This is a genomic window from Vibrio crassostreae (assembly GCF_024347415.1).
GTDB lineage: Bacteria > Pseudomonadota > Gammaproteobacteria > Enterobacterales > Vibrionaceae > Vibrio > Vibrio crassostreae.
Map to the genome: position 1 here is coordinate 403,700 of NZ_AP025477.1, position 115,343 is coordinate 519,042.

At 44.0% G+C, this 115,343-nt stretch carries 100 protein-coding genes, 2 pseudogenes and 1 riboswitch (2 of these 103 running past the window's edge); of the genes and pseudogenes, 58 read left to right on the top strand and 44 right to left on the bottom strand.

All coding sequences use genetic code 11. The annotated features are described in order from the left end of the window. The 4 genes from OC193_RS17565 to OC193_RS17585 form a co-directional block, all read left to right on the top strand. On the top strand, nucleotides 1–2,457 hold the 3' portion of the coding sequence (locus tag OC193_RS17565) for a molybdopterin oxidoreductase family protein (RefSeq protein ID WP_048663409.1). It extends 141 nt beyond the left edge of the window; only the last 2,457 of its 2,598 coding nucleotides appear in the window; its start codon lies beyond the left edge, outside the window; it ends in the stop codon at nucleotides 2,455–2,457. Between the two features lie 430 nt (nucleotides 2,458–2,887). Further along, the gene (locus OC193_RS17570) at nucleotides 2,888–3,274 is read left to right on the top strand and encodes a hypothetical protein (RefSeq protein ID WP_048663410.1); all 387 of its coding nucleotides are present in this window, start codon (nucleotides 2,888–2,890) and stop codon (nucleotides 3,272–3,274) included. A gap of 175 nt (nucleotides 3,275–3,449) precedes the next feature. Further along, entirely contained in the window at nucleotides 3,450–3,746 is a 297-nt protein-coding gene (locus tag OC193_RS17575) for a hypothetical protein (RefSeq protein ID WP_048663413.1), read from the top strand. Nucleotides 3,747–3,953: 207 nt separating this feature from the next. Beyond that, on the top strand, nucleotides 3,954–4,520 hold the full coding sequence (locus tag OC193_RS17585; RefSeq protein ID WP_048663414.1) for a hypothetical protein: 567 nt from the start codon (nucleotides 3,954–3,956) through the stop codon (nucleotides 4,518–4,520). A gap of 30 nt (nucleotides 4,521–4,550) precedes the next feature. On the opposite strand, the gene OC193_RS17590 is transcribed toward OC193_RS17585, so the two are convergent. After that, nucleotides 4,551–5,507, bottom strand: a complete 957-nt coding sequence (locus OC193_RS17590; RefSeq protein ID WP_048663415.1) for an IS110 family RNA-guided transposase — start codon at nucleotides 5,505–5,507, stop codon at nucleotides 4,551–4,553. 355 nt (nucleotides 5,508–5,862) lie between these two features. On the opposite strand from OC193_RS17590, the gene OC193_RS17595 reads away from it, so the two are divergent. The 7 genes from OC193_RS17595 to OC193_RS17630 all read left to right on the top strand — a co-directional run bounded on the left by OC193_RS17595 (nucleotide 5,863) and on the right by OC193_RS17630 (nucleotide 12,725). Next, nucleotides 5,863–6,468 carry a DUF6680 family protein gene (locus tag OC193_RS17595; protein WP_048663416.1) on the top strand — a complete coding sequence of 202 codons (606 nt, stop codon included), beginning with the start codon at nucleotides 5,863–5,865 and terminating at the stop codon, nucleotides 6,466–6,468. 150 nt (nucleotides 6,469–6,618) lie between these two features. Beyond that, on the top strand, nucleotides 6,619–7,542 hold the full coding sequence (locus OC193_RS17600) for a putative phage abortive infection protein (RefSeq protein WP_048663417.1): 924 nt from the start codon (nucleotides 6,619–6,621) through the stop codon (nucleotides 7,540–7,542). Between the two features lie 146 nt (nucleotides 7,543–7,688). Then, nucleotides 7,689–8,192 (top strand): hypothetical protein, encoded by a 504-nt coding sequence (locus OC193_RS17610; RefSeq protein WP_017083314.1) that lies wholly within the window; start codon nucleotides 7,689–7,691, stop codon nucleotides 8,190–8,192. A gap of 926 nt (nucleotides 8,193–9,118) precedes the next feature. Beyond that, nucleotides 9,119–9,754 carry a hypothetical protein gene (locus OC193_RS17615; RefSeq protein WP_048663419.1) on the top strand — a complete coding sequence of 212 codons (636 nt, stop codon included), beginning with the start codon at nucleotides 9,119–9,121 and terminating at the stop codon, nucleotides 9,752–9,754. Between the two features lie 120 nt (nucleotides 9,755–9,874). Beyond that, the gene (locus tag OC193_RS17620) at nucleotides 9,875–10,672 is read left to right on the top strand and encodes a class I SAM-dependent methyltransferase (protein ID WP_048663420.1); all 798 of its coding nucleotides are present in this window, start codon (nucleotides 9,875–9,877) and stop codon (nucleotides 10,670–10,672) included. A 121-nt stretch (nucleotides 10,673–10,793) separates the two neighbouring features. Then, complete coding sequence (locus OC193_RS17625) at nucleotides 10,794–11,582, top strand: toll/interleukin-1 receptor domain-containing protein (RefSeq protein ID WP_048663421.1); 789 nt, start codon at nucleotides 10,794–10,796, stop codon at nucleotides 11,580–11,582. Between the two features lie 228 nt (nucleotides 11,583–11,810). Further along, nucleotides 11,811–12,725: an alpha/beta hydrolase gene (locus tag OC193_RS17630; RefSeq protein WP_048663422.1), complete on the top strand. Its 915-nt coding sequence runs from the start codon at nucleotides 11,811–11,813 to the stop codon at nucleotides 12,723–12,725. A 62-nt stretch (nucleotides 12,726–12,787) separates the two neighbouring features. On the opposite strand, the gene OC193_RS17635 is transcribed toward OC193_RS17630, so the two are convergent. Then, the gene (locus OC193_RS17635) at nucleotides 12,788–13,186 is read right to left on the bottom strand and encodes a hypothetical protein (protein ID WP_048663423.1); all 399 of its coding nucleotides are present in this window, start codon (nucleotides 13,184–13,186) and stop codon (nucleotides 12,788–12,790) included. Nucleotides 13,187–13,381: 195 nt separating this feature from the next. Between OC193_RS17635 and OC193_RS17640 the strand changes: the two genes are divergently transcribed. Next, nucleotides 13,382–13,861: an Sbal_3080 family lipoprotein gene (locus OC193_RS17640; protein WP_048663424.1), complete on the top strand. Its 480-nt coding sequence runs from the start codon at nucleotides 13,382–13,384 to the stop codon at nucleotides 13,859–13,861. 222 nt (nucleotides 13,862–14,083) lie between these two features. Here OC193_RS17640 and OC193_RS17645 read toward each other — a convergent pair whose 3' ends face one another. Next, on the bottom strand, nucleotides 14,084–14,932 hold the full coding sequence (locus OC193_RS17645) for a DMT family transporter (protein WP_048663425.1): 849 nt from the start codon (nucleotides 14,930–14,932) through the stop codon (nucleotides 14,084–14,086). 139 nt (nucleotides 14,933–15,071) lie between these two features. On the opposite strand from OC193_RS17645, the gene OC193_RS17650 reads away from it, so the two are divergent. After that, nucleotides 15,072–15,971 carry a LysR family transcriptional regulator gene (locus OC193_RS17650; protein ID WP_048663426.1) on the top strand — a complete coding sequence of 300 codons (900 nt, stop codon included), beginning with the start codon at nucleotides 15,072–15,074 and terminating at the stop codon, nucleotides 15,969–15,971. Nucleotides 15,972–16,147: 176 nt separating this feature from the next. Here OC193_RS17650 and OC193_RS17655 read toward each other — a convergent pair whose 3' ends face one another. Next, nucleotides 16,148–17,728, bottom strand: a complete 1,581-nt coding sequence (locus tag OC193_RS17655) for an EAL domain-containing protein (RefSeq protein ID WP_048663427.1) — start codon at nucleotides 17,726–17,728, stop codon at nucleotides 16,148–16,150. A 373-nt stretch (nucleotides 17,729–18,101) separates the two neighbouring features. Between OC193_RS17655 and OC193_RS17660 the strand changes: the two genes are divergently transcribed. Both OC193_RS17660 and OC193_RS17665 read left to right on the top strand, forming a co-directional pair. After that, a complete protein-coding gene (locus tag OC193_RS17660) occupies nucleotides 18,102–18,524 on the top strand; it encodes a lysozyme inhibitor LprI family protein (protein ID WP_048663428.1) in 423 nt (140 codons plus the stop codon). 132 nt (nucleotides 18,525–18,656) lie between these two features. Then, on the top strand, nucleotides 18,657–19,448 hold the full coding sequence (locus OC193_RS17665) for a carbon-nitrogen hydrolase family protein (protein ID WP_048663429.1): 792 nt from the start codon (nucleotides 18,657–18,659) through the stop codon (nucleotides 19,446–19,448). A 78-nt stretch (nucleotides 19,449–19,526) separates the two neighbouring features. Here OC193_RS17665 and OC193_RS17670 read toward each other — a convergent pair whose 3' ends face one another. The 8 genes from OC193_RS17670 to OC193_RS17705 form a co-directional block, all read right to left on the bottom strand. Beyond that, nucleotides 19,527–21,986: a CHASE3 domain-containing protein gene (locus OC193_RS17670; protein ID WP_048663430.1), complete on the bottom strand. Its 2,460-nt coding sequence runs from the start codon at nucleotides 21,984–21,986 to the stop codon at nucleotides 19,527–19,529. 224 nt (nucleotides 21,987–22,210) lie between these two features. Further along, entirely contained in the window at nucleotides 22,211–23,212 is a 1,002-nt protein-coding gene (locus tag OC193_RS17675) for a substrate-binding domain-containing protein (protein WP_048663431.1), read from the bottom strand. A gap of 152 nt (nucleotides 23,213–23,364) precedes the next feature. Then, nucleotides 23,365–24,291 carry a ribokinase gene (rbsK, locus tag OC193_RS17680; protein WP_048663432.1) on the bottom strand — a complete coding sequence of 309 codons (927 nt, stop codon included), beginning with the start codon at nucleotides 24,289–24,291 and terminating at the stop codon, nucleotides 23,365–23,367. Nucleotides 24,292–24,522: 231 nt separating this feature from the next. Continuing rightward, nucleotides 24,523–25,401 carry a ribose ABC transporter substrate-binding protein RbsB gene (gene rbsB / locus OC193_RS17685; protein WP_048660336.1) on the bottom strand — a complete coding sequence of 293 codons (879 nt, stop codon included), beginning with the start codon at nucleotides 25,399–25,401 and terminating at the stop codon, nucleotides 24,523–24,525. Between the two features lie 137 nt (nucleotides 25,402–25,538). Further along, on the bottom strand, nucleotides 25,539–26,531 hold the full coding sequence (gene rbsC, locus OC193_RS17690; protein ID WP_009844905.1) for a ribose ABC transporter permease: 993 nt from the start codon (nucleotides 26,529–26,531) through the stop codon (nucleotides 25,539–25,541). After that, complete coding sequence (gene rbsA / locus OC193_RS17695) at nucleotides 26,528–28,033, bottom strand: ribose ABC transporter ATP-binding protein RbsA (RefSeq protein ID WP_048663433.1); 1,506 nt, start codon at nucleotides 28,031–28,033, stop codon at nucleotides 26,528–26,530. The genes rbsC and rbsA overlap by 4 nt, the downstream gene beginning before the upstream one ends. 61 nt (nucleotides 28,034–28,094) lie before the next feature. Then, nucleotides 28,095–28,514: a D-ribose pyranase gene (gene rbsD, locus OC193_RS17700; RefSeq protein ID WP_048663521.1), complete on the bottom strand. Its 420-nt coding sequence runs from the start codon at nucleotides 28,512–28,514 to the stop codon at nucleotides 28,095–28,097. 201 nt (nucleotides 28,515–28,715) lie between these two features. Further along, nucleotides 28,716–29,030 (bottom strand): winged helix-turn-helix domain-containing protein, encoded by a 315-nt coding sequence (locus OC193_RS17705; RefSeq protein WP_048663434.1) that lies wholly within the window; start codon nucleotides 29,028–29,030, stop codon nucleotides 28,716–28,718. 440 nt (nucleotides 29,031–29,470) lie between these two features. Between OC193_RS17705 and OC193_RS17710 the strand changes: the two genes are divergently transcribed. Then, nucleotides 29,471–30,088 (top strand): porin family protein, encoded by a 618-nt coding sequence (locus OC193_RS17710; protein ID WP_048663435.1) that lies wholly within the window; start codon nucleotides 29,471–29,473, stop codon nucleotides 30,086–30,088. 115 nt (nucleotides 30,089–30,203) lie between these two features. Here the strand turns inward: OC193_RS17710 and OC193_RS17715 are convergent, their stop codons facing one another. Then, entirely contained in the window at nucleotides 30,204–31,247 is a 1,044-nt protein-coding gene (locus OC193_RS17715) for an endonuclease/exonuclease/phosphatase family protein (protein ID WP_048663436.1), read from the bottom strand. A 403-nt stretch (nucleotides 31,248–31,650) separates the two neighbouring features. Here OC193_RS17715 and OC193_RS17720 point away from each other — a divergent pair, with 403 nt between their 5' ends. The 5 genes from OC193_RS17720 (at nucleotide 31,651) to OC193_RS17740 (ending at nucleotide 38,001) form a co-directional block, all read left to right on the top strand. Next, the gene (locus OC193_RS17720; RefSeq protein WP_048663437.1) at nucleotides 31,651–33,543 is read left to right on the top strand and encodes an extracellular solute-binding protein; all 1,893 of its coding nucleotides are present in this window, start codon (nucleotides 31,651–31,653) and stop codon (nucleotides 33,541–33,543) included. A gap of 12 nt (nucleotides 33,544–33,555) precedes the next feature. Next, entirely contained in the window at nucleotides 33,556–34,644 is a 1,089-nt protein-coding gene (locus OC193_RS17725) for a microcin C ABC transporter permease YejB (protein WP_048663438.1), read from the top strand. 31 nt (nucleotides 34,645–34,675) lie between these two features. Next, on the top strand, nucleotides 34,676–35,698 hold the full coding sequence (locus tag OC193_RS17730; RefSeq protein WP_048663439.1) for an ABC transporter permease: 1,023 nt from the start codon (nucleotides 34,676–34,678) through the stop codon (nucleotides 35,696–35,698). Nucleotides 35,699–35,707: 9 nt separating this feature from the next. After that, on the top strand, nucleotides 35,708–37,330 hold the full coding sequence (gene yejF, locus OC193_RS17735) for a microcin C ABC transporter ATP-binding protein YejF (protein ID WP_048663440.1): 1,623 nt from the start codon (nucleotides 35,708–35,710) through the stop codon (nucleotides 37,328–37,330). A 116-nt stretch (nucleotides 37,331–37,446) separates the two neighbouring features. Beyond that, nucleotides 37,447–38,001: an RNA-binding S4 domain-containing protein gene (locus OC193_RS17740; RefSeq protein WP_048663441.1), complete on the top strand. Its 555-nt coding sequence runs from the start codon at nucleotides 37,447–37,449 to the stop codon at nucleotides 37,999–38,001. A gap of 163 nt (nucleotides 38,002–38,164) precedes the next feature. Here OC193_RS17740 and OC193_RS17745 read toward each other — a convergent pair whose 3' ends face one another. Continuing rightward, nucleotides 38,165–39,046 carry a LysR family transcriptional regulator gene (locus OC193_RS17745; RefSeq protein WP_048663442.1) on the bottom strand — a complete coding sequence of 294 codons (882 nt, stop codon included), beginning with the start codon at nucleotides 39,044–39,046 and terminating at the stop codon, nucleotides 38,165–38,167. Nucleotides 39,047–39,151: 105 nt separating this feature from the next. Between OC193_RS17745 and OC193_RS17750 the strand changes: the two genes are divergently transcribed. Then, nucleotides 39,152–40,114, top strand: coding sequence for a nitrilase family protein (locus tag OC193_RS17750; protein ID WP_048663443.1), 963 nt, complete (start codon nucleotides 39,152–39,154; stop codon nucleotides 40,112–40,114). 159 nt (nucleotides 40,115–40,273) lie between these two features. Here the strand turns inward: OC193_RS17750 and OC193_RS17755 are convergent, their stop codons facing one another. The 10 genes from OC193_RS17755 to OC193_RS17800 all read right to left on the bottom strand — a co-directional run bounded on the left by OC193_RS17755 (nucleotide 40,274) and on the right by OC193_RS17800 (nucleotide 48,774). Next, nucleotides 40,274–40,717, bottom strand: a complete 444-nt coding sequence (locus OC193_RS17755; RefSeq protein ID WP_048660327.1) for a F0F1 ATP synthase subunit epsilon — start codon at nucleotides 40,715–40,717, stop codon at nucleotides 40,274–40,276. A 14-nt stretch (nucleotides 40,718–40,731) separates the two neighbouring features. Continuing rightward, entirely contained in the window at nucleotides 40,732–42,117 is a 1,386-nt protein-coding gene (gene atpD, locus OC193_RS17760) for a F0F1 ATP synthase subunit beta (RefSeq protein ID WP_019820615.1), read from the bottom strand. Nucleotides 42,118–42,161: 44 nt separating this feature from the next. Beyond that, entirely contained in the window at nucleotides 42,162–43,031 is an 870-nt protein-coding gene (gene atpG, locus OC193_RS17765) for a F0F1 ATP synthase subunit gamma (protein WP_017064727.1), read from the bottom strand. A gap of 46 nt (nucleotides 43,032–43,077) precedes the next feature. Next, nucleotides 43,078–44,619, bottom strand: coding sequence for a F0F1 ATP synthase subunit alpha (atpA, locus tag OC193_RS17770; RefSeq protein WP_048608585.1), 1,542 nt, complete (start codon nucleotides 44,617–44,619; stop codon nucleotides 43,078–43,080). A 9-nt stretch (nucleotides 44,620–44,628) separates the two neighbouring features. Beyond that, complete coding sequence (locus OC193_RS17775) at nucleotides 44,629–45,180, bottom strand: F0F1 ATP synthase subunit delta (RefSeq protein ID WP_048608584.1); 552 nt, start codon at nucleotides 45,178–45,180, stop codon at nucleotides 44,629–44,631. Nucleotides 45,181–45,191: 11 nt separating this feature from the next. Then, nucleotides 45,192–45,662 (bottom strand): F0F1 ATP synthase subunit B, encoded by a 471-nt coding sequence (locus tag OC193_RS17780; protein ID WP_017060839.1) that lies wholly within the window; start codon nucleotides 45,660–45,662, stop codon nucleotides 45,192–45,194. 54 nt (nucleotides 45,663–45,716) lie between these two features. Beyond that, nucleotides 45,717–45,953, bottom strand: a complete 237-nt coding sequence (atpE, locus tag OC193_RS17785) for a F0F1 ATP synthase subunit C (RefSeq protein ID WP_004730405.1) — start codon at nucleotides 45,951–45,953, stop codon at nucleotides 45,717–45,719. A gap of 45 nt (nucleotides 45,954–45,998) precedes the next feature. After that, complete coding sequence (atpB, locus tag OC193_RS17790; RefSeq protein WP_048608583.1) at nucleotides 45,999–46,769, bottom strand: F0F1 ATP synthase subunit A; 771 nt, start codon at nucleotides 46,767–46,769, stop codon at nucleotides 45,999–46,001. A 1-nt stretch (nucleotide 46,770) separates the two neighbouring features. Next, nucleotides 46,771–47,172 (bottom strand): ATP synthase subunit I, encoded by a 402-nt coding sequence (locus tag OC193_RS17795; protein WP_048608582.1) that lies wholly within the window; start codon nucleotides 47,170–47,172, stop codon nucleotides 46,771–46,773. Between the two features lie 720 nt (nucleotides 47,173–47,892). Further along, nucleotides 47,893–48,774, bottom strand: coding sequence for a LysR family transcriptional regulator (locus tag OC193_RS17800; RefSeq protein ID WP_048663444.1), 882 nt, complete (start codon nucleotides 48,772–48,774; stop codon nucleotides 47,893–47,895). Between the two features lie 157 nt (nucleotides 48,775–48,931). Between OC193_RS17800 and OC193_RS17805 the strand changes: the two genes are divergently transcribed. The 7 genes and pseudogenes from OC193_RS17805 (at nucleotide 48,932) to OC193_RS17835 (ending at nucleotide 58,443) form a co-directional block, all read left to right on the top strand. After that, nucleotides 48,932–49,330: a RidA family protein gene (locus OC193_RS17805; protein WP_048663445.1), complete on the top strand. Its 399-nt coding sequence runs from the start codon at nucleotides 48,932–48,934 to the stop codon at nucleotides 49,328–49,330. 199 nt (nucleotides 49,331–49,529) lie between these two features. Further along, the gene (locus OC193_RS17810; protein WP_048660323.1) at nucleotides 49,530–50,990 is read left to right on the top strand and encodes an aldehyde dehydrogenase family protein; all 1,461 of its coding nucleotides are present in this window, start codon (nucleotides 49,530–49,532) and stop codon (nucleotides 50,988–50,990) included. 182 nt (nucleotides 50,991–51,172) lie between these two features. Next, nucleotides 51,173–52,168, top strand: coding sequence for a membrane dipeptidase (locus OC193_RS17815; protein WP_017060833.1), 996 nt, complete (start codon nucleotides 51,173–51,175; stop codon nucleotides 52,166–52,168). A gap of 230 nt (nucleotides 52,169–52,398) precedes the next feature. After that, the gene (locus OC193_RS17820; protein ID WP_048660322.1) at nucleotides 52,399–53,994 is read left to right on the top strand and encodes a BCCT family transporter; all 1,596 of its coding nucleotides are present in this window, start codon (nucleotides 52,399–52,401) and stop codon (nucleotides 53,992–53,994) included. 223 nt (nucleotides 53,995–54,217) lie between these two features. Further along, a pseudogene (locus tag OC193_RS17825) lies at nucleotides 54,218–56,019 on the top strand (hypothetical protein). Next, entirely contained in the window at nucleotides 56,016–56,753 is a 738-nt protein-coding gene (locus OC193_RS17830) for a DUF3726 domain-containing protein (RefSeq protein ID WP_048660319.1), read from the top strand. Before OC193_RS17825 ends, OC193_RS17830 begins: the two are co-directional and overlap by 4 nt. Nucleotides 56,754–57,150: 397 nt before the next feature. Then, nucleotides 57,151–58,443: an alpha/beta fold hydrolase gene (locus tag OC193_RS17835; protein WP_048663447.1), complete on the top strand. Its 1,293-nt coding sequence runs from the start codon at nucleotides 57,151–57,153 to the stop codon at nucleotides 58,441–58,443. A gap of 124 nt (nucleotides 58,444–58,567) precedes the next feature. Here OC193_RS17835 and OC193_RS17840 read toward each other — a convergent pair whose 3' ends face one another. From OC193_RS17840 to OC193_RS17865, 6 genes are all read right to left on the bottom strand, one after another. After that, nucleotides 58,568–58,750 carry a hypothetical protein gene (locus OC193_RS17840; RefSeq protein WP_004730424.1) on the bottom strand — a complete coding sequence of 61 codons (183 nt, stop codon included), beginning with the start codon at nucleotides 58,748–58,750 and terminating at the stop codon, nucleotides 58,568–58,570. Between the two features lie 245 nt (nucleotides 58,751–58,995). Then, nucleotides 58,996–59,223: a PAS factor family protein gene (locus OC193_RS17845; RefSeq protein WP_004730426.1), complete on the bottom strand. Its 228-nt coding sequence runs from the start codon at nucleotides 59,221–59,223 to the stop codon at nucleotides 58,996–58,998. Nucleotides 59,224–59,446: 223 nt separating this feature from the next. Then, nucleotides 59,447–61,603, bottom strand: a complete 2,157-nt coding sequence (locus tag OC193_RS17850) for a cytochrome c (protein WP_048663448.1) — start codon at nucleotides 61,601–61,603, stop codon at nucleotides 59,447–59,449. Next, entirely contained in the window at nucleotides 61,600–62,214 is a 615-nt protein-coding gene (locus OC193_RS17855; RefSeq protein ID WP_184957417.1) for a cbb3-type cytochrome c oxidase subunit II, read from the bottom strand. The genes OC193_RS17850 and OC193_RS17855 overlap by 4 nt, the downstream gene beginning before the upstream one ends. Beyond that, on the bottom strand, nucleotides 62,215–63,639 hold the full coding sequence (gene ccoN, locus OC193_RS17860) for a cytochrome-c oxidase, cbb3-type subunit I (RefSeq protein ID WP_048660316.1): 1,425 nt from the start codon (nucleotides 63,637–63,639) through the stop codon (nucleotides 62,215–62,217). A gap of 43 nt (nucleotides 63,640–63,682) precedes the next feature. Next, the gene (locus tag OC193_RS17865) at nucleotides 63,683–64,069 is read right to left on the bottom strand and encodes a c-type cytochrome (RefSeq protein ID WP_048663450.1); all 387 of its coding nucleotides are present in this window, start codon (nucleotides 64,067–64,069) and stop codon (nucleotides 63,683–63,685) included. 435 nt (nucleotides 64,070–64,504) lie between these two features. Here OC193_RS17865 and OC193_RS17870 point away from each other — a divergent pair, with 435 nt between their 5' ends. Then, on the top strand, nucleotides 64,505–64,960 hold the full coding sequence (locus tag OC193_RS17870) for a hypothetical protein (protein ID WP_048663522.1): 456 nt from the start codon (nucleotides 64,505–64,507) through the stop codon (nucleotides 64,958–64,960). A gap of 9 nt (nucleotides 64,961–64,969) precedes the next feature. Further along, complete coding sequence (locus tag OC193_RS17875; RefSeq protein WP_048663451.1) at nucleotides 64,970–65,995, top strand: diguanylate cyclase domain-containing protein; 1,026 nt, start codon at nucleotides 64,970–64,972, stop codon at nucleotides 65,993–65,995. 329 nt (nucleotides 65,996–66,324) lie between these two features. Here the strand turns inward: OC193_RS17875 and OC193_RS17880 are convergent, their stop codons facing one another. Beyond that, complete coding sequence (locus tag OC193_RS17880; protein WP_048663452.1) at nucleotides 66,325–68,757, bottom strand: putative bifunctional diguanylate cyclase/phosphodiesterase; 2,433 nt, start codon at nucleotides 68,755–68,757, stop codon at nucleotides 66,325–66,327. A gap of 3 nt (nucleotides 68,758–68,760) precedes the next feature. Continuing rightward, nucleotides 68,761–69,792, bottom strand: coding sequence for an ABC transporter substrate-binding protein (locus tag OC193_RS17885; RefSeq protein ID WP_048663453.1), 1,032 nt, complete (start codon nucleotides 69,790–69,792; stop codon nucleotides 68,761–68,763). Nucleotides 69,793–70,110: 318 nt separating this feature from the next. Between OC193_RS17885 and OC193_RS17890 the strand changes: the two genes are divergently transcribed. From OC193_RS17890 to OC193_RS17920, 7 genes are all read left to right on the top strand, one after another. Beyond that, a complete protein-coding gene (locus tag OC193_RS17890) occupies nucleotides 70,111–70,761 on the top strand; it encodes a LysE family translocator (protein WP_048663454.1) in 651 nt (216 codons plus the stop codon). Nucleotides 70,762–71,049: 288 nt separating this feature from the next. Continuing rightward, nucleotides 71,050–71,850, top strand: coding sequence for a PhzF family phenazine biosynthesis protein (locus OC193_RS17895; protein WP_048663455.1), 801 nt, complete (start codon nucleotides 71,050–71,052; stop codon nucleotides 71,848–71,850). A gap of 103 nt (nucleotides 71,851–71,953) precedes the next feature. Further along, nucleotides 71,954–72,457, top strand: a complete 504-nt coding sequence (locus tag OC193_RS17900) for a YgjV family protein (protein ID WP_048663456.1) — start codon at nucleotides 71,954–71,956, stop codon at nucleotides 72,455–72,457. A gap of 67 nt (nucleotides 72,458–72,524) precedes the next feature. Beyond that, the gene (locus OC193_RS17905) at nucleotides 72,525–72,839 is read left to right on the top strand and encodes a cupin domain-containing protein (RefSeq protein ID WP_048663457.1); all 315 of its coding nucleotides are present in this window, start codon (nucleotides 72,525–72,527) and stop codon (nucleotides 72,837–72,839) included. Between the two features lie 91 nt (nucleotides 72,840–72,930). Continuing rightward, nucleotides 72,931–73,395 (top strand): GNAT family N-acetyltransferase, encoded by a 465-nt coding sequence (locus OC193_RS17910; protein WP_048663458.1) that lies wholly within the window; start codon nucleotides 72,931–72,933, stop codon nucleotides 73,393–73,395. 97 nt (nucleotides 73,396–73,492) lie between these two features. After that, the gene (locus OC193_RS17915; protein ID WP_048660305.1) at nucleotides 73,493–73,693 is read left to right on the top strand and encodes a hypothetical protein; all 201 of its coding nucleotides are present in this window, start codon (nucleotides 73,493–73,495) and stop codon (nucleotides 73,691–73,693) included. A gap of 197 nt (nucleotides 73,694–73,890) precedes the next feature. Continuing rightward, on the top strand, nucleotides 73,891–74,187 hold the full coding sequence (locus tag OC193_RS17920) for a hypothetical protein (RefSeq protein ID WP_048660304.1): 297 nt from the start codon (nucleotides 73,891–73,893) through the stop codon (nucleotides 74,185–74,187). Nucleotides 74,188–74,316: 129 nt separating this feature from the next. Here the strand turns inward: OC193_RS17920 and OC193_RS17925 are convergent, their stop codons facing one another. Next, nucleotides 74,317–74,814 carry a fasciclin domain-containing protein gene (locus OC193_RS17925; protein WP_048660303.1) on the bottom strand — a complete coding sequence of 166 codons (498 nt, stop codon included), beginning with the start codon at nucleotides 74,812–74,814 and terminating at the stop codon, nucleotides 74,317–74,319. Between the two features lie 203 nt (nucleotides 74,815–75,017). Here OC193_RS17925 and OC193_RS17930 point away from each other — a divergent pair, with 203 nt between their 5' ends. From OC193_RS17930 to OC193_RS17950, 5 genes are all read left to right on the top strand, one after another. Continuing rightward, nucleotides 75,018–76,001: a DUF2860 domain-containing protein gene (locus OC193_RS17930; protein WP_048663459.1), complete on the top strand. Its 984-nt coding sequence runs from the start codon at nucleotides 75,018–75,020 to the stop codon at nucleotides 75,999–76,001. 161 nt (nucleotides 76,002–76,162) lie between these two features. Continuing rightward, on the top strand, nucleotides 76,163–76,657 hold the full coding sequence (locus tag OC193_RS17935) for a GNAT family N-acetyltransferase (protein ID WP_048660301.1): 495 nt from the start codon (nucleotides 76,163–76,165) through the stop codon (nucleotides 76,655–76,657). A gap of 67 nt (nucleotides 76,658–76,724) precedes the next feature. Then, nucleotides 76,725–76,824, top strand: a riboswitch (purine riboswitch). Between the two features lie 90 nt (nucleotides 76,825–76,914). Next, on the top strand, nucleotides 76,915–77,928 hold the full coding sequence (locus OC193_RS17940) for an adenosine deaminase (RefSeq protein WP_048663460.1): 1,014 nt from the start codon (nucleotides 76,915–76,917) through the stop codon (nucleotides 77,926–77,928). A 253-nt stretch (nucleotides 77,929–78,181) separates the two neighbouring features. Continuing rightward, a complete protein-coding gene (locus OC193_RS17945; protein WP_048663461.1) occupies nucleotides 78,182–78,898 on the top strand; it encodes a Crp/Fnr family transcriptional regulator in 717 nt (238 codons plus the stop codon). A gap of 166 nt (nucleotides 78,899–79,064) precedes the next feature. After that, nucleotides 79,065–79,223 (top strand): hypothetical protein, encoded by a 159-nt coding sequence (locus tag OC193_RS17950; protein WP_165901729.1) that lies wholly within the window; start codon nucleotides 79,065–79,067, stop codon nucleotides 79,221–79,223. 88 nt (nucleotides 79,224–79,311) lie between these two features. Here OC193_RS17950 and OC193_RS17955 read toward each other — a convergent pair whose 3' ends face one another. Further along, complete coding sequence (locus OC193_RS17955) at nucleotides 79,312–79,977, bottom strand: DUF2057 family protein (RefSeq protein WP_048660297.1); 666 nt, start codon at nucleotides 79,975–79,977, stop codon at nucleotides 79,312–79,314. Nucleotides 79,978–80,271: 294 nt separating this feature from the next. Beyond that, complete coding sequence (locus OC193_RS17960; protein WP_048663462.1) at nucleotides 80,272–81,834, bottom strand: arylsulfatase; 1,563 nt, start codon at nucleotides 81,832–81,834, stop codon at nucleotides 80,272–80,274. A 346-nt stretch (nucleotides 81,835–82,180) separates the two neighbouring features. Here OC193_RS17960 and OC193_RS17965 point away from each other — a divergent pair, with 346 nt between their 5' ends. Both OC193_RS17965 and OC193_RS17970 read left to right on the top strand, forming a co-directional pair. Then, the gene (locus tag OC193_RS17965) at nucleotides 82,181–83,728 is read left to right on the top strand and encodes an arylsulfatase (protein WP_048660294.1); all 1,548 of its coding nucleotides are present in this window, start codon (nucleotides 82,181–82,183) and stop codon (nucleotides 83,726–83,728) included. A gap of 192 nt (nucleotides 83,729–83,920) precedes the next feature. Continuing rightward, on the top strand, nucleotides 83,921–86,308 hold the full coding sequence (locus tag OC193_RS17970; protein ID WP_048663463.1) for a tetratricopeptide repeat protein: 2,388 nt from the start codon (nucleotides 83,921–83,923) through the stop codon (nucleotides 86,306–86,308). Here OC193_RS17970 and OC193_RS17975 read toward each other — a convergent pair. Next, on the bottom strand, nucleotides 86,298–87,155 hold the full coding sequence (locus OC193_RS17975; RefSeq protein ID WP_048663464.1) for a LysR family transcriptional regulator: 858 nt from the start codon (nucleotides 87,153–87,155) through the stop codon (nucleotides 86,298–86,300). The two genes, OC193_RS17970 and OC193_RS17975, sit on opposite strands and share 11 nt — an antisense overlap. 138 nt (nucleotides 87,156–87,293) lie before the next feature. Between OC193_RS17975 and OC193_RS17980 the strand changes: the two genes are divergently transcribed. The 10 genes from OC193_RS17980 to yegS all read left to right on the top strand — a co-directional run bounded on the left by OC193_RS17980 (nucleotide 87,294) and on the right by yegS (nucleotide 98,870). After that, entirely contained in the window at nucleotides 87,294–88,811 is a 1,518-nt protein-coding gene (locus tag OC193_RS17980; protein WP_048663465.1) for an arylsulfatase, read from the top strand. A gap of 82 nt (nucleotides 88,812–88,893) precedes the next feature. Continuing rightward, nucleotides 88,894–90,213 (top strand): anaerobic sulfatase maturase, encoded by a 1,320-nt coding sequence (locus OC193_RS17985; RefSeq protein WP_048660289.1) that lies wholly within the window; start codon nucleotides 88,894–88,896, stop codon nucleotides 90,211–90,213. A 65-nt stretch (nucleotides 90,214–90,278) separates the two neighbouring features. Further along, on the top strand, nucleotides 90,279–91,262 hold the full coding sequence (locus OC193_RS17990) for an AAA family ATPase (RefSeq protein ID WP_048663466.1): 984 nt from the start codon (nucleotides 90,279–90,281) through the stop codon (nucleotides 91,260–91,262). Between the two features lie 12 nt (nucleotides 91,263–91,274). Then, a complete protein-coding gene (locus OC193_RS17995) occupies nucleotides 91,275–92,237 on the top strand; it encodes a DUF58 domain-containing protein (RefSeq protein WP_048660288.1) in 963 nt (320 codons plus the stop codon). Then, nucleotides 92,238–92,798, top strand: coding sequence for a DUF4381 domain-containing protein (locus tag OC193_RS18000; RefSeq protein WP_048660287.1), 561 nt, complete (start codon nucleotides 92,238–92,240; stop codon nucleotides 92,796–92,798). It begins immediately after the preceding gene. After that, nucleotides 92,791–93,870 carry a vWA domain-containing protein gene (locus OC193_RS18005; protein WP_048660286.1) on the top strand — a complete coding sequence of 360 codons (1,080 nt, stop codon included), beginning with the start codon at nucleotides 92,791–92,793 and terminating at the stop codon, nucleotides 93,868–93,870. Before OC193_RS18000 ends, OC193_RS18005 begins: the two co-directional genes overlap by 8 nt. Next, nucleotides 93,863–95,587, top strand: coding sequence for a VWA domain-containing protein (locus OC193_RS18010; RefSeq protein WP_048666332.1), 1,725 nt, complete (start codon nucleotides 93,863–93,865; stop codon nucleotides 95,585–95,587). Before OC193_RS18005 ends, OC193_RS18010 begins: the two co-directional genes overlap by 8 nt. Then, nucleotides 95,584–96,963, top strand: coding sequence for a BatD family protein (locus OC193_RS18015; protein ID WP_048663468.1), 1,380 nt, complete (start codon nucleotides 95,584–95,586; stop codon nucleotides 96,961–96,963). Before OC193_RS18010 ends, OC193_RS18015 begins: the two co-directional genes overlap by 4 nt. Nucleotides 96,964–97,041: 78 nt before the next feature. After that, on the top strand, nucleotides 97,042–97,947 hold the full coding sequence (locus tag OC193_RS18020; protein WP_048660283.1) for a LysR family transcriptional regulator: 906 nt from the start codon (nucleotides 97,042–97,044) through the stop codon (nucleotides 97,945–97,947). Nucleotides 97,948–97,964: 17 nt separating this feature from the next. Next, nucleotides 97,965–98,870 carry a lipid kinase YegS gene (yegS, locus tag OC193_RS18025; RefSeq protein WP_048663469.1) on the top strand — a complete coding sequence of 302 codons (906 nt, stop codon included), beginning with the start codon at nucleotides 97,965–97,967 and terminating at the stop codon, nucleotides 98,868–98,870. A 62-nt stretch (nucleotides 98,871–98,932) separates the two neighbouring features. Here yegS and OC193_RS18030 read toward each other — a convergent pair whose 3' ends face one another. Together OC193_RS18030 and OC193_RS18035 are read right to left on the bottom strand one after the other, a co-directional pair. After that, nucleotides 98,933–101,407 (bottom strand): putative bifunctional diguanylate cyclase/phosphodiesterase, encoded by a 2,475-nt coding sequence (locus OC193_RS18030; protein ID WP_048663470.1) that lies wholly within the window; start codon nucleotides 101,405–101,407, stop codon nucleotides 98,933–98,935. Continuing rightward, nucleotides 101,404–102,522: a substrate-binding domain-containing protein gene (locus tag OC193_RS18035; RefSeq protein WP_048663471.1), complete on the bottom strand. Its 1,119-nt coding sequence runs from the start codon at nucleotides 102,520–102,522 to the stop codon at nucleotides 101,404–101,406. Before OC193_RS18035 ends, OC193_RS18030 begins: the two co-directional genes overlap by 4 nt. Before the next feature lie 80 nt (nucleotides 102,523–102,602). On the opposite strand from OC193_RS18035, the pseudogene OC193_RS18040 reads away from it, so the two are divergent. Continuing rightward, a pseudogene (locus OC193_RS18040) lies at nucleotides 102,603–103,696 on the top strand (substrate-binding domain-containing protein). Nucleotides 103,697–103,817: 121 nt separating this feature from the next. On the opposite strand, the gene OC193_RS18045 reads toward OC193_RS18040, so the two are convergent. Both OC193_RS18045 and OC193_RS18050 read right to left on the bottom strand, forming a co-directional pair. After that, nucleotides 103,818–105,500: an alkaline phosphatase family protein gene (locus OC193_RS18045; protein WP_048663472.1), complete on the bottom strand. Its 1,683-nt coding sequence runs from the start codon at nucleotides 105,498–105,500 to the stop codon at nucleotides 103,818–103,820. Between the two features lie 80 nt (nucleotides 105,501–105,580). Then, nucleotides 105,581–106,369 (bottom strand): formylglycine-generating enzyme family protein, encoded by a 789-nt coding sequence (locus tag OC193_RS18050; RefSeq protein ID WP_048663473.1) that lies wholly within the window; start codon nucleotides 106,367–106,369, stop codon nucleotides 105,581–105,583. Nucleotides 106,370–106,506: 137 nt separating this feature from the next. Here OC193_RS18050 and OC193_RS18055 point away from each other — a divergent pair, with 137 nt between their 5' ends. Then, a complete protein-coding gene (locus tag OC193_RS18055; RefSeq protein ID WP_048663474.1) occupies nucleotides 106,507–107,838 on the top strand; it encodes an anaerobic sulfatase maturase in 1,332 nt (443 codons plus the stop codon). A gap of 93 nt (nucleotides 107,839–107,931) precedes the next feature. Further along, on the top strand, nucleotides 107,932–108,990 hold the full coding sequence (locus tag OC193_RS18060; RefSeq protein ID WP_048660275.1) for a tetratricopeptide repeat protein: 1,059 nt from the start codon (nucleotides 107,932–107,934) through the stop codon (nucleotides 108,988–108,990). A 193-nt stretch (nucleotides 108,991–109,183) separates the two neighbouring features. On the opposite strand, the gene ggt is transcribed toward OC193_RS18060, so the two are convergent. The 4 genes from ggt to OC193_RS18080 all read right to left on the bottom strand — a co-directional run. Beyond that, complete coding sequence (ggt, locus tag OC193_RS18065) at nucleotides 109,184–110,914, bottom strand: gamma-glutamyltransferase (protein WP_048663475.1); 1,731 nt, start codon at nucleotides 110,912–110,914, stop codon at nucleotides 109,184–109,186. Between the two features lie 257 nt (nucleotides 110,915–111,171). After that, the gene (locus OC193_RS18070) at nucleotides 111,172–112,236 is read right to left on the bottom strand and encodes a porin (RefSeq protein ID WP_048663477.1); all 1,065 of its coding nucleotides are present in this window, start codon (nucleotides 112,234–112,236) and stop codon (nucleotides 111,172–111,174) included. 1 nt (nucleotide 112,237) lies between these two features. Beyond that, nucleotides 112,238–112,714 (bottom strand): hypothetical protein, encoded by a 477-nt coding sequence (locus tag OC193_RS18075; RefSeq protein ID WP_048660272.1) that lies wholly within the window; start codon nucleotides 112,712–112,714, stop codon nucleotides 112,238–112,240. Between the two features lie 9 nt (nucleotides 112,715–112,723). Further along, on the bottom strand, nucleotides 112,724–115,343 hold the 3' portion of the coding sequence (locus tag OC193_RS18080) for a response regulator (RefSeq protein WP_048663479.1). The gene runs 629 nt beyond the window's last position; 2,620 of the gene's 3,249 nt are visible here — the last part of the coding sequence; the start codon falls outside the window, past its right edge; its stop codon occupies nucleotides 112,724–112,726.

Genomic DNA, 115,343 nt, shown 5'->3' on the forward strand with positions numbered 1-115,343 from the left:
AATTACGGAAAGCTGTGTACTAAAGGGATTGCGCTTGGTGACACTGTCACGCCTTTAGGTCGTCTTACACAACCTGCTCATATTCAGAATGAGCAAAAACAATCACTGGATTGGAACAGTGCCACGCAGTTAGTCGCAGATAAATTCAATCAAACCATCGAAGAATTTGGGGCCGATTCGGTTGCTTTCTATGTATCTGGTCAGCTGCTTACCGAAGACTATTACGTTGCCAATAAACTGATGAAAGGCTTCATCGGCAGTGGCAATATCGACAGTAACTCTCGCCTTTGCATGGCATCGAGTGTGGTTGGGCATAAACGCGCGTTCGGCACCGATACCGTTCCTGTCTGTTATGAAGATTTAGAACAAGCAGAAGTCGTCGTTATCACTGGCTCAAACCTCGCTTGGTGTCACCCGGTACTTTTCCAAAGATTAAGAGCCGCGAAACAAGCCAACCCTGCGTTGAAAGTTATCGTCATCGACCCGCGTTATACCGACACCTGTGAAATTGCAGACATTCACTTGGCATTGGAATCCGGCTCAGATGTGGCGCTGTTCAATGGTTTATTAGGCTACCTCGATGATAACGATAAGCTTGATTCCGACTACATAGAAAATCACACCCAAGGCTTTACCGAATCGATTCGATCTGCAACTCGCTACCGTTATACCGAATCAGGCTATACCGAATCGGGCTGGGGCGACAAAAGCGTTCCTGAGCTCACAGGGTTAACAGAGCAGCAGCTAAAACAGTTCTACAGTTTGTTTGCATCGAACGAGAAGGTGCTGACCATTTACTCCCAAGGCGTGAACCAATCGACACAAGGGTGTGACAAGGTGAATGCCATTATTAACTGCCATTTAGCCACCGGAAAAATCGGTAAGCCGGGTATGGGGCCATTCTCTGTAACGGGTCAGCCGAACGCAATGGGCGGGCGAGAAGTGGGCGGTTTAGCCAATACTTTAGCAGCGCACTTTGAATTTGGTGATCCGCAATCACACCAAACGGTGAGCGAGTTCTGGCAAACCGACAGCTTAGCCACACATGCGGGTTTAAAAGCGATTGACCTGTTTGATGCCATGAATGAAGGAAAAATCAAAGCGGTGTGGATCATGGCAACTAACCCAGTCGTGAGCCTGCCTGATAGCGAAAAGATCAAAGCCGCATTAGAGAAGTGCCCATTTGTGGTGGTGTCGGATTGTATTGCCGATACTGAAACCACTCGCTTGGCTGATGTGGTGTTACCTGCGCAAGGGTGGAGCGAGAAGTCGGGCACCGTGACTAACTCTGAGCGTCGAATCTCACGCCAACGCCGTATATTACCAAGCCCAGGGGAAGCCAAACCTGATTGGTGGATATTAAAAGAAGTCGCGCAAAAAATGGGATTCAAAGAGCAGTTTGATTACCGTCACGAAGGCGAGATCTTCAAAGAGTATTGTGAGATGACAGCGCTCGGCAATGAAACAGGTAAAGCGCGTGACTTGTGCTTAATTGGACTCACGCAACTGGATGAGAAAGGTTATGGCGAACTCACTCCACAGCAATGGCCAGTACTTGAATATCAACCAGAGATCATTGAACAGCGCATGTTCACCGACGGCGAGTTCTTTACTGAATCAGGCAAAGCGCAGTTTATCGCGGTTGAGCACGACAAACCGATTGCCGATACCAGTGTCGAATTTCCGCTAATCATGAACACAGGCCGAATCCGAGACCAATGGCACACCATGAGCCGCACGGGCTTAGCCGCAGGTTTAGGTGAACACACACCAGAACCTTTTGTCGCCATGCATCCAGATACGGTTGCTGAGCTTGGTTTAGATGAATTTGGGCTAGATGCCTTCAACCACGCCACTATTAATCCTGTGGTTAAAGTGCGCAGTGCACAAGGGGAGTGCCAAGCCCGCTTAGTGGTAACAAAAGAGATGCGTCGTGAACAAGTCTTCATGCCTATCCACTGGAATGCGCCAACCGCCAAAGACAGCAAACCATGTGACCTGATTTTGCCTCATACCGATGCGGCATCAGGCCAGCCAGAATTCAAACACACACCTGTTGTCGTAGAGCCGTGTGGCTATCGTAGTGAAGCCGCCTTGGTCAGCGACAAGGTGATGGATTGCAGCAGCTTTGATTACTGGGTTCGCCAAAGAGTGGAGGGCGGTTTTCTGTATCGTATCTCATCATCTAAGAACCCAATGGAGTTGGTGATTCAGCTCGCCAACACACTCGATGCCTTACCAGAGCCCAACGCAGAGGCTATTAAATCACTCCATTACCACGGCAATAAATCATTCAAGAACTACGGCTCTGCCAAGTTAGATCAATTTGGTGTAAAGCAAGCATTCGTAGTGAACAGTAAGCTCGACCATCAAAGCATCGACTGGCTGGTGGAGTGCCTAACCCGAGAAGCCGATGAAGAGTTTGAAGCCGAGTTTTTGAGCACCATGGCGAAGTAATTACTACCTCTCACTCATCATACCTATAACAAAAACGCCGACAATCATGTCGGCGTTTTTGTTTGAGAACACGATTCCCAAGATAAAACCTTCTTGCCTGAACTGCGGTTTACTCACACATTAAGGAGTTTTCTGCATTTTTCCGAAACTATATGGAAAATTTCTGCTTTTCATCATGTTTGATACAAAGATAAGTAGGTAAGATGATGTTATTAAATGAGTTATTAGACTAAGTGTAGTGTGTCTTGGAAACTAGACAGAATTGTTTCAGGGACAAAATGCAGAATTATTCTGTCTAATATAGCTGTTATAACGCACTCTCAGTTCAAGTTACTAGTTAGTGCGTAAAATAACGAACACACACGAGAAGTTGGATCGTTACTGTTATATATAATCTTTAGTTTGTAAACGGACTGGAAAGGTGAAGCCATTGAAAGGAAAGGAAACACTATTTATAATTTTATTTAATTCGATTATCGCAGTAGTAATTGCGGTAGTAAGTTGCTATTCAGAAAAAGGTCTCTCAGACAATACTCTAGAAATAATTGTCACAACAATCGCGGCAGTAATAGTTGCATTTATACTTTCGGTGATCGCCGAAGAAGAATATGGCGCAATGTTTGGTCCTGCAGTAATGTCATTTTGTCAACTGTTAATTACTTCTGGTATTTTTATGATCCCGGAGATTAAAGTAGGGGGTAGCCTTATTAAGGCAGCAATGTCTCCTCCATTTGGTTTAGAATACTTAGTTCCTTTTGCTACACTCATTGCTCTCATAGAGCTGGGTGGTAGTGTTTGGATCAAAAAAAATTGTTAATGCAGTTCTCTACTCAACAATATATTTAGCGTTATAACAAAGCATTTAAGAGTGATTCCCAACGCTTGGCATTTTCAGTTCAAGGTTGGGTTTCGTGTTTACGGTGTAAAGGTTTAGGTTAGGTGGCAGTGTTGCTCACACCTTAATGCGGCGTTATGTGCTACGAGGGTTAGTTATGATAAGCAGTGAATATGTAGTGAAGAAATCGAATGATGAAGTATTACATTTGATTATTGAATTAGGTTTGCCTGAGCCAGATCCAACTATGGAAGCGGGTGATTATCGTTGTAAATTTAGTGTACTGGCATTGGGCATTGATGAGTATATTTATGGGGTAGATGCAATGCAGTCATATTGTATGGCTCTAAAGCGCTTTAATTTTTTCGTAAATGATCTTATCTCGGAAGGGTATAATTTTTACTATCCGGGTTTTCTCGATATGGAAGTGGACATTCTGTCAACGTACTTTTAGGTACGCACATAACAAACTGTTCAAGAGGGATTCGCAACGCGTGGCATTTTCACTATGCGTTGGTTTCAGTGTTTAAGGCGGTATGCGGCGACTTCGGTATTGCGTTGCTCACCCCTTAACAGGGCGTTATAGCGCAGGAGAAAAATTATCAATTCACGAGTACTCTTCCATTATGTTACATGGTTTTTTCTGTCTGCCTTTGCGTTGATGGGAATTATTGTTCTGGCGTCGATTTATGTCACTGATAGACAGTCATTTGATTCGCTTTTAGCAAACCTTGGCGATTTTGGTGGTTTTCTTGGTGGTGTTGGTACCATTATCGCGGCAGCGGCGGCTGCGGTTGGTGTTGATAGTTGGCTTAAACAGCTTCGAGTTGGTAAGTCATTAGTAGTGATTTGGGATGTTCAAGTCGCCTTACGAAAAATTCACGCCGCAGAAATTTCATGGTATGTACACGCCTATCAGCGTTCGGAAGACTTTAATGTCGAAGAATTAGAAGAAGACGTAATAAAGGCTTTCGAGGTGCTCGATAATTGTGCTCATGAGCTGGACGCAATTGTCGTAAAAAATCAGTTTGAATGGTTAAATAAAGTTATGGATATTCGGCTAGCTTGGAGTGCAATAAAATCCTACTTAGAAACACATCCACGACCAGACAGTGTCGCTGACGTTTTAGTCGAAAATGAATTATTGGTTCCTAAAAATAGTCACTTTTCTGCAGTGTACAAAGAGTACTTGGAGCAATTAGAGAAGTTAGAGCAAACTCTGAAGTAGCGCTATAACAAACGACTATGGCGTCAATGATTAACTTTTGGCTGTGTTTTCATCCCACATGGCGCCATCTCTTAGCATAGAGTTAAGGGTCACAACCATCTTTCGAACACATGCGATTATTGCGACTTTCTTAGGCTTTCCAGCATCTAAAAGTCGAGCATAAGTCGCTTTGAATATGGGGTTACATTGCATGGCTGACATCATCGCCATGTATAAAACGGTTTGTACTTGCGCTCGACCGCCTTGGATCACGCGCTTACCTTTGTAGCGTCCACTTTCGCGTGTGATTGGAGCGACGCCAATCAGTGATGCTGCTTGTTTGTTGGTGATGTAGCCAAGCTCAGGTACGTTGCTAATAATTGATGCAGCGGCAATGTTTCCTATTCCTGGGACGCTCTGCAATATTGTGTTTTTAGTCTGGTATTCAGGGCTATCTTCAATGAGCTTAACGAGCTTTTCTTCTAACTTGGTGATTTGATTTTTTATCGTGGTTAGCATTGGTTTGATAGTCGCATGAAGCGAAGCTGGAAGTATTTGGATTCGGTTCTTTTCCATGGTTTGCATGGATAACAACTGGTTTCGACGAATAACTAAGTCGCTCATTAAACGTATGTTTTTAGGTTTGATGATAGTAAGAACAGGTTTGATTGCTTCTCCGTAATGAGCGATCAACTCTGCATCTAAACGATCATTTTTGGCTCTGCGGCCAATAGCACCAGCGAATCGTTTTATGTGGACAGGGTTTGCTCTAACAATAGGTAATTGAGCTTCTGCACATGCTAGAACAAAAGGCATTTCTAATCGGCCTGTTGCTTCAATAACTATACGTTCAGGATTATGATTTTTAATCGTTTTGAGTGCTTTCTTGATGCCTTTATCATTGTTCTCTACTGAGAAAAATAGGTCTAGTGGCCTGATGTGGATGTCTAATTGTGTTTTGCCGGTATCAACTCCAACGTTGATGCTTTGATTGATTTTGGTATTCATAATAAGCTAACTCATGCTTGCGTAATGCGGGTTCGAAACCCAGTCGACTATTCGAGGTTTATGCTTGAAGTCCTATGTAGCGTTCATGTTTGTTATCGGTCTCTCGATAGAGGAGCCAGCGTTTAAACGAACTGCTACATAGAAAGCTTTAGTTGCAGCTAAAGCCTGGGTCTCACATTACCCGATTGGAGTGCTTATTATCCATACAAAGCGTTTAAGAGGGATTCTCAACGCTTGGCATTTTCAGTTTGATTCAGCTTTAGTGTTTACGGCACAATTGTTTATAGGCTAAGTGGTGGCGTTGTTCACCCCTTAACGCGGCGTTATGTTTATCGAGGAAAGTATGGAATTAAACATGGAAATCAAAGATTGGATTACAATTGGAGCGGTAATTATCGGTCCAATATTGGCTGTCCAAGCTCAGAAAATAATAGAAAATATAACGGAACGAAAAAGAAGAAAACTTCAATTGTTTCACACTCTGATGGAAACGCGTGCAACGAGATTATCGGGAGCTCATGTTTCTGCTCTAAATATGATAGATCTTGATTTCTACGGGAAATCTGTCTTTGGGAAACGTTGGCAGTCCGAAGCTGATAAAAAAGTTACGAATGCTTGGAAAATATATAACGATCATTTAAATAATAGCGTTCCTGATGAAAGACTCGATGCGTGGATTGAACGGAGTAATGATTTATTTACAAGCCTTCTTTACGCTATGGCTCAATCATTAGGTTATGACTTCGATGAAGTCCAGCTTAAAAGAGATTGCTATAGTCCTATTGCGCATGGGCGCGTCGAAAATGAACAGACCAAAGTCCGTGAAGGCGTGTTAGCTATTTTAGAAGGCAAGCGTTCGTTACCAATGCACATAACCTATTTACCTCCATACCATCCAATAGACCCCGTTGTTCAACCTGAAGTAACAGGTAACGAAAAGGTAGAACCGGTGGCAAAATAAACATAACAAGCGCTTCAAGCTGATTCGCAACGCGTACCATTTTTAGTTCAAATTGGTTTGGTGTTTACGGTGCAATGCAGACAGCTCGTCTTCGTTGCTCACAGCTTAAGCGAGCGTTATACCTTTATTTCAAACTAGTGAGTTTCATGAATGTTTAAAAAATTGGTTCCATATATATTTTTATTAACTGCGCTTTTTGTTGTAGCAGTACCAAGTGTCTATTTTATAAGCTTTCCTGGCGGCTTCAGCGAAAATCAAACTGATTGGGCTAGCTTTGGTTCTTATGTCGGAGGGACTGTCGGGGCTGTTTTTGCTTCACTATCATTTTTGGCTCTTCTTTACACGGTTTATCTTCAAAGAGCGGAGCTTAGTACAGCTGTTACTGCTTTGAATAAAAGTGCTGAAGCACAGGTTGAGCAAGCAAAAACTTATGAAATTCAAAAGTTTGAAACAACTTTTTATTCGCTACTTGAGCTACATAACCAAGCACTACAAAAACTAGATACCTCTACGACTGTATTGAGTTATCTGTCTAACTTAGAAACGCAAGATAAAGAGATATCTGAATATCTGGATGAACGACAAGATCACATCTTGAAAAATACTGAATTATCTCAGTATTTTCGTATTTTATATCAACTTCTTAAGTTCATAGCTAAAAGCAATGTTATGAATAGAAACAAAGTTTTTAATGCGTCATATCTTGCTGATAGAAATAATATTACGGCAAACGAAGAATTTGAAAAAATGTATGCAAGCTTTGTTCGTAGCTTTGTACCAGTAAATATTCTACCTGTCTTGGCTCTAAACTGCATTCCAAGCCCTACATGCATCAAAAACCTAGACTCCTACTGGCACTTACTAGAACGCTATGAATTCCTTGAACACTTGAAGATTGACCAACTTCCTTTAAATCTATCTTCGTTATTGATTCTTGATCGATACTCTTATGCTTTAGGTGATCTTGAAAGGTTTAAGAAAAAACAATTAGCTCTCAAGAATGAGTATCCAGAGTACTTTGACGATAAATTGATGGAGGGGGGAATTCTACACACCCTCCAAATGAATACGTAAACAAGGTATAACAAACTGTTTAAGAGTGATTCGCAACGCGTGGCATTTATACTATGCGTTGCGTTTAGTGTTTAAGGTGGCATGCGGTAGCTTCGGTATTGCGTTGCTCACACTTTAACAGGGCGTTATAAGTCAAGGAGAAGATTTTGGATTCTGGTATTACTTCAGGATTGATTGGTGGTCTAGTCGCCGTAATCATAGGCACAATAATCACCAAATCAACTAAGAAAAAAGTAACTAATGGTGAACTTAAGCATGGTGTTTTTCTTTTAGTGTTAGCTATTGCTTGCCTTACGCTTTCTCTTCTTGCTGCGTGGGTGGGGCTCTACGATAACGATGTACAACCAAAAACTGGCGATCTTGTTGCTGTTTTAGGTTTGTTTTCTGGCTTTGGCATCGCTGCATTGGCATGTTTTGCTGAATACTTTAAAGTCAAAGGCAGATTTAATGATAGCAGCATCGAATTTCATACTCCTTGGACGGGGGCAAAAAAAGAGCATTGGGATGACCTAATTTCTGCAAAGTTTAACACGTCAATGTACTGGTACACTCTCCATTTTAAATCTGGCAATAAAGTTCGCTTATCTTCTTACTTACTAGGGCATGGAGAGGTTTTAGAGCTACTCAAATCCAGAGGGTTTGACTTATAACAAGCAATTGAAGATGGATTCACAACGCTTGGCACTTTTGCTTCTACTTCAAATTTAGTGTTTACGGCACGATGCTTTAGGTTTGGGTGGAGGCGTTGTTCACCCCTTAATTGGGCGTTATAGTTTTCGGCGGCTTAGTCATAAACCGCCATTCTCAGCCTATTTCGTGATAGTTAGTGATTTGGGGCTGACAAGACTAGGTGCGGTCTTGGGCATTGTGCAACTAACTCGCAACTTATACCCTTTGTTGAGATATTGCTCAATTTCCTCATAAGATTCCACGTATAAGTAGTCTTTCTCAAACTTTGTTTTACTCACAACATACTTTCCGTTTTCATGTTTGTGAGGTTTTTGGATTGCATCTGCATTCTTGCCACTTTTGGTCACGTAACTGATATCCAAATTTTTTTCCTTATTTCGAGTGAAAAATATATATAGCCGTTTAATTAGTTCTGTTAATTTACTCATATAAGCTGCTCTCTAGCATTTCTGCTAGCTTTTCATCTCTAACAACTTTGAAGTCTGTAGAAAAGTTTATCCCAAGACTTGTTTGGTTATGCCTACGCTGTGGTTGAATTTTTATTGTTGCAATTACCTCGTTATTTTTATTAATGAGGTGAAGTGATTGCCCTTCTTTGCGAGAGATTGATAGCATATAAGTTTCACTAGGTTTGTTTCAAAGAGTGTATATGGTAATAGTCGATTCGAGGTGTTTCAATAATAATATAAGCATTGAAAATCAATGATTTATATCAAAATACATTATTGGCAGACAAAATAAACTATAACAAAGCGTTTAAGAGGGATTCCCAACGCTTGGCATTTTCGGCTTTCATCAATTTAAGTGATTATGTCACAATGGTTTAGGTAGGGTGGTTTGCGTTGCTCACCCCTTAACGCGGCGTTATAACTATAGCGAGAGTTCAATGGATCAATTCTTACAAGCAAAAGTACTTAAAGCAGATCTAGTGTCTATCGATAGTCAATTTACAGAAAATGGCATAGGTGATATGCCAAGTATGGTGCTTCTGAAACAAGGGCTGATATCTGTTGCGAATCTTTTTGATTTCGAAGTCACAATTAGGCGAATGTATCAGCATCATCCAGAGTTAAACGAATTTTATAGAACATTTTTAAAAGAGTGTGAATTTGCAAAATATCTGCGTAATAAATTTGTAGGGCATTTGAAACAAGAATTGGTCAATAAAGCCCTAGAATGGAATCCTGAAATAAGGATGTTTTTGGATAAAATGGATGAGCCAACAGTTGCTTATCATGTTAATCAACTGATTTTAGAAACAGCTATCAACACTTATGTTGATGGCGAGCAAAAGCATAAGTTATTTGATTCTGAAACAGATCTCAATTATCCGCCTGACAGTACAAGGTTTTTAAAATACCTTACCTTAGTTATCCGTTCATCTGCAGAATTCTTGAAACAGTATATAGAAATTAGACAAGCAGAAGTTCAAGGTGAGATTGAAGAGGCTAGTGGATTAGAGGGCATGTTGAAATTAGCTGGTGAGGCAGGGAAAACCGATTTTAACTTCATCAGAAAATAGTTATAACAAGGCGTTTAAACGGAACTAAAACAGTGGGTTACGTTTCGCTTCGCTACACATTTTAACCCACAATTTTAGTCCGCTTAACGCGGCGTTAACTGGCAAAAGGAGTATTGAACATTGGAAGAACTGATAGCCCAATATACGGGTGCTAATGAAGATCAAAGACTGACAAGACAGTATATTGCTCAGTTAGAGTTTGACACCACAATGCACAAACTCGAACCTTATTTGTCAAAAGGCAAATCGGTATGTGAGCTGGGAGCAGCTACGGGGCGTTACTCTTTAAGTTTTGCAAAGATGGGTTGTGATGTAACAGCTGTAGAGCTTGTGCCTGATCAAGTCGATATTCTAAATACCAAAGCTAAATCCGAGGGTATCGAGTTAAGAGTGTTTGAGGGAAATGCGTGTGACGTTTCATTTATTGAGAGTAGTTCTCAAGATGTTTGTGTGATCCTAGGGCCTTTATATCACTTGAAAACTCTGCACGAAAGAGAGCTGGCGATAAAAGAAGCTTTGCGTATTCTGAAGCCAAATGGGGTGTTAGCTGTTGCCTATATCTCACGCTTTTTTGTCGCGGGCATGTTCGCTCAACAATTTCCGGAATTGATTACCCCCGAAGTGCTTATCGAATTAAATAAGTACGGCACAGTTTCAAATTCAAAAGCAGATAGTTTCTTTAATGTAGGGTACTTCGCCACACCGGCTGAAATTGAATGTTTGGTTCAAGACAATGGTTTTGGTGTTATTGGTCACTCCGCAACAGATGGCTTTGGACGTTATATTTCTAATGGTGTTAATGGCTTTACACGATCTCAATATCAAACTTGGTTAGATTATCACTTAATAAATTGTGATGAACCTAGTTTATTAGGTTCAAGTAATCATGGTTTAGTGATCGCTAGAAAAGCCAGTTAACAAAGCATTTAAGAGTGATTCGCAACGCTTGGCGTTTTCGCTTCGCTCAAGTATAGCCAAGCGCAGCTCACACCTTAATGCGGCGTTATAACGCTATTTCAATTTATCGAAAGGGGAAAATATGAAGCAGTTGTTTTTATCTCACATACATGAAGAAAAAGAGTTAGCATTACTTATTAAGCAAGCAATCGAAGATGAATTTTCAGGTTTCGTTGATGTATTTGTTTCGTCTGATGGTATAAGTATTCCAGCAGGAGCTAACTTTTTAAAGCGTATTGAAGATGGGCTTGTTGAATCTATTGGTGCAATGTACCTTATTAGCCCCAAGTCAGTTAATCGTAACTGGATTAATTTTGAATTAGGTGCTATGTGGATTCGTAATGCAATTAGCATCCGAAGTGAAGAAAATGAAATTCCAACGTTACCGTTGTGCCACTCGGGAATGGATCTTCAACAATTACCTAAGCCGATTGATAATTTAAATGCAATTATAGCGAACCAAGCTTCTCAGCTTGAATTTGCTTTTAGGTCAATACAAAACGCTGTTGGAGGTAAAGGTTCATTAAGAACTAATTTTGATGAATTAGCTGGAAATATTGCGAAATTCGAACGTCAATACACACTAATATCAAATGTAAACTTGGCATTAAAGTTGGTTAACTTAGATAATAGCCAATTTAAGGAGTACTGTTTAGCTCAACGCCCAGGCGAACTTATTTCTTTAGAGCTAGGGTGTATACCGAGTGATATTCTTAAAAAAGTTAAAGCTCTAGAAGCTGAATTGATAGGGCATGTATCGCTACAGATTGATACAGTTAGAGGCTTGGCGTATAACCATAAAACAGGTGAAACAGGTCAAAATGCCAGTATTACAGTGAATAGGGAGGTTGTTTTAGAAACGTTAGCCTAATGTGGTGAAGCGTTATAACAAACTGTTCAAGAGGGATTCCCAACGCTCGGCATTTTCAATTTGGTCAGCTTTAGTGTTTAAGGTGGCAAGGTTTTAGGTTAGGTGGTAGCGTTGCTCACTACTTAACGCGGCTATATTTAATTTACATCACACATTCATAGCTGTATGGATGTACATGCCTTTGTGTTGGTATACTATTCACCGGTTTTTTAGTTATAGAGTTATAAAATGACCAAGTACCTAGAAGCTGGCATCAGAGAGCTAGTCGAAGAATTTCAATCTAATGGTAAACCTTGCCCTTCAGCACAAACAATCGCTGATCGCCGGGCTGGCTATATTGGTAGTACTGTATTAGCTGGTGAGAGCCCTAAAATTGAAAGCGAATACTTAGATGTAATTAATAGTATTCCGGTTAAGATTTACAAGCCTACAGATGAAGTGAACTTACCTATAACGGTCTATTTTCATGGAGGTTGTTTCATCAGTGGTGGCTTTGAGACACATGATGCTCAGCTAAGACAAATTGCTCTTCTATCCAACTCGATAGTTATTTGTCTTCAATACCGGCTTGCACCTGAACATGCTTATCCAGCAGCGCACGATGATGTATACCAAGCTGTACTCGGTATTAAGGAGCAAGCGCACAAGTATGGTGGTGATTCAGAGCAATTAGTATTTGTTGGCGATAGCGCCGGAGGGCAATTAGCTTTGGCTACGACGCTTAGATTGAAAAAGCTAGAGCGGTGGTTACCTCGTCAGCAAATTCTTATTTACCCAATGCTGGATCCAACAGGCAATTCGAAAAGTTACAGAGAAAATGGTTCAGATTATATTATAACGGCAAATATGCTTCTTTCTGGTTTCGAGTTATACGCGAATTGTAGCTCTAAAGAAATTATTGAACCAGAGCTTAACCTTTTAAACAGTGACTTCAGCGGTCTGCCCATCACAACTATTATTACCGCAGAGTTTGACCCGCTACGTGATGAGGGTGAGCACTTATACAAGTTGATGCTTTCACAAGGCGTTGAGGCTTACTGCGAACGTTATTTGGGTGTGATTCATGGTTTCTTTCAGTTGTCCGGCGTGTGTAATTCGGCAAAACGTTGTATCACTGCAATTTCAAACCAAATTAAAAATTAGATATAACAAACGTGTAAGTATCAAACTAACAAAATAGGGCGCCCGTAACGGCGCCCTTTGTATTAGTTGGAAACGCTATAAGTGTCGCAGTCGCGAAGTAAGAAGATTGCGATACAAGCTGCGAGCATTGGCCAAGAAGCGAAGAATAGAAGGTTGTTGAACGGGTCCATGTATTTTCCAAAAGAGGCGAAAGTTGAGCCTGCGTGCAGGACCAAAACCGCACCGTAGGTGTACTTTTTCCACATGCCGACGACGAATGCGCCTAAAAAACCGAGCTGAGCAACACCCAGCGCCATCATCGCATTGTTCGACACGTCGATGCCGTAAAAGCCGGACAGTACTTTTGTCGCGTGTTCAGGCACAAGGATCTTATCCAAGCCCCAGAACAAGAAGACGATAAAAATGCCGACTCTCAGCAGTAGTAGGCTGGTCGCCAGTTTGGTTTGAAGTGTCTTTTCCATGGTATTCCTTTTAATGTACTCAAGATGTGATGAAGTTAAATGTCCATCAAAGGAGACCCATGGTCGTTGGTTTTTCTTTCGCTATTTTTCAATGCTTTATGTAACAAGGAATGTCTTGTTGACTCCTTGGTATATAACATGCTGTTTTTATTTTATGGTACTATTCACCCAATTAATCATTAATGGATATGTAACGTGAAAAAATACCTACTATTATCGCTTTCGGTTTTAATTTTGGCTGGTTGTGGAGCCCCTCGTTACACAGGGAGCGCGATTCCAGAACCTACGACTGAAGTGGATGTTGTGATTGTTAAAGACGTTGAAACACGTGAAGGGTTCTTGAATACCATGGAAACGTGGCTGCAAGATAACGATTATACCTACACCGTCGTACCAGATAAGTCGCAGCACGATCTTGATAAGCTAACACTGGAGTATGAAGGCCATTGGAGCTGGGACTTGGCGTTGTTCTTAAAGCAAGCGGAGATCAATGCTTATAAGAACGGGCAAAGAGTCGGTGAAGTCGAGTTCAAAGTTCCATATACGGCTAACCCGAACAAGTTCGGTAATGCAACTAAGCGTATTGGTTTCATGATGGATACGATATTTGGTAAGAAAACCGCTGAAGAAGCGACAAAAGCGGCCAATTCATCTGATTCAAAAGCAACGAACTAGCCTAATTGGTTCCCTTTATTCAATTTCTATTTCTCTTTAAGCTTAGTTCGAAGAGACGAAGAGACGAAGAGACGAAGAGACGAAGAGACGAAGAGACGAAGATGTGAAGCCGTTGCTGTTACCGTTACGGCTTCACATTGTTCAGATTAATTAAAGCTTTTGTCTGAAGTGATATCTTACTCATTTCGCTTGGTATTCAGGGCCTGGTATCAATAAACTTTGTTAGCTTTGCTTCTTCTCATTTCGAGCCAACCAGATGAGTGGCAGTATGATCATTGCAGTGCCAATCGCCATTGCAATATCAGGCATTTCACCAAACCAGACCAACCCAACTCCCACCGCTCCGAGTAAGCCGCTGTATTCAGCACTGGCGATTTTATTGCTTTCTGCCGATCGGTAAGTGACGACACATATCGCCGCGTAGATGAGGATAAAACCGCTTGAACCTGCGGCAGTGATAAGTGGTGACCAATCCCATTCACGGCCTTCCCAAATAGCGAGCCCAAGTGATGCCGGAACGCCTGCTAAGTTGGTTAGCAACAACGTTTGTGCCACGGTTTGGTGCTTCGGAAGTTTGCGGATTAATAAGTTATTGCTGGCAATGGTTAACGCCACGATAAGCGCTGCAATGGCTGCCCAATCGACCTCTGTTGGGCGAATGATGACCAGAACGCCCATAAAGCCGAATATTCCAGCAGCAACAGAGTAGCGGTTGAGTTGCTCTTTGAAAAATACCAAGGCCAACGGAAGCATCATCAAAGGTGCGGCATAGAAAATCGCGTTGGCAGTGGCCAATGGCATGGCATTGATGGCAAACACCATAAAGATGGCGCCCAGCAACCATATATGCGCGCGCAGGGCATGCCATTTCAGCCCATCGGTGAAGCTCTTTTTACTCACACCAAAACAAAAAGGCAAAAGGATCAACACGGCAGTTAGCTGTCTGAAGAAGACAAATTGAAACACAGCAATGTCTTCGCCTAAGGTTTTAATTAAGGCATCAGAGAAAACTGCAATTAGATTACCGACAATGAGTAAACTCATTGCCATTCCAACAGACATTGAAGGCATGATGAAGCTCCTATCATTGACTGACGCGTGTTCAGTGTGAGTTAAAAAGAAAATGAAGAAATGTGATGGCGTAATCTTAATGCATAAAATCGTTTCATATATAATGATATAAATTCACTTAGTATGAGCTGAACTAATAATGAAATTGCCACCTTTGAGAGCAATACAATGTTTCGAGTCGGTCGCTCGTTTTAATAGCTTTTCTCAGGCGGCTATAGCGCTTCATGTTACTCAAAGTGCGGTGAGTCATCAGGTTCGCTTGCTGGAGGAATACTTAGGTGAAACCTTGTTTGTTCGTCAGGGAAGGCGTTTATCGCTCACCCCTATAGGAGAGCGTTACTACGAAGAGGTGTCTCATTCACTGCAGAATATTGCGCAAGCCAGCTACCAAATCCGCGAAGGTGACAGTGGGAAAATTCGGATTGCAATGTACAGTTCTTTGGCCGTTAAATGGTTGGTGCCTAGGCTCGAAAACTTACGCCAACAGCATCCAGAAATCGACTTAACGTTAAGTATGGTGGCCGATGAGCCAGAGTTTTCGGATCAAGTTGCCGATTGCTTTATCACTGCTAATCCGCCAAAGAAAAACTACGTTAGTGACTTCCTATACAAAGAGCAGTTATATCCGTTTTGTAGCCAAAAGGTGTGGCAGAGAATCGAAGATAAACCTTTGCCAGAGGCATTATGGGATCAGCAGTTACTTTCAGTAAGTTCAATTTTCAAGGAAGGCGGTGAAGCGAAAGACTGGATTAAGTGGTGTGAACTCGGTGGTTTCAGCCTGCCAAAGGATGTGAAAATTAGCCAGTTCAGCCACATGGTGTTGGCCGCCGAGGCTGTGAAATACCATCAAGGTATCGCGTTCCTAAACGACTACTTTCTTAATGACCAAGATCTTCAACAAAACTTGGTTCGTATCCCAATGCACGATTTACCGACTGGCGACAATATGTACTTTGTCTATAAAAATTCGAGAGCCAAGCAGTTTGAAATCAGAACGTTAGGCCATTGGCTCAAACAGCAATGTTTTGATTATGAGTAAACAGTGAAGCGTAACATTGAAATAAACCAACTCACTCTCAGATATATGCGTGGTATCTAGATAACACGCATGTATTTTAGGGGCGTGAACAACGCTCTTATGTTCGTTGGAAACGCTCCGAGTGTCCTTACTCGATGTAAAAAGATTGTGAGGCAGGCTGCCATCCCTGAACCTGCTTAGGTTTGTTCCCATTCTGGCGTTGAGGTGGATGAGAGTTTGTCTTCATTATCTGCAGCCATATGTTGCTGTCTGAGCAAACTTATCGTCAGGCTTATTGGCATCGGTTTATAAAAATAGAAGCCTTGGATATAGTCGACGCCCAGTTTAGACAAGATGTTCACTTGGGATTCGTACTCAACCCCTTCAACGATCACTTGCATGCCTAAGGTTCGGGATAGTTGGAGCATCGATTCAAGTAAAGGGATACCAAGGCTTGATTCATCTGAAATGTTTTTCACAAATACGCGGTCGATTTTGAGAATGCTAAACGGGAACTGCCTAACAAAGTCTAGACCCGCATAGCCTGTACCGAAGTCATCAATCGCAACTCTTACGCCCATATTCGATAGTTTGGTTAGGTTGTCTTTAATCTTAACCATATCAGCATCAGAGCATTCGCCATCTTCGGTGACTTCAAAAACCACCTGTTTAAGAATGTCCGGATTCTTTTTATAGATGCTAATAACTTTGTTGGCGAAGTTACTGTTAGAGACAACATTACGGCTGATATTGACGCTAATGTATTTTGACTCAAACAGTTCGCGATTATTCTTCATTGTGTACAACACTTCACGTAACACAAAGTAGGTCAGGTCTTCAATCAACCCTAAGCTTTCTGCCAGTGGTATAAAAATGGCAGGGGATACATTGCCTTCAATTGGGTCGTTCCACCTGAGCAGCGATTCACAGCCTACGATCTCTGTAGTGTTTCGGTTAACGATAGGTTGCATGTGAACATGTAGGTGTTTGTTTTTGAGTGCGCTAGACAGCGAATACTCTAAGCTGCGTTGGCTCTGCTTTTTATGTTTGATAGAAAGGATAATGATGGTGGTAATTCCGGCCATCAAAAAGCCAAACCATAAATAGCTTAACAAGAAGTGCAGATAATACTGATACCCAATGTATGAGGTGATGGTCAGCGGGTAGATGTTCGATTGTATCCGCACCTTTGAGATGTACGACCCAGGGTCGGTAGGGTGGATATCTCTTTGGATCACATCAACTTTGGCCTGAATGCCATGATTGTGAAGGTTCGCTTCTACAATGTCATAGATAAAGTGCGGCGGAATCATCAGGCTCACCCCGGCATCTTCCTTATTCGAAAAAATAAGCATGATGGATTGCACTTGGGTGATGGCCGAATTGGAATACGATAGGGTGGTCAAATTCGGATCGTCGTTGAGCCTTTCTCTGATTGTGCTGTAAAGGCGAAACGAAACCTCACCATCGGTGGTTGAACAATAAAATCGGTTCTGTTTGTTGAATACGGCGGCTTCTTTTACCCAATCGGCATCAAAAACGTTTTGTCTTAGCTCTCTAACAATTGCATCGCAAGATTGGTCTGGGGTGATACCTGACAAAAAACGGTCGAACCTTGATTGGATGCCTTCAAGTCGTGTTTCGACGAGCTTTGATGTGTCTTGGGTTAAATTCTGGTAGTGAGACGGTGTAAACGGGATAAGCAATGCCATAGAGAAGAAGAAAGAAATGGCAAAGTAGAACGAAGTCTTGGCAAAATGTTGGTACTTGATATCCATAGTTGGAGAAGCGTTACCGATTGGGTGAGCATTCAATTTAATTTATAAATTTAACGATTACGTAGCAATAGTAATAATAAATATTGTGAATGCGCGCATGAATTATTGATAAAGATAATATGTTTTCCATTTTTACCAGCGAAATCTTGATGTTATCTCGTTTTTTCTTGGTGGGGTTGGTGATATTTTGCATTATTCATACGTATAACAAGCGCTTATATCCCGATAAATTTTGATGTTATTTGCTTAAAGATCGAAAGAGATTTAAATATTGAGCCATGTTTAATCTAATTAGCTGATATGGTCACAAGTTAAACAAGGTTATAAGGAAATGTCATCGAACCGTTCACGGGTGACAATATTTAGGATGTTTATGAAAAGATTGATATCAGTAATCGCATTCGCTTTGCTGTCTGGTTCTGTATTAGCGGATGAACAGGTTGTCGATTGCGAGAATGCGATGAATACCATAGAGATCAATCACTGTGCTGCAATTAAGTTGGAAACTGCACAAGTGGAACTTGATCAATACCTTGAAGCGAGCTTTGAGCACAATGCATATGATGCGGAGTTGGTCAGTTCAATCAAGGTGGCTCAAGACAGTTGGCAAGCTTACGTTACTGCACATTGTGACTCGGTGTATACCCAGTGGCGTGATGGTTCAATTCGAGGTCTTATGGCGCTTTCTTGCAAAACTAAGCTGACTAAACAAAGAACGCATGAGGTGTGGGAAAACTTCTTAACCTACATGGACAGCACACCGCCAGTTTTACCAGAACCCAAGCTGATGAAGTAGATGAGCTGAGATGCTTGTGAGAATGTGCGCTTGCTTCAACCATTGGCGCTCGAGTCAGCAAGCGATAGGGGATTATCTTACCCTGTCGTTCTTAGTCTCAAGTTTGAAGTGTTACCCAGTAAGGATTCGATTTTGGATAGTGTCAGCATCACCCTCGTTCAGCTTGAAGTTGAATACAAAAACAAACAAAAGAACCTCTCGCGAGTCTCTGAGCTTTTAGAAGCCGAGACGTCAGTGGGTGATATCACGTTACTGCCTGAACTGTTCTCTACTGGATATATCTTTAACGAGGCTGCAGAAATTCATGAACTGTGTGAAGACTTCAATAACAGCCCGACCATTGATTCGTTAATTGCTCTTGCCATTAAACATCAGACGTTAATCGTTGCAGGTATCGCAGAGGAAGATGATGGCCAGCATTACAACAGCGTTGTGGTGGTCGATGGTTCAGGTTTACGTCATAAATACAGAAAAGTCAGTCAAACGAAATTCGACAAAGAGTACTTTTCTAGAGGAAGTGAGCTCCTTAATTTTGAATACAAAGGCTTGAAGTTTGGTGTCGCGATTTGCTTTGATATTTGGTTCCCAGAGATCATGCGAGCGTATCAGTTGGTAGACGTTATTCTCCATCCAGCGAATTTTGGCGGTCATCATAGCTTTGCCATTGCACAAGCAAGAGCATTAGAAGAAGGCTGTCATCTCGTGACGTGTAATCGCGTTGGACAAGATGTGGTTGATGCCTTTACCGCGACATATTGTGGTGGCAGTCGAGTTTATTCACCAAAAGGTGAGTTAGTGACTCAACTCAGCGACAAGCAATCTGTAGAAAGTGTGAGTATTCAGGATCTGTCTATTGCGCCTCAATACAATGGTGTTGATGTGTTCGATGAAATGCAGGAGATAGCTTCAGTGTTGAGTCGTTAGAACTTCTAGTCTAATGGCGTTTGATCGAAAAGGGCAAGGTTAGATAACCTTGCCCTTTAGTTTGGGAATGACATTTTCTTAAGTCTTATCATTCATTTGATTCAGATGCTCTAATGAATTGCCGGTTTTCATCCGCTGAGCTTGATGGATATTGACCATGAGGCGATTGAGCAACTTTTGTAGCAGTTCAATATCAGGAAGCTGTTGATTTTTTGCTTGTACTTCTAGCTCCAGTGCTTGTTTAGAAAGCATCTTAAGACCTAAATTTAGCGACATACCTTTAATGGAGTGCAGGGTGCGGCACAATAGCTTCAACTCTTTCGCCAAATAATATTCGATGACTCGATCAACAGACTGTTCGAACTCAATGATGGTCGAATCGATAAGTAAGCTAAATCCTTCAGTGTCGTCTTTAAGTATGCGTATCATTTCTGACTGACTGATCTCTTCTTCTGTTAATCTCAGTGTTTCAATTGGTTTGCGATGAAGTTCGACGATATTTTTGATGTCACTCGAGCCTTCGGTCTTTATTTGCTTAGGTAATCGATTCGAAAATTGTTGCAGGGCGTCGAAAAAGCTCTCTTGTTGTAGAGGTTTAGTCAAAATATGGTCGACACCGGCTTGAATGAAGTTGTCATGAGCTTCACGGAAAACATCGGCCGTGTAGGCGAATATCAAGGTGTCGAGTTTTAGTTTCTCGCGGATGTACTGAGTGGTCTCGATCCCGTTCATTTCCGGCATGTGATTGTCCATCAAAATAAGGTCATATTGAGTGGTTTTGAGGCGTTCAATCGCAAGCTTGCCATTTTCTGCATGGTCGACATGATGGCCTAGCTTTTCACAGAAGCCTTGAGCCACGATCGCATTAATACGATTATCTTCTACCAGTAAAATATTCAATGAGTCACAAGTCAGGTTTTCTGTATTGATTACTGGTGCGACGACATCACCTGTTTTTCCTTCTTGCCAAGCGATAGGCAGAGAAACTTGAAATTTTGTGCCAAGTCCAACAGCGCTCGTGAGTGTTATTTCACCATTCATTAGGTTGACTAGATTCTTAACGATCGTGAGGCCAAGCCCCGTCCCGCCAAACTTTCTTGTGGTTGAAGTGTCAGCTTGTTCAAATGAATTAAAGATTTGCTCGTGCTTGTCCTTTGGAATACCAATACCCGTGTCTGTTACTGTGAGAATAAGCTGGTTATTTGGTCTGTTGAGATCCGCTTGAATGGACACGTGACCTTCTTTGGTAAATTTGGTCGCATTACCGCCCAAGTTGAACATTATCTGACGTAGTCTTGCACAGTCTCCGATGAGTTGGATGCTGGTTGGTATATTATTTTCGATTAACAGGCGAATGCCTTTCTCATCGGCTAAGGGTTTAAGTGCGCTACGTACAGGTTGCATGACTTGGACAAAATTAAAGGGTGCAAAGTCTAACTCGAGCTTGTTTTCTTCGACTTTTGAGAAGTCCAATATGTCGTTGAGTATCGTCATTAAATGATGACCAGAATCGATAATGAGGTTGATGTTCTCTTTTGTTTCCGGCTCTTGGGTTTGGCTGGCAATGATCTGGGAGATACCAAGCACTCCATTCATTGGCGTTCGAATCTCGTGGCTCATGGTCGACAGAAACTCGCTCTTAGCCTTTACCGCCATTTCTGCTTTGGTTCGTTCTTCGACTAACTCCTGATTTTTCACTCGCATTTCGCTGTCATTTTTTACGAGGCTTGTTGTCATCTTTTGAAAGCTTTGTGTGAGGTGGGCTAATTCGTCTTGGGTATCGATCTTTGAATCAAGTTTGAGAGTCGCAGCGCCTTGACTCAAATGGCCTGCGGCAACTTGGTTCGCTGCTTGAAGTAGAGTGTGTAGTCGTCGATTAATTCGCTTTGATGACCACGTAGCGACAAGGAGTGAGATAAACACTGAAAACATTGTTCCGGCAATGAGTACGTATCTGGTTTGAGCTGCGGATCTATCGGATTTGGCTACCCTGATAAGGATTAGTTGCTCTTCAATATCAATGAATTGAACAATCTCTTTTCGTACCTGATCAATCAGTTGTTTTCCTGTTTGCTGTTGAATGAGGTAGACGACACTTTGCATTTCAGCCTCACCTGAATTGACGAGGTTACGTTGCATTATCTCTTTTTCTCCAGCCCCCTCCAGCCATTCATTGTGGATATCATCGATTCGATTAAGACGCTCTACTTGGGGTGGGTTATCACTGACTTGAGTCGCAAGGGTCTGAATTTTTTGAGGCCAGACATCAAGTGAAACGTGGTAGGGTTCTAAAAAGACAGGGTCACCTGTGATCAAATAGCCACGTTGAGCCGTTTCCATTTCGACGACCAAGTAGAGAAGTTCTTGGGCACGAGCGATGGCTTTGTGTGTATGAGCGACCCAGTGATTGTCTTCCACAATAGTACGGGTGTTTTGATGGCCAGAAAAAGCAACGATCAGCATCAAAGTGATAGGAAAGAAAAAGCTGACGACTAGTTTTTTTTGTAGGGGTATTTTATCAAACCAATCTGCATTCATAAAACGAGACACTCCATGTCAATGTTCTTTTTTGTTAGTGTAGATGATAATTAGTAGCTAAGTAGGTAAATCGTTGCTGAGTGTGAAAATGCATATTTTTAACACTTAAGTTTATGCAAATAAAGGGGGTTTCTGGATGAGTCAAATCCCTAACTCATGCTCCAAAAACAAAAAAAGCCAGCTGAATTAGCTAGCTTTTAAAGGAGTATGAGCTTGGTAGGACACTAAATCGCTTTTACGCTGCTTCTTTCAACTAACGTTGGCTCTAACTCAACAACCTGCGGATACGCATCAGGGGTTTTGAGTCGGTTCAATAGAGTATCTACGGCTGCTTTACCTAAACGGTGCTTTGGCTGGTGGATAGTGCTCAAAGCTGGGGTCATGTACTTAGATAAGTGGATGTCATCGTAGCCAATGATCGAAAGATCGTTTGGAATCGATGTGCCATCTTGAGCCGCAGCATGAATCACACCCATTGCCATCATGTCATTGCTAACAAACAGTGCCGATGGCATCTCGCCACGCGCTTTTAAAGTTTGGTATGAGTCAAAACCGCCATCACATTCGAAGTTTGATTCAACAATCCACTTAGGGTTGATCTCTAGCTTCGCTTCTTCCATCGCTTGCTTGAAGCCTTGATAACGAGAAGAGGCTTGATTGCGGTGTAATGGGCCAGTGATACAACCAATTTGAGAGTGGCCGTTATCGATCAAGTGTTTGGTTGCCATGTAGCCACCTTGATGCGAGTTGTCTTGGATCTTATCGCTCGCGAACAACATTGGGCCCCAATCCATCACCACGATAGGCAATTCTGGGTAGCGTTCAAATACATCAATGTGCTCGCCCTCAAGGGTTGAACACATCAGCATTAGGCCATCGACACGCTTCTGCAGCAAGGTATCGATAGATGACTTCATGCGTTCGCTGTCGCCTTCGGTGTTACACAAGATAAGGTTGTAGCCTTTTTCGTAGCAACGACGTTCTACACCTTTTACTACCTCGCCAAAGAATGGGTTGGTAGAGGTCGTCACGAGCATCCCAAGGGTTTTGGTTTGCTTCATTTTCAAGCTACGAGCCAATGCTGACGGCGCGTAGTTGAGTTCTTTAGCCGCACTGTTAACACGCTCAGCAATCTCTTCACTGACAAAACGTGACTTGTTGATCACATGGCTGACGGTTGAAGTTGAAACCTTTGCTAGCCGAGCGACGTCTTTCATTGTTGCCATAAAAAATCCTTGTGGGAGTAACTTGCCACGTTGCGCGATATTCTGCCCGAAAACAGGGGCTTATGCTTGTTATTTGTTGTTACCGAAATTGAAGGCTAACACCCGTTAACTACGGTTTAGCTCAGGAGTTAAGCCTTCAAATAGGTGTCAAGCTAAGCAGATAATTGCTCTGATAAAAACGCATCCGTTTCAGCTCTGCTTGGGATTGACGTCTGAGCGCCAAAGCGAGTCACTGAAATTGCAGCCGCAGCGTGAGCAAACTTAATTGCGCGTTCTAATGGCATGTCTTCAAGCAAGCCCGTCACTAATGCGCCATTGAAGGTATCACCAGCAGCCGTGGTATCTGTCGCTTCAACGCGGAAGCCAGCAATTAACTCACCTTCTCCGTTTTTACTAACCCAAACGCCTTTAGCGCCAAGTGTGATCATCACAGTCTTGATGCCTTTAGCATGCAGAGCCAAAGCCGCCTGATGAGCAGATGCGCTGTCGGTTACGGTAACGCCCGTCAATACTTCTGCTTCGGTTTCGTTTGGTGTAATCACATCAACACATGCTAGTAAGGTATCCGACAATGGACGAGCAGGGGCAGGATTTAAAATAACTTGAGTGCCGCTCTCTTTTGCTACTTTTGCTGCGTATTCAATGCCTTCAATTGGCGTTTCAAGTTGAGTCAGCAGGTATTTAGCACCACGAATCTTCTCTAGATGCGGTTCGATTTGATCGCAAGTCAGCTTGTTGTTGGCTTCAGCTGAAAGACAAATGCTGTTTTCGCCCGTTGCGGATACTTGGATCATCGCAATGCCTGTTGAGGTGTTGTCTGCAACGATAACACCGTCGATGTTGATGCCGTCTTTGGCGAAATCTTGACGAATATTGATGCCAAATGAGTCGTCACCGACACAAGCGATAAAGCCGATATCTGCGTTTAATCGTGCAGCCGCGACCGCTTGGTTTGCGCCTTTACCGCCAGGAATGACCTGATAGTTACCGCCAATCAAGGTTTCACCCGGACGAGGGAACGAAGGAACTTGCAGTACGTGGTCAGCGTTAACGCTACCTAAAACAATCAGTTGAGTCATGATACGAGCCTTATGATATATCGTATTTGAAAATGCATGGGTCTTTCTCATTACGTTAACTCTCGTTACGTAAATCGCTCGCCTTGTTAGACGGCGTATGAGAAACAGCGATGCACTGTCGGTATTTTTGTTTTTGGTCTTGAGCCAGCGAGTTAGTGAGCTAATGAGCAGGGAGATAGGGGACTCCCTGCTTAATTAGATTCCAGCGCTAAACTGAGTGACTAAACAGAGTTACTTAGCGATGATTTTTAGAGGTACTGGTACGTACTCGTCTACTGTTTCGCCTTTAAGCACTTTGTCTGCCATCTCGATACCTAGAGAACCGATTAGGTCTGGCTGTTGTGCAACGGTTGCGCCAAGTAGGCCACGGTTAACTGCTGCGATGCCGTCTTCAGTGCCGTCGAAGCCAACGATCATTACGTCTTTACCAGATGCTTGAACTGCGCGAAGAGCACCTAGTGCCATTTCATCGTTCTGAGCGAATACTGCTTCAACGTCTGGGTTCGCTGCAAGTAGGTTTTCCATTACGTTCAGACCTTTAGTACGGTCAAAATCAGCAGGTTGGCTTGCTAGAAGCTCTAGGCCGCTGCCGTTTACCGCGTTCATGAAGCCTTCACCACGTTCACGAGCTGCAGAAGTACCTGCGATGCCTTCAAGTTGAATTACTTTCGCTTTTTCGCCCACTTTTTCCATAATGAAGTGACCCGCCATTTCACCACCGATTACGTTATCAGATGCGATGTGGCTCACTACGTCACCACGGCTTGCGCCACGGTCTAGTGTTAGTACTGGGATGTTAGAGCGGTTAGCCATGCGAATTGCGTTAGACACGGCGTCTGAATCCGTTGGGTTGATCAGGATTGCCTTAACACCACGAATGGTTAGATCTTCAATGTTCGACAGCTCTTTGCTTGGGTCGTTTTGAGAATCAAGAACGATAAGCTTGTAGCCTAGCTCTTCAGCTTTCGCTTCTGCGCCATCTTTCATGGTTACGAAGAATGGGTTGTTCAATGTAGACAGAACGATTGCCATTGTATCTTGCGCCTGTGCAGACACAGATACCGTTGTAGAAAGAAGAGCAGCAGAAATAAGAGTCGCTAATTTTTTCATGGTGTAAGTCCTTTGTGTAGGGTGAGCTAGGAGGTGAGTCCTAGCTCGTTGTTACATTATTTATAGATTTAATGTTTGTTATTTATTGATGCTTTTTTGTTGAAAAGCAGGGTATTGCATTGACTCAAACTAGAGTCTTATTTGTTTTTGTTGTCGACCAATACCGCCAGAAGAATAACCACTGCTTTTGCAATCATCTGGTAGTAAGAAGATACGTCTAATAGGTTTAGGGCGTTGTTTAGGAAGCCGATAATCAGTGCACCAATCAATGTACCCATGATACGACCACGACCGCCAGCTAAGCTTGTGCCACCCAATACCACGGCTGCGATAGCGTCTAGCTCATAACCCATACCTGCGGTTGGTTGAGCTGATGACAAGCGAGATGCCACGATGATGCCAGCTACAGCAGCTAACAGACCACAGATTGCGTAAACGCCGATTTTTACTTTGTCTACATCGATGCCTGATAGGCGAGTTGCTGATTCGTTGCCACCCAGAGCGTAAACGTAGCGACCAAAGCGTGTGTGGTTAAGTAGGTACCATACCGCTGCGAATACCACGACCATGATCCATACTGGAACCGGGATGCCCATTGCGTAGCCTGTACCGAACCAAGCGAATGCGTCTGCTGTGTCTGTGAAGCCAGTTGAGATAGGGCGACCATCGGTATAAACCATGGTTACGCCGCGAAGTAGTGTCATGGTTACAAGCGTTGCGATGAAGGCTTGAACCTTACCCTTAGCGATAATCACACCACTGATAGCGCCCAATGCTGCACCAGCTACAAGAGCCGTTGGCACTGCTATCATCACAGGGATTTCCATGCCAATCATGCTGGCTGCGAATGCACCACAAAGTGCCAGTACAGAGCCGACACTTAAGTCGATACCCGCGGTTAGGATAACCAACGTCATACCCACAGCGATGATTGCGTTAACCGAGGTTTGGCGCAGAATGTTTAGGATGTTGTCGACAGTAAAGAAGTTCGGGTTTAAGAAAGAAACGACAACAATCAGGAAGATCAAAGCTATCAGTGATTTTTGATCAATCAGCCACTCTTTGCTGATTAACGGCTTCTTCTTCGGCGCTTCGGTTTCAGTTGTTTTGCTCATGGTTTTAGTACTCATGCTGCGTCCTCGTTGATCTTTTTACCGACCGCACACGCCAGTAATAATTCTTGGTTTGCTTCTTTAGCGTCAAATTCACCGCTTACACGGCCTTCATGCATCACCATGATGCGGTCACTCATTCCTAACACTTCTGGCATTTCAGATGAGACCAAAATGATGCTCATGCCGTCGGCTTTAAATTTATTAATGAGTTGGTAAATCTCTTTCTTAGCACCGACATCGACACCACGCGTTGGCTCATCGAGAATCAGTACTTTTGGTTTGGTCATCAATCCTTTAGCGATAGCCACTTTCTGTTGGTTACCACCAGAAAGGTTGCCAATGATCTGCTCGCGAGTAGGGGTTTTGATGTTGAACAGTTTGATGAAGTCATCAACTGCAATCACTTCGTCTTTATGTTGGATTTGACCGCTCTTAGTCAGCAGATCCAGTGAACATAGAGACATGTTTTCTTTAACAGAAAGCCCAAGTACTAAGCCATCGCCTTTACGGTCTTCTGAGATGTAAGCAATGCCATTGGCCAAGCCATCTCTCGGGCTAACAGGGTTGATGGTTTTGTTTTCTAGGTTGATGACGCCGCGTTCACTTGGAAGGGCACCGTAAATCACTTTCATCAGTTCGGTACGACCTGCGCCCATCAGCCCAGATACACCCAGGATTTCACCGCGTTTTAGCGTAAAGCTCACGTCATGAACACCAGAACCAGTCAAGCCGATCACTTCAAGGCAGGTTTCACCGTGGCTTTGGCCGATACGTGGATATTGCTCGTCTAACTTACGACCAACCATCATTTCGATTAAGCCATCTTCGTCGGTGTCTTTTACTTCACATTGACCAATGAATTTGCCGTCGCGAAGTACGGTGATGTCGTCGCAAATCTCAAAGATCTCTTTGAGTCGGTGAGATATGTAAACAATGCCGCAGCCTTCATCACGCAGTTCGTTGATCACCTTAAACAGAGACTCAGTTTCAGTATCGGTTAGCGCGTCAGTCGGCTCATCCATGATGATGACCTTTGATTCAAACGAAAGGGCTTTCGCGATCTCTACCATTTGTTGCTCACCAAGGCTCAACTGGCCTAAAAGTGTTTTTGAGCTGTGCTTTACGTTCAGGCGTTTAAGTAGCTTGTCCGCTTCTTGGTACATCTCGCTCCACAAGATGCGACCCATGGTGCCGGTGATTTCACGACCTAAGAAGATGTTTTCGGCGATGGTTAACTCAGGAATCAGATTCAGTTCTTGGTGAATGATGCTAATGCCTGCTTGTTGAGAATCACGCGGCCCTTTAAATGCGGCAGGTTTTCCTTGGTAGGCGATAGTACCGCCGTCCAAGTGATAAATACCTGTCAGCACTTTCATGAGGGTTGATTTACCTGCACCGTTTTCGCCCATTAACGCCATTACGCGTCCTGGGTAAACGTTGAGGCTTGCCTTATCCAGTGCTTTCACACCTGGGAAGGCTTTCTCAATTGAGCTAAGTTCTAAAATGGCTTGAGTCATGTCGGTTCCTTTACTCGGGGCCAGTTGTATTTGGTTGTGTCTGTGTATGGTTTAGCTTTTATTAAAAAGTCACGCCAGCTTGGAAAATAACATTTGCGTATGGTGTGCATTCACCAGTACGAATCACTGCGCGGCTGTCATGTGTACGCTGCTTAAACTCTTCATGAGTGATGTAAGTAATCGAAAGTGGTTTGCCACAACGTGCTTCTTCCGTTTTGATTTGATCAATCAGCGCTGCGTGATGTTCTGGGCTGACTTTCGCGAATTCTTCTGCAATCACAACGCCTTCAATTTGAGACTCATCAAGCATGGTCTTCACTGTTTGGGCGAAGCTCGGTACACCGTGAGTCAAAGCAAGATCAATACGAGTTACGTGGTCTGGAATCGGTAAGCCCGCGTCACAAATCGTGATTTCATCTGTGTGGCCAAGAGTCGCCACTAAGTAAGAGAGTTCAGAGTTTATTAGAGTACTTTTTTTCATATCACGACCTATCAAAAAATAACGCTTAATGGGTTGAGAACAACTCAAGAAAAAGCCATCGAAACGTTTCGATAGTGATAATAGTGTCTGATTTATCATTTGCACGTTTGATTGTTTTAGAGTGTGATAACGATCATCGAAACGTTTCGATAGGGCGTTTTTTGGTGATCTCAGTCAACGCCATTGATTGCATAAATTTGGCTACGTGGGTTCAATTGATAGCACATATCCAAACTTACTGATGGTAATGATCTGGACGTTTGGCGTTCTCAATCGCGCGAAGACATTGCGTAGGTTATAGACGACGTTTGCAAGGGCATGCGGTGACGAGAGTTGCCCGTCCCAGCACACATCAACAATATGTTCTCTCGAAATCGGCTTTCCCACATTTTCTATCAGTAAGCAGAGCACTGCTAATAGGTGAGGGCGCAAGGTGATTTTATTCCCTTGCTCGTTGGTAATAGTGCGAGCGTCGATATCAATGATTAAGCCGTTGAAGTCTATTGTGTGGTTCATCGTGTTTTTTGATCGTCTTATTCTGAATTGTGGAGATTGAGCGAAATTGGCTGCTTTTGGATCGGATAACTATTTAAGTGTGGTTATTTAAGTGTACGAATGGTCAAAGCGCGCGAATTATGCAGAATCGCATCACTCTTGAAAGTAAGCGTTCGTAAGTCTGCGTGAATAAAATCTAAAAATGGGATGATTGGAAAATTGAGTGGAAGGTTTTATCTAGAAAAGACGTGTTTTTATTTCTTTATTATTCATGTGTTTATTTTGTTATTACTGATTATGTTGGCTGAAGTTACAAAGTGATTATATTTTTATTTATTTTTTTGTTTTCAGTGAGATTAACCTGCTTGCCAATTCGACGGGGTGTCGGATAACTCTAACAAGATTGTGCAGCATAGGAAGGTGTAACAATCATGATTTGCACTAAGTAAGGTCAAGCAGTAATGAACAACAAATTAATTTTAAGCATCGCGCTGATGTCAGCCGTGGCGGCAAGCAATGTAATGGCATCCGATAGTGGTTTTTATCTAGGTGGTGCAATCGGTACTTCTGGTATTGATGATGGAGGGTTAATTGATTCTCAAGCTCCTGTTACTTTTAAAGCAGAAGACAATACTTACCGATTAATTGCTGGTTACAAGTTTAACCGCATTGTGTCGATTGAGGCTCAATATACAGACTTTGGTGATATTGCTCTTAAAACCAATTCTGGAGACAAGGTTTTCACTTGGACACCTCAAATCTTTTCTGTAACGGCTAACCTTGGCTACACGTTTGATAATGGCGTGCGTCCATTTGGTACGATTGGTTTATCTACGATTGACTTAGATATGGAGCTTGCAGATGGATCGCGACCATCAGGTAATGGATTTGATGATACTGGTGATGGAATCCGCATGGGAGTTGGGGTTGAATACACGCCACCAACCATGTCTGCGTTGAGCTTCCGATTAGCGTATGAGGCTGATGCTTTTAATGTTGATAGTTATGACTATGGATATAAAACTGAAAAGACAGTTGTACTTGATTCGTTCTACCTTGGTGCGATGTACACCTTCTAAGTTTCACACTTTGTTAAACGGTAAATCGGTTTCTAAATGGGGCGTCGGTTGGCTCAACCCGTTTAGCTAAAGTGAAAGGCCGCAGTTTTTGACTGCGGCTTTTTTATGTTTAACTCTAGGCTTCACGGATATGCGCGGTAACAGATACGATGGCATGGTCGGTACTGAATTGGTCGTGTTCAAAACTAGGATTAATCAGATGATGGTCTAACACTGTGTAACTAGAGATCTCCATCAAGCTTGATGAGTTCTGACAATCGAATTCGTTCGACATCAAAATGTAGTCCAGTACAGATCCAGAAGCGCCGTAGTAGTGGGTTGGTTTGCGTTGTTCGAGCAAGTCTTCTTCATGTAACTGATGGTAAAGATCCCAGCTGTCTTTTAATCGAAAGTGGGATAGCCAATGCTTGCTGTTTTCGTCTCGGTTGATTGAGTAACTCAACAGCCCTTTAAACTCATCATTAAACAGAGGCTTATTAAAATCACCCATCAACACAACAGGCTGGTCGGTCTGGTAACGTTGATTGGTGATGTATTGATGCAGCATCTGAGCTTCTAGACCGCGTTGGACACTCGATAACCAAGAGCCAAGTTGTTCTTGATGGAAGCGAGTGAGCGTGTCACTTTGTGGTTTTTCACCTTGCAGAGCGTTGTCCGCATCGACAGATTCTGCTTTTGGTTCTGTCGGACGCTGTGATTTGAAGTGCACCACATAACAGTCGGTTGAACCTAAATGGGGTAACGTAATTGTGGCGTGAATAGGCGTTCGGTTGAATGAGAATTTGCCGCCAAGGTTGAATACTGTCAGTAACTTCGAATCTGGTGTAACAGGCTGTACGTTTTCAATCGGGTAACGCGATGCAATACCAACGACAGGTGAGGTGTATAGGTAATCATCTTCAACATGTGCGCTATCGACAACTGCAAAGTAAGGGTAACCCAGTACTTTCATTAATTGCTCTAAAGATTCAGGGCTAAATATCTCTTGGAAGCCGATCACATCACAATCTAATGAACGAATCGCTTCAGTCATCCAATGTTGCTTCTTTTGCCATTCTTCGAAGCTGTAGATGTTCTCAAAATCATAATAAGCATTCGGTGGTTCGAGGTAGTTCAAAAGGTTGAACGTTGAGAATGTTATTTGGTTTGGTTTGTTCAAAGTGTCATTCCATTTAGACCTAGGCTGCAAGGATACTCCAGTAAAGTATAGTTTGTTGATTATTTAGAACCTAAATTTCGCTTTAGAAGCGAATCAAAGGAAATCTAAGTCGTGGAGGCTTGTGTCATTCACGCTAGCGCAATCTTAGTGCTTCTGCCTTCCCCCGTACTTTTTTACGCCACCAAACTAATCAAAGCAATCAACTCAATCAAAGCTTACTGCATTCAATAACTTCGAGCTGTAACGAGTTAATTGTAAATAAACCGTCAGAGATGAAGTGCTGATGGTTTTATTAGTTATTACATGATGTTAGATTTGAACCTATACTTGTTTTAGCGGTGTGTATTCAAAGCCGATTAATCAAGTTGAATATCGAATTCATAACATTTGAAGGGAGAGTCAAATGGGAACAGTTTTCCGAAGCAAAGCCTCGCAGCGCACTCAGTTTTTCAGGTTAAATTTAACTTCATGTGCAGTCATGCTGCCGCTTATTGCTCTATATCCCTCCGTTACACACGCTTCTGATACCGAAACACCTGCCGTCACCGTAATTGAAACCACTCAACTGGTTGGTTTTGGTGAAGCGAAATATCCAGCCGATTTCACTCACTTTGATTACGTTAATCCTGATGCGCCAAAACTAGGTAAAGTGACCTACGGCAGCATTGGCACCTACGATAGCTTTAATCGATTCGGTTCTCGCGGCGTTGCTGCAAGTTACACGGGTGAGATTTACGATACCTTGATGTTTTCTCCGAGCGACGAGATTGATGCGTATTATCCATTAATCGCCTCAAAGGTTCGCTACGCCAGTGATTTCACTTGGATGGAAATTGATATCAATCCAAAAGCCAGATTCAATGATGGTGAGCCTATTACGGCTCATGATGTGGCATTCACCTTTAATAAGTTTTCAACCGAGGGTGTGCCTCAATACCGTGTCTATTACAAAGAAATTAAGTCAGTCACCGCGGTTTCTGATTTAGTGGTTCGTATTGAGATGGAGAAGCCAAACCGCGAGAAGTTGTTTAGCTTTGCCCAAAGTACTCGCGTATTGCCAGAGCATTATTGGAAAGATAAGAAGCTGTCTGAACCTTTGAGTGAGCCGCCGGTAGGAAGTGGCCCTTATAAGATCATCAGCTATAAATCGGGTCAAAGCGTGACTTACGGTTTAGATGAAAATTACTGGGCAGCCGACCTGCCTGTTAACGTCGGTCGTAATAACTTCAAAGAAGTACAATACGATTACTACCGTGACGACACAGTAATGCTAGAAGCCTTCAAAGCAGGGGAGTTCGATCTTCGAACCGAAAACTCAGCTAAGTTTTGGGCCAATTCATACACGGGCGCGAACTTCGATAAAGGCTACATCATCAAAGAAGAGATCAACCATGAGAAGCCAGAAACGACTCAAGGTTTTGTCTTCAACATTCAATCTCCTGTGTTCTCAGATCCAAAGGTTCGTGAAGCGTTAACCTACGCGATGGACTTTGAGTGGATGAACAAGAACATGTTCTACGGTCAGTACAAGCGCACTCGTAGTTATTTCCAAAACACCGACTATGAAGCGAAAGGCTTGCCAAGCGAAGCTGAAGTAGCGTTGCTGTCTCAGTACAAAGATCAGATTCCTCCGCGAGTGTTTACCGAAGAATTCCAGCCTCCAGTCACCGATGGTAGTGGCCGTATTCGTAGCCAGATGCGTACTGCTTTCAAGCTCATGAAAGAAGCGGGTTGGGTGCTGAAAGACAAAGTGATGACCAACGAAAAGACTGGCAAGCCGATGTCATTTGAGTTGTTGATTTACAGCCCAACCACGGAGCGTATTGCAACGCCGGTTCAGAAGAACTTGAAGCGTATGGGTATCGAGATGAAGATCCGTACCATCGATACGACTCAGTATATCAAGCGTCTTCGTGATCGTGATTTCGACATGGTGTCTTCGTCATTTTCTGCCAACCCTTATCCTAGCCCGAACTTAATGATTGTTTGGAACTCTAACTACATTGATTCTACTTACAATACTGCAGGTGTAATGGATCCAGTGGTTGACGCGTTAACAGAACAAATCGCGAGCAACCAACAGCATCCTGAAAAGCTTCTTACACTAGGTCGTTCGCTAGACCGTGTATTGCAGTGGAATTTCTACAACATCCCTCAATGGCACGTCGGTGAATATCGCGTAGCAATGTGGGACAAGTTTGAGCGTCCAGATGTATTACCTAAATACGATTTAGGCATTGATACATGGTGGATTTCAGAAGAGAAGGCGGCTTTGCTTCCTGAAAAACGTCGCTAGGAGTTAGTTAGCATGGCCGCGTATATATTTCGGCGTTTACTATTGGTGATCCCCACGTTGTGGGCGATTATCACGATCAACTTTTTCATTATTCAGATTGCACCTGGTGGGCCGGTAGAACAAGCTGTTGCCCAATTAGAAGGGCACAACTCTGGGATCATGGAGCGCTTTTCTGGTGGTGGACAAGAAGTTGATTTAAGCGAAAGTGACCAAGCTTCTGCCAGTGGTTATAAAGGCTCACGCGGGCTTGATCCGGAAGTGGTTGAAGAGATCAAAAAGCAGTTTGGTTTTGATAAGCCGATTCATGTTCGCTACTTCGACATGTTGAAAAATTACGCGACCTTTAACTTTGGTGAAAGCCTGTTTAAGGGCGGTAACGTGATTGATTTGATCATTGAGCGTTTACCTGTCTCCATTTCCTTGGGGTTGTGGAGTACGTTAATCATCTATGTGATTTCGATACCTTTAGGCATCATGAAGGCGATACATCACGGTTCTCGCTTCGATATTTGGTCGAGCGCGGTCGTGATTGTCGGCTATGCCGTTCCGGGCTTCTTGTTTGCGATTATCCTGATTATTTTGTTCGCGAGTGGTAACTACTTCAGTTGGTTCCCATTGCGTGGCTTGGTATCAAGTAACTTTGAGCAGCTTAATTGGTATCAGCAAATTGGCGACTATTTCTGGCACTTAGCATTGCCTATTTTTGCGATGGTTATCGGTGGCTTTGCCACACTCAGCATGCTGACCAAAAACTCCTTCCTTGATGAAATCAATAAGCAATATGTGGTGACTGCGAGAGCGAAAGGCTTGGACGAGAGCAGTATTCTCTATAAGCACGTTTTCCGTAACGCCATGCTGATCATTATTGCGGGTTTCCCAAGCGCATTTATTAGTATTTTCTTCACGGGTTCTATGTTGATTGAAGTGATGTTTTCACTCGAAGGAATTGGTCTGCTTGGCTTTGAATCAACCATTCAACGTGACTATCCCGTGGTGTTCAGCTCTCTCTATATCATGACCTTGCTTGGCTTGGTGCTGAGCATTATCTCCGACCTGACGTATACCTGGGTTGATCCTCGAATTGATTTTGAAGCGCGTTAATGGCGAACGAATAACAAGGTATTGATAATAAATGTTTAACAACCCTTTAGCTGAAGCTCGTTGGTTACGTTTTAAAGCAAACAAGCGTGGTTTTATCTCCCTTTGGATATTTACCATCTTGTTTGGACTGAGCCTGTTCGCTGAGATCATCGCTAACGATAAGCCTTTATTGGTTTCTTATGATAATCAGTGGTTTGTGCCTGTTATCAATGAATACGCCGAGACGGAATTTGGTGGTGAGTTTGAAACTGAAGCCGACTATAAAGATCCGTATGTTATTGAGCTCATCGAAGACAGCGGTTACATCGTGTGGCCAATCATTCCGTTTAGCTACGACACGATAAACTTCGATATTTCAGGTGCGGTGCCATCTGAACCTGATTCTGTGAATTGGCTAGGAACCGATGATAAGGGGCGAGATGTATTAGCTCGTATCATTTATGGCTTCCGTATTTCTGTTCTATTTGGTTTTATTCTGACCATTGTATCGAGCGTGATCGGTGTCGTCGTCGGGGCAACACAAGGGTACTACGGTGGTTGGGTTGATCTATTCGGGCAGCGCTTCATTGAAGTCTGGTCTGGTATGCCGACCCTGTTCTTGCTGATCATTCTATCGAGTTTTATTGAGCCTAATTTCTGGTGGTTGCTGGGGATTATGGTGCTGTTCAGTTGGATGAGTTTAGTTGGCATCGTGCGAGCGGAATTCTTACGCTGCCGAAACTTTGACTATGTGCGTGCTGCTCAGGCCATGGGCGTTGATGATAAACGCATTATGCTTCGTCACATGCTGCCCAACGCGATGGTTGCTTCGTTAACCATGATGCCGTTTATTCTTTCTGGCTCGGTGACCACATTAACCTCATTAGATTTCTTGGGCTTTGGTCTTTCTGCGGGTTCGCCTTCATTAGGTGAGCTTTTGGCGCAAGGTAAAGCGAACTTACAAGCGCCTTGGCTTGGTATCTCTGCTTTCGTTGTGCTTTCACTGATGCTTACGTTACTTGTCTTCGTTGGTGAAGCGGTACGTGATGCCTTCGACCCGCATCAACAGAAGTAAGGATAGGTTATGACTTTAAATACAGTTCCTGCTTCTCCAGTTTTAACGATAGACAAACTGTCTGTCGGTTTCGGGCGAAAAGATTCGATAGAACAAGTGACACAAGATGTCTCTTTAGAAATATACAAAGGTGAAACGCTCGCGCTGGTAGGCGAGAGTGGTTCTGGTAAATCGGTCACGGCTAATTCGATTTTAAAGCTGTTACCTAAAGGTTCGTCCCACTACCTAAACGGTAAGATCAATTTCTCTGGCACCGATATTCTGAGTTGTTCAGAAAGGCAATTGCGCGGGATTCGTGGTGGTCGCATTGGGATGATCTTCCAAGAACCTATGGTTTCGCTTAATCCACTTCATCGAATCGGAAAACAATTGGTTGAAACCTTAGCCATTCACCGAGGTATGCGAACCAACAAAGCGCAAGCCTTGGCGATAGAGTGGCTCTCAAAGGTGGGTATTCGTTACCCAGAGCAAAAAATTTCAGCCTATCCACATGAATTATCTGGTGGCGAACGTCAGCGTGTAATGATTGCGATGGCTCTCATCAATGAACCTGAGTTGCTTATTGCCGATGAGCCGACAACAGCACTAGACGTGTCGGTACAAGCGCAGATACTCGACCTGTTAAAAGATCTACAGCAAGAGCTGGGCATGGCGATGCTGTTTATCACCCATGACTTGAGTATCGTTCGTAAAATTGCCGACAGAGTCGCGGTAATGAAAGACGGTCGTCTTGTTGAAAGCAACGACTGCAAAACGCTGTTTAGCGCGCCTGCTCACCCTTACACTCAGAAACTCATCAACTCTGATCCAAAAGGTTTACCTGTTCCTGTATCACCAGAAAGCAAACCTCTGCTTGATGTGAACCAACTGCGCGTTTGGTTCCCGATTACTGGCGGTTTGTTCAAGCGTACTATTTCGCATGTTAAAGCCGTCACGGATATGGAGTTCACCTTGAAGAAAGGCCACTCCATCGGCCTAGTCGGTGAGAGTGGCTCGGGTAAATCAACAACTGGTATGGCGATTTTGAAGCTGGTGGAGAGTGAAGGTTCGATTACTTATTCGAACGAACAGCTTCAAGGCTTAAACCGCCAACAGATGTTGCCATTTCGAAGCCGTATGCAAGTTGTCTTTCAAGACCCGTTCTCGGCATTGAACCCAAGGATGTCGGTCGCGCAAGTGATCGGTGAAGGTTTACTGGTTCATCAACAATTGGATGAGCTTGAACTAGACCAACGCATCTGTGACGTTATGAAAGAGGTCGACCTTGATCCTGAAACTCGTCATCGTTATCCGAATGAATTTTCTGGCGGGCAAAGGCAGCGTATCGCGATTGCTCGTGCTTTGATTCTGAAGCCAGAGTTTATCTTACTCGATGAACCGACGTCGTCACTCGACAGAACTGTTCAAGCGCAAGTGCTAGATCTACTGAAGTCACTTCAAGAAAAGTATGACCTGACGTACCTATTCATTAGTCATGATTTGAATGTCGTGAAGTCCCTATGTCATTACACCATCGTGATGAAAGCGGGAGAGGTGATAGAGAAGGGTGATACTGAGACTTTGTTTGGTAATCCGCAGCATGAATACACCAAGCAGTTGGTTAGCCTCTCGAATGTCGGTGGGGCTTTATAACGCAGAGAGTTTATTAAAACAAACAGGCTCTGGTTGAATTCAACATGGTCATTTACTTGTTTTACGATTACACTGCGCCCAATATTTCAGAAGTACATATTTAGGTAGAGGTCACCATGGACCAAGAACATTACGAAGACGCTGATTACGAAGGCCAAGAGCTGGGCGAAGAAGGCGAAGAGATTGAAATCGAAGCAATTGGTATTGATGTTTCATCACAGCCAATCGAACTCTACAAGGTGTTTAAAATTGCTAACCTAGTGAGTGGTGGCGGTGAAGCTAAACACATCATCTCTGAAGGCTACGTAGCGGTAAATGGTGAGCTAGAAACGCGTAAGCGTCGCAAAATGTACGATGGTGACTTCTTTGAATTCAACCAAGAGTACTATGTAGTGGTGTGTGATCAGCCAGTACAAGAAGAATCAGAAAAGCCGAAAAAGAAAGAAGCGCCTAAAAAAGATAACAAGGCGAAGAAAGGTCAGTCTAAAAAGGATTCTAAGAAGAAAGAGTCTAAGAAAAGCAAAGCTGAAATGCTAAGCGCAAAGGCTGAACCAAAGAAAGAGAAAAAAGAGAAAAAAGAGAAAAAAGAGAAGAAACCGAAAAAGAAAGCGGATACGCCTAAGCCAACACGTGACGATAAAAGCGGCCGTAATTCGATTGAATTCTTCTAAACTACAGTTCTAATCGACGGCTCTAAACTGCTTTTCTAAAACGAATCTTTTAAAACTATTCGTTTGAACATCAAGCAACGTTAGACCTCGGTTTTACGTTAAGCAGATATCAAAAGGCTCACTAGTTAGTGAGCTTTTTTGTTGGTGTAATTTAGCTTCCGGCCTAATTTTCTTTTTGATTAGCCACAAACTCCACAAACCTATCCCTGAGTGGATTTTCACTCTTCCCATTCCATATCAACCCCACTGGCCAAGTGGCGTATTCACCTTCTAACGCAATGAATGCCACATCGGTGTTACTAATGAACTGAGCACTGTTAGGAACAATGGTGAAGCCGATATTGGCAGAAACCAAGGCAAGCAGGGTGAGAATATCATCGGCTTCTTGCGTTTTTGATAAGTCGATTTTATTCGCAAGACAATATTGTTGAATCTGTCTGTCTAATCCGGGGCCACGATGTTGGGTCAGCTTTAGATAAGGCCATTTCGATAACTCAGAGACAACGAGATTTTTGCTTGGCGCTTGCTTGAGAAGATCTTTGTGTATCGCGACCACAAGTGAATCATTGAACAACGTTAGGCTTTCTAAATCCGATGATTCTGGTATCCGATTGAAGCTGATATCGAGATCATGGCTCAATAACTCATCTGTTTGTTGCTTGGAAGGTGTGTCATTTAAGGTGACATGAACGTCTGAGTACCGTTGTTTATAAGCTGCAATAAGCTTGGGTGCTCCATGATAAGTAGACACGCCAAAGCCAATGTTCAAATGTCCCTGAGTCCCTTTTACCACCGAGCCAGATAGCTGCTCAAACGCTTGCATTGAATGAACTAAACGTTGGGCTTCTGCCAGTAACGTTTTTCCTGCGTGCGTGAGCTCTGCGCCATTCCTACCACGAGAAAACAGAGACGCCCCAATGTTGGATTCAAGTCGTTGAATCTTTTTAGTGAGTGCAGATTGAGTAATGTAGAGCTGTTCTGACGCCAAGCGGTAATTACCCGATTTAGCCAACTGGCAGAATGCCTTCAGTAAATCAAATTCCATTCCAAATGCTCATTGAATTGAGAATATGTTTCATTATATGGAATTGAATTGATTTTTTATACTAGGTTCATACCAATCAGATAAAGCAAAGCTTGAGGACGAATCATGAAGAAAGACATCAAAGTAGCGTCGGTTCAATTTAACCACCACGCAGGTGATAAGGCGTATAACTTATCGGTTATAGAGCAATACGTTCAACAAGCTGCGGACAGTGGCGTGGAGATCATCAGTTTTCCTGAGATGTGCATCACTGGCTACTGGCATGTGTCTGCTTTGTCTCGCGATGAAATTGAAGTGTTAGCGGAACCTGTACCGAGCGGTGAATCAACTCAAAAACTCATTTCGCTGGCAACACAATTTGGCATGAGTGTTGGTGCGGGCTTGATAGAGCAGGGTACTGATGGCGAGTTATACAACACCTACGTATTTGCCATGCCAAATGGAGAAGTTCAGAAACACCGTAAACTGCACACCTTTGTTAGCTCTCACATGAGCAGTGGCGACCAATACACGGTGTTCGATACGCCGCATGGCTGCAAAGTCGGTATCTTGATTTGTTGGGATAACAACTTGGTCGAAAATGTCAGGATCACTGCGTTGAAAGGTGCAGATATATTGATTGCACCACACCAAACGGGCGGTTGTCATTCACGAAGCCCGAATGCGATGAAGCGTATTGACCCAGAGTTATGGTTTAACCGAGATGAAAACCTAGATGCGATTCGTGCTGAAATGCAGGGCAAGAATGGCCGCGAGTGGTTAATGCGTTGGTTGCCTGCAAGAGCGCACGACAACGGTATGTTTGTTGTGTTTAGTAATGGTGTCGGCGTTGATATGGATGAAGTAAGAACAGGCAATGCGATGGTCCTCAGCCCTTATGGTGAAATCATTGCTGAGACCGATAGTGTTGATAACGATATGGTGATTGCTGAGCTAAAAGCAGAAGAGTTAGACATGTGTACTGGTAGACGCTGGATTCGTGGCCGTAAGCCAGAGTTATATCATTCACTCACACAACCTCTTGGTCATGAACTTGATCCACACCAAGCACGTTTTGCAGAGAAGTAATTTTGTAAGTGCTGGTGGAAAAGGATGCACTAGGGGCGGTTGAAAGGGAGGGGAGAGTTGAAAGATAGGAGAGAAAGCCTGATGTAGTCCACCCACTTAAATCATGTTTAAGTGGGTAGACTATTTACACATCAAGCATCAAACGTCTGAGTTCTATTCTCAGTGTCTTGTGCGAGAAGACGTCAGTTCTGATGCACGTAACTGAGCAACGGCTTTCGCCAATTCAAGCTGAGCTTGTGCGAAGTTAATGTCTATGTTGCCCTTGTTGATGTTCTCTAGAGCCGCATATTTCGCCTCTTCTGCACGAGCGCGGTCAATGTCTTTACCATGCAAGGCAGTGTCGGCTAACACCGTAACGACATCCGGTTGAACTTCTAGCATCCCTCCAGAGACATACAGCACTTGGCCTTCTGATTTAGGGTCCGTGACAAACACGGTTACGCCCGGTTTGATCTTACTGAGAAGCGGAGAGTGACCGGGGCGAATCCCCAGTTCACCGTCAGCGCCAGAAACAGCTAGGGCATACGCTGGACCTGAAAACAGCGTACCTTCCGCACTTACAATATTAAGTTGAAATGTATTATCTGTGATTCCGATAGCCATTGTGCACCTACCTGTTAGAGTGATTTCGCTTTGTTAAGCACTTCGTCGATAGAACCACAGTACAAGAACGCTTGCTCTGGAATATCGTCATACTCACCGCTTAACAGACCTTTAAAGCCTCTTAGTGTTTCGCTTAGTGGTACAAAGACACCTTTCTGACCGGTAAACACTTCGGCTACGTGGTAAGGCTGAGTTAAGAAACGTTCAATCTTACGAGCGCGAGATACGGTCTGTTTGTCTTCAGTTGAAAGCTCATCCATACCAAGAATCGCGATGATGTCTTTTAGCTCTTTGTAGCGTTGCAGTGTTGTTTGTACTTTTTGTGCAATGTCGTAGTGCTCTTGGCCAACCACAAGTGGGTCTAACTGGCGAGAGGTTGAATCCAATGGATCAATCGCAGGGTAGAGGCCCAATGCCGCGATATTACGAGACAGTACAACGGTCGCATCTAAGTGAGCAAAGGTTGTTGCTGGCGATGGATCGGTCAAGTCATCCGCAGGTACGTATACTGCTTGGATAGACGTGATAGAACCTTGTCTAGTTGAAGTGATACGCTCTTGAAGCACACCCATCTCTTCAGCCAGTGTTGGTTGGTAACCTACTGCAGAAGGCATACGACCTAGCAGAGCTGATACTTCAGTCCCGGCAAGCGTGTAACGGTAAATGTTATCAATGAACAACAGTACGTCACGACCTTCATCACGGAAGCGCTCAGCCATAGTCAGGCCTGTAAGTGCTACACGTAGACGGTTTCCCGGTGGCTCGTTCATTTGGCCGTAAACCATGGCTACTTTGTCTAGTACACCCGCTTCTTTCATCTCGTAGTAGAAGTCGTTACCTTCTCGAGTACGCTCGCCTACACCAGTAAACACAGAAAGACCTGAGTGGGCTTTGGCGATGTTGTTGATAAGCTCCATCATGTTGACGGTTTTACCTACGCCGGCACCACCGAACAGACCAATTTTACCACCCTTAGCGAATGGACAGATAAGGTCGATAACCTTAACACCCGTCTCGAGAAGCTCAGTACTGTTTGCTTGTTCTTCATAAGAAGGGGCTTCACGGTGAATTTCGTAGTTTTCTTTCTGGCCGATTTCACCACATTCATCAATAGGCTGACCAAGTACGTTCATGATACGGCCCAATGTTTCTTCGCCGACAGGCACCGTGATTGGTGAGCCTGTGTTTTCAACCGTTAGGCCACGACGTAAGCCATCTGACGTACCCATTGCAATACAACGAACGATATTGCTACCCAGTTGTTGCTGTACTTCCAATACTAACGAGCTTGCTTCGTCGCTAGTCACTTTCAATGCATCATAAACCCGTGGGCTGTTGCCGCCGCTGAACTCAACGTCAACCACCGCGCCGATTACTTTAACTATTTTTCCAACACTCATTCTTAAATCCTCAAATTCTGTTCTTGACCCAGTCTTTTCTAGCCCTAGACAGCTTGTGCACCTGAGACTATTTCACTCAGCTCTTGGGTAATGGCAGCCTGACGCGCCTTGTTGTAGACCAATTGCAAGTCGTCAATGAGTTGGCCTGCGTTATCAGTCGCCGCTTTCATTGCAACCATTCGGGCTGCTTGCTCACAGGCAATGCTCTCAACAATGCCTTGATACACTTGCGATTCGATGTATCGATGTAACAGTTCTGAGAGTATGTCTTTGGGTGCTTGCTCATAGATGTAGTCCCAACGACGCGCTTTTTTAGGCTCACCACCTTCCTCAGAATCCGAAGGGTGGGGGAGCAACTGCAAGGTCGTTGGCGCTTGAACCATGGTGTTGACGAACTGGTTGTAAACGAGATACAAGCTATCGATCTTGCCTTCGTCGTAATGCCCCAGCATCGCGTTCACCGTACCTAAGATGTCTTCTAACTTAGGTGTGTCGCCAAGACCTGACGTTTGTGCAATGACGTTGCCGCCGCGTTGGAAGAACGAGATAGCCTTAGATCCCACTAAGGTTGTTTCTACCTCGACTCCCTTGGTGCGCCATTGCTCCATTTCTTCTAACACTTTCTTGAACAAGTTTGAGTTCAAGCCACCGCACAAGCCGCGATCGGACGAGATAATGATGTAAGCAACACGCTTAGGTTCACGCTGTTGCAGGTAAGGGTGCTGGTATTCCAGCGAACCCGATGCAACATGAGAGATAACTTTTCGCATGTTCTCGGCGTAGGGGCGAGTTAGCGTCATGTTGTCTTGAACCTTGCGCATCTTACTTGCTGCAACCATTTCCATTGCGCTAGTGATTTTCTGAGTGTTACTAACACTGGCTATCTTGGTGCGAATTTCTTTAGTACTTGCCATAATCTGCTCCTATTTGTTTTGATTTCCAGCTAACAAACCGGAGCACTTACCAAGCTTTCATCCCAACAAAACCTTCTAGGATCTCTTTAAGAGCGCCGTCGATTTCGTCGTTGTAATCGCCTGTCGCGTTAATTTTTTCGAATAGCGCAGGGTTTTGACCTTTGGCGTAAGCAATCAGTTCTTCTTCAAAACGGGCAATGTTGCTTAGTTCAACACCGACCAAGTAGCCTTTCTCTGCAGCGTAAATAACCGTTGCTTGCTCAGCGACTGACATTGGGGAGTATTGTTTTTGCTTCATTAACTCGGTAACACGTTCACCATGGTCTAGCTGTTTACGCGTCATCTCATCTAGGTCAGAAGAGAACTGAGCAAATGCTGCTAGCTCGCGGTATTGAGCTAATGAAGTACGGATACCACCAGACAGTTTCTTGATGATCTTGCATTGTGCCGCACCACCCACACGAGATACCGAGATACCTGGGTCTACTGCAGGACGTAGGCCTGAGTTAAACAGTTGGGTTTGAAGGAAAACCTGACCATCGGTGATGGAGATTACGTTGGTTGGTACAAATGCTGATACGTCACCCGCCTGAGTTTCAATGATAGGAAGCGCTGTTAATGAACCAGTTTGACCTTTCACTTCACCGTTAGTGAACTTCTCTACATACTCTGCATTCACTCGTGCTGCACGTTCTAGTAGGCGTGAGTGAAGGTAGAATACGTCGCCAGGGAAGGCTTCACGACCTGGTGGGCGTTTCAATAGCAATGAGATTTGACGGTAAGCAACGGCTTGTTTTGATAGGTCATCATAGATGATCAGCGCATCTTCACCGCGGTCACGGAAGTATTCACCCATGGTGCAACCCGCATAAGGGGCTAGGTATTGAAGCGCTGCAGACTCTGATGCTGACGCCACAACGACGATGGTGTTTTTTAGCGCATCGTGGTCTTCGAGTTTACGAACCACGTTAGCGATAGTGGAGGCTTTTTGGCCAATAGCCACATACACACATTTGATGCCAGAATCTTTCTGATTGATGATCGCATCGATAGCTAACGCTGTTTTACCCGTCTGACGGTCACCGATGATAAGTTCACGTTGACCTCGGCCGATTGGCACCATGGTATCAACCGCTTTGTAGCCAGTTTGAATCGGTTGATCGACTGACTTACGTTCGATTACACCGGGTGCAATCACTTCTACAGGGTCGAGTCGGTCACAACTCACTGGGCCTTTGCCATCGATTGGCTCGCCTAATGTGTTTACTACACGGCCAAGAAGTCCATTGCCGACGGGTACTTCCAAGATACGACCTGTACCTTTCACTTTCATACCTTCAGAGAGGTCAGTGTAGGGGCCCATAACCACGGCACCTACTGAGTGGGTATCGAGGTTAAGTGCGAGTGCGTATTTACCACCTGGTAGCTCAATCATCTCACCTTGCATAACATCAGCAAGGCCATTGATTGTGATGATGCCATCACGAACCGATACGATAGTGCCTTCGTTGCGAGCCTCGGTGCTCACATTAAATTTCGAGATGCGTTCTTTGATTAGATCGCTGATTTCATTTGAATTTAATTGCATAATTGTTACCTATCTCGCGTGAAGTTGATGAGCCAATCGGTCAATTGATGTGTTTAAAGAACCATCGATAACGGTTTCACCCGCCTTGATGACCATTCCACCCACTAACGTGTCATCAATAACCTGCTTCATTTCAACCTGACGCTCTAATTTCTTCTCAAGTGCAGCTGTTAATGACGTAACTTGATCTTGTGTCAGCATTTCAGAACTGGTGACAGTGACAGGCACTACACGCTCATGTTCGTCCTTTAGCTCGCAGAACAATTCAAACAGGTCTCTTACAACAGAAAGACGGCCGTTCTCGGCCAAGACTCTAATAAGATTAATGACGTGGTCATCAACGAGTCCTTGGCAAATATGAATGATGAGGTTTGCCAGCTCTTCTGTTTGGTGTGTAGAAGCCCCTTCAGCTGAAGAAATCTGACTAGCGATCGTTTCTTCTTCCGCGACAGCTACAAGAATGGACAGCATTGAGTGCCACTCTTGTAACTGGTTTTCACCTAAAGCAAATTCAAACGATGCTTTGGCGTAGGGATGAGCAATATTGGTGTAATCTGACATATTGCCTCTCCTTAGAGTTCGCTAATCATTTGGTCAACTAGCGCTCGGTTCGTTGCGGAATCTAGGTTTTTGCTAATCAGTTTCTGTGCACTTTGAATCACTGCGTCTGCCATATCCGCCTGAAGTTCACGGCGTATCTTTTGGCGTTCGCCTTCTAGCTCAGCTCTACCTTGTTCTAAGATGCGTGCCTTTTCTTGCTCGGCTTCTTGTTGCGCTAAGCTGATGATTTCATTGCGGCGTTTTCGGCCTTGTTCAACCAGTTCAGTCACATCTTTTCTTGCATCTTCGATGAGTTGCGCGCCATTTGATTTTGCTAGTTCTAGCTCTTTCGCAGCGTTCTCTGAGTGGCGTAAACCATCAGCGATTTCTTTTTGGCGCTCGTCTAACATCGCGGTGAGAGGGGGCCATACATATTTCATGCAGAGCCAAACAAAAATCACGAATGAGATTGCTTGTCCAAACATGCTTGCATTTAAGTTCATACCTTCCTCACTAAATCTTGATTATGTATAAATCGATCTTTCAAAGCGGTTTGATTAAGCCACGGCGAAGATGATGTATAGACCGATACCAACACCAATCATCGGTACTGCATCCACAAGACCCATCATGATGAAGAATTGAGTACGAAGCATTGGAGTAAGGTCTGGTTGACGCGCAACACCTTCAAGGTATTTACCTGCTAAGTTACCAATACCAGATGCTGCACCTGCTGCACCTAAACCGATCAGTAATGCACCTGCTACATATAAAACTGCGCTTACGATATCCATTTGTATCTCCGAAAATAATTTGTTAGTTAATTTTTTAGTTATTAATTAGTGGTGTTCTTCTGTTGCCATTCCTAAATAAACAACGGTCAGTACCATAAATATAAATGCTTGTAAGAATACGATTAATATGTGGAATAAGGCCCAAGGTACACTCAGTGCCCACTGCATCCACCAAGGCATTAGTGCAATAAGGATGAATATCATCTCGCCTGCATACATATTTCCGAATAATCGTAAGCCTAGTGATATTGGCTTTGAAATTAATGTTATTAATTCAAGAACTAAGTTAACAGGATATAAAAGAGGGTTATCAAATGGCTGAGTAGTTAGCTCTTTGATAAAGCCTTTCAAACCTTTATTTTTAAATGTATAGGTTAACAGTAGAATAAACACACCGAGTGCCATCGACATTGGTATATTTACGTCTGCCGTTGGTAGGTCTCTAAAGTGCTCTAGACCCACAGCTCGAGTTAACCCCGGGATTAAATCAATGGGTAATAGGTCGACTGCATTCATTAACAGCACCCAAACAAAAGTGGTTAATGCCAGTGGTCCTATTAATTTATCTTCCGCTTGAAAAATCTCTTTGACGAGATTATTAACGAAGTCAAAGACAAGCTCGATAAAACATTGAAAACGACCTGGAACGCCGCTAGTGCCACGAGTGGCTACATACCGAAATGCACCGATGAAAAGTAAACCTGTAATCCAAGATACCAACATCGAGTCAATGTTAAACGCCCAGAAACCATCACCTGTAGTTAAGAAGGTTAAGTGATGCTCTATGTATTCGTGAGCGGTAGTTACTTGATCCATACTACGCGTACTCCGATCTATTAGAGGCGGTAATAAACGGTGTTAAGAAGTATCCAACCATAGTAAAGATGTACGCATATAATATTACTGGGTTATCCAATTTGAAAAACTGGAACGCCAAGATAAACATTAAAAACGTATATGTTATTTTTACGACACGACTCATTTGCATTAAGTCACGTAAACTATAATTAGGATTCTTACGCACCTTTAGGCTTGCATATATAAATCCAAACAGCGGTGGCAACATCGCAATTACGATGCCCAAAGCTGATGATTCCATATCTACTTTATTACCAAAAAACACTTCATATAAAACTACACCGATGGCTAATACTATTTGGCAGAGAACAACTCTTTTAGCGGCAACAAGGATGTCGCTACTAATCCCATTAAGCCTCATAATAAAACCTTATGTTAAACAGTGTAAGTTAATATAAAACACAGTTTAAATTTAACTTGTTACTACATTTCACTTGTTAATAACACTTGATTTGCTTTAAAGAAAAACCCTTGCTGGTTTTATATCTCCTGACGAAATTAAACGAATTAAGCTAATTCGCTATCGTTTCGACAAAATATAAATTACGCCTAAAATTATGTGATCAAAACGACAAATATCGACATCAATAATTCCATTTTTGAAAGATATATTTTTCATTTATGAAAGTAATAGTTTTATTACTTTATTCATGAATATTTAAGATGCTTTATCCTCATGAAAAAGAGGGGCTTTTTAGGAGGGTTCAGCGAGCGAAATTATCAATTTATGATCTTATCAATTAAGAGTATTCAAACACTTAGGTTCATTTTCAAGTTGAACTGCGAAGTGTGGTTTTGGCCACGGTTACGCTTGTTTGAGCCAATGATGGAAGAGCTCTTTGTTCTGGGAAATTAAACGTACGTCGCTCCTTATCAATAAGCGAATAATTTTTATATTGTTGTCAGCTTGTCACTATTTGCGTGCGAGAGAGTGAAAATTCAGCGCCTAAATGTTGATGATATAGGAGTGAAGTGGGGGGATTGGGTTTATGAGAAGCATGGTGCGGAGAAGAAACACCGAGTTTTGAGGAAGTAAATGGCAGCAAAACGCTGCCTAATTTACTCAATCTAGGCTCAGTTATTACTCTTCATAACTGAGGTATTGAATACATAAGTCATGAAAAGCCTGTGCTTGTGGTGAGATCGTACGATCAGACAATCTGAAAATACCAATTTGTCGTTGCAAGGGCGGGTCAATTAACGGAATCCACACCAAGCGGGTTTCATTCGTTGGGAAAGCCAGCTTAGGTAGCGTGGTCACGCCTATCCCGAGCTCTAACACCGAAAACAGCGAGGTAATGTTCTCGACTGAGTATAGGGCTTGTTCGCTGAGCATGCGCGCAGGCGTTGGGTCTAGTAGGGTGCAAGTCCCGTTCCGAATGAAGGGCTGTTTTAACAAAGTTTGCCATTCGATTCCTCCCCGTTGAGAGGCAATAGGGTTGTCTTTGAGGCACACCACACCGATAGGATCAGAAAGTAAAGGCGTGAAGTCGATGCTCTCTTCTTCTAAATGGGAGCTATTGCCGAGGGCAACATCCACCTCGCCAGAGAGTAACCTTGCTTCTACACCTGCCGCATTATCATCAATCAAACTCACTTCTACATTAGGGTACTGCTCACAAAAAGCCCCTAAAACACTGGGGATTAGTTTTGCGGCTACCGAAGGCACGCTCGCTATTCGAACTCTTCCTTGTTGTCCTGCTGCCGCTGCGCGTAGGTCATTGTCTAATGCTTTGTAAACATTCAGGAATTGAATGATTTTTGGCAGGCATATTTCCCCGAAAGGTGTCAGGGTTGATTTGTTGCCTGTTTCAAACAGTGGCTGACCAAGTATTTTTTCTAGCTCTTTTATCGACGTAGAAAGTGCCGCTTGCGAGCGATTTGCGCGGTGAGATGCTGCTCGAAATCCGCCTTCTTCGACCACTAAAACAAAATGTTTTAACTGTTGTAGCTTAATACTCATGGCACTGATCCTTCTCTAGCCCTTGCTATACCTTACTTTTCACAAGGTGATAGGTTTTATTTATCAAATGCACAAAATTTACCGTTAGATTTATCATTCGTCAAGGTGCAGTATTTAACCATCTTGAAACATAGTTGTTACAAAGTTGGATGAAATCGTGAACGCACAAACTAAAAAACACCCAGTAAAAACCGAGCTTTTCGCTTCAAAAGCACCACTAGAGTGGGCAATCGTTAATAACGGCACTCTATACACAGCGCAGATTCCAATTGATGAAACTGGCGCAGTAGTAGAGGGCGGTATTGAAGCGCAAACGCGTCAGACTTTTAACAACCTTGTTCATACGTTGGAGTGTGCAGGCGAACCTATGGATTCAGTGCTGCAAGTTCTGATCTACGTGACAGATCGTGAATACCTAAAAACGGTAAACAGCGTATACGGAGAATACTTCAATGCACCTTATCCAAACCGTGCTGCGGTCGTCGTTGCCGGGTTAGCAAGAGAAGAAATGTTGGTTGAGTTCGTGGTTTATGCATCAGCATCTCAACCTGAATAATTCGACTGTGAACTAAGGCTATTTGCGGATCAAAACTCTTTTGAATTAAAGCGGTTTATTGATACAAGCGATCGGGTTCACTTCAGATACAAAATGTACGACTTATTTTAGCAATTAATTACCTGAATATTAACAGTTTATTAATTAACCAAATGGTTGCCAGACTCAACCGCAACCTAACCGTTACAAGGACAGAATGATGACTCAATTACAGAATGTTCAAGCAGAAAGCGCACTTTACATTGGCGGCGAATGGCAAGCTGGTGTAAGCACCGTTACGAACATTAACCCATCAGATATTTCTGAAAACATCGGTAACTTTGCACAAGCAAGCGCAGAGCAAGTTCAACAAGCGATTTCAGCGGCAAAACACGCTCAACCAGAGTGGGAAAAAACGCCGATTGAACGCAAGCAAGCGGTACTTCAAGCGATTGGTGATGAGCTGATTGCACGTTGTGATGAACTAGGCACACTACTTTCGCGTGAAGAAGGTAAGCCTTTTGCTGAAGGTCGTGGTGAGATTTACCGTGCAGGACAGTTCTTCCAATACTTTGCGGCTGAAGTGCTTCGTCAAATTGGTGACAACGCGGATTCAGTGCGCCCAGGCGTTTCTGTTGAAGTGACTCGTGAAGCGGTAGGCGTTATCGGCATCATCTCTCCTTGGAACTTCCCGACAGCAACGGCTGCTTGGAAAATTGCTCCAGCACTGGCTTTCGGTAACAGCGTTATCTGGAAACCAGCAAACCTAACACCAGCAAGTGCGGTTGCGCTTACTGAGATAATCCACCGTCAAGGTATCCCTGCAGGTACGTTCAACCTTGTTTTGGGTAGCGGTTCAACAGTGGGTGATGCACTGATCAACTCTAAAGAAGTGAACGGTGTGAGCTTTACTGGTTCGGTTGATACGGGTCGTAAAGTAGCAGCCGCTACCGCACCAAACTTCGTTCGTTGCCAACTAGAAATGGGCAGTAAGAACGCACTTGTGGTTGCTGACGATGCTGATATCCAAACAGCAGTTGATGCAACTATCGCAGGTTCATTCTCTGGCGCAGGTCAAAAATGTACAGCATCTTCTCGTCTAGTGGTTATGGACGGCATTCACGACCAATACGTTGAAGCACTGATTAAGCGTATGAGCGAGCTGAAAGTGGGTCACGCACTAGAAGAAGGCGTGTTCATGGGGCCGGTAGTTGACGGTAACCAACTTGAAGCAAACCTAGGCTGGGTTGAGAAAGCGCGTCAAAGCGGCGGTGAGCTGGCATTTGGTGGTGAACGCTTGAGCATGCAACACGAAGGTTTTTACATGTCTCCAACGCTGTTCTTAAACACTAAGAACGATTGGGAAGTGAACCAAGAGGAAGTGTTCGCACCAATGGCAAGCGTGATTCGTGTGGCTGACCTAGAAGAAGCTATCGCGACGACCAACGATACTCGCTTTGGTCTAACAGGCGGCATAATTACTCAGAGCCTACGTACTAGCGCAATGTTCAAGCAACAAGCGCAAACAGGTTGTGTGATGGTGAACCTACCAACAGCAGGCACGGATTACCACGTACCGTTTGGCGGCCGTAAAGAGTCTAGCTTCGGTCCTCGTGAGCAAGGTCAATACGCGAAAGAGTTCTACACAGTGGTTAAGACGGCTTACCAGCGTCCTTACTAGATAGATCTCTATTAATTGACGTTCTATTAATGAAAAGTGGCCTGATTCACAGAGTCAGGCCAACATTCAAACCAAAGCAGCAAACGAACTTAGACAAGTGATTTAACCCATTTTTGAAAACATGTTACTTGAGCGTGTTTTCAAAACCGAGCTAGAACACTGAGCTTTCAATAGGAGTGGTTATGTACCAGCAACGGATTGTTATAGATGGATTGCAATACTGCAATTGGAATAGAGAATACTTCCAAACACTAAAGGCGAGCGGCATTACAGCAGTTCACGCTACCGCGGTTTACCATGAGACAGCTCGTGAAACCTTATCTCGCTTTGCAGAGTGGAACTTAAGATTCGAGCAGAACGCAGACCTTATTATGCCGATTCACTCAATGGCTGATGTTGAGACTGCAAAAGCGACCGGTAAAGTCGGTATTTTCCTTGGTGCTCAAAACTGTTCTCCAATCGACGATGAGATCGGTCTTATCGAAGTGATGCGTAAGCAAGGTCTTTTGATCATGCAACTGACGTACAACAACCAGAGCTTACTGGCGACAGGTTGCTACGAGAAGAACGACACTGGTATTACTCGCTTTGGTAAACAAGCCATCGAAGAGATGAACCGAGTGGGCATGATCATCGATATGTCTCACAGTGCCGAGCGCTCAACACTTGAAGCGATTGACTTGTCTTCTCGTCCTATTTGTATCAGTCACGCGAACCCGACGTTCGCTCATGATGCATTACGAAACAAATCAAACGATGTGATTAAAGCCCTAACCGCACGCGGTGGCTTAATCGGATTCAGCTTATACCCATTCCACCTACCAAATGGCAGCCAATGTACATTGGAAGACTTTTGCCAGATGGTTGCGACTACCGCTGACATGGTCGGCGTAGAGCACCTTGGTATTGGCAGTGACCTATGCTTAAACCAACCTCAAGCCGTTCTTGAGTGGATGAGAAATGGTCGTTGGTCTAAAGCTATGGACTACGGTGAAGGCTCTGCGAACAACTCAGGTTGGCCAGATGCGTTGCCTTGGTTCTGTGGTAGTGCGGGTATGGAAAATATTTATAACGGATTGATGCGTCATGGTTTCAGCGAGTCTGAAGCTGGGCAAGTCTTGGGAGAAAACTGGTTTAACTTCTTGAAAGATGGCCTAGAGCCTCAAACCAAGGGTTAACGATTTCTCGCAAGCCATCATCGAATTAGCAGCCTTCTAACAAACGTTCAATTAGCAAGTGCTGCTTAAACCAATTTCACTATTCAAAAGGAACAACGGTCTATTTCGCAACGCGGTAACCCAAACATGGATTAGCCTGCCCAACACAAAAAACAATAGGGCAGGTGTTAAATACACCCTTGTAGTCATCATTCAAATGACAGCTGCAAAGAAACCTCTGGAGTCAGAGTATGTCTGATTTAACCAATAGCGTGAAATCTTCAAGCTTAAATGCGGGTCAAGCACACACAACAAGCAACACAAACGGGTCTGAGTCTACATCAGATAAATTAGGTCTATCCAACCCAGCACTTTGGTACAGCGGCGGCTTTATCGCTCTGTTCGTGGCACTTGCTCTATTTGATGGCGAGCTGTTATCAAGCCTAGTAAACGCTGGCTTTGCATGGTCTGTAAAAGTGTTCGGTCCTTACTGGCAAATGCTTCTTCTTCTGACTTTTCTTATTGGTCTTGGCCTTGCGGCAGGGCGAACAGGCAAGGTTATCCTAGGCGGCATCGCTAAACCTGAAATGGATGGTTTCCGTTGGATGGCGATCATCTTCTGTACGCTACTGGCAGGCGGCGGCGTATTTTGGGCAGCAGCAGAGCCTATTGCTCACTACGTTAGCCCACCACCATTGTACGGCGCACAAGAAAACGCACAGCAAGGCGCGGTGAATGCGTTATCGCAATCCTTCATGCACTGGGGTTTCTTAGCATGGGCTATCGTCGGCAGCTTAACGTCTATCGTGGTTATGCACCTTCACTACGACAAAGGCTTGCCGCTTAAACCTCGTATTTTGCTTTACCCAGTATTGGGTGAGCGTGCACTGAAAGGCCACACAGGCGCATTGATTGATGCATGTTGTATTGTCGCAGTAGCGGCGGGCACCATCGGTCCTATCGGCTTCTTAGGCTTGCAAGTCAGCTACGCACTGAACGCACTGTTTGATATTCCAGATGGTTTCACAACACAGCTAATCATCATTCTGTTCGCAATCGTTTTATACACATTATCGGCATTAAGTGGTCTTAACCGCGGGATGCAAATGCTAAGCCGTTACAACGTAATTTTGGCAATGGCATTGATGGTCTACATCCTGATCTTTGGTCCAACGAACTTTATCTTCAATGGCTACATTCAAGGTGTAGGCAGCATGATTGATAACTTCATCCCAATGGCGACTTACCGTGGTGACGAAGGTTGGTTGAGCTGGTGGACAGTGTTCTTCTGGGGTTGGTTCTTAGGTTACGGCCCAATGATGGCAATCTTCATCGCTCGTATTTCACGCGGTCGTAGTATACGCCAATTGGTATCAACCATTAGCCTTATCGCACCGTTTGTTACTTGCTTCTGGTTCACGATTGTTGGTGGCTCTGGTCTTGCGTTCGAAATCGCAGATCCGGGTAGCGTAAGTAAGGCATTTGAAGGCTTTAACTTACCAGGCGCACTACTAGCTGTGACTCAGCAATTACCAATGCCAATGCTGATATCTATTTTGTTCTTGATCTTAACAACGATCTTCATCGTAACGACTGGTGACTCAATGACTTACACCATCAGTGTAGTTATCAGTGGTGAGACAGAACCCAATGCAATTATTCGTACCTTCTGGGGTGTGATGATGGGGGTAACAGCGTTAATTCTGATTTCCCTAGGTTCTGGCGGTATTTCAGCGCTGCAATCCTTCATTGTTATCACCGCGGTACCGGTTTCCTTAATCTTGCTGCCATCACTTTGGAACGCGCCTCAAATCGCAATCAAGATGGCAAAAGAGCAGGGGCTGTAATAATAAGGCTCTGTAAGAAACTGATTAAATAAGAACAAATCAGCCTTTGAAAGAAGGCTGATGCAAAATTCCGAAAGGAACAAAAAACCGTACTGGTGAAGATACATCGGGCGGCACGTATTTAGGTCAATTGATCTAGTCAGGACAAAATAATAAGGGGTGAGCTCGCTTGCCCCAAATAACGTGAAAGCTAACCAACACACTGTAAAAACGAATGCTTCAAATGATGGCAACGATCGGTTCTGAATGGCTAGCAAAATCCTATAACTATAAGGTGGTGAGCAAATGGATGCACATCGTTCTACCTACACTGAATCAGCACTACGTGACGCGACTGTCGTCATGGCACCGGAAAGGCTAGGTGCAATGCACCAAACACGTATCAGCTTCGTTAGAACTCTGATTCGTAAAATGGCTCAGCAAGAATGGAAAGTGACGAAACATGAGTGGCAATTAGACGCTCAAGGTTTTGGTCATGTTATCTATAAGCTTGCGACGCCAAACCATGTTTATCATTTGGTTGTTTTCTGCGATGAGATTGCAGATGACGAACGAAATGACCGTGTAATTGCTGAAAAGTGGGACGTAACGTTTGCGCTTGTTCTTGGTGATGTTGATGTCGCCCTACTTGAAAGACTTCGTGCGAACGTACCGCTTCAAGAAGCAGGCCGTAATCCAAATAACGTGCTTGTGTTGGCGCGTGCAAACAAAAGTGTACGTGTGTTTGAACACATCGTGAGTCACTTGGCTAAAGGTGTTCAACCAACGCCAAAAGAGCTGGCTGAAGTGGGTTACATCCTGCGAACGACAGCGGTATACGGTAATGGCAAATTTGGCATTGCTGACTTTAAAATCTTAGAGAAAAATGAAGATTTTAATCAGTCGTTTAGTGCGCAAATGTGTGCGGTTTATATGCTGCGTGAGTTCAGCCTAGATTGGGTTCATTACCTAGCCGAGCAACAGGGCGGTGAACAAGCGATTACCTTGCATAGAGGATTACAGCGTTACCTTGGTGTTGGTAATGCGACTGGTTTAGGCATGGCGCCATACCTGATTAACCACCCGAGTATTGTCGATCAGTGGATGACAACACGTGAGCATGCATTAGCTGACGTGTTAGTTAGTCACACGGATACGGCGTTGATTGAGCCACTACGTACATTAGTTAAAAAAGCGGTTTGTCATTTAGAACAAGTCGTTACCATCAATGAAAACCAGCAAGAGTTGAACAAAGTAGCGGTTGATGAATTAAAACACGCAGAGCAATCGCTAGAAGTGTCTGTCAGCCAATGTGATACGTGGGCGCAGTTAGTTGAACAATCTAAGCACATGAGTATGGAAGCCCAAGAAATCCTTATCTCATGCTTGATGGAATTGTACCCAGAATTAGTGGACGCCCATCAAGAGCAAATGAATTGCAGCGAAACACTGTCGCTTCCAAGTGGTAAAAAGATTCAAGACCTTTTGGTTGTGTTAGAAGAAAAGTACCGTTGGGCTATCACGACCGACTTTACTAAAGCCGAAAACAACTACTGGTTCTGGTACCGCTCTCAAGATAAAGAAGAACCAAGACTCGGTGTTCGAGGTGAAGAGCTAGGCGAAGAGCGTGAACTGCCGCTGGATATAGGCCGTCAAGCTTACCGTTTGTACCATGCTTTATTGCAGTTTGCGCCAGAGCTTTCATTGGCTGAGTTCCTTGTTAAGCAGCCACAGCATCGTGCTATTGCACGTCGTGTATGGACGCTAGGCAACAAAGCGATGGGCGACATTCAAATGAATGTTCTGCACCAAGATTCGCCACCAATGCACTTACTGCGTTGCAAGCTTGCGATGTTTGGTGCGACTAAGTTTGATCCTCGCTCAGACCGTTGGGTACGAGTGACGTTTTTCCAAGGTGCGCCATTGCTTGATGAAATTCATCAGGACGAATGGGTGTTCCCAGTATTACCAAGTGAAGCGGAGCTCGCTGATTCACAAAAAGCTACTACACATATTAATGCTCAACATGGAGGTAAATCGTTATGATCGTTTCTCACAATGAACTGGTAGCGGCCGTCAATAAAGCCTTTCTGGGTATGCGCCGTACATGTGGTGAAGCCGATGTGATAGCGAACATGGTGGCAGATTTACAAATGGTGGGGTTGGATGGTGTTCGTCATTTTAACAATGCGAGCAACTTCATTGGGTTAGAAGACGATTGCCCAGTGGACATTCAAGTGCTTAGCGATAACACGGTTGAAGTTGACCTGCACAAGGCAAGTTTAGCGTGCCACCTACCTGTGGTGATGGATTACGCGATTGAAAAAATGGTCGGCAAGAAGACGCTGAAAATTGAGTTAAACAACTGTCATAACCGCTGGCTAGCGTACAGCGAGCTTGTGAAACTGGCGGCGAAGGGCATCGCGTGTACTGCACGTTGGGATAATGGCTCCAACCCTAAGAGCACTTTGTATGTGCTTAACCGTGGTTGCGTTGCACCAGAATTGTTTTTATCAGATTTGCCTCTGGCATCGGACGATCATATCCACAATATGACCATCGAGCTTTCCGTCCAGGATTTCGATATCGAACGTTTGTCAGATGGCTACCAAACACACATTGAATCGGAAGCGCTTTTTAAAACTCAAGAGAAGGCGTGGAACGAGGGCATTGAAGTTGACGATGGAGAGTGGGGCGCGTTGAAAGAAACGGCCACGGCTATCCTTGTTGAAAACAGCCAACGTTCAATTCAAGGTGCAGGTGAGCTAGAAGCTTCTTAGCTTTATTTTATAGAGCTTTATTTTATAGAGCTTTAGTTTATAGATATTTAGCTTATAGAAACTGAGCCTATAAATCCTGAGCTTATTGAATTTATAAACCTCATTTACAACAGATAAAACCAAAGAGCTTAACGTATCCTCACCTCGTTAAGCTCTTTTTATTTGTGTTCTACTTTTGTTCTTCCTCTCAATAGGTCACACCTTAAACTCTCTGTTTTGACACAAGTTGTCACGCGTTGAAGGTTAATTGAACGATTAGATGAAGTACCTTCACAATCATGTTAAACAAACGGTTTCTTTTACAAGCCACTATGCGTATCTTGCTAACTAAAGGTGCCAACGGGCGCCGTTTTTATTCGTACCGATGACATTAGAATCAGATAAAAAGGAATGAAGCGTGCAAGCTAACTTTATTGATGGAACCACCCTGTATCGTCAGCACTCTTTTGAGTTGCCACTCGATTACCAAGCAAAAGATGGACAACAGATCCAAGTCTTCGCACGTGAGCTGGTTGATCTCGCTAAGGATTCGCAAGAACTGCCGTGGTTGATCTACTTTCAAGGTGGACCGGGCTTCCCGTCGCCACGAGTAAGCGGTCAATCGGGTTGGCTAAAGCGTGCATTGCAAAACTACCGTGTGCTGCTTCTTGATCAACGTGGTACAGGCAACAGCACGGTGATCAGCCACGAAACATTGGCGCACATGTCTCCAGAGCAGCAAGCTGAATACCTATCGCATTTCAGAGCAGACAACATCGTGCGCGACGCGGAAGCGATTCGTGAGCAGTTCGGTGTTAAACAATGGTCGACGATTGGCCAGAGCTTTGGTGGTTTCTGTACACTTAGCTACTTGTCGTTGTTCCCACAAAGCTTACAGCGTTGTTATGTCACGGGCGGTATTCCGTCTATCGAGCGCGAAGCTGATGATGTGTATCGAGCAACCTACAAGCGTGTAGAAGACAAAAACAGAGCCTTCTTTGCTCAGTTCCCACAAGCGCAAGCTATGTGTTGTGAGATCTCTGATTACCTGCTTAACAACGACGTGAGACTGCCAAACGGTCAGGTGTTTACGGTTGAACAGTTCCAATTGATTGGTATTAACCTTGGTGGCGGTGAAGCAAACCTCCCTATGTACTTCACACTAGAGAGTGCGTTTGTTGAAGTGAACGGTAACAAGCAGCTGAGCTACAGCTTCCTAAATCAAATGCAGCAAGAGCAGGGCTACCTAACAAACCCTATTTACGCGATTCTGCATGAATCGATTTACTGCCAAGGCACAGCGTCTAACTGGTCGGCACATCGCGTGCGTGAGCAGTATTCGCATTTCAACTATCAATCGGGCAGTGAGTTCTGGTTTACTGGCGAAATGGTTTATCCATGGATGTTCGACCAACTAGAAACACTGAAGCCACTGCGTGAAGCGGCGAACATGCTGGCTGAAAAATCGGACTGGGGCACTTTGTACAACGCAGCGCAGCTGAGCAAGAATACGGTTCCGATGGCGTGTGCGGTTTACGCAGATGACATGTACGTAGAGCTGGATTACAGCCGCGAAACACTGGCGAATATTCCAAATTCGAAAGCGTGGATTACTAATGAATATGAACACAATGGTTTGCGAGTAGACGGCGAAAGAATTGTCGATAAGTTAATGACAATGGTTGATTCGTTAGAGAACCTGCCAAAGTAATCAAGTTACTTACTCGAAAAGCTATCTCCGATAGAAACAAGAAAACGCTGCATCCGTGCAGCGTTTTTTTTATGTCATCGAACTATTCGATTTAAGGAACTAGGAGGGGTAGCCCTTGAAGCCATTAAGGTTGGATGACGATATCTTGATTTTCAGTAGTCGATAAGCTGGCGCGGTTCTGTTCGATGAGCTGCGCCGCATAAGAGGGAGTCACAGCTTGAATTTCGCCTTTTGAACGAATCGTTAGTGCTTCCCACGCATGATCACGATATTTGCCTGTCTGTGTATATTCAATAAGTACTCTCATGATTCTTCCATCCGATGTGTGGTTAACGTGCTACTAACATTAGCGCCATTATTGAGGTTACACACCTGTTAAAAATGGAACATAAGATTAACCAAATGAGAATGCGAGCAACTTGAAAATTGCAGCGACTTGGACTTATTGTAAAGAGCCATACTTATCGTAAACAGCTCCATTTATCGTTAATAGCGTGTATAAAAAAACGCTGCACAACGGCAGCGTTAAAATGGAGATAGGTTGAAGCTAGGTTAGCTGTTTTCTAAACCAACAATCTTGCGTGCAGACATGACTGCACTATCCAAATCGGTCAATCTACCAGCACTTGCTGGACCTAGAACTGATGAATACAAAGCCAACTGCTTCTCAAATGATAAATCTAATTGGTTATATAGATTTTGGCGGATTTGAGCGTGTTGCTGTGGCTTTGCGCTCGACAGGCCTTCCAACGTATCGTAGATGAGTGTAGTTGTATCCATATCTGTCCTTCGTACATCTTTGAAAAATTTTGCACATTATGCACTTGGTGTCATCTTTGTTCTGCGAGATTGATCGCATTATGTGCAGATCTGCTTAATTGTGTAATCAGTTAGTTATAATTGTGTTGTCTGACGCCACTGCGTACAAGAGGACCGAAAATGAAAAGGAGGCACATTGGCCTCCTTTGGTTTATTGCAATTCACTGTCTAAATGATATGTCCGCTATCGGATGTTGATGGTGTTATCTCTGCGGTCATACATGTCCGGTGTGGTATGTAAGCCACCTGCGTAACCTGCAGCTTCAAGTGTTTCTCTTACCTCACGAACATGCTCTGCGGTGACTGGTTCTTGCCTGTCTCCAAGATGCAATCGCACGAAGGTAATCAACTCAGCCAGTCTCTGATCCGACAATACATCTTCAAAACTTGCCATCGGCATGAAGTTTCTATCCTTGTCGAGATAGGTGGGTTGTAGGCCACGTACGGTTACCGCAATGGTGTTGAATGGGTCGCTGTGCATGATAATACCGTTATTCAATAGAGTAGGGGCGATAGGGTCGCGACCCTTACCATCATCACCATGACACGCCCCACAGGTTTGACGATACGTGGTGTAGATTTCAGCTGCGTAAGACTCTTCATCAAAGCCTTGAGGCTGTAACGGCACGGCATCGCTGCTAATGGTGTTGTTGATATCACCGCTCAGCAAGTAGTAGGACATAGACTCAATATCTTCACGCGTCATCAAGCTTAGGCTGTTTTTCACTACATCAGCCATACCCGCAAAAGCCGTACCTTTGTCTGAGTGACCTGTGTGTAAGAAATCGGTGAGTATTTTCTCATCCCAGCCGTCGATATAGAGCTCATTTGCGGTGATGTCAGGTGCGTTCCAACCGTCGATTAAGTTACCTTGGAAAATACGTTCTGGTATCAGTGCTTGGGCAATGTTTCGTGGCGTATGGCACTCCGAACAGTGACCAAGTCCTGCGACCCAATATTTGCCTTGTTGCCACTTATCGACATTCTCAATTTCTCCTTTGAGCTCCTCTGGTACTTCATAATCAATAGGGTCGGTATCCATGAATACGATGTTCCAGCCAAGCAAACCTAAGCGAATATTGGATGGAAACATCATGCTGTTGTCATCATTGCGTCGTGGCACGGCGGTGATTGACTGCATGTATTCCCATAAATCGACCATGTCTTGGTCGGTGAGGTATTGATAAGAGGTGTAAGGCATCGCTGGGTACAGGTAACCATTCTTACCTTTACCTGCGACTAACGCAGCTCGGAAATCATCGAAGTTATAAGTCCCGATCCCTTCGGTGGTGTGTGGGGTTATGTTGGTTGAATACACGGTACCGAAAGGGGTCACAAACGGTAGGCCGCCAGCAAAGGGTTCGCCACCTTCTGCACTATGACAAGCTACACAGTCACCGGCATAAGCGAGATATTCTCCGCGCTCAACAGATGATGCTTTCAAACTCGCGAGCCTTTGTTGCTCTACTTCACCAGCGTGTCGGATATAAGCCCCAAGCGCGAGTATTTCGTTCTCGCTGAGCTGCTCATCAAACGCAGGCATTAGATTGTTCAAACCGTAATTGATGGTGTGCTGAATCTCTTCAATACTGCCCCCGTGTAGCCAAGTATCATCGGAAAGGTCAGGTACTCCAATCGCTGGGTTGGCGACCGTACCATCGGCATGGCAAGACGAACAATATTTGGCGAATAAGGTCTTACCGAGTTTGACCTTAACCTCAGGCACATCGGTATGACGCTGGTTAAGAGACGCTAGATAGTAAGATACCTTTGCCACTTCATCCGGGCGCATGATTTCGCTCCAACCTGGCATCGCACCATTTCGCCCTTTGGCAATGGAATGGATCACAGCCTCATCACTACCGCCATATAACCAATCTTGGTCGATAAGGTTAGGGAAGTGTTTCTGGCCTTGTGCATTGTCTCGGTGACACGCCGCACAGTGAGTTTGGAATAGTATCTGACCGCTGTTCACGATCTCAGGAACTGCAGCTAATCCCTCTAACGTGGTTTCACTGGTTTGTGCAAATTGCTCATTGAGAGTGGTGGATGGTGAACTGAGCTTGTCATCGCTCTGCTCCCAATCGACTAAGCCTTTCCACTCACCAAGCCCAGGGTAGAGCACCAAGTAGCCTGCAGAGAGTAAGAAGGCTACCGCATAACTGACAAACAGCAGTTTAGGTGGCGGCGCGTCTTTCTCTTCAATGCCATCAAAGGTGCCAATGGTGTGGTCGTGATCGGCCTTGTGATTGCTACGCCAGTATTTAACGACAACAGACACCATCAGAACAAAGAAAATTAAGGTTAATAATACCGCCCATAGATTCCAAAATGTGCTCATTGTGATACCTCCTGCGACGTATCTTTACCAAGGCTTTGAAGGTAACGAATTAGCGCTTCACCTTTGGTTTTGCCTCTTACTTGCAATCTCGCATCGCCAATCTCTTTGTCGGTATAAGGCACACCCAGCGTGCGCAAGGCTTCCATTTTGGCGCTGATATCATCTCCAGTCAGAGTTTGCTCAAACAGCCACGGGTAAGAGGGCATGATAGAGGTAGGGACAACTCTGCGAGGGTTTACGAGGTGAATGACATGCCATTGGTCAGAATACTTTCTACCTAAATTGGTTAAGTCTGGGCCTGTACGTTTTGAACCCCATAAGTTTGGAAACTCATAGATATCATCCGCTTCTTTATTCGGGCGACCATTACGTTTAACTTCTGGTTCTAGAGGGCGAACCATCTGAGTGTGACAAACATGGCAGCCTTCGCTGATGTAGATATCTCGACCTGCTAACTCAATAGGTGTCAGAGGCATCGCTAAGCTGCCTTTGGCAATATCATCTCCACGGACAATGCTTGGTACTACCCAAACTAATAAAGAGAAGGAGGCGACAACAACGGTGGTCAAAATTAAAATGACGATTGAATGTGTAAAGTCTTTACTCATCACTTAAGCCCCCTCATTAATGGTGTGTTTAGCGTCATGTACGGTTGGCATACGAACCGTTTTGTACAAGTTGAATGCCATTAAGAACAATCCAAGGACGAACAGCGCGCCACCAAAGAATCGTAAGAACAACCAAGGTGCTTTGAAGTCCATTGCCTCTACAAAACTGTAAATCAGTTCGCCATTTTCATTTTGAGCGAGCCACATATAACCTTCACCGATGCCTGCTACCCAAAGTGCTATTGCATAAAGAGCGACGCCGGCATGAGCGAGCCAGAAGTGCCACTTAATCAGTCGTGGCGACCAAAGATCGGTTTGGCCCCATAAGCGTGGAATGAAGTAGTAAAAGACGGCTATCCCTGACATCCCAACCCATCCAAGTGCGGCGGAATGTACGTGACCGATAATCCATTCGGTGTTGTGTGCCACCATGTTGAACCAACGAATGGCAAGTAGTGGACCTTCGAATGTCGCTAAGCAGTAATACAGAATCGCTGAGAAGAAGAATAAAAGAATGTAGTCGGATTTCAGCTTTTCTTTGTTTTGTAGCAGGGTCATTGCGCTATTGAACGCACCAGCCCACGAAGGGAGCCATAGGATCAACGACATCACGATTCCGATGTTCTGAATCCAGATCGGAACGGAAGAGTAAACGAGATGGTGTGTCCCGGCCCATGTGTAGAAGCCGACCAAGCCCCAGAAGTGGATCACAGACAAGCGGTACGAATAGATAGGTCGATCCGCCGCTTTGGGTATGAAATAGTAATTCATACCAATGATACCCGCGGTCAGTAGGAAACCGACGGCATTGTGTCCCCACCACCACTGAACAATCGCATCTTGAGCGCCTGCAAATACAGAGTAGGACTTCATCGCTAGCACTGGTATCGCGAGGTTGTTGACGATGAAAATCATGGCAACGACGATGATGAAAGCCGCAAAGAACCAGTTTGCCACGAAGATATGGCTGACCTTCCGCTTAGCAAGCGTGCCAAAGAACAACACTGCATAAAGCACCCAAACCAGTACAATCATTAAGTCGATTGGCCATTCAAGCTCCGCATACTCTTTTGAAGTAGTGTGGCCTGCGGGTAAGGAAATGACTGCAAGCAACAGGATGAATTGCCAGCCCCAAAATACCATCCATGAAAGGCTTTTATTGAACAAGTCACAGTGGCCCGTTCGTTGGGCTATATACAAAGAAGTACCCATTAAAATATTCACGACGAAGCCGTATATCACACCAGAGGTATGTAGCGGGCGCAGTCGACCAAATTGGAAATATTGGGAATCAAAGTTTAAGACTGGCCAATATAATTGCGCGGCGAGAATCACGCCGATGATCATACCTACAATCGCCCACACTAAGGATGCGACGATGAAGTACTTCACGACCTTAATGCTGTATTGCGTTGTCACTTGTTCCATAACAAGGCTCCTTGCCTAGAGGTTTTGAACCGCTGACTGAATTTTATTCGCTGACTTCGTTTGAATCGCCGAGCGAGCTTGAATCATTGCCCAGCATTGAATAGAAATAGGAAATATCACGGATATCTTGGTCTGAAAGCGTGTCTGCCTGCTGCTGCATGAGAACCGCCAAGCCACTGGTCCTTTCACGTGTCTGGTAATCTTTCAGTGAAGAGATTAGGTAACCCACTTTTTGGCCGCGAAGGTTGGGGTAAGGGTCTTGTGTAGAAATACCATCAACGCCATGACAGGTCATACACACTTTGGCTTTTTGCTTACCCAATTCGAATTGCTCTTGATCAACTTCAGCAGAAACAGGAAACATGACCAGCGTCATTACTAAGGTAGAAAGTGTCGTCATGGGGTTAAATTTTCGCTTGTATAAACTCATTATCGATTCCCTTGATTATGAAGTGAGTAAGCTTTCTAAGAGCGACGCTCGATATCGGCTGGCGTAATATGAAGCGACAGATACCAGATAAACAGGCTCTTAAAACTGCTTACGTTCGATTAAAGGTTATGCAGCGACAGGCATTCTCGCTACTTGCTGACTCATTTTTATTGTCAATTTTATTGGGCACTACGTATTCAGTGGCTGGATTGGATTACTCAAGGTGTTTAAAAAGCAGAGATTTCTACTAAATAAACGTGAGCCAATGATTATCTGGGAAGGAGCAAAGGTTGTGTTCGCGCTGGATTATAAGGTTGAAATGTTATTTAGTCAGGGTTGAGTTGTACGAATGAAAAATAAGGCAATGTCTAAGCAAGTCAAATGCCTAATATGGACTAAACTCAGATGAGTGACCTTTTTAAAACGGAGTTTAAAATGAGAATTGCACTGTTGTTCATGCTTTCATTGTGTTCATTTTCTATTTTCGCCACATCGCAACTCACCGTATTTGACCATCTAGGTCAAAAGCACCAGTTAAGCCGAGAGCAACTGTTACAACTTCCCCAACAAGAGATTATTACATCATTACCTTGGGTGGATGGAGAGCTAGTCTATAGCGGAGTGACCTTGCAAACAGTACTTGAAACCATGGACTTACCTATTGCATCTCAGGTAACTTTCGTAGCATTGAATGACTATAAAATTGCGGTGCCCAAGGAAGATTTTTACGATTACCAACCGATCATTGCGATAAAACAAAATGGTCAATTTATGTCGGTTAGAGATAAAGGGCCCTATTGGTTGATATATCCATTGTCTTCGACGCCTGATATTGATAATACAGACTTCCATGCCAAGATGATCTGGCAGATACGCGATATCCACCTATAGAGGTTCTCTATGAAAAAGCTGTTGTCGTTGACTGCCATTAAGGTCGTCGTGTTATCTTTGGCTGCGGTGGTGCTCACCGTTAATATTTACAGTGTCACTCGCATTAACGACATCAACAAAAGCTTTTCGACTCGACAAAATGAAGCCACCTGGTTTGTTTTCCAGTTAGTAAAGGAATATGCCAATTTTCTGATGGTAAGTCGTTCCGAAACTATCGATTACGATGAGTTATGGCTAGCGTACGATATTACGTGGAGTCGTTTTGATATATTGATTAACAGCACTGAATCTTCCAATTTCATTAAGTCAGCAAATTTTAAGCCTTATTTCACTTCGGAGTTTGATAAATTTAAGAGCTTGGAATCATCGATAAAATTGGTCAGTGAAGGATTATTACCCAAGGAGTCATTACAGAAAAAGGTCGATATTTGCTACCACACACTTGTAGATTTTATTAACGACAAGTTTCGCTTACAAAGCCCTGTGATTGAAGAAAATACTTCAATGGTTGATAACTTAGTTACCGTCCATCGAATCAGTAGCGTGTTTCTAGTTACTATCTTGCTGATTACCGGGGTTATTTTCTATGTGGATTTCTCTATCAAAAGAAAACTCTACTCTACGGATTTTATTACAGGGTTTCGTAATCGAATCTCATTGATGAAATTTGTGAAGAATAGCTACTCGAAAGACAACAACTTTGATCTCTATTTTGTCCGAATCAGAAACCTTACTGAAATTAATCAAAAATATGGTCTTGAATATGGCGATCTTGTAGTGAGTTCGGCAGCTAAGTCTCTGACTGCTAAGATACCAGAAAGCACCATTTCGTTTCGCAGTAGCGGAAGCCAGTTTTTATTTTTTATTCCTGACCATTTGTACGCGAGTGATGAAATTCAGGAGAAATTTAACGACGTGCTCAGTGATTACATCTCGGCAGGTAACCTAGAGTTGATGATTGACGCCGTAGTCAGGCATAAGAAAAACATAAGCTCCAAAGATATGATGGAGTTACTGACCTCGATGCAAGGCTAAGCTTCTTATATGGCTTAGTCTCGTTTTTATCCCTCCCTACTGATACCTCTCATCTTATTGGCACTTGTATGTCTACGTTAAGAGCCTTAATGAAGCTAACCAAGCTAAATTTATTAGCTTGGTTAGCTTACGTACTAACTTGTTACCCTCATTAATATGTTGGCTTATGAGCAAGAAGGGGGCTTCATTTGTTTATTCGGGCTTGTCGATAGGAACTGTTAGTTCAAGCGTTTCGGTGAGTCTGTGCTTATTGCAGGAGGGTTATTCAGATGATAATGAAGCAGAGGTTTGGCCATGGTTGTTAAGTCATCGAGCTTACCGAAACACGACTATTGTTTCTGATTAAGTGAGACAATCCTATCGTTAGTGTTTGGTTCTAAAAGCGATTGTTGGTCTAGAATGGCTTGTGGATTATGGTCACGGACAAATTCAATAAACTCAATGTAAGTTAACGGTTGGCTGAAGAAATAGCCTTGAATGAGGTCACAGTTGGCTTTTCGAAGAAGATGATACTGTTCAAGAGATTCGACTCCTTCACCTACAACGAAGGTGTTACAAGAGTGTCCTAAGTTAACCATGGATTCGACCATCTTGCGGTCAGCCTTATCGTCGACGATATTATCGATAAAGCTCTTATCAATTTTAAGTTCGTCAACAGGGTAATGGAGAAGTTGGTTAAATGCTGTGTAACCCGTACCGAAGTCGTCAAGGGAAACTTTTAAACCTAAGCTTCTGATACTCTCAATGGTCTGCACCGTAAGTTTGCTGCTTTTAACGTAACTGGTTTCGGTAATCTCTATAATGATATTGCAAGGCGGAACTTTATAACGCTCGAGTACCTTCCGAACATTGTCGGCAAAGTTACGGTTGTAGAGTTCCATCGCCGAGATGTTAATGGACAAGGTGCCACTGTATTGGTGAATATCTGAAAGCTCTTTATAGCTCTTGATTGCGGAACTAATGACCCACATGTCGAGTTTGGATATCAAATTACTTTTCTCTGCGACTGGAATGAACTCATCTGGTCCTGCCTTTATATCAAATAGAGCTGGGCAGCGAATCAGACATTCTGCTCCGTCAATCTGAAGTGTTTTAGCATTGAAAATAGGCATAAAGCGAAGTTCAAAGTTGTCGCTCTCGCAGCACTCCAATAGTCTTTTTTCGATAACATCATGCCTTTCAAGTGAGTGGAGTAACTCTTCGCCATAAACAATCCTGCTCTCCCCATCGCTGTGATTCTTAGCGTTAATCAACATCGCATCAATACATCGGTGCCATACCTCTTTAAATTTGGGGGTGTCGACAGGCAGAACGCCCGTTGCAATCGAGAGCCTAAACCCATAGTAATCGAGGAAAGTCGTTCCCGTAAGAGTGTGGTTAATGTTCTCAATTTCTTGGTTTATTGACTGATGATCACTTATTTCTAATATGGCAATGAACTGGTTTCCTCCCAACCTTGCTACTGAATAGTCGCTGCAACTAAAGCCAAAAGAGGATTGTTGGTTCTGTAAGGTTTCTCTTAGTACTTTGGCTAGACTAACGAGCACATTGTCACCCACTTTAGCGCCATATAAATCATTGATTTTACGGAAATCGATAATATCCCAACAAACCAAGTAGCAGTTTGGGCGCATTGAACTTTTTATACGTACATCTAGGTGTCGAATGAACGAGCGTCGGTTGGCCAACTTTGTTAATTGATCGAATTCAGCTTCAAATTTCAATTCCGTTAGTGAATCAATGTAAGCGTTCTTAAGACCATCGATCTCACTTTGACCAGATGAGCGTTTGAAATATCTAAGTTTGAGCCCGCCAATGGAGATCTCGTGTAACAAGTCTTTGAGTGGGCGAACTAATTGATAGCGGACGACCATGTGTACGATGAGCATGATTATGATTAATGTTGTCAAGCAACCAAGTAAGGTCTGCTGAGCGATAATGGACTTTTCTTGATTGAATTTTTTTTCTCGGATATTAACTTGGGCAAGGAAGTGACGGCTGTTCATCTCAACTTTGATACGGTCTTTGGTTTGTTCAAACGACTTGATGACGAACTGCGTATTTTCGATATGTTCTGTGTTTGATGACGGTTCAATTAGTAGTTGCATGTTGTCATCATCGTTGTATTTGTTGAGCAAATTAGACAACTGTTTTAATGGTCCGTCTGCAATTAATATATATCGATTCAGACTGTTGTTCGCGCGCTTGTCTTGCGGGACTAAATAAGGATCGATCGCGGTAACGTAAGCATATCTAAGCTCACCACTCACAGAGATATAGGAGAAACCTTCATAAGACAGTTCGTTTCTATTGATTAACGAGGTATAGATATCGAAGACTTTTTCATAGATGTTATCCGGGATTTTTAATCCCTCGAAAGGGTCTGATCGTAAAGTAGAAAGCGTTAACTTGAATTTAGGATCTACGACATAGATATTACGTTGACCAAATTGATTAACATGACTTTGGTTTAAGACTCGAAGCACTCTTTTCTCTAATAGAGATAGGGTGGTGTAGTCACCAGGGTTTTGAATATATCTCAAGAACTGTAGGGACGAACCAATATCTTTTACTAGTAAAGATAGGCCAAGTTGTTCGTACTCAGCGGCCACTAGAGCGGTGTTCACGTCGGACTGAACTTCGTCTAAGTACATATGTTTTACGTGGTTGGAGGCTAAGTTATAAGTAACCATCCCGCCCATTGCAAACACGAACAATAACGTGGGAATGAGTACAAAATAGAGCTTCTTTAATACTGACATTAATTATCTTAGACTGTCGACAATGCGGTTACGAATTTGAATACTATTGGGTTCGAGTTGTTCATATAGATGGCTACGCTCTAATACCTCTTTGCTAGGGAAAAGCTCAGGATCATTCTGATATTCTTGAGTGGTCAGGGCTTTTGCTTTTGAACTTGGAGTCGCAAACCATGACCCCATCGCGTTTTGAGCGGCGATCTCGGGTTGAGTTAAGAATGATAGAATTGTTATCGCTTGTGGAGATAGCTCACCGTTGTTAATTGCTGCAATACACTCCAACCATAACGTGGTGCCCTCCTGAGGGACAATATAGGTCCATGAGGCATTAGGGTCGGCATCATTCAGTACATAGCTGTCACCGGAGTAGCCGTAGGCGAGATCTATATCTGCGAGACGTTCAGGTTGGTGGGTATAGTCAATGACGTATTCGCTACTTTCTATATGAGGCTTTTGTGCTTGCAGAGTCTTGTAAGCTATGCGTAGTTCTTGCTCGTTATTAGTGAATGGATCAAACCCATTTGCTAGCAACGCGGTACCCACTAGATCGGTTGGTTCGTAATACATACTTATGCGACCACTGCTGTTCGTGTCTGGTTCAAGAAGAGCTTTCCAAGAGGTAGGAGGGTTTAATTTGTCACTTCGATATAAGATTCCCGTCGTTCCCCAAGCATAGGGGATGCCATACTCGCCACATCCTTCGACCCACCTTGAATCGATGTTATCCGTAATGGATTGTTGTAACTCACTGAGGTTGTGAAACAGGTTCTGCTTGGCTAACGCATTGAGCTTTACACTTTCTATAATCACTAGCTCAAATGCGCCCCGACGTTCGCTTAATAGCACTTCATCTCTGATCGACTCGTCAGAAAAAAACTGCTGTTTCAAATAAATGCCGTACGTGTCGCTTAGTTCGGTCACGACGCTATCGGATAGAAATTCATCCCAATTGTAGAGATAAATCTCATCCTGTTGGCTAAAGGCAGTGCCAGTTAAAAAAGATGATGACGCAAGAACTGAAACATAAAATGCTTTCACTGACGGATTCCTTTCCTACTTTGCTTAACTAAATCGTAGCCCAAATTTTGCGACATAGCTCAAATTTAGGTCTCTAATTTCACTTCAACATCACGCAATGCATCCAGGTGGAAAAATCCTATAACCTAATTGGAGCCAAAAGTAAGCTTTAGCACAACATCACTACGTTAAATCAAGGGGATATCAACCCTTGACCGATGAAAACACGGGATTTGTTTGGTTATTAGGTTACTAGTAAATATATATTCAACTACTTGAGCATTTTTTCGTTATTTATGCAATAGTAGGGCATTAATTGAACGATAAGGAGGTTGGTTTATGGATGCAGGTTTAGTTGGAATTTTTGTTACCGTGGCGATTGCTCACTTTTTGGCGCTATTAAGCCCAGGACCAGATTTTGTGATTGTGGTGAAGAGTGCTGTTCGAAATAAGGGAAAAAAAGCCCTAGGCGTTGCATTCGGTATTGCCAGTGCGAATGCGGTTTACATTGCTTTGTGCCTAGTTGGCGTAGGCTCGATTTTGGCAGCATCCGTTTCTATTATGATTGCACTGAAGATAATTGGTGGAGTGTTTCTTGTTTATCTTGCAGTGCAAGCCATAAGAGCGAAGAAATGTAATTACAATAATATGGATGTTACCGAAGGAGATAGCTTCAACCAAACGACTTTTTTTAAAGAATTCCTCACCGGTTTTCTATCTGGAATCCTTAATCCTAAAAACCTATTGTTCTATTTGAGTTTATTCTCTGTGGTATTGAACAAAGATATTGGCTTCATGTTTAAGTTGGGGCTAGGTATTTGGATGACGGTGGTTGTCTTTATATGGGATGCGGCGATCATCTTCCTGTTATCTGCGCCCAAAGTACGTCAAGAGTTTACGCGTGTTGCTTACTATATTGATAAAGTGACAGGAGTAATGCTAGGCCTACTTGGTTTGACCATTGTGAAATCTGCGCTAGTACGTCAATAGGTTCAATTTGAGTCATCATTGCTGAGTAACTTCACGTTTGTGGCACGATACAATGCTTATGTGCCGCGAATGTGCGTATGTTTCCTACCTTGTCTGATACGTTTTATCTAGTGCTTGCCCGATATTAAACCTTCTGCTTCATCCACCAATTCTTTTCATAACTCTTTGTTTATCTTTCCTTACTCTTCAAATAACTATTAATAAAATTTCTGTTGAAGACTTGTAGCACAGTGTATTTGTGCTTATTGTAGGCACAATATTTATCCGATCTCAAAGCTAGGAAACATTGTGAATTTAGAGATATATCAAGTGGATTCGTTCACAACTCAAGCTTTTAAAGGAAACCCCGCAGGGGTCTGTATTTCCAAAGAGCCATTGGGTGAGTCGTTAATGTTTTCAATTGCTGAAGAGATGGCTGTATCCGAAACGGCTTTTTTGTCACTTAACACTATGACACTTAAATGGTTCACTCCAGAAGTAGAAGTGAAGCTGTGTGGGCACGGTACACTGGCAACCGTTCATGTGATGAAAGAGCAAGGTCTGCTCAACACAGGGGGTAGGGTCATATTTAATACCTTATCTGGGGAGTTGTCTGCCGCAGTTTGTGAATCGTCTATTGAGCTTGATTTCCCTAGTACACAGTTATCATTGTTTACTGAGCCTAACCTCCTGTTGCTCGAACATCTTGGTTTAGAGTCGAACCAAGTCGTTTCATTCCGAGAGTTTGATTCTAAGCAGTTAATCGAAGTGACTGACGAACACGTGTTGTTGGCGCTTGCACCCAACTTTGATGCTTTGAAAGGCATGAAGGGGCGAGGTGTTGTAGTGACGGCACTGTCGTCGAACCCTGAGCTCGACTTTGTTTCTCGTTACTTTGCACCTTGGGTGGGCGTTAATGAGGACCCTGTTACTGGCTCAGCGCATTGCGCACTCACGCAGCATTGGGCTGAGAAGTTAAACAAACGCAGTTTCAGTGCCTATCAGGCATCACGCCGTGGTGGCCACATGTCGACTGAACTATTAGATAACGGACGCATAAAGTTAATTGGCTCTGCTACGACTGTGATCAGTGGTGTGTTAAAAGTTTAAGGCGTTATTGGCTGTATCTGTTTCAGCTCATCAAGTGCGTTCGTTCGATTATTGATGATTGAATTAAACGGCTAGGGCGTAAGTTATTATTGAAGGAATCACTGTGTCAGCGTTTTATCTATCTCAAGTCTTAGTCGCCATTGCGATTTGCTTTGATCTTCTGTCATTCCAGTTCAAGGAAAGGAAGAAAATCGTCACGTGTTTGTTCTTTGCGGGCGTGCTAATTTCAAGTCACTTTATTTTATTAGAGCAGTGGACGGCGGCAAGCTTAATGACGATTGCTACGATTCGTTATTTGACGAGTGTGTTCTCTACCTCGTCTAAGTTTAAGTATTTGTTCTGTTCGATGTCTGTGGTGGCGACTGCGGTAACGTACTCTGGGCTGACCAGCATATTGAGTTGCTTTGCCTCTGTGTTTCAAACCTTTGCTGCGTTTAATAAGGATGACCGTCGATTAAGAGAGCTAATGATCATCGGAACCAGCTTTTGGTTGATCCATAACTATCTGGTTGGTTCTCCAACGGCGGTGCTGATGGAAGCGTTGTTTATTTGCAGTAACCTGGTTGGCTATTACCGTTTTTACTTCAAAAAGAATGCGATAGCTTAGAGTTTTAGCCTGCTGTAACGCAATAAAGTCTACCGCATGACTATGATTCAAGAATTAGGAGAGCTCGATGCCAAATATCTACGCTGATATCCCATCATCGTTACCCAATGAGGTGTTCACAGATATCATTAGTAATGACAATGTTCGAATTGAGCGAATCCTGTCACATGGACACAGCTCCCCAGAGGAAGGTTGGTACGACCAAGACGAACACGAGTGGGTGATGGTGATCGAAGGGCAAGGCGTCATCGAGTTTGATGATGGACGTGTTGTTACCTTGTCTAAAGGGGATTACATCAACATTGCTGCGAGAGAAAAGCATAAGGTGATTGGTACGGTGGAAAACGTTGTGACGATCTGGTTGGCTGTATTTTATCGTTGAATCTCTTTGTTCTAGAATCGACTCATTTAGAGAGCGCTTAGGGGCAATACGGTACTTGTCCAATACACTAAATACATGAAAGGATTATGTCGTGGTTAGAATTAGAAATTACCAACCTAGTGATAACAAAGCGTTATGGGAGATTTATTTTCATACCGTCCGTAACATCAACGTTCGCGATTACTCTCAAGAACAAGTCGAGGCTTGGGCACCAAGTGATTTTGATTCGGAACTGTGGGACAAATGTCTTCGCCGTATACAGCCCTTTGTGGCCGAGTTAGACGGGCGCGTTGTTGGCTATACTGACTTGCAACCCAATGGCTTGATTGACCATTTTTTCTGTCACCATGAATATCAAGGAAAGGGGGTAGGAAGAGCTTTGATGGAGCATGTATTTTCAGTCGGCAGAGTTCGCGGTGTTTCTCGATACTTCTCAGAGGTGAGTATTACCGCCAGACCTTTCTATGAACATCTTGGATTCAAGGTTGTGAATGAGCAAGAAGTTGACATGCGAGGCGTAAAACTGACGAATTACGTGATGGAGAAAGTAATCTAATAGCCTGAGCTAACCATCAATAGTGTTGGCGGCTTCGAGTTATGTGCATCTTTATTGGTCTAATCTAAACTAATAAAGACTACATGGAGTGTGGCTCATGAATATTGTACTTAGTAATAAGATCCTCGTCTTAATTTCCTCTCTCTCATTGGCAGCAGGGATATTGGCTTTGAAGTTCGGCTTCGAAGGGCTATTCCCGATCTTTGTCGTCGTTATTTCTTTCTTTTCTGTCGTTATCAATCTGTATTTGTTGTGTATCAGTCGAGAAGAGAAAGATGTCTCCGATTCCTATCAGTAAGCGAATACAGCTCGTCCCGAAGCATTAACCAAAGGGTTTGAAAAACATAAGAAATAACCGACATGAATGACCGGATTTTATTTCTCATAATTCTCAAATTTGCGACATTTGTTGGTGGGTTTTTTACCATGTTCTTAAGAACTTTTTCCGGGTTGCATATAGTATGCAGGCTGATTTAGTTTAATTAAGGAATCCAAGTGGGAATAGAAGCTTTGGCGTTTGTAATGGACGCTTTAATCACGGCATGTTGCATGTACATTGCGTCGAAAATGTCATTCGTTGTTGCCGACTTTAAATCCCTCCTTACCATCGCTGTTATCGTTGCTCTAGTGTCGTTGATTCCAACTGTAGGGTGGGCTCTCGGGTTGATCCTTTTTGTATTCCTTCTCGGGAAGGCAACACACGCGAGTATTGGTGACTGTATTTGGGTAGTGGTGTTTACCAAGGTCGTGTCGATGGCGGCTTTTTTGATATTCGGACGTTTGTTTGTCTAGCTGTACACGCAAAAGAAAGTTCGCCTTCTTTGATGACGAAACTCAGTTATCTCTAAACACGAAAAGGGTGCGAACGAGTCACACCCTTTAAAGAATTTTTGAAGGCTTAACACTGGCTTTACCCATTGATTATTTTGGTAGCAGTACCGCATCAATAACATGGATGACACCATTGCTTGCTTCAACGTCTGGCATCACGACTTTAGCTTTGTTGATCATCACACTGCCATGATCAATCCCTACCATTACAGCTTCACCTTGGACTGTGACTGCGCTGTTCAGTTTCATTACTTCAGCCGCCATAATTTTCCCAGGTACGACATGATAAGTCAGTACTGCGACTAACTTGTCTTTATTCTCTGGTTTCAACAGCATATCGACCGTTCCCTCTGGCAATGCTGCAAAAGCCTCATCGGTTGGAGCAAAAACGGTAAATGGTCCGTCGCCTTTCAATGTATCTACTAAGCCTGCTGCTTTTACCGCCGCAACTAGGGTGGTGAACGAGCCGTTTTCTGCTGCCACATCAACGATGTCTTTCTTCATACCGTGATGATTCGCGTGAGCGAAAGCTGTGAAAAGAAGTGTTGCGAACAGTACTGACAGGGTTTTGCTTAAGTGATTAAACATATTGTAGTCCTTTGAGTTTGTCTGTTATTTCCGAGAGGTATTACGAAAGCCTAAAAGCGATAGATCAACTTATTGCACCCTCGTGACACTTACTTCAACTGCCAAAGTCATCAGATGGATAAAAAATCCATGTTAAATACTTGTTGTAGTTGCATTTTGATACTTATAGTTAGTGGGTGATTATTCAAATAATGGATGTGAATATGAGGTTTGCTTTACCAGTTGTATTTTCTGCATTGGCTTCAATGCCTGCTTACAGTGGCCTTGCTCCAAGTGAAGGTTTCAGCGGTAACTTCAGTGTTTTGGCCGGTTTCTACTCTGACAGTAGTAATTTGAGTACTGAACAAGATTCGAATCAAGCAACCAACACTGAGGAAGGGAATAGCGAAAAGCAAGGGTTACTCGGCTTTTTGGGTACCGTTCAATATACTTTTGGTGAATCGCTGACTCACCAAGTGTATGCAGGTACGACACGAGAGGATATTGCAACAGGTACCATCGCGTTTGAGATTGGTTACAGACATCAACTTTTAGGTGGCACCATATTGGATTTTTCTGTTCTTCCTACGCTTATCTCAGGTAAGGCTTGGTCTGATCCTTACGCGGTTGGCGTTAATCGAAATGAAACTGATGTCAAAGGTAATGTAGGGCGATTGCAACTAACTAATATCGGTGGAACTGCCTTCCAAACGGATTTTGCTATCGGGGAATCCGATGTTGATGATGAATTGTCAGGTACACAAAGCTTGTCAGCACAGGACGCAGCGCTACTCGATAGGGAAAGAACCTATGTGTATGCCAAAGCAGGATATCGATTCATACTGCCAAATCAAACCGGCCTGTTAGTGCCTTCTATGGTGTATTTTCATGCAGATGCGGAAGGAGATGCGCTAAGTTTTGACAGCTACGGTATTGAACTGAATTACGCGAAGAGAATTGGTCGCCATGGTTTTGTGGTCACATTAGATGCCAGTGATCGTCAGTATGATGAAGCAAACCCGATTTATGGAAAAACTCGTGAAGAGAACGAATATGGCGCCTTCTTAGCGTATGAATTTGGCGGATTGATGGGTTATGAAGATTGGTCGTTTATTACTTTACTTGGTTTAAGAAGCATAGATTCAAACATCGACTTCTATAACTCTGAACAGGTACTCGCGAGCGTCGGTGTCGACTATAAGTTCTAAAGATTAGATATTCCGAAGCTTTGTATAACGCTAAGATTTCGTTGGGTTTATTATCTGTTTAATTATTTCGAGCACTTATAATCTTAAAGGTTGTAGGTGCTCGTTGCTATCCGTAATATGAAAGTCGTTCAGTTAAAAAGATCAGATAGTAAGGAAGCGCTTTGGAAATACAAATTAGACACCTAGAACTCACCGACAACCAAGATATTTTTGATATTTATCGTCATCCATCAGTATCAGAAAACACCTCACAAAAGCCTTTTCTTAGCTCTGATCAAGTGGAACGATTGTTTGGTCACTCAGACCATTTCACTTTAGTCGCAGAAGTGTCAGGTAAAGTAGTGGGCCATATTACTTTATTCATGACCACCAAGGTAAGAGACAGGCACTGCGCTGGTCTTGGTATTGCTATTCACCCGGATATGCATGGTAAAGGGGTCGGTAAGGCGTTAATGCAAGAAGCGATCAATCAGGCGGATAACTGGCTTAACCTCGTGCGTCTTGAGTTAGAGGTTCATGCTGACAACCACGCCGCTATTGCTTTGTATGAACGTGTAGGTTTTCAGTTAGAAGGCACAAAAAGGCTCAGTACGTTCAAAGGCGGTAAGTACATCGATATGTTACTAATGTCGAGAATACGACCAGATTACCTTTGATATCGAGCTAAATCGGTTTTTACTATGTTACTGATTAATTGATTAGTGAAATTTACGCAGAGCTGTGTATAGTAGCAACCGTTTGCTTCGTATAACCCCAATGATATGGTTTGGGGGTCTCTACCAGCTCCCTCAAAGTGCTGATTACGAAGGGTTTAGATCACAATTGTGTTCTTACTCTTTGTAATAGCGTTCAAGAAAACCTCCTGTCTATTATTTAGAGTAAGTGCGCACCTAAAATCCATAGTAGGTGAAATATGAACGCATTTATTCAAGGGCTTCCAAAAGTAGAGTTGCATTTACACATTGAAGGCTCACTCGAACCTGAGTTGCTTTTTCAACTCGCTCAACGCAACGGCATTGAGCTACCTTACTCATCCCCAGAGCAGTTAAGGCGCGCATACCAATTTGATGACTTGCAGTCGTTTCTGGATATCTATTATCAAGGTGCAGATGCGCTTCGCACTGAACAAGATTTCTATGACCTAACATGGGCGTACTTAGAGCGCTGTAAGGCTGATAATGTTATTCACACCGAAATCTTCTTTGATCCTCAGACACATACTGATCGTGGTATTGCATTCGAACCAGTAATTAACGGCATTTATCGTGCACTAGAACAGGGGCAAAAAGAGCTGGGTATTACCTCTCAAATTATCGCCTGTTTCTTGCGTCACCTATCTGAAGAGCGCGCCATTCAAACGTTCGCCGATGTGTTAAAACATCAAGATAAGATCGTCGGGGTTGGGTTGGATTCTTCTGAATTAGGACACCCACCAGAGAAGTTCAAACATGTATTCCAACAAGCGAAACAAGCGGGTTTCTTAACGGTGGCACATGCAGGGGAAGAAGGTCCTGCTCAAAACATTGTGGATACGATTGAAATGCTTAGCGTGAGTCGAGTGGATCATGGTGTGCAGTGCATGACAGATGACGCTTTAATCGTCGAATTGATTGAGACCAAAATGCCGCTGACCGTGTGTCCATTGTCTAACATCAAATTACGAGTGTTTGATGTAATGGAAGAGCACAACATTGTCGAACTGTTGAGGAAGGGTGTCGCTGTAACCATAAACTCTGATGACCCAGCGTATTTTGGTGGCTACATGTCGGATAACTTCAACGCAGTGAGCCAAGCTCATGAGATGACGAAGAAAGAACTGGCACAGTTTACTTTGAATGCGATTGACGCGAGCTTTATCGAAGAGTCATTGAAGCAGCTATATCGTGAGCGTGTTCAAGACTACCTTTCTAAAGCCGATTCTGAATAGTCTCTAGTTTAGACTTCGGCAATAAAAACTCTGTAGCTTAGAGTCTTATAACGACCGACATATGTTGGTCGTTTTTATATTGCTTCTACGCAATTCTTAGGTAAGAAGTAACCTAACTGACTAAGAAGTATGATTTTATTTTCCGAAAAACATCTCGTCTTAGCGGTAATGAACTACCTTTAGAAGGAGTGAAAAATGCAGCACTAACGCTGTATAACGTGAACATAGCGATTGTCGGAGGAGGAATACACCGTTGTTAGACCCAACAATCAGTGAACAAATTGAGTGGCCATGTGAATTGCCGCAAGAATTGATCGATAGCTTAATCGAGATTGCTGTTTTCAAAACGAGTGTTCATAGCCTGGAAATTACCAAGAAATTCCAAAATATGCCTGGCGTTTTCTATATTCTGAGTGGTTCTGCAGGAATCTGTTTTTCTACTGAGAATATGAAAAGCATATCCGGTGGTGTGATTGGAAGAGGAGATTGGCTAGGTGCTTTGTCTATTCATGCTGACTACAACCTCTTTGCTGTGGCAGAGGAGGTCGAGCCTATTACCATGGTACTGTTTCCTGCCAAGAAGGTGTTAGCGCTTGCCGAAGAGCAGTGCATGGTATTCAAATGGTTGTTGCATAGTGGGACCAAAGCACAATCTATTTGGATGCAAGCTTACTTATCCTCGATTCATGAAAAAGAACAGAAAACCATTTACGTCTTGTTGGAGCTTGCTGCACGCCAAACCAATATAGCAGGTGCGACCGTGAGTATAAATATCTCACAAACTCAATTGAGTACTATTACAGGGATCTCGAGACCCAGGTTGAATGAGGTGCTTAAAGGTATAGAGCAACAGGGCTTAGTGAAGATAGAGAGAGGGAAGGTGTTCATCACTGATGCTGAGGGTTTGTATGAGCGTATTTCACCAATGAATTTGATGATGCGCGATCCTGTCGCTGAGATTAAAGCGTGAACCTCTAAAAGCACAGCTAACCTTTGGATGATTAGATTTTGAGTGATTAATCAATATCACACGAAAACATTATGCACAGTGTTCTTTTAGGAACATACACCACAAGAGAATATCTATAACGTTCACTCTAGATTTATAAATTGAATTAGAGCGGAATAGAATTGTTATGAAAATGGCTGTACTGGAATATAAAGTATTGGGACTTGGTGACTGGATTAAAACAAGAATTTCTAGCCGTTGTGCATACTTACTGGCTGAAGAATATAAAGCGTTGGGATGGCCAACCAGAGTGGATGGCAAAGTGGTATCCACTGAGTCTGCTTAATCTATACGAGCCTAAAGTACCTAGATGAAGACAAAAAAGAAGCTGGCAGTGTGCCAGCTTCTTTCATTTTTAAATTAAGACAGTTGAGTTACTTGTTCACGTAGTCTTTGAATTTCTGCTTTGTTTCAGCATCTGCTTTTTCGTACCAGAAATACAACATCTCTTCAGCTGTATTTGCTGCATTTCCGTCAATCTTTGCTGGAAGCGTTACTGGCTGTACGACAGCTGCTGCTGCGCCCGCACTAGCACCTACTGTAAGTGCAGCGATGCCACCTTTCTGGTTGTATTCTTTCGCTTCTTGCGGGTACTTACGACCAATCTGCATGCCATCTTTGATAAGTTTGTCTTGCTTAACACTGATTGCATTTTGGTTTTCATCAACCAGTTTCCAATCTAAGTTTTGAAGGCCTTTTTTCGCTTCGTTCGTGTTACGGAACTTAGGCATATCGAACGTCAATGCTGTGTCTGTCGCATCAAAAGTAGCAATAATCGTATCGCTATCGACAAACTCGCGGTCGTTACCTTGGCTGAAAGCAAGTTGATATTTGAAAACGATTTGGTTTACGCCGTCTGGCACGGTGATCGTTTTGCTTGAAGAGAAAAAGCCACCCTCAAGAGCAGGCTTAGCTTCGTTAACCGCTAAGACTTCGACTAAAGCATCTGCGCTAGAAGGAACTTCAATTGTTACGTCAGCGAACGCGTGTGGTGCTGCGATAATTGTGGAAAGCAGCGCGATGGATTTTAATGTTTTCATAATCATACAGTTGTTTATGGGCAGTTGAATTACAATCGCATGGTAAGAACTCCAATTCAAGTCATGTCATAAGGATTTGAAAAAATTTGCGAAATCTTAACGCAACGGTCATATATTAAGGTTCACATTGACTAGTGTGAGTTTTTATTTTTTGAAAAATGAGAGGGTAGGTTGGGTGTGAATTATACTAGTTGGCGGTTCGCGTCTTATGTTATTTGTATTGGATACTAAAAAGCCGCGGTCACTGCATTCAGTCACCACGGCTTCGGTATTACATGTTTAGTCTAGAGTGGCTTATTTAGCTTGCGCTGCTGCCGCTTCTAGTTGCTTAAGTTTACCTTGAAGCATGTAAGCATTCTGGTTGAAGTTACCAGGGTTCAACACTTGGCTTTGCTGCATAGGGTAGTCAGGTAGCGTGTTCATGAACTCTTGTACTTTGCCGCCTACAGGTACGAATAGCCACATGTTGTCTGCCATCCAACGTAGGTACATACCAGATTCGTGTGGTGCTTTTTCGAATGGGTCCGCACGTAGGTGAACGACTTGAGGCCAGTTTGGTTGGAAGCGCACGGCATCAACGATGTTACCATCCATAACAGCGAATGAAATCTTGAAGTCATTCCAACGTACTGCGTTTAGCTCAGCGTTAGCAGAGAAGTAAAGCATGCTGTCACGAGGACCTTTCTCTTCTTTACCTTCGAAGAAAGGTAGGAAGTTGTAACCATCTAGGTGTACACGCCAGTTTTTACCGTTGTAAGTAGCACCTTTATCAGAAGCAAGCTTCTCAACCACTTTATCATCACCAGCTGCTGCTAGTAGAGTCGGAATCCAGTCTTGGTGACTCATGATGTCGTTGATCTTAGTTCCCGGCTTGATTGTACCAGGCCAGCGAACTAGCTGAGGAACACGCATACCACCTTCGTAAGTTGTACCTTTCTCACCGTGGAAGTAAGTTGCACCACCATCAGGCCAAGATACTGTCTCTGCACCGTTATCGGTAGAGTAGATTACGATCGTGTTGTCTGCGATTTTAAGCTCATCAAGCTTGTCTAGAAGGATACCGACTTGGTCATCGTGCTCTAACATACCGTCAGCGTAGATGCTGATACCTGATGCGCCTTGGTATTTCTCTTGTAGACGAGTCCAAACGTGCATACGTGTAGTGTTGTGCCAGATGAAGAATGGTTTGTCAGCTTTCACTGCTTTTTCCATGAACGCTAGAGATTCTTCTAGGAACTCCTCATCCGCGTGCTCCATACGCTTACGCGTCATAGGGCCTGTATCTTCAATCTTACCGTCAGCAGTAGACTTGATTACACCTCGAGGGCCGAAGTTCTTACGGAACTCAGGGTCTTTAGGGTAGTAGTATGTCTCTGGCTCTTCTTCTGCATTCAGGTGGTATAGGTTACCGAAGAACTGGTCAAAACCGTGGTTCGTTGGAAGGTGTTTATCTTGGTCACCCATGTGGTTCTTACCGAACTGAGCAGTCATGTAGCCCTGTTCTTTAAGAAGGTCAGCGATAGTTGGAGCCCAATCTGGGATACCGTGATCAGAGCCTGGCATACCGATAGTTAATAGACCTGTACGGAAAGGTTCTTGACCCGTAAGGAATGCAGCACGACCAGCAGTACACGATTGCTGACCGTAGTGGTCGGTAAATAGTGCGCCTTCGTTAGCAATACGGTCGATGTTAGGTGTTTCATAACCCATCATACCGTTGTTGTATGCACTGATGTTGAATACACCAATGTCATCACCCCAGATAGCAAGAATGTTTGGTTTTTCTGCTGCTGTTGCCGCTGAAGAAGCTGCTAATAAGCCAACACCTAATGCTAGTTTATTAATTTTAGTACCCATAAGGACTCCGATTCACTTTAAAGATTAATGCGTTAGAGCAACACATCGTTGGGCAAACATTAATCTCTAAAATCGGTCGTGTCTTTTTATAGTGGTTATAACTAATTGTTATGGGGTTATTATAACCTTTTGATTTTTAGGGTTTTGGTTTGTTTTGCTCGATTTACCCTCTAACGTCATGTGTGATCCTTATCATGTTTATATACGTAATTTCTATCGTGCAGTTGTACGTGTCGCCGTTCAGAAAAATGACAAATAGATTAATAGTTTAGCGAATCTCGCGATCGTTCAAAAAATGGACTATATGTTGTAGGGCAGGATGCAAATAATTAACGAAGAGGTTTCTATGACAGCGAAATATGGCGTCAAACGTCGATTAGCGATTTTGGGTACTGCGATGATGGCGGCTTCCACCACCACATTCGCGGCAGAAAAACCGAATATTCTCGTCATTTGGGGTGACGACATTGGTCAATCTAATGTCAGTGCGTACACCTTTGGCTTAATGGGGTATCAAACTCCGAACATTGATAGCATCGCCAAAGAAGGCATGATGTTTACCGATTACTACGCAGAGCAATCTTGTACCGCAGGTCGCTCTACGTTCATTACAGGTCAAAGTGTACTGAGAACAGGCTTAAGTAAAGTAGGCTTGCCAGGTGCAGATATTGGCCTTCAAGCAGAAGATGCAACCATTGCTGAACTGCTTAAACCTATGGGTTACATGACAGGTCAATTTGGTAAAAACCACCTTGGCGATAAAGATGAATTCCTTCCAACAGCGCACGGGTTTGACGAATTTTTTGGCAACCTTTATCACCTAAATGCTGAAGAAGAACCAGAAAATGAAGATTACCCAACCGACCCAGAGTTCCGTAAGAAGTTTGGTCCACGTGGTGTTATCAAATCATTTGCTGACGGCAAGATTGAAGATACGGGTCCATTAACACGTAAGCGTATGGAAACGGTTGATGAAGAAACGCTCGATGCCGCACTTGATTTCATGGATCGCGCAGTGAAAGCCGACAAGCCATTCTTTGTTTGGTGGAACGCAACACGTATGCACTTCAGAACGCACGTGAAAGCGGACAGTAAAGGTGTGACAGGCGTTGGTAACTACGCTGATGGTATGGTTGAACACGATCGCCACGTTGGACAGTTACTAAAACAAGTTGACGAGTTGGGTATCAAAGACAACACGATTGTTTTCTACTCAACGGATAATGGTCCACACATGAACTCTTGGCCTGATGCGGGTACAACGCCGTTCCGTGGTGAAAAAAACACCAACTGGGAAGGCGCATACCGTGTACCAGCAATGGTTCGTTGGCCTGGTAAGATTGAACCGGGCAGCGTTTCAAACGAAATTATGCACCACATGGACTGGATGCCAACCTTCGTTGCAGCCGCTGGTGATGATCAAATCAAAGAGAAACTGCTGAAAGGTCATACTGCGGGTGACAAAACGTTTAAGGTTCACCTAGATGGTTATAACTTCCTTCCTTACTTAACCGGTGAAGAGGAGAAAGGGCGTCGTCATGAGGTCTTCTACTTTACCGATGATGGTGATTTAGCAGCGCTTCGTTACAACCAATGGAAAGCGGTGTTCATGGAGCAGCGTGCAACGGGTACCATGCAGATTTGGTCAGAACCGTTCGTGACGTTACGTCTTCCTAAGCTGTTTAACCTGCGTATGGACCCATACGAAAACGCAGATATTACATCGAACACATACTACGACTGGTTGTTAGACCATGCTTATATGTTTGTTCCTGCTCAAGCGTATGTAGGCAAATTCTTAGAAACATTTGCTGAATACCCGCCACGCCAAAAAGCAGCAAGCTTTAGCTTGGATCAGGTTATGGAAAAACTCCAAGAGAACCATAACAAGTAAGCTTTGGTTTATTGAAACTGCTAACACGAAAGAGCTCTTACGAGCTCTTTTTTTTATGCGCATATCGATGAGTAAATACCAGTCGTGAATATGAGTCACAACAATCAAGCTCACTGCCACTAAATAATTGTAATTTCATTGTTTTTACGTCTACCTTATTAAGCATAAGGATGTATAAAAACAAGGAATGTTATGTCTGCATGGTTGTGCTCACTAGTGAACGGATTGAAACACCAGCGAGTTGCAGTATTATCCGCAATGTTGTCTTTACTTATGTTGTTGATGTTCAGTGTCAATGCGCATGCCAATGAACAAGTGTCGTCAGTTGGCTCAGACACTATAATCGCAGGATCAAAAGCTCCACATGCTAGCTCTCAAGCTAAATATGTCGGCTCTGAAGCTTGTGTTGATTGTCACAGCGCAGAAGTGGAAGCGTGGCAAGGCTCTCATCATGATATGGCGATGAAGCACGCCGACGATGAATCTGTGTTGGGTAACTTCGACGATCAAACCGTGACTCATAAAGGAAAGCCCAACCGTTTTTTTCGCAAGGGTGATGAGTTTTGGGTCAACATCGAAGGGCCAGACGGCCAATTCAAAGATTACAAAATCAGCTATACCTTTGCCTTTGAACCTCTACAACAATACATGGTTGAGTTTGAAGACGGTCGCGTACAGTTGATTCCTTTCGCTTGGGATTCTCGCACTGAGGACGAAGGCGGCCAACGCTGGTTTCATCTCTATCCAGATACCACCAATACCGATGAGTTCTACTGGACTAACAGTGGTCAGAACTGGAACTTCATGTGTGCAGACTGCCACTCAACAAACCTAGAAAAGAACTACGACAGCGCAAGTAATACCTACAACACCACTTGGTCTGAAATTAATGTCGGTTGTGAAGCCTGTCATGGCCCTGCGAGCGCACACGTTGAACAAGCCAAGCTAGCTAGAGCTAACGGTGGAAAGGAGGATTCAGTCTCGGCGCATTACGGCTTTGACCGTGATTTGTCGAAGTCTGTGAAAGAGTGGATCTATCAAGAGGGTAATTCAACCCTCCAACCAAAAGACATCATTCATACCAATCAAGTTCAAACCTGTGCTCAGTGCCACAGCCGACGCACTCAGTTGAATGAAACGGGTGATCACGTAAACGGTTCATTTTTTGATAAGTATCGTCTGAGCTTGATTACCCCTGAGCTTTACCACAACGATGGTCAAATCTACGATGAAGATTACGTCTACGGGTCTTTCTTACAATCAGTGATGGCAGAGAAAGGAGTCACTTGTACTAACTGTCATGACCCTCATACTGCTGAACTGAAAATTGCCGAAGAAGCCGTGTGTAGCCAATGTCACATTGCCTCTGAATACACACCTGAAAAGCACACATTCCATGAAGCCAATACCGAAGCGTCACAATGTACCACTTGTCACATGCCAGAAACGACGTACATGGAAGTTGACCCTAGGCGTGACCATAGCTGGCATATCCCACGTCCGGATATTAGCCAACACATTAAAACACCGAACGTGTGTACCAGCTGTCATGAAGACCAAACTGATCAATGGGCCGATCAGCAAATTGGCAAGTGGTTCCCAGATTCTAAGTATCGTAACCAACAACACTTTGCCGTTGCCTTTTATGCGGATTCAATAGGGCACAGAGGCGCAGAAGATGCATTGGCGTATTCAGCTCAGGATTCAAGCTTAAGCAATATCATTCGTGCTTCGAGCTTAGAACGTTTGGGTGGCAACACGGGCAAGAATACGCTCATCTCATTGGCAAGAGCAGTGAAACACGATGATGAAATGATCCGCCTGGGTGTGGTGCAAGGCTCGTCTGGCTTCCCATTCACTGATCGCTGGCAGATCCTAGAACCACTATTGAAGGACCCTGTATTGTCGATTCGTTCCGAAACCGCAAGCGCGCTAGTACGTTACTGGGGAGAAATGAATCCTCTACAGAAAGACCAAATCAAGCCTGCATTAGAAGAGTACATAGAGATACAACAATTCAATGCAGACAGAGGGTTTGGCCGCACGAACTTAGGTAACGTTTACCGAGATTTAGGCCAGCACGACAAAGCGATTGAGTTTTATCAAGGTGCTATCGAAATTGAGCCTTACTTCGAAAACAGCTATGCCAACTTGGCTGATTTGTATCGTGCACTGGGCGACGAGCCAAAAGCGTTATCAACATTGAAACAAGGCATTCAAGCGCAACCGAAATCGAGTGTGTTGCCATACAGCGCAGGGTTATCAATGCTGCGAGTGAAAGACTACAAACAGGCAACCAACTATCTAAAACAAGCGGCAGAAACCGCACAAACCGACCCGCAGTATTGGTATGTGTACGGTTTGGCTTTAGAGAAGTCGGATGTACTTGCGGCAAGTAAGTCATTGCACAAGGCTTACCAATTCAGCCGCAACCCACAACACCTGTATGCACAGTGTGAAATCTTAGCGCGAAATTACCAACAACCCGGTGTACCTAAAGCGTTTGAACAATGTGTTTCTTCATTGAGTAAAGTAGCGCCACCGGAGGCAATAGCGCAATTAAAAGCCTCTATAAATTGATAGGCGTAGCGTGAGCAAATTCAAGTTGATTCTTGATTTGCTCTCGTAATTGCTGGTGGGCTGGATTTTTCTCATCTCGCTTATGATAAACAAACTTATACGGGATACGATCAACAGCAACAGGGCACTCAAGAACTTGTAACTTGAGTGTCTTACTCCACTTCATCGCAAACGAGCGAGCCACCACCCCTAAACAATCCCTTTGCGCTACATACATTGCCATTCCAGCAAGAGAAGAGGTAACGAGCTCTACATGCCGTTCTTGTAATGGTTCTTTTGCCAGTTGCTCGAAACCTGTGGTGTTATTCCATTTACCTGAAAAGATACAGTGACTCTCTTTGTAAAACTCATCTTTATTCAACGAACCTTGGATTCGAGGATGGTCTTGGCGACAAATGATCATAGCAGGTTCGTCGTATGCATCTTCGATAACAAATGATGAATCTTTAGTAATGATGGTATCAATAATCAGGTCCATTTTTTGTTGGCGAATTTGCTCAAAAAGCACATATTTTTCTGGTGGTGATTCATGAAATGTTACGTTGCTTATGGGACTCAAGCTATGAAGCAAAGTCTCTGAACAGCCGACCTGAAAGGAGGTACGTTCACTGATTGCGTTATCGACAATGCTTACGGCTTGGCGAAATTGAGGTATTAACTGGTACGCCGTTGAAGTTGGCTGAATTCCGCGTCCTTTTTTGATGAATAGCTGTTTTCCTACCACTTGTTCTAACCGTTTTATCGAGGCGCTGACAGCGGGTTGCGTCAGACCTAAATAATTGGCTGCTTTGGTGTAAGAGTGGTATTCCGCGACGACTAGAAATGTCTGAATTAGATTTAGATCCATTCTTCAACTCATAAATTAAATTTATACTTCAATGTATTTTAACTCTATTTATCCGTTTTTTAGCAAGGTTTATCGTAATTGAGTCTTGGTATTCTGACCCAAACCGAACTTTAGCCCTACGTTTTTATGGAGCCTATAATGCAAAAAAACGATAAAAAAACTCGCAAGAAACTTATTCTAAACGCCTGTACGCTCGCACTTGGTGCAGCTTCAGTCACAGCCTATTCTGCAGAACAGCCCAATATCCTCGTCATATTTGGTGATGATGTAGGTTATTGGAATTTAAGTACATACAACGGTGGAATGTTGGCTTACAGCACTCCGAATATCGATAGCATCGCAAAAGACGGAGCTAAATTTACCAATTTCTATGCACAACAAAGCTCTACGGCTGGGCGTTCTGCCTTCATTACTGGCCAAATGCCGAAACGAACAGGCCTTACTAAAGTTGGGTTACCGGGAGCCAAAGAAGGGATTTCAGAGAAAGATCCTACTATTGCGACATTATTGCGAGACCTAGGTTATGCAACAGGCCAGTTTGGCAAAAACCACTTAGGCGACCGAGATGCTCATTTGCCAACGAAACATGGTTTTGAAGAGTTCTTTGGTAACCTCTATCACTTGAATGCAGAGGAAGAGCCGGAGAATGATGATTATCCTCAAGACCCCGAATTCAAGAAGAAGTTTGGGCCTCGTGGCGTAATTCATTCTTATGCAGACGGTAAGGTAGAAGATACTGGGCCTTTGACTCGTAAGCGCATGGAAACCATAGACGATGAATTTTTAGAAGCAGCAGAGCAGTTTATCGAGAAGCAAGTTAAAGCTGATAAACCGTTCTTCACTTGGTTTAATACCACTCGTATGCACAACTTTACTCACGTTCCTGAAGAGTACAAAGGTAAAACTGGTGCGGGCTTTTATGCTGATGGAGTGAAGCAGCACGATGACCAAATTGGTCATCTGTTAGATAAAATCAAAGAGCTTGGAGTCGACGACAATACGATTGTTGTTTACACCACCGATAACGGGCCGATGATTAACCTATGGCCAGACGCTGGTATGACTCCATTCCGAAGTGAGAAAAATACGGGTTGGGAAGGCGGATTCCGTGTTCCTGCATTGATAAAGTGGCCAGAACAGATCCAAAAAGGCAGTACATTTAACGGCATCGTTTCTCTAGAAGATTTCCTACCAACGTTAGTTGCTGCTGCGGGCAACAGCAATGTGAAAGAAGAGTTGCTTGAAGGTAAGAAAGTCGGAGATATGACCTACAACGTTCACCTTGATGGGTATAACCAACTCCCTTATCTAACTGGAAAAACAGATGAGTCTGCACGCAACGAATTTGTCTATTGGAGCGACGACGGTGATTTACTCGCACTTCGTTACGGCAAGTACAAATATCACTTCGCAATTCAAGAAAATGAAACTGGATTAGATATTTGGAAAAAACCGTTCACTAAGCTTCGTGTTCCTCAATTTTACGACCTGAGCATTGACCCATTTGAACGTGGTGACACGGGAATGGGCTATGACCGCTGGATGTACGAACGTAGTTTCTTGGTCATGCCTGCGGTAGAAAAAGTGAAGCAGGTTATGGACACATTTGAAGATTACCCGCCGCGAATGGCTCCAGGTTCGTTCGTCCCTAAATAATTCACTTATTAACAGCGCCTTAATTCGTTCAAATAAGATTATTAGGGCGCTGGTTCTTTATCTGTTTTCGAGATAGTTCTCTATGAAAAAACAAACCCACATCCACACGACTCAAATGGATCTGACGCCATTAAAAACCGCATTTCCAACAGACGGTGATAATCATGTCGATAGACGCTTTCATGTTATGGCCAAACCGGGTGGTGCAAAGTGCAATATAGATTGCCAATACTGTTTCTATTTGCATAAGGATGAATTGCTCAACCAGAGTAAACAGCCACAGATGGATGATGCGACACTTGAGGCATTTATAAAGAGTTATATCGAAAGCCACGATGGCGAAGAAGTGGTGTTTTCATGGCAAGGCGGAGAACCAACGTTATTGGGCTTGGGTTATTTTAAAAAGATCGTTGAACTCCAAAGAAAGTACGCGAAAACGGGAATGAGGATCGAGAACGATTTACAAACCAATGGACTATTGTTGAATAAAGATTGGTGTGAGTTTTTGGTCGAACATAGCTTTCTAGTGGGTCTTTCGATTGATGGCCCCGAATTTATTCATGATAAATACCGCAAGACACGAAGTGGAAAACCGACATTTAAACGTGTCATACAAGCAGTTAATTTGATGAAAGAATATAAGGTGCCTTTTAACGCACTAGTCACAGTGAACCGTTTTAACTCGCAATATCCATTAGAAGTATATCGGTTTCTAACTCAAGAACTTGGCGTAACCTATATACAGTTTTCTCCGTGTGTTGAGCCTCGTTCTTTTGAGAAAATTGCTCCGCACTTTTGGAAAGAGAACATGCAACCCGAAGTTGGTTCAGAACTCGCTAAACCAGGGCACTTAATGTCGGTCGTTACCGATTGGTCGGTTGATGCATCAGAGTGGGGGAAATTCCTTGTCGCAGTGTTCAATGAATGGGTAAACAACGATTTTGGCCGAGTATTAGTTAACTTGTTTGAAACCGCAGTGGCGCAAGTCATGGGAATGCCTGCGCAGTTGTGTGTGACGGCTGAATTCTGCGGAAAAGGTTTAGCGATTGAACATAATGGCGATGTGTTTAGTTGTGACCATTATGTGTATCCCGAATATCGACTAGCCAATATCAATGAGCGCCCGCTAAATGAGATCGCTATTTCGACTCGTCAGTACAGTTTTGGTATGGCTAAAAAGTCGTCTCTCCCTCAATACTGTCTAAATTGTGAATATTTGAAGTACTGCTGGGGAGAATGTCCAAAAAATCGGCTACTTACAGCACCAAATGGTGAGTCTGGTCTAAACTATTTGTGTCCGGGGATAAAAATGTTCTTCGAACATGCATTGCCAATCTTAGTCGGTATATCGACGCTACTAAAGTCTTCTAACTCAAGTGAATATAGCCAATATAACCTTTAGTTATTACCTTCGACTTTATACTTAAACTTTAATGCTCAGGCTCCTGAAAATTGTATAGGTAGACTATGAACCATGCGCAACAAGCAATAAACCAACTGATTGAACAGACAGAGAAAAGTGTTATCGGTCAGAGTCACGTCGTTCGGGCTCTGGTAATCGGATTATTGACCAATGGCCATGTGCTTCTAGAAGGGCTTCCCGGCACAGCGAAAACACGTTCGGTCAAGTCTTTGGCGAATTTATTGAACACAAGCTTTGGCCGCATTCAGTTCACGCCTGACTTATTGCCATCAGATGTGACGGGCACCGAGGTGTATCAAGAACTGGATGGCAAGCCGCAACTGCATTTCCAACCGGGTCCTATTTTCAACAGCATTGTTCTAGCCGATGAAGTGAACCGTGCGCCTGCAAAGGTACAAGCAGCACTGCTTGAAGCGATGGCGGAAGGTACAATAACTGTAGGTGGTCAAACTCACATCCTTCCTGACTTGTTCATGGTCTTGGCGACTCAAAACCCAGTTGAACAAGAAGGTACGTATCCGCTACCTGAGGCGCAGATGGACCGTTTCATCATGAAAGTGACGGTCGATTATCCAGAAGACGATGCGGAACGCGACATTATTCGATTGGTGCGTAGCGAAGAGCTAGGCAGCGAAACGAGCTCAGAGCTAGTCACACCGCAACACATTGAACCTGAATTGGTACTTGAAGCGCGTCGTCAACTACCTGAAATAGCGGTTTCTGATTTAGTCGAAAACTACATTGTTGCCTTGGTGATGGCGACACGTAAGCCAGAGCGTTACCCAGAATCGAATCTATCAAAGTGGATTGAAATTGGTTCAAGCCCACGTGCTTCAATCGCATTAGACAAATGTGCTCGCGCATATGCATGGTTACAAGGGCGTGACCATGTCACGTTAGATGATGTACGTGCGATGCTGCCTACGGTATTAGGTCATAGATTCTCACTCTCTTACGACGCATTGGCCGATGGTGTTGACCATCAAAGAGTGGTTGAAGAGCTGCTTGATAATGTTGAGATCGGATAATTAGGGGGCGTCATGGCGAAGCCTACACAAGCTCCCAAATCGCAAGGCCTTGACCCACGCTTATACTGTGATTATTCAAGGTTAGTGCGAATACAGGCTCAAGCTGAGTCGTTTTCTCTGTTGCCTCATCTAAAGGCTGGCAGTGTATTGTCGGGTCGACATAATTCTCTATTTCGTGGTCGTGGGTTGAACTTCGAAGAGTTGCGTCATTACCAACTGGGTGACGATATTCGCAATCTCGATTGGAAGGTCACCATGCGCACGGGTAAGCCTCATGTTCGCAGTTATACCGAAGAGAAAGACCGAAATGTGATGATCTGCGTCGATCAGCGCAGCTCGATGTTTTTTGCATCTCAGAACACCATGAAATCCGTTGTCGCTGCCGAAGTTGCAGCATTATGTGGATGGCGAGTACTGAAAGATGGCGACCGTGTTGGCTTCGTTTTAGCCTCACATCAAAAACTCTTTCATACCAAAGCACAGCGCTCACAGTCTGATTTACTTGCTCAACTTAAGCACCTTACCAAGGCAAATCAAAGCTTAGGTGTGAGTGTGAGTGACAGCGAGGGTGTCGGGTTCAGTCAATGGATTGAACTGATCAAGCGAATGAGGCTGAAACAGTCGACCTTAATCTTTATTAGCGATTGGCGTGACTGCCAAGAACAACATCTTGATCGACTCAAGCAGCTACAGCAACACAATGACATCCTTGCCATTATGGTGACCGATCCGTTAGAACAATCACTGCCTCATGATCTTGCTAGCGCGAACTGGGTGGTGGGCGATGGTCGTTTTCAGCTCAATCTTGATAGCCAATCTAAGGTTAACCTTGCGAGCGAGAGCCTTGCTCAAAAAGCGGCACTTCAAAAACAATCTCTTGCTAAATTAATGGCGATGAAAAACCTTCCTTATATCGAATTAGATACGTCGGGTGCTCATATTTCACAGCTTCAAAAGCTAGTAGGAGGGCGCTAAATGGCCGTTGAACATACGCCTCCTAGTACTTATATCCTTCGCGAACTGCGCGATGTAACGATTCCCGACAGCGTGAGCTGGTTTCCTCAAACGATCGGTTGGAAGATCCTTGGCGTTGCCTTGTTATTGGTCGCGTTCTATCTGGCTTATCGCTTGGCGTTAAGGTGGTGGAATAATCGTTATCGTAAAGAAGCACTTAAAGAGCTGATGGTATTGGATGCTCGAGACAAAAACTCAACCGAGCGAACCTTCAAGATACTCAAAGTGGTGCTTCGTTATCTAGACAGCGGTAATGCCAAGTTGTTTGGTCAAGCCTATGTAAACCGCTTGAACGCTTATCTTCCTGTTAGCGCTGGCACGAGTACAAAGAGTAATGCTTTCTTTACCGATGAAGTGTCGGGGCTGTGGATGCAAAGCTTAATCGACCCGAAGGTACGTTTGACCTTTGAACAGCGTTTAGAGGTAATTCAAACCGCGATGATGTGGCTAAAGCTTCATAAACCCGATTTACAAACAAAACCAGAAGTACAAGCGAAACCAGAGGGGCAAGATAATGTTTGATAGTTTATCTGCCAGCTTTGAGTTCGCGCATCCATTGTGGTTTCTCACGTTACCGTTGCCTTTGTTAGTCTATTTAGCCGTGCCTGCTTATCGCACTAAACAAATGGCCATTAAGGTGCCATTTTTCAGTGAGTTGGTAGAAGCGATTGGCGAGGCACCATCCGAGGGCGCAAGCCAGCTAACGCCAAGCTGGTGGCAGCGCACCACGTTGATTATTACTTGGGTATTAGTGGTTTGCGCGTTAGCTAAGCCAACCATCTTAGGTGAGCCACAAGTTCGTGAACAATTAGGCCGCGATGTCATGGTGGTCGTCGATTTGTCTGGCTCAATGGCTGAACAAGATTTTACCTCTAAACAAGGCGATAAAATCTCGCGTTTAGACGCAACTAAAGAGGTGTTAGCTGACTTTGCTAAAACTCGAAAGGGCGACCGATTAGGTTTGATTCTGTTTGGTGACGCAGCATTTGTACAAACGCCATTCACGGCCGACCAAGATGTGTGGCTTGAACTACTCAACCAAACCGACGTGGCAATGGCAGGGCAAAGCACGCATTTAGGTGATGCCATTGGCCTAGCCATTAAGGTGTTTGAACAGAGTGAGAAGCAGAGTGCTGCAGTTCAAGATTCAAGCATTGATGTCAACGAAAAAGAGAAAGTAGTGATTGTGCTAACTGATGGTAATGACACTGGCAGCTTTGTTGAACCTATCGATGCGGCCAAAGTGGCTAAGGCAAAAGGCGTTCGTATTCACGTCATCGCCATGGGTGATCCGCAAACTGTAGGCGAAGTGGCTTTGGATATGGAGACTATCAATCGTGTGGCTCAAGAGTCTGGTGGTGAAGCCTTTGAAGCACTTAACCGCGATGAACTGACTAAAGCTTACGCTCAAATTGGTGAGTTAGAGCCTCAGTTGTATGAGAGTACGACTTATCGTCCTAAACAGGGATTACACCATTACTTGATGGCCATTGTTGTTGTGATGTATTTGACTGCGTTTAGCTTAGCTACAATCCGCCGACGCTCGCTTTTGGCTTCTTCAATGAAAAATTTGAAAGGAGAGAACGATGCCTGATTCTCTCATGTTGCAACAGTTCTTTACCCAGTTTCACTTTATCCGACCATTGTGGTTGTTGGCTTTTATTCCGATGTTCTTCCTGTTATGGGTTCGCTGGAGAGAAGAGACCAAACCAACGTGGAAAGACATTCTGCCTGCGCATATACGTGATGCATTGACCATCGGCGAAACCGGTTGGCGCAAGCAATTACCACTGAAGTTACTGATGGTTATTGTAACCATCGCCATCATTATCTGTTCGGGCCCAACTTGGCAGCGTGAAGCTTCGCCTTTTGGTGAAGACAAAGCCTCAATGTTAGTGGTGCTTGATAACAGTGACTCTATGTTGGCTAAAGACTTACCGCCAAGTCGCTTGGAACGCTCTAAACAGAAAATTAGAGACTTACTCGCAGCGCGCAAGGGCGGCAACACAGGTTTGGTGGTGTATGCAGGCAGTGCGCATGTCGCGATGCCAGTGACCCAAGACAGCAAGGTATTTGAACCGTTTCTGGCGGCTATCACCCCTGACATCATGCCCGTATCCGGTAAGTCAGCGGAAGAGGCATTGCCACTCATCAATCAACAATTGTCTGGTGAGCTAGGTTCGTCAGTGTTGTTGGTATCAGATGGCGTTAACCCAAGTACCATCAGGGCGTTCGAAAGCTTCTTTAACGACAACCCGTATCAGTTGCTCATTCTGGCGGCAGGAAATAGCAATGTGGTGAGCGACAATCCAGTCGACCTTGATTCATTGCGTAGCCTAGCGAGCAAGACGGGTGGACGACTGATCGAAGTGACCGTTGATAATTCTGATATCCGACAACTGAATAAAGCGGTTGAAAGAAACATGCAACTTAACGGTGAATCTTCAATGCCTTGGAAAGACATGGGATATGGCCTGCTCATCCCAATGGCGATCATTATGTTGTTGTGGTTTAGAAAAGGATGGTTAGTTCAATGGTGTGTGGTTGGCGTTTTGATTACAGGCAGTGTGTATTCTCCGCATACTTTGGCTAAAACGGTTAGCTTAACCGCCGATAAACCCGTAGTTGAAGAGTCCCTGACGGTTTGGGATAAAACAGCCCAATGGTGGTGGGATTTATGGCTAACGCCTGATCAACAAGGGCAACGTTTATTGAATCAGAAGGAATATCTTGAAGCGGCCAAGCATTTTAAGGATCCAATGAGAAAGGGCGCAGCTTATTACTATGCTCGTGATTTTAAGTTAGCTCACAGTGCCTTTTTACAAACCAAAACCGATTATGGTTTGTATAACGCAGCAAGTGCTTTAGCTCGACAACGTGAATACCTTGCTGCGCGCGATCTACTGAAATCACTGAGTGAAAAGCCCGACTTGTCACCAGAACTGAAAGCCGACATAGAAAACAATTTAGCGGTGCTGAGTGGCATTGTTGAAGAGGTTAATCGCACCAGTGAAAGCCAATCAGGGACCACCGACGGCCCTGAAGAATCTTTAGAGCTGGAGGATGACCAACCGCGCACGGGTGATGGTGCAGAAGAGGAAACTGTGGCGGAATTAATGCTTAAGGAAACACTTAACGCCAATGAGATTCTGGGTAGCCAAGAGCTTGCCGACAAGTGGTTGAAGCGCGTTGAAGCCGATCCTAAGTTCTTCTTGAAGTCTAAATTTCAAATTCAGTTAAGAGATCCTGCGCCTTCGCTAGAACAGACATCACAACAGGAACAGTCGCCAAAACAGGAGCAAACACAATGAGTCGATATGATTTAGCTCTTGAAGCGCTTCAAGTGAAAGTAGGGCGCTCAGAGCCCTTTAAACTAAGCAAGACCTTGCTTGTTTCGATGGTTCTGCTGTTTAGCGCTGCTTTTTCTGCAATTGCCTCTGCGGCTGATATCTATGACTTGCAGAGGAGTGGTGATGTCGAATTGGTAGCTTGGGTTGGTGACAAACCGAAGTCTGGCGACAAGATTACGCCTGCAAAAGTAAGCGTTAATGAACAAGTGATTCTGACCATTGAGGTGGCGACACCACGCTGGCTAACCGGGGGCACTCGAATTGGCAGCATCGAAATCCCGAATGTCATTGCTAAGCAGCGTAACCAACTGGCGACGAATTACACAGAGCGAGTAGGTGGGACAACATGGTCACGCCAACGCTGGGAAGTGACGCTTTATCCGATGACTTCGGGCGAATTCGTGATTCCTACTGTGCCGGTTCGTATTCAAGTGTCCGCTCCTGATGGTTCAAACGTTGGTGGCACGCTTTATACGCAACCCATTAAGTTTGAAGCTTCATTACCTTCAGGTTTATTAAGTGATGAGTCGCCTTGGTTTTCTGCTACAGATGTAGATGTTGAACAGCAATGGCAACGTTCGAATGAAAACTTGAAAGTTGGCGATGCGGTTACTCGTACCGTGACGATCAAAGCCAAAGACAGCTTGTCTGTGTTACTGCCAGATGTGTTGTCCAATGAATCGACTCAGCAATATCAAGCTTACCCACAACCTAAGCGTTTAGACGATACACAAGAACGTGGTGATTACCGTTCTAGCCGAGTGGAAGAAACGGTTTATGTAATTCAACAAGGTGGTGAATTTACCTTACCGGATTTCTCATTCCAGTGGTGGGACAGCAAGAACCAACGTCTTGAAAGCGTGGTGATAAAAGGCGAAGTGTTTGAAGCAAAACACACACTCCAATCCTTTATCAAAGCTTACATGTCTGTCTTTATTAGCGTTGGTTTGGCTCTGGTGTTGTGTATTGCGTTGTTTGTTTCTTTGAAGCGTTATTACAAGAACCGACCAACACCGAGCTGGTTGATATTCCGTCGTTTGCTTAAGCAAGGTAATTGGTCTGCATTGAGAACCTTTATCTACCGTGAGTTACGAACTGAAACGACTGAGTTAGAACTGGGTAAAGCGCAACTTGGTAATTTGAATGGACAAAAACGTTGGGTGGAAGACAGCGAAGCACTTCAACAAGGGCGTGAAGATAAAAACGTATTTGCTCGTTTGTGGAGAGGGTTACGCAACCTTCCTAGTGACCAATCAAACTCAAGCCATTCTCGTTCAATTTTCGCCCGCTTGAAAATCCCTAAAGCCTTGCCAGACTTAAAAGATAGAACTAAGTAGCAAACTTTAGTTATTCGCATCGAACATAATCGGCAGGTTCTCTACTATAGGGAACCTGCTTCTTTAATATGGAACTGTATGAAAAGTACCGAACTCAATTTAATTCCTATATTTGTTGCTATCTATGAAGAGCAGAACTTATCTAGAGCTGCTAATCGCATGGATATAAGCCAACCGGCGGTGAGCAAGGCGCTTGCAAGGTTAAGAGATATCTATGACGAACCACTGTTTCACCGTACCACTTCAGGCGTAGAGCCAACCACATTCGCTATTGATATCTATCCTGCAATGGCCGCTGCACTTAAAAACTTTACGTCTACTTTATCCGCATCAAGAGACTTCGATCCTAAAACTTCAGGCCGCGTGTTTTCTATTGCCTGCGTCTCGGCGGCGAGCTATGAAATGATGCCAAGAGTGATGCAGCTAATCAGCCAGGTTGCACCCGGTATCGCACTCGAAGTTCACCCTCTGTTTACGGAAGACTACGAGTCTGATTTAAGGCTTCAAAGACACGATGTGATCGTCGATATGACGCCAAAAGGAAGAACCATGCTTAAGCATGAGGTGATTTCTACAGAGGAGCTGGTGGTGGTGTGTCGCCAAGATCATCCTATCGTTGGCGATACTATCGATATGGAACAGTTCTTGTCACTTGAACATGTGGTTGTTTCTCGTTGGCATGCACGTAAAAGCTTATTGAGCTCTGAACACTATAGTGACCTAGAGAAACGCAGAATAGTTTATCGTGCGGCGGGTGTTGTAGAGATGCTACCTGTGATTGAAGGCTCTGATTACATCGGCGTGTTACCGATTTCATCGGTGCGTTGTTTTGCTAAAAAGTATGCTGTAAAAACACTGCCGTTACCATTCGAACTGGAAGACCTCGATATGTGTATGATCTGGCACCCAAGTCGTACTAACGAACCGAGCCACAAATGGTTGCGTGCTAAAATTAAAGCGGCAGCAAAGGACACATCAAGTTAGCCCCAAAGGACATGACAATGGACAGTATTCGCGCGATTTTAAATGGAAAGAAAGCCAATATCCCCGAGTTAAGACAAGCAGTCTTTGCGGCAAGGGATAGGGATATAGACCTACAAGTGAGAGTCACTTGGGAATCGTCGGATATGTTTCGTTTAGTCAGTGAAGCGATATGTGATGGTGTGAAGCGACTGATTGTGGCTGGTGGCGATGGCACGGTAAATGAAGCGGTGAATGCGCTTAACCAGTTTCGTGCGAGCGAGAGGCCGCAACTGGCGATTATTCCAATGGGAACAGCGAATGATTTTGCGACCGCGACTGGAATTCCTAGCGATATTGCTCAGGCGTTTACGCTTGCTTTAGAAGGGAAGGCGTTCGCGGTCGACAGTGTTCGTGCAAATGACCGCTATTTCATGAACGTTGCTGCGGCAGGTTTTGGCGCAGAAGTGACGGCCGAAACGCCCGTTGAACTTAAAGACTTTCTTGGTGGTGGCGCATACACGCTAACAGGTGTCGTCAAAGCGCTAGGTTTTAAACCTTACAGCGGCACCTTGACCATAGATAAAGGCACCTTTACTGGCGAAATCCTAGTGGGGGCGTTTTGTAATGGTCGCCTCGCGGGTGGTGGGCAAGAGCTTGCGCCCAATGCGCTTATTGATGATGGTTTGATGGATCTTACTTTGGTCAAAGCATTCGTTGCGTCTGATTTACCGAAAGTCATCGAAGAGCTCAAACACCCCGCTGACGACGGTAAACACATTGTTCACACTCAAGCACGTTGGTTAGAGATAGATTTCCCGCAATCATTGCCGATTAACTTAGACGGCGAACCTTATCGTTCAAACCAGATTCGCTTTGAGGTTATGCCTTCGAGCATCAGTTTGGTGCTGCCTGACGACAGCCCTTGTCTGGTAAAAAATCAGTAAACCGCTTCAGTCAGGTAAACGGAGTGATGAACCGATAAGGCCATTCACTCCGCTTAGATTCGTTATGCCTCTTTTTGTGTTTGTTCTGAGTTAAGCAAGAAGTAAGACACCCAATCATCAGTCGGCAATGGCTTTGCGAAGAAGTAGCCTTGCGCGTATTTACAACCTATTTGGCGCAGAGTCTTTACGTGGTTCTGTGTTTCAAGCCCTTCAGCAATCACAGAGAAATTCAGTATTTGTGCCAGCTTCAACACCGCACATGTGATCTCGTAATCGACCTTGGATGAGTTAATGTCTTCAATAAAGCTTCGATCGAGTTTGACGCAATCAGCAGACAAATTCTTCAACACCGACAGTGAAGAGTAGCCGGTACCAAAGTCATCGATTGCAATCTTATAACCTTTAGAATGAAGTACCTCTATGGTTCTGGAACAGGTTTCGAAATCTCGCATCATGTCTCTTTCTGTGATTTCGAGAAGCAATTGATGTGGCTGACAATCTGTTTCATCCAGTATCACTTGCAACTGTTCGGCGAGATCCGTCATATAGAACATTCTTGCTGAGAAGTTGATAGAGAAAATCACACCTTGTAGGTCGATACCTGAGCGTTGCCATTCAGTGATCAAGTTCGCTACTTTCTTAAATACCCATTTATCGATGTCGATAATAAGGTCACTTTTCTCTGCGACTTCAAGAAAATCGATAGGTGGAAGCAATCCGAGTTTTGGGTGACGCCAGCGAATTAAAGCTTCGGCTCCGATGATGTCTTGAGAATCTAAGTCGACTTTAGGTTGGAAGAATACTTCCAGTTCGTCGTTTGCAATGGCTTGATGAAGCCCCATGTTGGTTTCGATTAAGTCATTGACTTCATGGGTCATCTCATCAGCATAGACTCGGTATTGATCTCTACCATTACGTTTTGCGTGATACATAGCAGTGTCTGCATTTCGAATTAAGGTTTCACGATCTAAACCGTGAGTAGGGTACTCACATACCCCAATACTTGCTGAAACGAAGATAGAGTTATCATCAATATAGTATGGCTTTCTTAATGCTTGGTTTAAGCGATCAGCGATGGGTTCACCTTCTTCTAAACCAACGTTCGAATACACAACCAAGAACTCGTCGCCGCCCATTCTTGCGACAAAGCCCTTATCACCGACGAGATTGCTGAGGATGTCAGAGACGTTAACCAGCAAGTTGTCTCCAGGTGCGTGACCTAACGAATCATTGATTGTTTTGAACTCATCAATATCGAGATAAAACAATAAGAAAGGTGCGTTGTTCTCACTCGAGTGCTCGATTTCTTTGTCTAACTGTTTGGTTGCTAATAGTCGATTCGCTAAGTTGGTCAGCGGATCATGATGGGCAAGGAAGTCGAAGTTCTTCTTCTCCTCCGTGAGGTCTAAATAGGCTTCAGACAGTCTCGATGCCATGTTGTTATAGGCTTTTTCTAAGTGAGACCATTCGTCATTTCTGCCTAAGTTGATTGGGTTTTTGAGGCTTCCAGATTCCAAGCGGTCGAAGCCATGTCGCAGCGCATTGAGCGGTTGTCGAATGTGGTGTCTCACCACATGGTTAACAAGCAGCATCGATAAAACGAAAGCCGAGAAGCTCATGATGATGGCGTTCAATCGAGATAAACCGATCTCTTCTTCAAGTTGGTCAGTTAGCTCTAAAGCTTGGTTCTGTACGCGTGATTCGGTGTTCTCAACCATCTCCAACAAGTCACTTTGTGCCTCTAACAGCGAAGCCATTACCAACCAACGTTGTTCCAGATTAGCGCGAATTCGTTTTAAAGCGGCGTTGTACCGTTTTACGGTGCGGTGGATACGTTTCTTCTCTGCGATAACCGCAGCTGTTCCTATATCAACGTTCTCTAAGTGAAGTAAGAAGATATCGAGCTCTTTTTCTACCTCGATAAGCAACACTTTTTCTGTTTCTGGTGTGATACGGCTATGTATGTCACCAACCATTTTCCCCGAGGTGAGAAATGACTCTCGCAACATGTTGATGAGATCTAATTCATTGTTATAACGGATGAAGTTAGGTTGGTCTAAGTGCTTAAGTTTACTGTCGGCAATCGCAAATTCGAGCTGATCCAGTTGCTCGGCTAGTGCCGCGTCGATTTGGTTGGTCTGTTTTAAGATTCGGTTCAGTGCCAACGAACTGCCTAAGAAGCGGTGGAAGTTATCGATAAAGGCGTCGATCTTTTGTGAGAAGCCTTCATTGGTCGATAAGTCTCTTAAGCGTTGGAGCTGAAAATCGACATTGAAGGCTTCTTCAGACAAGGTGGTTTCACTGAACAGAAAGGTTTGCTCCAGCAACTTCACTCGAGAGGTTAATGTAAATACGCGACGGCTGATTTCAGAGTTGATAATCAAATCAGACACGTGCGTTGAGGTTTCAGTTTTGAGTGTCGACTCAACATAATATAAAGATCGAATCACCATGATCACCGCTAGGCTAACAATCAATAGTGAGAGCAGGTTCGACATGATGAGTCGCTGGGTGATGTTTATCTGACGTAATTTCATTGTGGCTTCCAAATTCTCAGATACGCTTCACGGTAGCCATTTTTAGGATCGTAAATCCCTTTGTCTGACTGGCTGATGAGCTCTTCAACATTCTCAGGTGTGACGAGATGTACAGGGGCAGAGTAGCCGCTAGGAGGCATCTGATTGAAGGCTCGGTTAAGCTCGTCGACAATCTGCCAGCCTTGTAAATATAAGGGTTCAGGAACGGTCGCCAGTTGGAATTGTCCGCTATAGATTCTTTTGTAGGCCGCTTTGCTGCCATCACCTGCAGAGATGTTCTGCGGGATCATTTTTAGCTCTTCAAGGCTCGACTCCAAAGAGGGGATCGCATAGTCGATGTACAAGTCGTTAATGGCCAATATGTGAGTGATTTTATCGTCGTACTTGTTATCAAGGTCTTTCAATGTCGCGGGCATTTGCTCAGCAATTTTGTCTAAAGGTAGGTAGTTGAGCTCAAGGACATCACAACTGCTGCAACGCTTGATGGTGTTAACCATAGCGTTGGCTTTGATCATCGCGATTTCATAATTAGGGTCGGTAAACACCACGGTTTTGGCTTGACCCTTTGAGTTGACGATGGCGAGTAGGGCAGCAACTTCCGCCACATCGAGTGGGTCGGTGGTGATGTTGGTGTATAAGCCAATCTCTGGGTTTCCGCCAACAAGTTCCGTCGCGTGCCATCCAATAACAACAATCCCGAGAGCTTCTGCCTGTTTCAAAATGGTTTTGTGACGAACTGCATCAATTCCGCCTAAAACAATGGCATCCGGTTCAAAACCAATCGCTTTTCGGATCGCTGCACCTTGGCGCACTTCAGAGCCTAAGCCATCAATGAATCTAAGGTGCCAATTGATGTTAGAGATGGCTTCAGATATGCCTTTGCCAACGCCATAGACGCCACCATTACGTAAATCAGAAGCGACGAAAATAACGTTCTTTTCATGACGCACAGCTGGGCCTTGTGTTGGACCATCCCATGTTCGTTGGTTGGAAACGGCACGCATCACTTTTTCTTCAGCGTAATGGAAGAAATTGTTTTCAGGATTACCCGCAAAACTCGGTGAGTTGCAAGTAGTAGCGAGCAACAAACTCGCAAAATGCACTAGCTTATTCATAAGGCTTATAAAACGCTTAAATTATTATCGCTATATATTTATAATATTGTTAATAAACATTCAAACATTTGGTAACAGTTATGCCGGGTCAAATTTATAAAAACGTATTGCCAGCCCTACTGACAGCTTGTTTTACCCTTCCTTTTGACGTAATTGCTGATGGGGTAAGGTCGGACGCAGATGTAAAGAAACTCGAAAAATTTCAAGAGACTGTGAGTGGCGAGCCGGTTTTGCTAGCACCAATGTCAGTAGAACAACCGGTCAGAATTGCCCTAATTTACCCAAGTGCAGATATTTCTGACTTTTGGACACGAAATTACACCGCATTGAAGGAAAGGTTGATCGCTTTAGAGTTGCCATTCGAGATCAGCGAGTTTACTTCAAGACAAATTGAGCACTCTTTGCAGACTCAATACACGGATCAAGTGTTGAATGCTGAGACGCCTTATGACTTCGTGATTTTTGGCCCTTCTGAACTGGGAATACAAGCTCAGAACATTCAAAAGCTATCGGCTTCGACAGAATTCAAAACCTTTATTTGGGCATTTCACACGCCAAATGAACAATGGAAACATCAACCAGACAGTTGGTTTGACTTCTCAAGTGCAATGGGCGCGGAAGTGCTGTGTGACCATGTGGTGCAAGAGTTGGGGAGTGAAGTCGAGTTCTCTGCCAATCGCGGGATCCCGGGAATCACGGACACTCAACGTTCACAAGGCTTCATTGATTGCGTGGAAGAGAAAGGTGACTGGTTAACGGTTTATGAGCATTTTGGGCAATATCAAAAAATAGGCGGCGCAGACGGGATCCGATTAGTGCTAGGTAACTTCCCTGAGGTGACCATGGTTCATAATGCCAATACGGCGATGACCAGGGCGCGGTCGATGCGTTGAACCAAGCCGACATGTTATCTGAAATCTATGTGACGGGTTGGGGCGGTACAGCAATAGAGATCGAGAAGATTCGTTCTGACGAGTTAGATGCAACACCAATGCGTATGAGTGATGACCTTGGCGTAGCGACAGCTGAAGCGATCAAGTTTCACTTAGAAGAGAGAGAAGCGGAAGTCCCGTTGGTCTATTTAGGTCGTATCACGGTTGTGCACAATAAGATGAATGACGATCAGCTGAATCAACTCACCAGAGAAGCGTTTCGTTACTCAGGTAAGAATTGAGCACGATTCAATCCAACATGCATGAAAAAAGAGCCGCTTATTCGTATGGAACGGAATAAGCGGCTCTTTTTATGTTAGAGGCTGTGTGAGCATGTTTGGCTCACAAACCTAATAATTGTGATTAGTCAGTAATCTCTTCTAGTACTTGCCCAATCGAACCACTTGGTTGAGTGATGCCTAGTTTGTTCGAAAGCGTCGGTGCAATATCGTATGGTGTGATTGGACGTGAAACCTTCTTAGCATCCACATCATAGCCTGCAAAAATCACCGGCACGTGCGTGTCGTATTTCCAAGGAGAACCATGAGTTGAGGCAATTTGCAGGCCTTCCATATCGTTAATGTAGCTACGCGGATCAAATACCACATACACATCGCCCGAACGAGCAGGGTGGTAGTTGTTCTTGATGAGCTGCATTACATGAGTATCAGGGACTCGGTTTGCCGCGATATCACTGCTTGATACGGCAAACGCAACGCCTTTTATTTTTGCAATCTCATCAGCAATCGCTTCTTGTACCTTAGCCAGGTCAAGTTTCTTCTCCGCGATTAAATCGTGATTCAGATAAATATAAGGCTGTGCATACAAGCGTATTGCGTCTTTGGATAAACCAAACTCATCCTTCAATCGTTTCTCTACGCCACTCGACAGCAACGTATCTTTGTTGAAGTACTGAGCTTGATTGAAACCCAGAGCATTTGCCGCAGGTGAAGATTCAGGTACACCGTGATCGGCAGACAATACAATTAACGTGTTCTCAAGGCCAACTTGGTTATCGACGGTTTTAAGAAGCTTAGCGATCGTCTTATCAAGTCGAATTAGGTTGTCTTCGGTCTCTAAGCTTTCAGGCCCGTAGAGGTGAACCACATAGTCGTTGGATGAGAAACTTACTGATAGGTAATCGGTGACTTCGCCTTGGCCTAACTTCTCTTGCATCAACAGCGTGCTTGCAAAGTTCTCTGTAATCTCATCGCCAGCTGGGCTGACGGTTAATGTTGTGCTGTAGTATTTGTAGCTTGCAGGGCCGTATGGGTGAGGGAAGGTGCGTTGGAAATCGCCTAACTTAACCTTGTGGTCCGTGTTGTGTTCTTGCAGGGTGTAGTTTTCACGTGGTAATGACAACTCCCACTTTTGCTTAGAGTATTGGGCTGCAATTTCTTTTTCATTCCAACGAGATACCCAAGCTGGGTATTCGTCATAGTAATAATTACTGGTAACAAATTCCGATTGTGCTTTCGAGAACCAGAACGCTTTGCCACTGTGTCCGGCAAGGGAGATCGCACCTCGATCTTTTACTGAGACACCGAAGACTTTAGATTTTCCGCTATTGGAAATCATCAGTTCGTCACCAAAGGTGGTGGCAAGTATAGGCTCTGGAGAGCGACCATCACCTTGTGCTGTCTTTTGCGTTGGGTCGATCTCGGTTGCTTTATCGACACCCGCCCCTGAAGTCAGCATCTTGTAGTTACCGTCTTCTACGTTATACACCAAACGTTCTTCACTGCGGTCATACCAAACATTCCCTACCATGCCATGAACACTCGGTGGAGCGCCTGTTGCAAGCGATACATGACCGACAATGGTTTCTGTGTTGCCGTGCTGGTAGTTCGCATTGGTGTAGTAGGTACCATCATCCATTAAGTACCGAAAGCCACCTTCACCAAAATTATGCTTGTATCGTTCAATGAGGTCAGCGCGTAGACCATCAACCGTGATTTGAAGGACAAGGTCTGGCTTTTCTGCAGCCGATGCAGGAAGAGCGCAGAGTAACGCGAGTGTAAGTCCTGAAAGCTTGGTGTATTGCATAGAGTTTCCTTATTCACTGTTGCCGTAGCGTTCTAACGTGTGGTCAGATTTTTAACGTTGAGGTAGGGTTATTCACGTATCTAGTTCGCATCTTTAACCAACCGCAGTCCCATGTCCGACATAGTGATTGATTGGCTTGCGAAGTCACGACGGTAACTTTCAGATTCATTTGCGTCATAAGCAAAGCTGCCACCGCGAACAGACTTGTGCGATAAACCTACGTCACTGTGTTTAGCATTGTTTGGATTGTCTGTTGGACCGAATCTGTAGAAGGTGTCATCGAAAGCATCAATGACAAACTCACCAACGTTTCCTGTCATGTCATATAAGCCTAGTTCATTTGGCTTCTTTAGCCCGACAGGATGCGCGCTATTTTTTGAATTTGCTGAGTACCACGCAACATCATCTAAGTTGTTGGAACCACTGTAAGTATAGCCTTTGCTTTTGTTGCCACCCTTCGCTGCAAATTCCCATTCCGCTTCAGTCGGTAGGCGGTATTCTTCACCCGTTAATTCATTCAACTGTTCAACGAAATAGTTCGCTTGTTGCCAGCTTAGGTTATTGACCGGAACTTGCGGGTTTTGGAAATAACTGAGAGATGAACCCATCACCGATTCGAACAATTCTTGAGTCACCTCAAACTTCGCGATGTAGAAACTATCTACAGTTATATCTCGTGCAGGTCGCTCGGCTTTGCTTGCTTCAGGGAGGTTTGAACCCATGGTGAATGTACCGCCTTCAACCAACACCATCTCTTGGTCGATTTGTTGGGCGATAGGGTGTGTAGGCACGTTTGCACAGCCGCTCAGGAAAATAGTCATGGTGACGCTGCTAACTGCTGCTAAATGTTTGTAATTGAAAAATTTCATCACGTGCCTCAAATGTTCGAAATAGGCTGTGATTCTAACGTTTAAGGTCATTCCTATTGGTTATAAAGGGTATAACATGCCACTGACTTTATTAGGAATTATGATGGGAACAAGATAATAAGATAGGTAGGTAAATCATGCACATTACTCAAGGTCCACAATATAACGGTAAAGCGTCTAAGCGCCTGCATGTTATGGCTAAGCCGATTGGCGCAGCGTGCAACATTGACTGTAAATATTGTTATTACCTAAGTAAGCAAGATTTGTTGGAGTACAAGAAAGGCAGTTCTCCAAGAATGGATGATGAGACGCTAGAGACTTACATCCGACAATACATCGAAGGTCAAAATACGCCTGAAATCATCTTCTCATGGCAGGGCGGTGAGCCGACCATGTTAGGTTTGGCTTATTTTGAGCGTGTGGTTGAGCTACAGAAAAAGTATCAACCCGAAGGTGTGTTAATTTCAAATGACCTACAAACTAATGGCACATTATTGAATGACGATTGGGGTAGATTCTTAGCAAAGAACAACTTCCTGATTGGTTTAAGTATTGATGGCCCTGAAATGCTACACAACGCTTACCGTACCAACCGAGCGGGTCGTGGTACATTCAAACAAGTGATGGCTGCTGTCGAGCTGCTACACAAACACCAAGTCAAATTCGCCACGCTTACCTGTGTGAATAACCTGACCAGTCAAAATGCACTCGAAGTGTATCGTTTCCTACGTGATGTGGTGAAGTCTCCACAAATGCAGTTTATTCCTATCGTAGAACAGAAAACCTTTAGAACCGTTGCACCGCAAACGTCTCAAGTGAGTGAGCAACTCAAGCAAGGTGACAAGCGTCTGATTCCGGGCCACAAAGATTCGATCATGGAATCATGGTGTGTATCGGACTTAGCGTGGGGCAACTTCCTGATCGCTGTCTTTGATGAGTGGGCGAAGCATGATATCGGTAAAGTATTTGTTCAGTATTTTGAAGCGAGCTTAGAAACGTGGATTGGTCGCCCAAACCCGCTTTGCACCCTGAATGAGATCTGCGGTAAAGGCTTAGCGATGGAGCCAAACGGCGATGTGTTCTCTTGTGACCACTATGTTTACCCTGAATATAAAATTGGCAACATCCATCACGAGAAGCTTGATGACCTAGCATACAGCGCACCACAACAAAAATTTGGTTTCGCTAAATCACGCACACTGACCAGTCAGTGTCAGCAATGTGACTACAAGTTTGCTTGTCATGGCGAATGCCCTAAAAACCGCTTTATCAAAACTCGTGCGGGTGAGCCGGGATTGAACTATTTATGCGCGGGCTGGCATAAGTTCTTTTCTCATGTTGATAAATCGATGGCGTATATCGCGCGTGCGATGAGACACCCCGTTGCTCATGGTAAGTACAGTGATTCTGTGATGATGGCGCGTCGAGCAGAACTGGCAAAACAAACGACGTTTGAGACTAAGTTTTAAGTCAAGTTCTAGGTTTAGAGTTATCGATCCTAACGAAATTTAATCAGATATGAGTCTAGGGACGGGCTAAGTTCTCCAACTTAAGGTAATACTATGATCAAGAAGAGTTTAGCGACAGCGGTTGCTTTATTGGTTTCAACGTCCGCATTGCTATCAACGTCAGCAATCGCAGCCAATGGCGTTCAACAAACCGTTGATGCACCAGCACAAAATATCAATCAAGTGCTTGAAATGACGGACACTCAAACCCGCATTCAACAGTTGTCTTACATGGCGCAAGATCAGAATCAGTCTATTGAAAACCGTACAGGTGCACTGCAAGAATTGGCAGCTTACCCAAGCCAAAACGCGCTGGTGGCTGTGGCTAGAGGCTTGAAAGATAAAGACCCTGAAGTTCGCGAAGCGTCTGTTATTGGCTCTGAACCTTATCAACTAGAACATCGCTGGGCATTGGTATCTCCGCTGCTTAAAGACAGCGATACCATGGTTCGCCATACGGCAACATCGAATCTAATTCGTGACTTTAATGCCTTAGATGAACAACAAAAAGCGCAAATCGAACCACCAGTAAAAGAGCTGATCAGTTTCCTAGAGACGCAAGAATCAGAAAAGTACCAATTGCTGTTTGCTGATGTACTTCGCTGGCACAACGAGTGGGATAAGGCGGAAACGGTTTATCTAGAACTCATTAAAACGCATCAAAAAGAGCCACAAGTTTGGTTAAGCTACGCTGATAATTTCCGAGCGCAGAAAAAAGACCAACAAGCGGTCGATGTATTGGATCGCGGCTTGAAACATGTACCCGACAACGCAGCTCTACATTACTCTAAATCATTAACTTTGGTTCGCCTTGAAGACAAGAGCGCAGCTGCCAATGAGATTGAAGTAGCAGCTAAGTTAGCTAAAGACAACAGCTACTACTGGTACCTCAATGGAGTATTACAAGAAGAGTTAGACATCGACAAGTCGACTAAATCGTTCGAGAAGGCGTATTTGATCTCTGGTTCACCAGAGCAGCTATACGCAGTCTGCGACATTTACGTACGCTACGGTAATGAGAAAACAGACGAATGCTTAGTTGAGCTTGCGAAAGTGGCGCCGGGCTACGTGATTGATCAGCTCAAAGAGAAACGAGTAGCGCCAAGCTCATAATATTTGAGTGAGTCGATAAACTGAAAAGTAGTTATTGAAAAGCCAGTCGAATTATTCGACTGGCTTTTTTACATTTAGTGTCAACTCATATCAAGACGGGTCATAGAGTTCTGTTTGGAGTGTGTTTTAGAATAAGAAGTAAGTTAGAGGCGTCTAAAGTGGGTGAGCTTGTTCGCTCACCCATTTTGTTAAATCATTCGCCCATTGAGGTGGATGCGCGACGTCTGTCTGTTGCGCCGTGGATCTTGCCATCTTTGATTTCAATGGCATTCAAACCGCTGACCACTGGAATCACATGCACTGGATAACCAAGCTGCATAAATTCTGGGACAAGCATTTCAGCGTAAGTCATCTTCTCAACTAATAAACCTGTTGGGTCATAAGGTTTGGTTCGATCAATTTTAGTGCCGTACTGAATGTTCGGCAGGTCAATTGCTTCTTGTGCGGAGAGATCCCAATCGAGAACGCCAACAACGGTTTTCAACACGTAACCTGGGATTTGCGAACTACCCGGAGACCCGACCACTAAGCGCAGGTCGTCTTTTTTGTCGATCACCATTAACGGCGTAATCGCAGAGCGAGGACGTTTGCCTGCTTCGATAGCGTTTTGTGTCGGCTTACCATTGATGGTTGGTTTGGTTGAGAAGTTGGCCATTTGCGCGTTAAGAATCACGCCGTCGACCATTACTCCTGAACCCATGCCTGTGCCGACTGTACTTGTCATTGCAATCGCATTTCCGTCTTTGTCGATAATGGAAATGTGTCCGGTATCTTGACTCTCAAAGCCTTGATACTGCGCGTATTCGGTATCGGTGACTTTCCCCGCTTTAGGGTTGTTTTGAGCAATGCCACTTTCAGGGATCAGTTTGCGTCGTTCATCGATGTAGGATTTGTCGAGCAGGGCATTCACAGGGGCTTCAACGTAATCAGGATCGCCCGCATAAGCGATTCGATCGGCTTTGGCGATTCGCATTGCTTCCGTCATTAAGCGCCAAGGTTCCACATCGGTTTTTGACATGTCTGCCAAGTCGTAGGCCTCTAGCATTTCAAGGCTTTGAGCAACCATCACGCCACCAGAGGCAGGGTAGCCAAACGAGACAATTTTATTGCCTCGATAGTCGCTTTCGATAACCTCACGTTGTTTGACTTGGTACTGTTTAAAATCTTCGATAGAGAGCTTAGCGTGCTCTAAGTCGATACGGCTGTTGACTGTTTCTACGATGTGCTTACCAAACTCGCCGCCATAAAGGTATTTGTCACCTTGTTGAGCAATACTGGTCAGTGTGTTGGCAAGCTCTGAATTGGTCATCAAAGTGCCTGTTGGTTTAATCTCGTCGTTATTCCAATAGAGTGCTTTGATTTCTGGATCTTCAATCAATCGTTCTTGCTCACGAACCACGATGTCATAGGTGTAGCTGTTCATTGCATAACCTTTACTGGCAAGCTCAATGGCAGGCTGAACAAGCTCTGACCATGGCAGTTTTCCGTATTGTTGATGAGTGCTATAGAGCAAACGGAGCGTGCCGGGAACCGCGACAGATCTTGGTCCTAAAATCTCATTTCGACTGAGTGCTTTTCCATCTTCCATAAACATATCTGGAGTCGCACTTGAGGGCGCTTCATCTCGACCATCGAGAGCAAGAAATTGGTCTTTGTCTTGCTGGTAAAATAGCGCAAAAGTACCGCCGCCGATCCCTGTCATATCCGGTTCTACCACCGACATGGTCATTTGCATCGCAACCATTGCATCAATTGCGTTGCCGCCTTTTTTGAGTATCGAATACCCAGCACTGCTTACATATGGATTAGTTGCACTTACCATAAACTCTTCGCCACTTTCATCTGGCGTAATTGGAAAAGGATTTGGCTCAGCCGCGAAACCGACCGCTGAAACCAAACTTAAAGATAAAGTAGCTATTCGCATGCGTTCTCCGTTTAAGGTATCTGTTTATTCGCTCTAAGATTGACCGAGCAAGGGCGGTGAAGTTCGGGAGTTTGCAGCCTTTTTACACAATGCTGACCGCTCTGACATTGGAATAAAACTAACTCAATACTCTTCGTTGAAACGATAGTTACGGTGTATGTTTCGATAGGTTGGACTGAAAAATGACAGCGATAAAAAAGCCCAAGTTGATTGTTCACCTTGGGCTTCCTTTTTAATGACGATTGTTCAATTCTAGGTTAGAAAACGAAACTCAACATGATGGTGTAGAGTACGGCATCGGTATCATCTGTCGGTTGGTCAATGAATGCGCCTCTAGACTTTCTTGATTCAAAATACTGTACTTCGCCATTTAATGAGACATTTGGTAGCACGTCATAATCAACACCGACGAGATAGCTATTGCCGTTTAAGTGTTCATGATCATCAAACTGTGCACCATAAACGATGTAGGGTGTGAACACGCCTAAATGATAACCAAGACTCGCATACATCGATGAGGTGATATCGCTGATTTGTCCTTCGCTGGCGAAAATGGCTTGGCCAAATTCGTACTCGGCACCTAACGACCAAAGCTGAATGTGTTGGTTATCTTGCTCAGTTTTGAATGGGGTTGGTACTCCAGGAATTGTCGTGGTGACCGTTTGATCAAAATTTGAATCAAGGAAAGATAGGTTCCAACGATACGAGTCGCCACTTAACTGCAGGTTCGCCCCGAATAATCGGTTGGTTTCGAACTCAAGATTGGTCGTTGAGTTAAATTCGACGTCGTTTTTGTCTTTGATGCCGAAGAATGGAGAGAGAGACAAGCTCGCTTCATCGCTCACATCATGAGTCCAGCTCACTTTGATACCATTGAAGGCAGTAATACCTAATACGGAATTGTATACCTCTGTTGGTGGTCTTGCTGTCATATAGGCTTGGCCGACATAGTAGTATTCAGAGGCAAGGAACAGTGGCAGTCTCAATCGACCGATGCTGACATCAAAGTCATTGAACTCATAGCCAAGGTAAGCCCATTCAAGCTGAGGGTCGCTCCAATCAAACTGTGGTGCTTTTACAACTTGCACTGACGCTTTGAATGAGTTGTAAAAGTAGTCCAACTGAAGCCCAAACGTGGTGTCGCAGTCGTAACAACTCTCATCGGTAAAGCCATTATTAATTATTAAGGGAGAATCATTGTCTGACTTGGCCCAAGACGTTGAACCAAAACCGCTTAAGGATAAATTATCGGTAAGCTCAATGACGGCAAAGGCTGGAGAGGCTAATGAAGCACATAGCACTGACGTAATTATTTTTTTCATGTTATTTCTCCGAGCTTATAACGTAGAGAACGTTGGCATTTTCAGGAACTGAAGAGAGTGGGGAGTAACCGATACGGTTGGGCTTATCATCAAGCCAGTCAACCAAACTGTCTGTTGAGGCAGCTTTGATCTCCCGTGGGTAACGTGCTTTCCCTGAGAAAGACAGCCCAGCCCAGTGTGCATTCATTTGAGCGGCGTTTTTCCCCAGTAAAAGCTGATAAAAGCTCTCTCGTTCAGCGCTGTTTTTAGGCCAATCAGACAGTTCAACACGCTTGCCATTAAGGCGTTTGGTTTTCCCTCTGTATAATTTTCTCGCTTTGTTTATCGATATCGCTTCAAATCCAGAATCTAAAGAGAATATTGCGTACTCCTCAGCAGCGTGAGCAGGGCTAAAGAGTAGTAAGCTACCGAGCAGTCCAATCACTGCTGGTATGACACTACTGCGTTGGGCAGTTTTTATTGTTCTGAGCCAATCCATTGGTTTCTCCTAGCAGGTCGCACTTTCAATTTGATGGAAGAGTTTTTCTTTTCTAACGGGCTTCGCCACATACCCATCCATGCCGGAATCGAAGCACCTTTGAATATCATCGTCGATAACGCTGGCGGTTAACGCGATGATCGGCGTTTTATTTAAGCCTAAGTTTTTCTCGTGTTCTCTGATCTCCCTAGTTGCGGTGAAACCGTCCATCACGGGCATCATGCAGTCCATTAAAATGATGTCGAAACTGCTGTCGTTTTGGTACATATCCACAGCGATCTGTCCGTTATCCGCAATTTCAAAGGCGTAGCCTCCTTTAGTTAACATGACCGAAGCAACTTTTTGATTCACTCGATTGTCTTCAACTAGGAGGATTCTTTCTGATTTACTCGGCACCGTATTTTGCTCGGATGTTTCCGGTAGCGTTTGTTTAACGTTGGCAGTAGCCGTATTCGAAGTGCCAGTCTTCGCAGTCGAACTGGAGTTCTCGGTGCGAATTGAGGTAACCGTTGATGTGGTAGGAGTAGGTGACCCATTGTAAGTTGCGAGTAATGGCATCGCTTCAATCGCGGCTAGCACTTTCTCTTTCAACACTTCAAACTTGAACGGCTTTGGAACGTAATCGTCCATACCGACGTCAAAACATTTCTGGATATCATCGTCTATCACACTGGCTGTGAGGGCTATGATAGGGATACGGCGCGTGGATTTGGTCTCTTTTTCTACACGCCTGATGTTCTCTGTTGCGGCAAAGCCATCCATCACAGGCATCATGCAATCCATCAATATTGCTACGTAGTGTGGGTTAGCTTTGAACATGTCGACGGCTTCTTGACCATTATTCGCAAATTCAAACTCAAAGCCACTTTTGCCAACGTGTAAGCCTGCTATTTTCTGATTGATCTTGTTGTCTTCGACAATCAGGATTTTTTGTTGGGTCGGCGCAGCTTCCTGTTTACTTTCCGATAGTTCAGCTAGGCCTTGTGTGTCGCAAAGTTCAATGGCTTTAATTAAGCGCAAGCCGAGTAGGGGTTGCGATACCTGAGCCGTAATACAGTTGCCAATATCTGCAGGGTCACTTAGGAATGATCGAATCAAACAAATAGTCGCGCCATTTTGATGGAGTTTATTTAGGCTTTCTGAATAGTCACTCGCTTGGAATGAATCGTCTTCAGCAAAAATTACGGTGATTGGTTTATTGTGTTTTTGAGTTACGAGCTGTTGTGTGATCGTAGCTGTGTTACTCACTTGCTGAGTAACCTTCAAGCCGTAAAGGTTAAGATCCCATTCTATGCGTTTAGAGAGCATGTTCTCGTTACCTAGAACATATATGTCAGCTGTTGCTGTGCTTGGTTTCGGTAGCATAATATCGACGGGTAATTCTAAGTCGAAGTAGAAACAGCTGCCTTCGCCCTTGACGGAGTCGAGCTGAATCTGGCCACCCATCAGTTCAACCAACTGTGTGCTAATGGCTAGGCCAAGACCAGTACCTCCGAATTGACGTGTGGTTGAATCATCTTCTTGAGCAAAGGGTTCGAATATTTGTTTCTGTTGTTGTTTGTCGATCCCAATACCGGTGTCTCGTACAGCAAATCTAAGGGTGACACTATTTTCAGACTTGTCGAGTGTTTGAATTGATAGGGTGACACCGCCTTCTGCAGTAAACTTCACCGCATTAGACATGAAGTTCATTAGGATCTGTCTTAAGCGGTGATCGTCAATCATCACACGAGCAGGTGTGTCAGGGCTGATATCAACGTTGACTGAAATTTTTTGTTCTTTCGCTTTTGGCGCCACAATAGAGGCGATGTCGTATATCGATTCTCTAACGGATGCTGAGTGTGGACTGATCATTAGCATGCCAGATTCAATCTTAGAGAAGTCCAAGATGTCGTTGATTAGGCTCAGTAGCAGTTGGGACGAGGTCTCAATCGTATCAACATAATCGCGTTGGGTCGGTGTGAGAGGGGTGTCTGCAAGAATCTCAGAAATACCAATAACGCCATTGAGTGGGGTACGAATTTCATGAGACATATTAGCTAAGAAGCTACTTTTCGCTTTGCTGGCCTGTATTGCGTGATCTTTCGCTTGTTCGGCGTCCTCTTTGGCTCTCTCAGCGTCTTCTTTGGCTAGTGTTAGTTTCTCTTTAGCGAGCTCTCGCTCGATGGTCAATCGTTTAACTTGTTGAGCAAATAGGCTGAGCTCATCTTTACCCTGAATTAGTTTGTCTAAAGAAGGGCGCTGTTCAGCGTTTTCGCTTTTTAAGAAAGCCAACACCAAATTGAGGTTGTTGGTTACTTGTCTCGCTAAACTTAAGGTTAGCCCCATGACCATGGCTGCGAGCAGGGCAACGATGGAGATAAACAGTGTTCGTTGCACTTGCGCATCTGAGATGGCTTGCTCAACCTCTTGTTGGAACTCTTGCTTAATCACATTGCCAAGGCTTTGCAATAAACTGAGTCGAGCGCTCATGGCCTCTAATCCGACAGAAATCTGCTGTGGATTTAATTGATTTATAGCATTGAGGTCGAGCAAGGCGCTTCTTATCTCTTGGCTTTGCGCAAACACATCGTTTCTAAAGACTTCAACCATCAATGATACTTGATGTTCGTTGGCATTCAATGACACA

What these genes read in the sequence shown, in the direction of transcription:
- OC193_RS17575 (WP_048663413.1), top strand. Translation starts at nt 3,450, where the DNA reads ATGATAAGCAGTGAATATGTAGTGAAGAAATCGAATGATGAAGTATTA.
- OC193_RS17585 (WP_048663414.1), top strand. Translation starts at nt 3,954, where the DNA reads ATGGGAATTATTGTTCTGGCGTCGATTTATGTCACTGATAGACAGTCA.
- OC193_RS17590 (WP_048663415.1), bottom strand. Translation starts at nt 5,507, where the DNA reads ATGAATACCAAAATCAATCAAAGCATCAACGTTGGAGTTGATACCGGC.
- OC193_RS17595 (WP_048663416.1), top strand. Translation starts at nt 5,863, where the DNA reads ATGGAAATCAAAGATTGGATTACAATTGGAGCGGTAATTATCGGTCCA.
- OC193_RS17600 (WP_048663417.1), top strand. Translation starts at nt 6,619, where the DNA reads ATGTTTAAAAAATTGGTTCCATATATATTTTTATTAACTGCGCTTTTT.
- OC193_RS17615 (WP_048663419.1), top strand. Translation starts at nt 9,119, where the DNA reads ATGGATCAATTCTTACAAGCAAAAGTACTTAAAGCAGATCTAGTGTCT.
- OC193_RS17625 (WP_048663421.1), top strand. Translation starts at nt 10,794, where the DNA reads ATGAAGCAGTTGTTTTTATCTCACATACATGAAGAAAAAGAGTTAGCA.
- OC193_RS17630 (WP_048663422.1), top strand. Translation starts at nt 11,811, where the DNA reads ATGACCAAGTACCTAGAAGCTGGCATCAGAGAGCTAGTCGAAGAATTT.
- OC193_RS17635 (WP_048663423.1), bottom strand. Translation starts at nt 13,186, where the DNA reads ATGGAAAAGACACTTCAAACCAAACTGGCGACCAGCCTACTACTGCTG.
- OC193_RS17645 (WP_048663425.1), bottom strand. Translation starts at nt 14,932, where the DNA reads ATGCCTTCAATGTCTGTTGGAATGGCAATGAGTTTACTCATTGTCGGT.
- OC193_RS17650 (WP_048663426.1), top strand. Translation starts at nt 15,072, where the DNA reads ATGAAATTGCCACCTTTGAGAGCAATACAATGTTTCGAGTCGGTCGCT.
- OC193_RS17655 (WP_048663427.1), bottom strand. Translation starts at nt 17,728, where the DNA reads ATGGATATCAAGTACCAACATTTTGCCAAGACTTCGTTCTACTTTGCC.
- OC193_RS17660 (WP_048663428.1), top strand. Translation starts at nt 18,102, where the DNA reads ATGAAAAGATTGATATCAGTAATCGCATTCGCTTTGCTGTCTGGTTCT.
- OC193_RS17670 (WP_048663430.1), bottom strand. Translation starts at nt 21,986, where the DNA reads ATGAATGCAGATTGGTTTGATAAAATACCCCTACAAAAAAAACTAGTC.
- OC193_RS17675 (WP_048663431.1), bottom strand. Translation starts at nt 23,212, where the DNA reads ATGGCAACAATGAAAGACGTCGCTCGGCTAGCAAAGGTTTCAACTTCA.
- rbsK (WP_048663432.1), bottom strand. Translation starts at nt 24,291, where the DNA reads ATGACTCAACTGATTGTTTTAGGTAGCGTTAACGCTGACCACGTACTG.
- rbsB (WP_048660336.1), bottom strand. Translation starts at nt 25,401, where the DNA reads ATGAAAAAATTAGCGACTCTTATTTCTGCTGCTCTTCTTTCTACAACG.
- rbsC (WP_009844905.1), bottom strand. Translation starts at nt 26,531, where the DNA reads ATGAGTACTAAAACCATGAGCAAAACAACTGAAACCGAAGCGCCGAAG.
- rbsA (WP_048663433.1), bottom strand. Translation starts at nt 28,033, where the DNA reads ATGACTCAAGCCATTTTAGAACTTAGCTCAATTGAGAAAGCCTTCCCA.
- rbsD (WP_048663521.1), bottom strand. Translation starts at nt 28,514, where the DNA reads ATGAAAAAAAGTACTCTAATAAACTCTGAACTCTCTTACTTAGTGGCG.
- OC193_RS17705 (WP_048663434.1), bottom strand. Translation starts at nt 29,030, where the DNA reads ATGAACCACACAATAGACTTCAACGGCTTAATCATTGATATCGACGCT.
- OC193_RS17710 (WP_048663435.1), top strand. Translation starts at nt 29,471, where the DNA reads ATGAACAACAAATTAATTTTAAGCATCGCGCTGATGTCAGCCGTGGCG.
- OC193_RS17720 (WP_048663437.1), top strand. Translation starts at nt 31,651, where the DNA reads ATGGGAACAGTTTTCCGAAGCAAAGCCTCGCAGCGCACTCAGTTTTTC.
- OC193_RS17725 (WP_048663438.1), top strand. Translation starts at nt 33,556, where the DNA reads ATGGCCGCGTATATATTTCGGCGTTTACTATTGGTGATCCCCACGTTG.
- OC193_RS17730 (WP_048663439.1), top strand. Translation starts at nt 34,676, where the DNA reads ATGTTTAACAACCCTTTAGCTGAAGCTCGTTGGTTACGTTTTAAAGCA.
- yejF (WP_048663440.1), top strand. Translation starts at nt 35,708, where the DNA reads ATGACTTTAAATACAGTTCCTGCTTCTCCAGTTTTAACGATAGACAAA.
- OC193_RS17740 (WP_048663441.1), top strand. Translation starts at nt 37,447, where the DNA reads ATGGACCAAGAACATTACGAAGACGCTGATTACGAAGGCCAAGAGCTG.
- OC193_RS17745 (WP_048663442.1), bottom strand. Translation starts at nt 39,046, where the DNA reads ATGGAATTTGATTTACTGAAGGCATTCTGCCAGTTGGCTAAATCGGGT.
- OC193_RS17750 (WP_048663443.1), top strand. Translation starts at nt 39,152, where the DNA reads ATGAAGAAAGACATCAAAGTAGCGTCGGTTCAATTTAACCACCACGCA.
- OC193_RS17755 (WP_048660327.1), bottom strand. Translation starts at nt 40,717, where the DNA reads ATGGCTATCGGAATCACAGATAATACATTTCAACTTAATATTGTAAGT.
- atpD (WP_019820615.1), bottom strand. Translation starts at nt 42,117, where the DNA reads ATGAGTGTTGGAAAAATAGTTAAAGTAATCGGCGCGGTGGTTGACGTT.
- atpG (WP_017064727.1), bottom strand. Translation starts at nt 43,031, where the DNA reads ATGGCAAGTACTAAAGAAATTCGCACCAAGATAGCCAGTGTTAGTAAC.
- atpA (WP_048608585.1), bottom strand. Translation starts at nt 44,619, where the DNA reads ATGCAATTAAATTCAAATGAAATCAGCGATCTAATCAAAGAACGCATC.
- OC193_RS17775 (WP_048608584.1), bottom strand. Translation starts at nt 45,180, where the DNA reads ATGTCAGATTACACCAATATTGCTCATCCCTACGCCAAAGCATCGTTT.
- OC193_RS17780 (WP_017060839.1), bottom strand. Translation starts at nt 45,662, where the DNA reads ATGAACTTAAATGCAAGCATGTTTGGACAAGCAATCTCATTCGTGATT.
- atpE (WP_004730405.1), bottom strand. Translation starts at nt 45,953, where the DNA reads ATGGATATCGTAAGCGCAGTTTTATATGTAGCAGGTGCATTACTGATC.
- atpB (WP_048608583.1), bottom strand. Translation starts at nt 46,769, where the DNA reads ATGGATCAAGTAACTACCGCTCACGAATACATAGAGCATCACTTAACC.
- OC193_RS17795 (WP_048608582.1), bottom strand. Translation starts at nt 47,172, where the DNA reads ATGAGGCTTAATGGGATTAGTAGCGACATCCTTGTTGCCGCTAAAAGA.
- OC193_RS17800 (WP_048663444.1), bottom strand. Translation starts at nt 48,774, where the DNA reads ATGAGTATTAAGCTACAACAGTTAAAACATTTTGTTTTAGTGGTCGAA.
- OC193_RS17810 (WP_048660323.1), top strand. Translation starts at nt 49,530, where the DNA reads ATGACTCAATTACAGAATGTTCAAGCAGAAAGCGCACTTTACATTGGC.
- OC193_RS17815 (WP_017060833.1), top strand. Translation starts at nt 51,173, where the DNA reads ATGTACCAGCAACGGATTGTTATAGATGGATTGCAATACTGCAATTGG.
- OC193_RS17820 (WP_048660322.1), top strand. Translation starts at nt 52,399, where the DNA reads ATGTCTGATTTAACCAATAGCGTGAAATCTTCAAGCTTAAATGCGGGT.
- OC193_RS17830 (WP_048660319.1), top strand. Translation starts at nt 56,016, where the DNA reads ATGATCGTTTCTCACAATGAACTGGTAGCGGCCGTCAATAAAGCCTTT.
- OC193_RS17840 (WP_004730424.1), bottom strand. Translation starts at nt 58,750, where the DNA reads ATGAGAGTACTTATTGAATATACACAGACAGGCAAATATCGTGATCAT.
- OC193_RS17845 (WP_004730426.1), bottom strand. Translation starts at nt 59,223, where the DNA reads ATGGATACAACTACACTCATCTACGATACGTTGGAAGGCCTGTCGAGC.
- OC193_RS17850 (WP_048663448.1), bottom strand. Translation starts at nt 61,603, where the DNA reads ATGAGCACATTTTGGAATCTATGGGCGGTATTATTAACCTTAATTTTC.
- ccoN (WP_048660316.1), bottom strand. Translation starts at nt 63,639, where the DNA reads ATGGAACAAGTGACAACGCAATACAGCATTAAGGTCGTGAAGTACTTC.
- OC193_RS17865 (WP_048663450.1), bottom strand. Translation starts at nt 64,069, where the DNA reads ATGAGTTTATACAAGCGAAAATTTAACCCCATGACGACACTTTCTACC.
- OC193_RS17870 (WP_048663522.1), top strand. Translation starts at nt 64,505, where the DNA reads ATGAGAATTGCACTGTTGTTCATGCTTTCATTGTGTTCATTTTCTATT.
- OC193_RS17875 (WP_048663451.1), top strand. Translation starts at nt 64,970, where the DNA reads ATGAAAAAGCTGTTGTCGTTGACTGCCATTAAGGTCGTCGTGTTATCT.
- OC193_RS17880 (WP_048663452.1), bottom strand. Translation starts at nt 68,757, where the DNA reads ATGTCAGTATTAAAGAAGCTCTATTTTGTACTCATTCCCACGTTATTG.
- OC193_RS17890 (WP_048663454.1), top strand. Translation starts at nt 70,111, where the DNA reads ATGGATGCAGGTTTAGTTGGAATTTTTGTTACCGTGGCGATTGCTCAC.
- OC193_RS17905 (WP_048663457.1), top strand. Translation starts at nt 72,525, where the DNA reads ATGCCAAATATCTACGCTGATATCCCATCATCGTTACCCAATGAGGTG.
- OC193_RS17915 (WP_048660305.1), top strand. Translation starts at nt 73,493, where the DNA reads ATGAATATTGTACTTAGTAATAAGATCCTCGTCTTAATTTCCTCTCTC.
- OC193_RS17925 (WP_048660303.1), bottom strand. Translation starts at nt 74,814, where the DNA reads ATGTTTAATCACTTAAGCAAAACCCTGTCAGTACTGTTCGCAACACTT.
- OC193_RS17930 (WP_048663459.1), top strand. Translation starts at nt 75,018, where the DNA reads ATGAGGTTTGCTTTACCAGTTGTATTTTCTGCATTGGCTTCAATGCCT.
- OC193_RS17940 (WP_048663460.1), top strand. Translation starts at nt 76,915, where the DNA reads ATGAACGCATTTATTCAAGGGCTTCCAAAAGTAGAGTTGCATTTACAC.
- OC193_RS17950 (WP_165901729.1), top strand. Translation starts at nt 79,065, where the DNA reads ATGAAAATGGCTGTACTGGAATATAAAGTATTGGGACTTGGTGACTGG.
- OC193_RS17955 (WP_048660297.1), bottom strand. Translation starts at nt 79,977, where the DNA reads ATGAAAACATTAAAATCCATCGCGCTGCTTTCCACAATTATCGCAGCA.
- OC193_RS17960 (WP_048663462.1), bottom strand. Translation starts at nt 81,834, where the DNA reads ATGGGTACTAAAATTAATAAACTAGCATTAGGTGTTGGCTTATTAGCA.
- OC193_RS17965 (WP_048660294.1), top strand. Translation starts at nt 82,181, where the DNA reads ATGACAGCGAAATATGGCGTCAAACGTCGATTAGCGATTTTGGGTACT.
- OC193_RS17970 (WP_048663463.1), top strand. Translation starts at nt 83,921, where the DNA reads ATGTCTGCATGGTTGTGCTCACTAGTGAACGGATTGAAACACCAGCGA.
- OC193_RS17975 (WP_048663464.1), bottom strand. Translation starts at nt 87,155, where the DNA reads ATGGATCTAAATCTAATTCAGACATTTCTAGTCGTCGCGGAATACCAC.
- OC193_RS17980 (WP_048663465.1), top strand. Translation starts at nt 87,294, where the DNA reads ATGCAAAAAAACGATAAAAAAACTCGCAAGAAACTTATTCTAAACGCC.
- OC193_RS17985 (WP_048660289.1), top strand. Translation starts at nt 88,894, where the DNA reads ATGAAAAAACAAACCCACATCCACACGACTCAAATGGATCTGACGCCA.
- OC193_RS17990 (WP_048663466.1), top strand. Translation starts at nt 90,279, where the DNA reads ATGAACCATGCGCAACAAGCAATAAACCAACTGATTGAACAGACAGAG.
- OC193_RS17995 (WP_048660288.1), top strand. Translation starts at nt 91,275, where the DNA reads ATGGCGAAGCCTACACAAGCTCCCAAATCGCAAGGCCTTGACCCACGC.
- OC193_RS18000 (WP_048660287.1), top strand. Translation starts at nt 92,238, where the DNA reads ATGGCCGTTGAACATACGCCTCCTAGTACTTATATCCTTCGCGAACTG.
- OC193_RS18005 (WP_048660286.1), top strand. Translation starts at nt 92,791, where the DNA reads ATGTTTGATAGTTTATCTGCCAGCTTTGAGTTCGCGCATCCATTGTGG.
- OC193_RS18010 (WP_048666332.1), top strand. Translation starts at nt 93,863, where the DNA reads ATGCCTGATTCTCTCATGTTGCAACAGTTCTTTACCCAGTTTCACTTT.
- OC193_RS18015 (WP_048663468.1), top strand. Translation starts at nt 95,584, where the DNA reads ATGAGTCGATATGATTTAGCTCTTGAAGCGCTTCAAGTGAAAGTAGGG.
- OC193_RS18020 (WP_048660283.1), top strand. Translation starts at nt 97,042, where the DNA reads ATGAAAAGTACCGAACTCAATTTAATTCCTATATTTGTTGCTATCTAT.
- yegS (WP_048663469.1), top strand. Translation starts at nt 97,965, where the DNA reads ATGGACAGTATTCGCGCGATTTTAAATGGAAAGAAAGCCAATATCCCC.
- OC193_RS18030 (WP_048663470.1), bottom strand. Translation starts at nt 101,407, where the DNA reads ATGAAATTACGTCAGATAAACATCACCCAGCGACTCATCATGTCGAAC.
- OC193_RS18035 (WP_048663471.1), bottom strand. Translation starts at nt 102,522, where the DNA reads ATGAATAAGCTAGTGCATTTTGCGAGTTTGTTGCTCGCTACTACTTGC.
- OC193_RS18045 (WP_048663472.1), bottom strand. Translation starts at nt 105,500, where the DNA reads ATGCAATACACCAAGCTTTCAGGACTTACACTCGCGTTACTCTGCGCT.
- OC193_RS18050 (WP_048663473.1), bottom strand. Translation starts at nt 106,369, where the DNA reads ATGAAATTTTTCAATTACAAACATTTAGCAGCAGTTAGCAGCGTCACC.
- OC193_RS18055 (WP_048663474.1), top strand. Translation starts at nt 106,507, where the DNA reads ATGCACATTACTCAAGGTCCACAATATAACGGTAAAGCGTCTAAGCGC.
- OC193_RS18060 (WP_048660275.1), top strand. Translation starts at nt 107,932, where the DNA reads ATGATCAAGAAGAGTTTAGCGACAGCGGTTGCTTTATTGGTTTCAACG.
- ggt (WP_048663475.1), bottom strand. Translation starts at nt 110,914, where the DNA reads ATGCGAATAGCTACTTTATCTTTAAGTTTGGTTTCAGCGGTCGGTTTC.
- OC193_RS18070 (WP_048663477.1), bottom strand. Translation starts at nt 112,236, where the DNA reads ATGAAAAAAATAATTACGTCAGTGCTATGTGCTTCATTAGCCTCTCCA.
- OC193_RS18075 (WP_048660272.1), bottom strand. Translation starts at nt 112,714, where the DNA reads ATGGATTGGCTCAGAACAATAAAAACTGCCCAACGCAGTAGTGTCATA.